Genomic DNA, 115,343 nt, shown 5'->3' on the forward strand with positions numbered 1-115,343 from the left:
AGTGGCTCGCCGACGCCGGCCTGACGCTGCCCGAGGACCCGGCCCGGCTGCGGGAGTGGTCGATCCTGATGGCGCTGACCGGCGTCTGCAACGCCGTCGACCGGGGCCTGGTGCCGGCCGGGCACGAGATCGTGGTGCACGGCACCGGCAGCTACTGCGACGACTTCCGGATCGCCGAGCCCGACGCCGAGGTGTCCACGCTCGCCGACGTGGTCGCCGCCGTCCTGGACCAGCGGTGAGCCCGTCCCCGCAGCCGCTCGGCCCGCCGCCGCGGCTCGCCGCCCGGGCGCAGGCCGCGGGCGTCGACCCGGCCGCCGTCGTCCTCACCGCCACGGCCCTGGTGGTACGCCGGTACACCGGATCCCCTGTGGTGACGCTGCGGCACGGCGACGACCCGGTGACGCTCGACCTGACCGCCGACGCGCCGATCCGGGAGTTGTGCCGCTCGCTGTGCCCGGCGCCGCCGGACCAACCGGTCGACGCCACCGTCGAGGTGAGCGCCGACCTGGCCGGCGTCACCGTGTCCGGGCTGCCCGCCGCGTACGCCGACGACCTCCGCGCCGACCTGGCCGAGTTCCTGTCCACGCTGGACCCGGACGCCTCGTCGGCGGGGGTGCTGCCGTCGGCTCGGTACGAGCGGCGTCCGGCGCCGGACCTCTGGCGGCTGCACGGCGGTGACGGCACCGAGGCCGATCGGGTACGCGGCGACACCATCCCGGCCGCGTTCGCCGCGGCGGTGCGGGCGTACCCGGAACGGCCGGCGGTGCTCGCCGACGACGCGACTGTGACCTACCGGGAACTCGGCGCGGCAGTCGCCGCGACCGCCGAAGCGCTGGCCGGGCCGGGTGACGTCACGGCGCCGGTGGCGGTGCTGTGCCGCCACGGCGTCGCCACGATCACCGGCATCCTGGCGGCGCTGGCGTCGGGGTCGCCGTACGTGCCGCTGGACCCGGCGTACCCGGCGGCCCGCCTGGCCGCGATGCTGCGCGACGCAGGCGTCCGGGCGATCGTCGCGGACCCCGGCCACGAAGGGCGGGCCGCCGCGCTCGCGGCCGACGCCGGGCTGGAGCTGCCTGTCGTGTCGTTGCGCCGGGGCGAACCCGGCGTGCCGGTGCCGTCCGGGCCCGCGCGCCCGGACGACCCGGCGTACGTGCTCTACACCTCCGGGTCCACCGGGAAGCCGAAGGGCGTGGTGCAGAGCCACCGCAACGTGCTGTTCGGCGTCCGCAACCACGTGCGCAACTTCGCCGTCCGGCCGGACGACCGCACGAGCGTGCTCACCTCGTTCGGCTACGACATGGCCGTCACCGACACGTTCAGCGCGCTGCTGTCCGGCGCCGCCGCCGTCCCGGTCGACGTCCGCACGCACGGCCTCGGCCACCTCACCGGCGCGCTCGCCGACCGGGGCGTCACCGTCTACCACTCCACCCCGACCGTCTTCCGGTACGTGGTGGCGAGCCTCGGAGAGCACGGGCGGCTGCCGTCGGTCCGCGCGGTCGTCCTCGGCGGCGAGGAGGTCACCCGGCACGACGTGACGCTGGCCCGGCGGTCGTTCGCGCCGGGCGTGGTGTTCGTCAACGGGTACGGCACCACCGAGATCAGCTTCGCCGCGCAGCACCACCTGCCGCCGGACGCCGACCCGGGGCGCGCAGTCGTGCCGATCGGGCATCCGTTGCCGGGCGTCGAGGTGGTGCTGACCGACCCGGCCGGACGCCCGGCCTGCCTCACCGGCGAGGTGGTCGTGCGCACCCCGCACGTCGCGCTCGGATATCTGGGCCTGCCGGAGCTGACCGCGGCCCGGTTCACCGAGCAGGACGGGGTGCGCGCGTACCGGACCGGTGACATCGCGCGGCGGCTGCCCGACGGCATGCTCGTCTACCTGGGCCGCGGCGACCGGATGGTGAAGATCCGCGGCTACCGGGTGGAGCTGGGCGAGATCGAGGCCTGCCTGGCGGCGCTGCCGAGGGTGGCCCACGCGGCGGTGGTGGCGCGGCGGGGCGCGTCCGGCGCGGGCGAGCAGGAGATCGTCGCGTACGTGGTCGGCGCCGCCGGGACGGTCGTCGAGCCGGGAGCGCTGCGGGAACGGCTGGCCGCTGTGCTGCCGGACTTCATGGTGCCCCGGGCGGTGGTGGCGGTGCCGGAGTTGCCGATCGGCCCGACCGGCAAGCTCGACCAGGCCGCCCTGCCCGACCCGGACGCCGGCCGCCCGGACGTCGGAGGGCCGCACGCGGGGCAGCCGGCCGCCGGACGCCCGGCCGCCGGGGGACCGCCGGCCGGGCCGGTCGAGCAGACCATCGCCGCAGGCTGGTGCGCGGTGCTCGGACTGCCCGCAGTGGACCGCCTGGTGAACTTCTTCGAGGCGGGCGGGCACTCGCTCCAGCTCGCCCTGGTGCAGGGGTACCTGGAGGAACACCTCGGCCGCCGGGTGCCGCTGGCCCGGCTGGTGGAGTTCCCGACGGTGGCGGCGCTGGCCGCGTACCTGGAGAGGGCCGGGGACGCCGCGGGCGTACCGGAGGACGGCCGGCTGACCGCGGTCGGACGCCGGATGGCCCGCCGCGCCGCCGCGCGGGCCGCCGGCGGGGAGGGACGGGCGTGAGCGAGGACGACCGGATCGCGGTGGTGGGCCTGTCCTGCCGGGTACCCGGCGCGGACGACGCGCCGGCGCTGTGGCGCAACCTGCTGTCCGGGGTGGACTCGGTGCGCCGGACCCCGGCCGGCGAGGGCGTGCCGGGCGGACCGGACTGGGTACCGGCGTTCGGCCGGCTCGACGACCTGGAGGGTTTCGACGCGGACCTGTTCGGCTGTCCCGCCGCGGCGGCGGCGCTGCTCGACCCGCAGCACCGGCTGTTCCTGGAGGTCGCCTGGCACGCCCTGGAGGACGCCGGGATCGACCCGGACCGCGACCCGGCCCAGATCGGCGTGTTCGCCGGATGCGCACCCAACCGCTACCTGCACCACCACCTGCTGGGCAACCCCGCGCTGGCACCGGCGGCGGGCACGCTCGCCGAGGACTGGGACGACGCGCTGACCGGGTCCGGCTGCGACTACCTGCCGACGCGCACCGCGTTCGCGCTGGGGCTGTCCGGCCCGGCCGTGGCGGTCCAGACCGCCTGCTCGACCTCGCTCGTCGCGGTGTGCCAGGCCGGGCAGAGCCTGCTGGACTACCGCTGCGACGTGGCGATAGCGGGCGGCGCGGCGGTGGTGTCCACCCGGCAGGCCGGGTACCGGCTGCGGCCGGGCGGGCTGCTGGCCGCCGACGGGGTGTGCCGCCCGTACGACGCCGCCGCCACCGGGCAGGTGTTCGGCAACGGCGCCGGGGCGGTGGTGCTGAAGCGGCTCGCCGACGCCCGCGCCGACGGCGACCACGTGTACGCCGTGCTCGCCGGGTGGGCGGTGAACAACGACGGCGCCGACCGGCCCGGATTCACAGTGCCGGGCGTGTCCGGCCAGGCGGCGGTGATGGCGGAGGCGCTGGCGTCGGTCGGCTGGGACGCGGCCGACGTGGGCTACCTGGAGGGCCACGGCACCGGCACGCCGGTGGGCGACGCGATCGAGGTGGACGCGCTGGCCCGGGTACGCCGGAGCGCCCGCGCCCCGCTGCTGCTCGGCTCGGTGAAGGGCAACCTCGGCAACCTGGACGCCGCGGCGGGCGTGATCTCCCTGATCAAGGCCGTGTACGCGGTCCGCACCGGGCAGGTGCCGGGTACCGCGCACTTCACCGCCGCGCACGACGACATCGACCTGGCCGCCGCGGGCGCCGAGGTGGACGCGCAGACCCGGCCGTGGGCCGGGGAGCGGCGCGCAGGTGTCAGCTCGTTCGGTCTCGGCGGCACCAACGCGCACGTACTCGTCGAACCCGCGCCCGCGACGGACGAGCCGGACGCCGGGGCACCCGGCCCGGTGGTGCTGGGGCTGTCCGCAGGCAGCCCGGCGGCGCTGCGGGAACTGGCCCGTCGGCTGGCCGTCCGGCTGGCCGACGGCGACCTGGCGGTGGCCGACGTGGCGCACACGCTCGCGGTGGGACGGCGGCGGCTGGCGTACCGGGACGCGGTCGCCTGCGCCGACGCCGGGGAGGCGGTGGCCGGGCTGACCGCGCTCGCGGCCGGCGACCCGGTCGACGGCGACGAAGCAGTCCGCGCCTGGCGTGCCGGTGCCGACCTGCCCGTGCCGCCGGGGCGGCGGGTGCCGCTGCCCGGCTACCCGTTCCGGCGGACCCGGCACTGGATCGAGGCACGACGATGACCGGCCGCGACGATCAGCGCGACCAGCAGGTCGGCCCCGAGCTGCCCTACCCGCAGGTGTGCCTGCCCGACCTGGTCGCCGCGCACGCCCGGCGGCGTCCCGGCGCGCCGGCCGTGGTGCAGGGTGACCTGACGCTCAGCTACGCCGACCTGGCCGGCCGGGCCGCCGCGCTCGCCGCGTCGCTGCGGGACCACGGCATCGGCGCGGACGACCTCGTCGGCGTCTGCGTGGACCGCCGCCTGGACCTGGTGGTCGCGCTGCTCGGCGTGCAGGCCGCCGGCGCCGGGTACGTCCCGCTCGACCCGGCGCTGCCGCCCGGACGGTTGCGGGAGCTGGCCGCCGAGGCCCGGCTGCGCGTCGTCGTGGGTACGCCCGCCGCCGAGACGTTCACCGGCCGCACCGTGCTGGACGTCCCCGCCGCCACCGCGCCCTGGCAGCCGACCCCGGCGACGCTCGCCACCACGGCGTACGCGATGTTCACGTCCGGGTCGACCGGGCAGCCCAAGGGCGCGGTGATCGAGCACCGGGCGCTGACCGAGAAGGTCACCTCGATCGCCGAGTTCTCCGGGTTCGGCACGGCGACCCGGTGCCTGGCGTTCGCCTCGATCGGGTTCGACGCGTCGGTGGTCGACATGCTCGCCCCGCTCGCCGCCGGGGGCACAGTCGTGCTCGCCGGTGACGCCGAGCGGGCCGACCCGACCCGGCTCTACCGGATCTGCGCCGATCAGGCAGTCGACGTGGTGGTGCTGCCGCCGCCGATCCTGCCGCTGCTGGACCCGGACCGGCTTCCCGGCGTACGGCTGGTCATCACCGGCGGCGAGGCCACCGGCCCGGAACAGGTCGGCCGCTGGACCGCGGGTGGGCGCCGCTTCATCAGCGTGTACGGCCCGACCGAGGCGACGGTGCTGGTGACCTGGTTCGAGGGCAGCGGCGACTGGACGCGGCCCATCCCGATCGGCCGGCCCGCCGCCAACCACCGCATCCACCTGGTCGACGACGAGCTGCGCGAGGTCGGCCCGGGGGAGATCGGCGAGGTGCTCGCCGGTGGTCCCGGGCTCGGCCGCGGATACCTGTTCGACGCCGCCCGTACTGCGGAACGGTTCCTCCCGGACCCGTTCTCCGGCCGGCCGGGGGAGCGGCTCTACCGTACCGGTGACCTGGCCCGGTGGCTGCCGGACGGGAGCCTGGAGTTCCTCGGCCGGGCCGACCGGCAGGTCAAGATCCGCGGGCAGCGGATCGAACTGGGCGAGGTCGAGGCCGTGTTGCGCCGCCACCCGGACGTCGACCTGGCCAGCGTCCAGGTCCGCGCCGGCGCCGGCGGTCAGGAACTCGTCGCGTACGTGGCGACCGGCCTCGACACTGCCGAGCTGCGCGACTACTGCGCCCGGCTGCTGCCGCCCGCCGCCGTACCGGCCCGGATGCACACGATGCCCGCGCTGCCCATCACCATCAACGGCAAGATCGACACCGAGCGGCTGGCCGAGCTCGACGTCGCCGAACCGGCTTCCGTGCCGTCCGGCGAGCCGCCCGCCACCGACACCGAACGCCTCGTCGCGCAGGCGTGGGCGGCGCTGCTGGACGTGTCCACTGTCGGCCGCGACGACGACTTCTTCCACCAGGGCGGGCACTCGATCACCGCGATGCGGCTGGTCGCCGACCTGCGCGAGCGGCTGGGCCGCGACCTCGCCATCGAGGACGTGCTGGTGGGGCGGACGCCACGCGGCATCGCCGCCCGCGCCGACGCCGCCGCCGGAACCGGCCCGGCCGACGCCGCCGCCGTCCGGGGACGGCCACCGGCGCTGTCCCCGGCGCAGCAGCGGCTGTGGTTCCTCGACCGCTACTTCCCGGCCGCCGCGTCCGCGTACAACGTCGCGTTCGCCGAACGGATCACCGGCCCGCTCGACGTGGCGGCGCTCGCCACGGCGCTCACCGCCGTCGCGGACCGTCAGCAGATCCTGCGCTGGCGCATCCCGGAGCGCGACGGCGTGCCGTACGCGGTCGCCGACCCGTCCACACCGGTGCCGCTGCCGGTACGTGACCTCGCCCCGGGCACGGACCTCGCCGGCCACCTCGCGGCGAGCGCCGCCACGCCGTTCGCGCTGGCGACCGACACGCTGTGGCGGGCCGAACTGATCCGCACCGGCGACGACGAGCACGTGCTGGCCGTCTACGCCCACCACGCCGTGTTCGACGGCTGGTCCCAGTCGCTGTTCTACGCCGACCTGGCCGCCGCCTACCGGGCCGCGCTCGGGGACGGGCCGCCGCTGCCGCCGCTGCCCGCCACGTACGGCGACTACGTGGCCTGGCGCGCCCACCGTGCCCGGCGCCGCGCCGCCGCCGACCTGGAATGGTGGCTGGACCACCTGACCGGGGCGCCAGTGGTGCTGCGACTCCCCGGGGGACGGGACCGGCCGGCCGAACAGACGTACACCAGCGCGACGGTGCGTACCCGGCTGGACCGGGCCGCCACCGCCGCGCTCACCGACCTCGCCGCCGGGCTCGGTGCGACCCCCGCCGCCGCCGTGCTCGCCGCGTTCGCGCTGGTGCTGGCCCGGCGCACCGGCCTACCTGACCTGGTGGTCGGCACCCCCACTGTGGACCGGCGCGCCGCCGACTTCGAGGCGATGGTCGGCTTCTTCATCGAGATCGCGCCGCTGCGGCTGCGGCAGACGCCCGGGGCCGGGTTCGCCGCGCACGTCCGCGCCGCCTGGGAGGAACTGCTCGCCGCGCTCGCCCACCCGGAGGCACCTGTCGAACGCATCGTCGGCGGCCTCGGGCTGGGCGGCCTGCTCGACCGCAGCCCACTGGTGCAGGTGCTGTTCAACATGTACACGTTCGACGAGCCCCGGCTGGACCTGGCCGGGCCGGCCGCCGAGCCGGTGCCGGTGCCCGCGCCCGGCTCACCGTTCGACCTCACGCTCTACGGCGTCACCCGGGACGGGCGGCTGCGCGTGGAGATCGTCTTCAACCCGGACGTCTACGGCGAGACGCTGATCACCGACGTGCTCGCCGACGTCGAGCGGTTGCTGCGGGCCGGCGCCGCCGACCCGGAGCGGCCGGTGGCCGAGCTGCCCGCCTGGACCGCCGTCCCGGCCGGAACGGCCGACGACGTGCCCCGGGCCGCCCGGGTGAACCGGACCGGAGGCCGCGCCGGGGTGCCCGCCGCCCGCCCGGCCACCGCCACCGAGCGGCGAATCGCCGCGGTCTGGTGCGACGTGCTCGGCGTACCGGAGGTGGCCGCGACTGACAGCTTCTTCGACGTCGGCGGCGGCTCGCTCGCGGTCGCGGTCGTGCAACGGCAGCTCAACCGGCTGCTCGGCACGAACCTGCGGGTCGTGGACCTGTTCCACCACCCGACCGTCCGCGCGCTCGCCGCGCACCTGGACAGCCTCGGTGCGGCGTCGTCCGGCGAGGACGCCGAGGACGCCGAGGACGAGGCGGTGGAACGCGCGGCACGCCGGGGCGCGCTGCGCCGCCAGCGGGTCCAGCGCCGCCCGGTGGCGGAGGAGGAGCCGCGGTGACGTACCTGGTCCCCCTCGGCGACACCGGCTGGTCGGTGTGGCGGGACGTGCTGCTGCGCAGCGCCGGGTTCCCCGCCGACGGACTGGACCGGTTCGCCGCGCCGGACTGCGCCGACGCCGCCGACCGGCACCTGAACGGCGAGCTGGACGAGACGGCGTTCACGGCCGCGTACGCCACCGCCGTCCGGGCGTCGTCGGCGGCGCTGTGCGGGATCGCCGCCGACCCGCTGTTCCGCGAGGCCGTCGCCTGGCAGAACCCGGAGGTGCTGGTGGCGCTGGACGGGCTGCTCCGCGACGGACCGGACGCACCCCGCAACGTCCGCCGCCGGGGCCGGGAGAACGTCGTCGCCGGGTACTGGCAGCGCTACGTCGCCAAGTGCGAGACCATCGGCTTCTTCGGGCCGGTGTGCTGGGGCGCCGTGGCACCGGGTGCGCCCGGTGTCACCGCCGTGCCCGGCCCCGGGCTGCTCCGTCACCGCGCCGTCCACCTCGAACACTGGGCGCTCGCCGCGTACGCGGACCGGCTGGCCGCTGACCCGCAGGTCCGGCAGTGGCTGGCACCGGTCCGGGCGCCGCACGTCCACCTGGAGGGCCGGGTCGTGCACCGGCCCGCCCAGCGCCCGGAACCGGTGTCGCTGAGCGAGTCGATCGCGCTGTGCCGGTGCGACGGCACCCGCCCGGCCCGGGACGTCGTCGACGACCTGGTGCGCGACGGGCAGACCGGCGTACGCCGCGCCGAGGAGGGGTTCCTGCTGCTCGCGCAGCTCGTCGAGCGAGGGCTGCTGCGCTGGGACTTCGACCTGCCGCAGGGCTTCGCCGCGCAGGACCACCTGCGGGAGCGGATCGCGGCGATCGGTGACCGGGAGTGCCGCACGCGGGCGCTGGACGGGCTGGACCGGCTGGCCGCCGCCCGCACCCGGGTCGCCGACGCCGCCGGTGACCCGTCCGCGCTCACCGGCGCGCTGTCCGCGCTGGACGCCGAGTTCACCGCGCTCACCGGGCTGCCGCCGCGCCGCCGGGCCGGGCAGAACTACGCCGGGCGGGCGCTGTGCCACGAGGAGACCGCACGCGACGTGGACCTCACGGTCGGCGGCGGCCTGCTCGACTCCCTGGCCCCGGCGCTGGACCTGCCGCTGCGCGCGGCACGCTGGCTCACCGCCGAACTGGCCACCGCGTACGGCGACGCGCTGCGCGACCTGTACGACGACCTCAGCGGCGACGGACCGGTCCGGCTCGGCGACCTGTGGTTCGTCGCGCAGGGGCCGCTGTTCGGGCCCGGCGACCGGCCGGTGGACCGGGTCGCGGCCGAGTTCGCCGCTCGCTGGGAACGGGTGCTCGGGCTGGCCGGACTGCCCGAGGGAACGGCCCGGGTGGAGTTCGCCGCGGTCGAGCTGGCGCCCCTGGTGGCCGACCGGTTCCCGGCGACCCGCCCCGGCTGGAGCGCCGGCCGGGTGCACAGCCCCGACCTGCAACTGTTCGCCGAGTCACCCGAGGCGCTGGCCGCCGGCGAGTTCGGGGCGGTGCTCGGCGAGCTGCACGCCGCGTACGCCACGTTCAACGCCGAGCTGTTCACCCACTGCCACCCCGACGTGGACCGGCTGCGGCGCGCGTACGCGGCCGACCTGGGCCCGGGACGGTTGCGCCCGCTCTACCCGGTCGACTTCCCCCGCGTGGGCGGACGGTTGTCCGCTTCCCTGCACGGGCCGGACGACCACCGGCTCGCGTTCGCCGACGCGCCCGGCGCGCCGCGCGACCGGCTCGTGCCGGCGAACGCGGCGATCGTGTCCGAGGTGGACGGCGTGCTGGCGGCGACCGGCCCGGACGGCACGCGCTGGCCGCTGGTCGAGGTGTTCTCCGACCTGATCGCGGTGCACGCCGGTGACGCGTTCAAGCTGATGACCGACCGCCCGCACAGCCCCCGGGTGACAGTCGACCGGCTGGTGCTGGCCCGGGAGACCTGGCGCACCACTGTCGGGGCGACCGGCCTGGCCGACGCCGTCGACCAGGCGCGGCGCTACCTCGCGGTACGCCGCTGGCGGGCCACGCTGGGCCTGCCGGAACGGGTCTTCGTCCGGGTGGCCACCGAACTGAAGCCCACCTACGTGGACCTGACCAGCCCGCTCTACGCCAATCGGCTCTGCCTGCTGCTGCGCGCCGCCCGGCGGGCCGGCGGCGACGACGTGGCGGTGACCGTGTCGGAGCTGCTGCCCGCGCTCGGGCAGGCGTGGCTGCCCGACGCCGCGGGCCGCCGCTACGTCAGCGAACTGCGCCTGCACATCAGCGATTCGGCCGAGCCGGAGGTCATGGCGTGAACGAGACAGTGGAGCCGATCGCGATCGTCGGGCTCAGCCTGCGCGTGCCGGGGGCGGCGTCGGCGGAGGAGTTCTGGCGCAACCTGGTCGTCGGCGCCGAGTCGCTCACCCGGTTCACCCGCGCGGAGCTGCTGGCCCGGGGCGTCCCGGCGGAGCAGCTCGACGACCCGGCGTACGTGCCGGTGGCCGCCGTGCTCGACGGCGTGGACCGGTTCGACGCGGAGCTGTTCGGAATGAGCCCCCGCGACGCGGAGCTGACCGACCCGCAGCAGCGGCTGTTCCTGGAACACGCGCACGCCGCGCTCACCGACGCGGGCTGCGACCCGGCCCGCTACGACGGCGAGATCGGCGTGTACGCGGGCGGCAACGCCGACCTGTACCAATGGCTGAACGTCCGGCGGAACCCGCGGGCGCTCGCGGACGCCGGTGAGCTGCGCGTGTCGCTCGGCAACAAGCCGGACTACCTGGCCAGCACCGTCGCATTCCGGCTCGGCCTGCGCGGCCCGGCGATGACGGTGCAGACCGCCTGCTCGTCGTCGCTCGTCGCGGTGCACCTGGCCGCCGAGGCGCTGCGCAGCGGCGAGTGCGACACGGCGCTCGCCGGCGGCGTGTGCGTGGAACTGCCGCACGGCGTCGGGTACGTCGCCGACGAGGGCTACACCTCCGCCGACGGGCACTGCCGCCCGTTCGACGCGGACGCCGACGGCACCGTCTACGGCAGCGGCGTCGGCGTGGTCGTGCTCAAGCGGCTCTCCGACGCGCTCGCCGACGGCGACGACATCAGGGCGCTGGTCATCGGCAACGCGGTGAACAACGACGGCTCGGCCAAGGCGAGCTTCACCGCGCCGAGCGTCACCGGTCAGGTGGAGGTGGTCACGCAGGCGCTCGCGGTGGCCGGCGTCGCCCCGCGTTCGGTCGGGTACGTCGAGGCGCACGGCACCGGCACCGTCCTCGGCGACTCGATCGAGCTGGCGGCGCTGAGCACGGCGTACGGGCGGCGCACCGCCGAGCGGGGCTGGTGCGGCGTCGGCTCCACGAAGGCCAACATCGGTCACCTCAGCGCGGCCGGCGGCGTGATCGGCCTGATCAAGACCGTGCTGTCGATGCGGCACCGGCTCATCCCGCCCACAGTCAACCACGACCGGCCGCACCCGGACATCGACATCGAGGCGAGCCCGTTCTACGTGGTGTCCACGCTGACCAAGTGGGAGCCCGAGGACCAGCGACCGCTGCGGGCCGGCGTCAGCTCGCTCGGCCTCGGCGGCACCAACGCGCACCTGGTGCTCCAGGAGGCGCCGCCGCGCGTACCCCCGGAGCCGGATCACGGCGGCGGCGAACTGCTCCAGGTGTCCGCCGCGACCCCCGACGCGCTGGCCGCTGCCTGTGCCCGGCTGGCCGAGCGGCTCACCGGCGCGCCCGATGTGGAGCTGCGCGACGTGGCGTACACGTTGCGGGAGGGCCGGCCGGCGTACCGGCACCGGGCCGCCGTCGTCGCCGTGGACCGGGGCCGGGCGGCAGCGGCGCTCACCGACCCGAAACGCCGCGCCACCGGGGACGCCGCCGCGCCGCCCCGGGTGGGCCTGCTCGTGCCCGGCCAGGGCGCGCAGCACCCCGGCATGGGCGCGCACCTGGCCGTTACCGAGCCGGTGTTCGCCGCCGCCGTGGACGAGTGCGCCGCGATCCTCGGCTGGGACGCGAACGAGATGATCTTCGACGCCGGACCCGGTGCGGACGAACGGCTGGCCGGACCGGCGGTGGCGCAGCCCGCGCTGTTCGCCGTCGAGTACGCGCTGGCGACGTTGTGGCGGCACTGGGGCGTCACGCCCACCGCGATGATCGGCCACTCCGTCGGCGAACTGGTCGCCGCGACCGTCGCCGGGGTGTTCGACCTGCCGGACGCGCTGCGGCTCGCCGCCGCCCGGGGCCGCCTCGTGCAGGCCGCGCCGGAGGGCCGGATGCTCGCCGTGCAGCGCGGCGCCGACGAGATCGCGGCGCTGCTGCCCGACGGTGTCGCGGTGGCGATCAGCAACGGCCCGCACACCTGCGTGGTGGGCGGCACGCCGGAACCGGTCGCCGCCGCCGAGGTCCTCCTGCGCGAACGCGGCATCGGCTGCACGCCGCTGCGGTCGCCGTACGCGATGCACGTGCCGCTGCTGGCGGCGGTGCGCGACGAGTTCGCGGCGCTCGTGGCGGCGGTGCCGCGCCGGGCGCCGGACCTGCCGGTGTTCTCGGCCGCGACCGCCGCGCCGTTCACCGACGAGCAGATCACCGACCCGGCGTACTGGGCCGACCAGCTCTGCCGGCCGGTGCGGTTCGGCGCCACAGTGGCCGCGCTCGCCGCGACCGGCGCCGCCGACGACTGGCTGCTGCTGGAGTGCGGTCCCGGCCGGCAGCTCGCCGGTCTGGCCCGGCTCAGCCTGCCGGCGGGGGCCCGGGCGCCGCTGCGCACGCTGCCCGCGCCGGGGGAGCGGCTGACCGACAGGCAGACCGCGTACGAGGCTGCCGGTCGCCTGTGGTCGGCCGGGGTGCCGGTGCGGCTGCCCGCCTCCGGCACGCCGCGCCGGGTGCCGCTGCCCGGCTACCCGTACGAGCGCGCCCGGTACTGGATCGACCCGGAACCGGTGGCCGCGCCCGCCGCACCGGCCATCGACGAGCGGTACGACGACGGCGTGGCCGAGGTGCCGGTCTGGCGCCAACTGCCCGACCTCGCGCCCGTCGAGGCGCCCGGCCCGCTGCTGCTGTTCGCCGCCGGGGAGCGCGGCACGGCGCTCGCGGACCGGCTGCGCGAGCGCGGCGTGGACGTCACAGTGGTACGTCCCGGACCGGCCTTCGCGGTCCGCCCGGACGGCTACCGGCTGCGCCCGGCCAGCGTCGCCGACCACCAGCGCCTGCTCGACGAGTGCGCCGACGACGGCCGGGCCGCCCGGATCGTGCACGCGTGGGCGCTCGACGGCGACCCGGCCGGCCCGGACGCCGACGCCGTGGCGGCGGCCCAGGAACACGGGTACCTCGCGCTGCTGACCCTGCTGGAGGCGCTGCCGGCCGTTGACGTGACGCTGGACGTGGTGACCGCCGGGACGGCCGACGTGACCGGCTCCGACCTGCTGCGCCCGGAACACGCCACAGTCGCCGGGGTGGTGCGCTCGGTGCCGCTGGAACGTCAGGGACTGCGCTGCCACTGGGTGGACGCCGACCCGGCCGAGCCGGGCGCGGACGCGCTGGCGGACGAGCTGCTCGGCGCCGAGCGGGCCGAGGCGGTCGCGCTGCGGCTGGGCGGGCGCCGCTGGACGCGCGGGTTCGCGGCGGCACCGGCGCGCCGCCGTACCGGGCCGGCAGTGCGCGACGGCGGGCGCTACCTGATCACCGGTGGACTGGGCCGGATTGGCGGGGCGTTCGCCGCCGAACTGGCCCGCCGGGGCGCGCGGCTGGTGCTGGTCGGCCGGACCGCCCGGCCGGACCTGGTCGAGGCGCTGGAACGGGCCGGGGCGCAGGTCCGCCACGTGCGCGCCGACGTGACAGACGTGGACGCGCTGCGGGCGGTACGCGCCGACATCGAGGACGACCTCGGCGGACTCGACGGCATCGTGCACGCCGCGCGGCTGCCCGACACCGGGCTGTCCACCGGGTCGCGGCCGGCCGAGGCGACAGCCGAACTGCTGCCGAAGGTCACCGGCGCGCTGGCGCTGCGCGCGGTCTTCGGCGATATGCCGCTCGACTTCGTGCTGCTCAGCTCCTCGGTGACCGCGCTTGCCGGTGGCCTGGGCCGCGCCGACGACACGGCCGCCAACGCGTTCCTCGACGCGTACGCGCGCAGCCCGCACGGCTGGCGGTCGCCGGTGCTGTCGGTGGCCTGGGGCGCGTGGCGGGAGGAGGGCGTACCCGACCACGACGGGCTGGCCCCGGACGCGGCGGTGCGCGCGGCGTGCCGGGTCCTCGCCGAGGGACGGACCGGCTCGGTGGCGATCGGCGCCTACACGGTGGAGGCGGTCGCCGGGCACGAGCGGCGGCTCGCCGCGACCACGGCGGCCACCGCCTCGACGGTGACCGCCGCCGACGGCGACCTGCAGGACACCGTCGCCCGGATCTGGCGTGACGTGCTGGGCGTGACCGAGGTCGGCCCGCACGACGACTTCTTCCGGCTCGGCGGCACCTCGCTCGTGGCCGCCCAGCTGGTGCTGCGCATCCGGCAGGCGGTGGGTGCCCGGCTGTCCATGCGGGTGCTGTTCGACGCGCCCACCGTCGCGGCGATGGCCGCCCGGATCGAGTCGCTGCGCGCCGCCCCACCGGCCGAGGCGCCCATCCCGCGCCTGCGCCGGCCGGGACGGCCGGGATGACCGAGTCACGCCACGACGTCACGCCTGTGGACGACGTCTACACCGTTCCCGCCTCGTACGCCCAGGAGCGGGTCTGGTTCACCGCCCAGCTCAGCCCCGGGCAACCGCTGTTCACGATGACCGACGCGGTCACCCTGCCGGCGGGTGCCGGGCCGGAGCAGGCGCTCGCGGCGCTGCGGACGGTCACCGACCGGCACGAGGCCATGCGCACCACGCTGCGCCTGCACGACGGACGGCTCTACCAGGACATCCACCCCACGGTCCCGGTGGAGTTGCCGGTCACCGACCTGTCCGCGCTGCCCGGGCCGGAGCGGGACGCCGCCCGCGCCCGGATCGTCGCCGAGTACGCCCGCCTCGACCTGCCGATGGACGCGGCCCCGCTGTGGCGGGCCCGGCTGCTGCGGCTCGACCCGGACACCTGGTGGCTGCTGTTCGCCGGGCACCACGTCATCCTCGACGGCACGTCCCTGCTGCACCTGCGCGCCGAGCTGACCGAGCTGTGCGCCGCCGCCGTCGCGGGCCGCGCGCCGGACCTGCCCGAACTGCCGATCCAGTACGCCGACTACGCGGCCTGGGAACGCGACCGCCTCGACGGGCCCCGGTGGGACGAGCTGCGCGACCACTGGCGGGAGGCGCTGACCGGCCTGCCCGCCGTGCACGCGCTGACCACCGACCGGCCGCGCCCGGCGACGCTCACGTTCGACGGCGCCGACGTCCGCCGGACGCTGCCCGGGCCCGTGACGGCGGCGCTGCCGGAGCTGTCCCAGCAGGCCGCCGCGACCCCGTTCATGGTGCAGCTGGCCGCCTACGTGGCGCTGCTGCACCGGCTGTCCGGAAGCGACGACGTGGTGGTCGGCATGCCGGTGGCCGGCCGGGACCGGGCCGAGCTGGAACCGCTGCTCGGCATGTTCATGAACATGCTGGTGCTGCGCGTCGACGTGTCGGGCGATCCACCGTTCCTGACGCTCGTGCGCCGGGTCCGCCGGGTCGTGCTCGACGCCTGGGACCACCAGGACATGCCGTTCCAGAAGCTCGTCGAGGAGCTGGCGGTACGACGCGACCCGGGCGTACCGCCGCTCTACCAGCTCACGTTCCACCACCTGCCTACCGGCCGGGGTGAGGCGTTCGGCGGCGCCATGGACGACCTGTCGCTGGAGATCGCCGGGGACGAGCTGCGGCTGGAGTACCGCACCGCGCTGTTCGAGCGCGCCGCGATGGAGGCGTTCGCGGACCGCTACCTGCTGCTGTTCGCCGCGGCCGTGGCCGCGCCCCGGACCCGGGTCAGCGCGCTGCCGGTCATGCCGGACGCCGAGCACGCCGCGGTCGTGACCGGCTGGAACGCCACCGCCGCCCCGGTGCGCCGGACCACGCTGGCGGAGCTGTTCGACGCCCAGGCCCGCCGCACGCCGGACGCGGTCGCGCTGGTCGACGGCGACAACCGGATGACGTACGCGCAACTGTCCGACGCCGCCGAGCAGGTGGCGTCGCGGCTGGTCGCGCACGGCGTGGGACCGGAGTCGGTGGTCGCGATCCACGAGCCCCGCTCCCGCCGCCTGATCGCCGGGCTGCTCGGCATCCACCGGGCCGGTGCGGCGTACCTGCCGCTGGACCCGGACCACCCGCCGCAGCGGCTGGCCTTCATGCTCGCCGACGCCGGCGCCGGGGTGCTGCTGGCCGACGAGCTGCCCGACGGGCTGACCGTCCCGGGCACAGTGCTGCCGCTGACCGCGCCGGACCGGCCGCGCACCGCCGGGGGCACTGCCGCCGGACCGGGGAACGCGGCGTACGTGATCTACACGTCGGGCTCCGCCGGGCGGCCGAAGGGCGTGGTCAACGAGCACGCCGCGATCGTCAACCGGCTCGACTGGATGCAGGACGCCTTCGGGCTCGGACCGGACGACGCGGTACTGCACAAGACGCCGATCGGGTTCGACGTGTCGGTGTGGGAGGTGTTCTGGCCGCTGCTCGTGGGCGCGCGGCTGGTGCTGGCCGCGCCGGGCGGGCACCGCGACCCGGCGTACCTGCGGGAGCTGATCGAACGGGAGCGGATCACCACGGTCCACTTCGTGCCGTCGATGCTCGACGCGTTCCTGTCCGCCGCCGGCCCGGCCGACCCGGCCCGCTGCGGGTCGCTGCGGCGGATCGTGTGCAGCGGCGAGGAACTGCCCGCCGACCTGGCCCGCCGCGCCGTGACCGCGATCCCGTCCGCGGCGCTGCACAACCTGTACGGACCCACCGAGGCGGCGATCGACGTCACCGCCTGGGCGGCCACGCCCGACGCGCTGACCGGCGTGACCCGGGTGCCGATCGGCGGGCCGATCCGCAACGTCCGCACCTACGTGCTCGACGAGGCGATGCGCCCGGTCCCGGCCGGCGTGGCCGGGCAGCTGCACCTCGGCGGCGTGCAGGTGGCCCGCGGCTACCTGAACCGCCCCGGACTCACCGCCGCCTCGTTCGTCCCCGACCCGTTCGGCGAGCCCGGCGGCCGGCTGTACGCCACCGGCGACCTGGCCCGCTGGCGTACCGACGGGACGCTGGAGTTCCTCGGCCGCATCGACGACCAGGTGAAACTGCGGGGCCTGCGGATCGAGCTGGGGGAGATCGCCGCGGTGCTGCGCGAACAGCCGGGCGTCGGCTCCGCGGCCGTCGTCGTGCGCGGCGCCACGCCCGCCGAGCAGCGTCTCGTGGCGTACCTGACGGGCGAGGCCCCGGACCCGGCGGAGCTGCGGGCGGCGCTGAAGCGGCGGCTGCCCGAGTACATGGTGCCGTCGGCGTTCGTCACGCTCGACGCGCTGCCGCTGTCCGCGAACGGCAAACTCGACACCGCCGCGCTGCCCGCACCCTCGTCCGGCGTCGCCCCCGCGCAGCGCCGTCCCCCGGTGACCCCGGTCGAGCAGACCGTCGCCGCCACCTGGCGCGACGTCCTCGGCGTGCCCGAGGTCGGCCTGGACGACGACTTCTTCGAGCTGGGCGGTCACTCGCTGCTGGCGATCCGGATGCTGGCGCTGCTGCGCGAGGCGTACGGGCAGGTCGACGTCGGCGTGATGGACGTGTTCGCGCACCCGACGGTGCAGGGGCTGGCCGCGCTGATCGACGCCCCGACGGACCAGGAGCGGCAGCGTCCGCTGCTGTACGAGCTGACCCGGCCGGTCCCGGCGGACCAGCGTGTGCGCTCGTACGTGTGCGTGCCGTACGGCGGCGGGCTCGCCAGCATCTACCAGCCGCTCGCGGACGCGCTGCCGGCCGGGCACACGTTGTTCTCCGTGGCGATCCCCGGCCACGACGTCGGCGTCCGCGACACCGAGCTGCCCTTCGACGAGCTGGTCGAGCGGTGCGTGACCGAGATCCAGGAGCGGGTGGACGGCCCGCTGGTCCTGTACGGCCACTGCGTCGGCGGCGCGCTGCTGACCGGCATCGCCCGGCGGCTGCACGAGCGGGGACGCCCGATCGAGGCGATCTACGCCGGTGGCGTGTTCCCGACCGCCCGGCCGGACAACATGCTCGGCCGGCTCGTCGACTGGGCCGACTCCCGGGGCGCGGACCGGCGGTACGAGACGTTCCTGCGCTCGATCGGCGCGGAACTGGCCGACCTGGACCAGGCGCAGGTCGACCGGTTCGTCCACCACGTACGCCGGGAGGCCGCCGAGGCGCAGGAGCGGTTCACCGAGTGGCTGGACGGCGAGCCGGTCCGGGTGCCCGCACCGGTGATCTCCGTCGTCGGCACCCACGACGTGCTCACCGAGTACTACGAGGAGCGGTACCGCGAGTGGAGCTTCCTCGGCGAGTCCACAGCGCTCGTGGTGCTGGACGAGGCCGGGCACTACTTCGTCAAGCAGCGGGCCGAGGCGCTCGCCGAGGTGCTCACCCGTACCCATCCCCGGCTCGCCGAGCCGTCCGCCGCGCCGCGACAGGGTGACGGCTGGGCACTGGCGGCCACCAGCACCGATCCGGTCACCGCCGAGACCGGCGTGCAACCGGGCGTACGCCGGTTCCTGGCGATCACCGCCAGCCAGCTCATCTCGTCGACCGGCTCGGCGCTGACCCAGTGGGCGGTGCCGGTCTGGGTCTACCTGGAGACCGGGTCGATGCTGTGGTTCGGCCTGTCCGGGGTGATCGCCTACCTGCCGGCGCTGCTGGCGCTGCCGGTCGCCGGCGCGGTCGCGGACCGGTTCGACAGGCGCCGCGTGCTGCTGGCCGCGTGCGCGACGGCGGTGACAGCGGAGGCGCTGCTGGCGCTGCTGCTCTGGACCGACCGGCTGGGACTGGCGGCCGTCTACACGCTCGTGTGCGTGCTCGGCGCGGCGTCGGTGTTCCAACGCATCACCTACCTGGCCGCGATCCCGCAGGTGGTGCCGAAGCGCTACCTGGGGCACGCCAACGGCATCGCGCAGCTCGCGGTCGGGCTCAGCTCGCTCGCGGTGCCGCTGCTGGCGGCGGGCCTGCTCGCCGCGATCGGCCTGGCCGGCGTCCTGGTCATCGACATCGTCAGCTACGTGGTGGCGATCGGTGTGCTGGCCGCGGTGCGGTTCCCCGACCTGCTCGGCCGGCGCCGCAAGGAGCCGTTCCTGGCCGAGCTGATCGGCGGGGCGCGGATGACGTGGGCCGAGCCGGGCTTCCGGGCCATGCTGGGCTTCTTCTCGCTCTACAACCTGTGCCTGGCGAGCCTGCTGCTGGTACCGCCGATGGTGCTCGCGTTCGGCACGATGGGCCAGGTCGGCACCGTGGCGTTCGCCGAGGCGCTCGGCGCCGTCCTCGGTGGACTCGCCATCGCGGTGTGGGGCGGCCCGACCCGGCGCCGGATGCCCGCGCTGATCGCCATCGCGTTCGGCGTGGCGGTCAGCCTGGTGCTCAGCGGCGTCCGCCCGAGCCTGCTGCTGGTGGCGCTCGGCAGCTTCGGCGTGGGGCTGGGCCTGGGCCTGCACAACGGCATCTACCTGTCGATCATCCAGGTGAAGGTGCCGCAGCGGTTCCACAGCCGGGTGCTGGCGATCATCCAGACGCTGACCTGGGCGACGCTGCCGCTGGGCTTCGCCGTGCTGGTGCCGCTGAGCGGGTCGCTGCTGGAACCGATGTTCGCCCCCGGCGGCGCGCTGGCCGGCAGCGTCGGCGCGCTGATCGGAACCGGCCCCGGCCGTGGACTCGGGTTCGCGTTCGTGGTGTCCGGGCTGGCCCTGGCCGTGGTGGCGCTCGGCGCCTACGGCATACGCCGGCTGCGCCTGTTCGACACCGAGACCCCCGACGCGCCGGCGGACGCCACCGAGTGGCTACCGCACCTGCGCCGGGTCGACGATCTGTAGCCGCAGTTCCGAGGCGTAGGCCCGGCCGGCCCCGTCGGTCAGCCAGGCGTCGTCCGGGCCGGGCAGCAGCTCGGTGACGGTGAGCCCGACCCCGTCGCCGCCCTTGGTGTGCGCGCCGCGCAGCAGCGTGCACAGCAGCCGGGTGTAGACGCCGCTGGTCAGGTCCACGTAGCTGGGTTTGAGTTCGGTGTCGACCCGCACGAAGATCCGCTCGGGCAGGCCGAGCGCGAGCCGCCAGCGCCGTACCGCGAGGTAGCGTTCCCGCTCGCCCTTGACCGTGTGCAGGCCGGTCTCGCCCACAGTGGTGCGCCACGTCTCGCGGACCAGCACCAGGTCGTCGACTGTGACGCGCGGCGTGCGCCCGGCGTTGCCGGCCAGCTTCCACGTGTCGAACACCTGGTAGTCGAACAGCGGCGCGAACACCTCCAGCAGCGGCCACCGCCGCCCGTCGTCGGCGTGCGCGGAAAGGGTGCCGTCGTCGTCCGGCCGCACGGTCAGCGCGGTGATCGGCACGAGGCGGTCCGGGTCGGCGCCGGGAGCGCTGACGAACCCGAGCTGGGCGTCGGCGGGCCCGTGCAGCCACTCCGCGATCCGGGCGGTGTGCCGGGGCCAGTTCACCGGCGGCAGCAGCCGGACCCGGCCGCCGGGCAGGTCGGCGCGCATCCCGTCGCGCAGCCGCTGCGGGTCCGGGTGCCCGTACGCGAAGAAGTGCGTGTCGAACGCGGCCAGGGCCACGTGCAGCTCGCCGAGCACGACTGTGAAGTCCCCGCGCAGCAGCGCCGCCTCGTCCGGGGCGCACACGTGCACGTCCGGGCTGTGGATGCGGGCGGCGGCCCAGCCGGGCGCGTCGGCGGGGAACGCGGCGGCGACCCGCTCGGTCAGCGCGGCGGCGTCGAACCGCAGCTCCCGGGCGTCGGAGTCGGCGTCGGCCAGGCCGAGCACCGTCGCCCACCGGTCCAGGAACCCGGCGGTGACGGCGGCGGCGGGCGGATCCGCCCCGAACACCACCGCCTGCGCCAGGAACCACAGGTCGGCCACCGGCACGTCGTCGGTGGCCGACTCCGCCGCGAGGTCGCGGTACAGGGCGGCCAGCGCGTCGGCGTACGCCTGCCCGATCGCCGCGGTCAGCCACCGCGCCGACAGCAGCAGCGGTTCCAGCGGCGCGAGCCGTTCCAGTAGCGCGTCACCGAAGCGGACGTCCAGGTCGCGGACCGTCTCCAGGTGGCACAGCGTGCGCCCGGCGTACACCTCGCCGGGCTGCTGCCGCGCGGCCCGGCCGGTCAGTTCCACGAACCGCCGGTCCAACGCGGACATCGCCGCGGCCAGCGCGTCCGGGCCGTCGGCGGCGGCCACCGCGTCGCGCAGGTCGCTCACCGTCGCGAGGTCGCCGAGCACCCGCTCGCGGACCGTGTCGTCGCCGATCGCGGCGAGCTGCTCGCGCAACGCGTCCTCGGCGGTGAGGTCGACCGGCAGGTCGAAGCCGATCCGCAGCACGCCGCGCCCGGCCAGGTCGTCGAGCTGCGCGTGCACGTCAGCGGCCCGGCGGAAGCCGCTCGCCGGGTCCGCGAGCAGCGCGGCGACCAGGTCGGCCACGCGCGGTCCGCGCCGCGCCAGCGTGAGCAGCGCGGCCGTCGCCGCCGGAAGTGTCTGCGGTGGATGGTGCGGATGCCGCAGCACGCGGTCGCGCAGGCTCAGGCGCGGGGCGAGCCGCACCGGCAGCCAGTCCCGCACGCCGGGCACCCGGGCGAAGGCCTCCGCGAGCGCGTCCAGGCCCCACCGCTCCAGGAACACCTTCCGGTTACGCGTCAGCGCCGCGCCGGGACGCACCGTCGCGACCGGACCGCTGCCGCCCAGCTCGGTCCAGCAGATCGGGCCGAAGAAGCCCACCGTGTCGTTCTTCAGGCAGTACCGCTGCCAGTACTTCGCGACGACCTCCTCCCGGTGCCGCCGGCGCAGATTGCGCGGGGCGTGCGGGCCGTCGCGCCGGATCGCGTCGACGGCGAGCAGGACCGCAGGGTTCTGCCAGGTCAGCGCCGTACGGAAGGCGTCGTCGCAGGCGATGTCGTAGACCGCCTGCCCGAGGTCGGCCGCGGCGGCGTCGAACGCCGCAGCGAACTCCGCGGCGTCGCCGTCCCCGCGCAGGTGCCGGTCGGCCGCCTCCGCGAGCGCCGGAGCGGCGAACCGGCTCATCCCGTCAGCCGGAAAACCGGCCGACCGGAGCAACGCGGAACGCCATACGTGCCAACGGGTTCCGGGCAGGGACGTGAGATGCTCTCGGGGCATGGGGGAATGGTAAGCAGCGGCGGATCTGCGGCGGGACGGTCGAGCATGAGCTTCGGGCTGGTGTCCTTCGGTGAGGCGCTCGGCGACCCGGCGCCCGTCGCCGACGTGGTGGCGCAGTACACCGACGACGTCAACCGCGTCCTCGGGTACGGCTACCGGCGGGTGCACCGCGCCGCGCCGGACGTCGGCCTGACCGACCTCGCCGAGCGGGCCGCCCGCCGCGCCCTGGACGCCGCCACGCTGCCCGCCGCGCAGGTGGACCTGCTGGTGCTCGCCGTCACCGACCTCACCGAACACCTCTACTGGGACGCCGCCGCCGACCTGGCGTACCGGCTCGGCGCGGCCGGCGCCGAAGCGGTGCTGCTCACCCAGGCGTGCACCACCGGCGTGCTCAGCCTCGACACCGTCGCCGGCAAGTTCGCCACCCACCCGGAGTACGCCACCGCGCTCGTGGTGGCCGCGAACCGGACCTGCGAGGCGTACTGGAACCGGATGGACACCCAGCCGATGGTGTTCTCCGACGGCGCGGTGGCCACAGTGGCCCGGCGCGGGCACCCCCGGCTGCGCTGGCAGGTCACCGAGGCGGCCACCGACGGCCGCTACGCCGGGTTCTACCGGCTCGACGGCGGTGGCGCGGCGGCGCCGTTCGCACCCGGTGCCGAGCCGCCCGCCGCCCGCGACGTGTGGCACGTGATGGAGTTCTTCGACTACGACCCCGAGCAGTTCGCGCAGTACGCCCGCCACCTCGACGAGCGGATGGTGCGGGTCACCGAACGCGCCTGCGAGCGGGCCGGCGTCACAGTCGCCGACCTGGCGCGGCTGATCCTGGTCGCCGACAACGAACGCGCCATGACGTCGCTCGCCGAGGCCCACAAGGTGCCGCCGGAGCGGACCAACCGGGAGCTGGCGGCCGAGTACGGGCATCTCGGCGCGGCGGACCAGCTGTTCGGACTGAGCCGCCTGTTCGACGCCGGTGAGCTGCACGACGGCGACCGGGTCGCGTTGATCTCGTTGGGCCGGGGCACCCACTGGGCCTGTACGATCATCGAGGTATGAGCATGTCCAGCCGGCTGGTGCGGCTCGTCGCCGACGTGCTGGAACTGCCCGTCGACCAGGTCGACGCGCAGACCGGCCCCGCGACCAGCGCCGCGTGGGTGAGCCTGCGTCACCTCCAGATCGTCGCGGCCGTCGAGGACGCGTACCGGATCTCGCTGACGCCCCGGGAGATCCGGACCGTGCGGTCGGTGGCCGACCTGCGCGCGCTGCTCGCCCAGCGGGGTGTGCCGGAGTGACAACCGCCCCGGCCCCGCTCGACGACGCCGACCTCGACGCGGGGCTGCTCATCCGCCGCTTCGAGGAGCACCTGCTGCGCCTGTACGCCGACGGTCACCTCGCCGGCACCACGCACACCTGCCTCGGCCAGGAGTACGTCCCGGTCGCGCTGGCCCCGCTGCTGACCGGCGACTTCGTGTTCAGCAACCACCGCGGCCACGGGCACTACCTGGCGCACTGCGGCGACCCGGAGGGCCTGCTGGCGGAACTGCTCGGCCGCGAGGGCGGGGTGTGCCACGGGTACGGCGGCAGCCAGCACCTGCGCCGGGACCGGTTCCTGTCCACCGGCGTGCAGGGGGAGAGCCTGCCTGCCGCTGTCGGCGTGGGGCTGCACCTCAACCGCACCGGGCAGGACGCGATGGTGGTGGCGTACATCGGCGACGGGACCTGGGGCGAGGGCGCTGTCTACGAGGCACTGAACATGGCCGCGCTGTGGCGGGTGCCGCTGCTCGTGGTGGTCGAGCACAACCGGATCGCCCAGTCCACCCCGACCACCGCGCAGCTCGCCGGCACCATCGCCGGCCGGGTCGCCGGGTTCGGCATCACCGTCAGCGAGTCCGAATCGCTCGACCTCACCGAGGTACGCGCCGCCGCCGCGCCGCACGTCGAGCGGGTCCGCGCCACCCGGACGCCGCACGTGCTCGTGCAGCACACGGTCCGGCTCGGCCCGCACAGCAAGGGCGACGACACCCGGCCCGCCGGCGAACTCGACCGGCTGCGCCGCCTCGACTGGCTCCAGCGGTACGCCGAGGCGTACCCGGAGCGGTTCGCGGCCGCCGACGCGCGGGCCCGGCAGCGGGTCGCGGAGGTCTCGGCCGAGGTGCTGGCCCGGCCGCTCGCGCGCGGAGCGGCGGCGTGACGCGCGCCGAACGGGTCAGCCGCAACCTCAACCGGGCCCTGCACGCGCTGTTCGCCGCCGACGAGCGGGCCTGGCTGCTGGGGGAGGACGTCGCCGACCCGTACGGCGGGGCGTTCAAGGTGACCCAGGGGCTCTCCACCGCCTACCCGGACCGGGTGCTGTCGACGCCGCTGAGCGAGAACGGCATCACCGGCGTCGCGGGCGGCCTGGCGTTGTGCGGCGACACAGTGATCGTCGAGATCATGTTCGGGGACTTCGCCGGTCTCGCCTTCGACCCGATCCTCAACCTGATCACCAAGTCCGTCGCCATGTACGGCGAGCGCACCCCGATGCGGGTGGTGATCCGCTGCCCGGTCGGCGGCGGGCGGGGCTACGGCGCGACGCACAGCCAGAGCCCCCAGAAGCACTTCATCGGCATCCCGCACCTCGCGCTGTACGAGCTGTCCCCGCTGCACGACGCGGCCGACGTGCTGGCCGCCGCGCTGCGCCGGGACGAACCGGCGATGCTGTTCGAGGACAAGGTCCTCTACACCCGGCGGCGGTACGTGGACGGCCGCGTCGACGACCGCCTCGCCTTCGAACTGCGCGGCGCGGACGGCAACTGGGCCCGCGTCCACGACCCGGACGCCACCGGCGCGCCCACGCTCGTCATCGCGCCGGGCGGGGTCGCCGACCGGGCGATAGCCGCCGCCACCCGGGCCGCCGAGCGGGGACGTACGGTCGAGGTGCTGGTCCCGGCGCGGCTCTACCCGGTGGACGTGGACGGCCTGCGCGACCTGCTCGACGGCGCGCACGGCGTGATCGTCGCCGAGGAGAGCACCGCGGGCGGTACGTGGGGGAGCGAGGTCGCCGCCCGCCTGCACGCCGAGGCCTGGCCGCTGCTGCGCGGCCCGGTAGAGCTGGTCAGCTCCGCCGACCGGGTCATCCCGTCCGCGCCGCACCTGGAACGGACGGTGCTGCTCGGCACGGAGGCGATCCTGGACCGGATCATGCGCCTGCCCGCCGCGGTTCCGGTGCCGCGCACCGATTCCTCGCCTGCCGGTCCGCCGCCGCCGGATCCGACCTCGGCGGCGCCGTCGGGCGTCCCGGTGGACGTACCCCGGCTCAACCCCAACGACGACAGCTACGTGCTGCTGGAATGGCTGGTCGCGGACGGCGCCACGGTCGAGGCCGGTGAGCCGGTCGCGGCGGTCGAGACGTCCAAGGCGATCGAGGAGCTGGCCGCGACGCAGGCCGGAGTGCTGCGCCAGGACGTGGCCGTCGGCGCCGACTGTGCGCCGGGCGCACCCATCGGCCGGATCCTGCCCGCCCCGGTGCCGCTGCCGGCCGTGCCCGCCCCGGTGCCGCTGCCGGCTGTGCCCGCCCCGGTGCCGCCGGGACGGCCGCTGCCACCCGCACAGCGCCGCATCGCCGACGTGGTGGCCACCTCGCACCGGGAGATCCCGGTGGCCTTCACCGCCGTGCGCGTCGACGTGACGGCCGCGCTCGCGTACGCCCGCCGCGCCGCCGACGAGACCGGCGCCGCGGTCGGCCTGACCGAGGTCGTCATCGCCGCCGTGGCCGCGCTGCACGAGCGGTTCCCCGCTCTCTACGCCCGGCTCACCGACGACGGCCTGATCCTCGACGCGGAAGCGCCGTCGATCGGGCTCACCGTCGACGTCGGCACCGGACTGTTCCTGCCGGTGATCCGGGACGCGGCCGCGCTGGACCTCGGCGACCTCGCCGACGCCGTGGTCGCGCTGCGGATGAAGGCGCTGCGCGGCCGGCTCCGCGAGGAGGACATGGCCGGCATGAACCTCCTGGTCGCGCTCAACGACACACCCGGCGTCACGGTGGCCCGGCCGATCATCCCGCCCGGCGTCACCTGCGCCCTGTCGGTGCCGGACGTGCACCGCGAGGTCGTGCTCGACGGCGACGGCGGGGTACGCGAGCGCACGGTGGCGGACCTGGGCCTGGCCTACGATCACCGGCTGGTCAACGGGGCGCAGGCCGGGGCGTACCTGGCCGCGCTCGGCGACGCGCTGCAACGGTGAGGAGGCCCGCCCGGGGCGCGTGACCTGCGTTACCTCTCGCCGGGACGGGAATGTGATCACCGGGGGCGCATTTGACTCACTGTGTGAGTGCCGCACCCTCCCGCGCCCGGTCGCACGACCGGGCCGGGACGCCCCAGACGACCGATGCCGCCCCGACGCCCACCCCGGGCGACCTGATGAGCCGGAGCCGGCGGCTCAAGCTCGTGCTGGTCCTCGGCTCGCTGATCGCCGTGGGGCCGCTGACGATCGACATGTACCTGCCCGCGCTGCCCGCGATCGTCACCGACTTCGCGACCACGTCGGCGGCGGTCCAGTTGACGCTCACCGGCACGCTCGCCGGGCTCGCCGTCGGGCAGTTGCTGATCGGGCCGTTGTCGGACGCGGTCGGGCGGCGCCGCCCGCTGATCGCCGGTCTCCTGCTGCACATCGTGGCGTCGGCGCTGTGCGTGGTCGCCCCGAACATCGCCGTCCTGGGCGTCCTGCGCGTCGTGCAGGGCCTCGGTGTCGCCGCGACCGCTGTGGTGGCGATGGCTGTGGTGCGTGACCTGTTCACCGGGTCGGCGTTCGCCACGATGCTGTCCCGGCTGCTGCTGGTGATGGGCGCGGCACCGGTCCTCGCCCCGACGCTGGGCGGCGGCGTGCTGCGGTGGACCGACTGGCGCGGCGTCTTCGTGGTCCTGGCCGTCTTCGGGGTGCTGCTCGTCGCGCTGGCCACGCTCGCGCTGCCGGAGACGCTGCCGCCCGCGCGCCGCCGGCGCGGCGGGATCGTCGCGACCGTGATGACGTACGGCGGGCTGCTGCGGGACCGGGTCTTCGTCGGCCTCGTCCTGGTCGCCGGGCTGGCCATGGCCGCGCTGTTCGCGTACGTCGCGGGCTCGTCGTTCGTGCTGCAGGACGGGTACGGGCTCGACGAGCAGGAGTTCGGCCTGGCGTTCGGCGCGGGCGCGATCGGCCTGATCGGCGCCACCCAGTACAACGTGCGGCTGCTGCGGCGCTACCCGTCGCAGTGGATCCTGGTGACCTCGCTGGTGGCGGGCACGGTGGCCGGGCTGGCCCTGGTGGTGTTCGCCGCGACCGGCTTCGGTGGGCTGCCCGCCCTGCTGGTGTCGCTGTGGCTGGTGCTGGCGGCGGCGGGCCTGGCCATGCCGAACGCCCCGGCGCTGGCGCTGTCCCGTCACGGCGAGGCGGCCGGCACCGCGTCCGCGCTGCTCGGCGCGGTGCAGTTCGGCGTGGGCGCGGTGGCCGCGCCGCTGGTGGGCGTACTCGGCACCGGCGCGGTGGCGATGGCGCTGGTGGTGGCCGGCGGCATGGTGGTGGCGCTGGTGGTGCTGCTGGCGGTCGTGCGGCCGTCCCAGCTCGCCGGACTGGAGGCGGCGCCGGCGGTCGCCGTCGCGCACTGACCGGGCCGCCCGGATCGCACCGGGTGCGCGCGGTGCCTACGCTGCTGCCATGACCGCCCCGGCCCGCATCCTGGTCGAGGGGATCCACGGCTCCGGCAAGTCGACGCTCGCCGCGCATCTGGCGCAGCGGTTCGGCCTGCCCTGGCATCCGGTCGACGACCTGCTGTGGGAGCCCGGCTGGGTCGAGGTGCCGGTGGCGGAGCAGCGTCGCCGGATCGAGGCGATCTGTCGGCGCGACAGCTGGATCCTCGACGGCGCGTACCACGGCTGGCGGGACGTGGTCCTCGGCCGCGCCGACCTGGTGATCGGCCTGGACCTTCCGCGCGGGGTCTCGTTCCGGCGGCTGCTGCGGCGCACGCTGCGGCGGCTGGCCGGCGGGGAGCTGATCTGCAACGGCAACCGGGAGACACTGCGCAGCGTGCTGTCCCGGGACTCGATCCTGGTGTGGCACCTGACCGGTTTCGGCCGGGCACGCCGACGCCTGCGGGCCTGGGCGGCCGACCCGGCCGGACCGCCGGTGCTGCTGTTCGGCGACCAGGCCGCGCTCGACGCCTGGCTGGCCCGCGGAGCGCCGCTGCCGCCGCATCCCGGTCCGGACCGGGGCGGCCTGCGGCCGCTGACGTGACTACATGGGGAAGCGGCCCCGGCGCCACTGCCAGTGCCGACCGGCCCGGAGGTGGTCGATGACCGCGCGCTGGAGCACGGTACGGCGCGGCAGCCGGTCCAGCGGCGTGTCCAGGGTGCGGAACACGAACCGCAGCACCTCGACGTCGCCGTCCAGCCCGGGCTGCTCCTGGTAGGGCTCCAGCGTGAACCGCCGCTGGAACCGGACGATGTTGGAGTCCTCCGGCAGGTACTCGCGCAACTGCGGGTCGAGCAGCCAGGAGCCGCAGGAGAACGCGGTGTAGCGCTCGCCGGGGAAGTGGCGCGGGAAGAACGCGCGGGCCCGGTCCAGCGACGCGTCGACCGCCTCCGGGGTCAGCGGTCCGGCGTCCGGGATGTGCAGGTCGATCGCCTCGGCGTCGCCGCGCTGGTGCTGGAGCCGGCCCAGCTCGTAGAGGCCGCCGCGCGCGTGCAGCGTCAGCCAGCACTGCATGACCGGCCAGCCCTCGCCGTTCATCCGCCTGTCGACGGCGAGGTTGTTGCCCAGGTCGGCGAGCGTCGCCCAGGACACGTCGTCGGGGACGCCGTGGTCGCTGTGGTAGGCCCGGACCACGTCGACCAGTGCGAGGTACGCGTACGTGTAGAGGTGCCGCCAGGCCGGGCCCCGTTCGCGGGGCAGCGCCGGGCCGGGCGGTAGCCAGGCGTGGCCGCCGAGGTCGGCGCAAACCAGGGCGATCGAGCGGTCGAGCAGCCAGCGCAGCTCCGGGGTCCACAGTGGCGAGCCGGGCTCCGGCCAGCCCGCCAGGATCTCGGCGGCGTCGTCGGGGCGGACCGCGAGCCGGGCCAGCAGGGCGGGCGCGTCCGCCCGGTCGGGCAGCGGCGCGGAGGGCCGGTCACCGGCGAGCCGGTGAACCCGGTCGACCTCCTCGGCGGGCACGCCGAGCCGGCCGGCGACGTCATCGGCATCCATGGCGGTGACGCTACCGGCCGGCGCCTGCCCCGACAGCCCCGTGCGTGCTCAGCGGCGTTGCTGGCACGGCACGCAGAAGCGGGCCGAGGGCAGGATCTCCAGGCGGGCGGTCGGGATGTCCTGCCCGCACCGCTCGCAGACGCCGTACGTGCCCTCGGACATCCGCTTCAGCGCCTGGGCGGTGTCCGCGACGCCCTGCCGGGCGGTCTCGATCAGCCGGCGCAGCGTGTCCGGGTCGTGGCCGCCGTAGTCGGGCTGCCGCGTGTGCAGCGTCAGCTCGGTGAGCTGGTCGGTGTACTCGCCGAACTGCCGGTCCAGCAGTTCGCGCAACGTGTCGGTGCGGTCGAGGGCGTGCGTCATGATCAGGCGCTCCTTTCCGGGCGGCGCTGGGTGTCGTGCGGGTGTCGCAGGGCCGAGATGGCGGCCATGCCGGCGCCGGTCAGCGCGGCGGTACGGGGTGACGCGGCGCGGTGCACCGTCGCGCCGAGCGTGGCGACCAGGCGGGCGGTCACGTCGGGCCGGGTGGCGCCGTCACCGATGACGATCGGGCCACGGGCCAGCGCGTCGCGGACCAGAGGCCGCAGTGTCGCGTCCTGACGCAGCTCGCGTACCAGCCGGGAGGTGGTGTCGGCGAGCATGGCGGCGGTCGTCGCGTGGTTGAGGTCCCGGGTGCCGACCTCGGCCCGGCGGGCGGCGACCACCCGGCCGTCCTCCAGCAGCGCCACCTCGGTGAGCTGGGCGCCGATGTCGGCGACCAGCAGGGTGCCGGCGGCGGCGCCGGCGCCGATGGCGCCCGCCCGGACGCTGTCGAGGAACAGCAGCCGGGACGGCGCGAGCACGGCGGTGAGCACGCGGCGCGTCGCCTCCTGCTCGGCCGGCGCGGCGAGCACCGGACGGCAGGCCACGACGAGCGCCCCGACCGGGACCGGGGTGCGGTGGTCGCGCAGGATCCGGCGCAGCTCGGAGACGCAGGCCGGACCGTCGACGATCCGGCCGCGCCGGACGACCGGGCTGCGCAGGCCGTGACCGAGCGGGACGCTCAGCGTCCGGCCCGGTCCCAGCCAGATCCGCAGCAGGCTGCTGCCGAGGTCCACGGCGATCGGCGCCGCGTCGACTGTGACCGGCGGGCGGCTGCCGTGGGAGCGGCCGATCAGCATGCCGGTACGGGCCGGAGGGCGAATGGCTGTGACAAGGTGCGGCATACCGACCTCTCTCGGATCAGGGTGCCCAACCGGGCGGTGGACGGTGCGGGGAAGGGGCGTGGCCGGGGCCGCGGGCGTCGGATTCACTCGACGACGCCGGCGGCCGGGGGCTCAGACGCGCTTCTGGTCGCCGCTCGCAGATCGGGACGCGAGGAGTCCGGCGGACACCGGTGGCGGAGCCATCGACGTGCGGGTCATGCTCACCACCTCCTCGCTGCTCGGGTACCGCCTCGGACCTCCAGCGTCGCCTGGAACACCACGCGCGGCAGTGCACGCCACCGGCCAACAAAGGGCGCAATGATTGCCGGTGGCCGGAACCCGGATCCGCCCGTCCCCCGTGGCTATGGTTGACACATGGAGAACGCGAGCTCAGCTCGAACGTCCACCGCGTCGCCCTAGCTGTAATGCCCAGCAGCGTTGTTGACGCGGCTGATGGGTGGTTTGCCGCCGAGCGAGGTGTGGTTGCGGTGGTGGTTGTAGGTGTGCAGCCAGGCGGGTAGAGCGTCAGCGCGTTGCTGGTTGTTGGTGAAGGGTTGGGCGTAGGCCCATTCGTCGCACAGGGTGCGGTTGAAGCGTTCGGCTTTGCCGTTGGTCTGTGGTCGGTAGCGGCGGGTGAAGCGGGCGGTGGCACCGAGGTCGGTCAGGGCCTGGTGCCAGGCTCGGCCGCGGCGGTAGGTCAATGCGTTGTCGGTCGTGACGCGTTCGACGCGGGTGATTCCGTGGGTGGCGAAGTGCTCGGCGGCGCGGCGGAGGAAGCCGGCACAGGTGTCGGTCTTCTCGTCGGGGTGGATCTCGGCGTAGGCGAGACGGGTGTGGTCGTCGATGGCGCAGTGCACGTAGTCGAAGCCGACACGGCCGGCGGTGCGGGCACGGCGGTGTTCCAGGCTGTCGCGGCCCAAGATGCGCCAGCCGCCGCCGTCGCGAACCCGGCCGAGTTTCTTGACGTCGACGTGGATCAGCTCGCCGGGCCGGTCGCGCTCGTAGCGGCGGATGAGCTGACCGGTGGGCCGGTCGAGCCAGGCCAGGCGGTGTAGACCGTGCCGCGTCAGAACGGCGTGCACCGTCGAGGCCGGCATCCCGAGCAACGGTCCGAGCCGGCGAGCCCCGAGTTTGCGTTCCTGGCGCAGTTGGCAGACCCGCGCCTCCAACTGGGCGGGCGTCTTGTGCGGCTGGTGGTGAGCCCGGCTGGATCGATCCCGCAGACCAGCGTCGCCCTCGGCCCGCCACCGCTGTAGCCACTTGTAGCCGGTGGCCCGAGAACAGCCCAGTTCCTTCACGACGTGGGCCACCGGCCGACCCTGGTCAACGACACGCGTGATGAGCAGCCGCCGGCCGTGGATGGTCAGCCGGGCATTACGGTGGGCCATGGAGACCTCCGGTTCCGTGTGGGCGTCAGCACCTCACACCTCGCCGGAGGTCTCGCCTCGTCTCAAGCCGCCACGCCGTCAACAACCCTCATGGGCATTACACCTAGCGCCGGCCGGCTCCGGCGGGCCCCACGGCGGCCGCGTCCGAAGGAGGTCCCCGTGATCATCGAACGTACGACCCTCCCCGGCATCGGGGTCCGGCACACGCTGACCACGGAGGAGGGCCGCCGCATCGGCGTGATCGACTACCAGGTCGGCGGCCGGCGCGACGTCGTCCACGACGACCCGGACGACCCGGACCGCATGGTCACGCTCACCCTCACCCGCGACGAGGCGTCGGCCCTGGCCAACCTGCTCGGCTTCCCGGAGCTGGTCGCCGTACCGGCCTGAGCCGCCTGTCACACCGGCGGCGGACCCGGACCGGCGGCGGCGCTATGCCGGCAGCGGCCGGCGCGGCCAGTCCAGCGCCCGCGCGCCGAGCACGGCGGCGTGCAGCGTGAACCGGTCCCGCGCGTCGGCGGGGTCGTAGCCGCTCAACGCCCGGATCCGGGCCAGCCGGTAGGTGACCGTGCGCACCGACACGTGCAGCCGGCGGGCGGCCTCGGTCGACACCTCGCCGCAGGCGAAGTACTCGTTCAGTGTGTCCAGCAGCGGCTCGGCGCCGCCGCGCGCCTGGGCCAGCGGCGTCAGCACCGCCCGTACCAGGTCGACCATGGCGGGCTGGTCGCGCAGCAGCACCCGGTAGATCAGCAGGTCGTGCGCATCGATCACGGATGCCTCGCTGTGCAGGCGCCGCGCCGTGGTGAGCGCCTCCCGGGCCTCCTCGTACGAGCGGGCGATGCCGTAGACGCCCGGGTGCGGGCGGCCCACCGCCACCTGCCACGGCCGGCCCCGCACCAGCCGGTCCAGCTCGCCGTGCATCAGCGTGCCCAGGTTGCCGGTCGCTCCGGCGCCGCGGCCCCGGTCGGCGGTGACCGGGTCCGCCGGGGCGACCACCACGAGCAGCCCTTCCTTCGTGGCCACCAGCACGTCCCGGTCACCGAGCCGGTCGAAGATGACCCGCTCCAGCGCGCTGATCGCCGCCTCCGTGTCCGGCAGCCGCCGGCCGGGCGCGGCGAGAGCGACCTGGTGCACCCGGGCCAGGTCCAGGCCGAACGGCTCGGCCCGTTCCACCAGCCCGCCCAGGTCGGAGTCGCCGCGCAGCAGGTCGTCGACGAGTTCCCTTCGCAGCGACTCCTCGCGCCGGACGAGTTCCCGGCGGGCCACCGCGTACCCCTCGGCGAGCGTGGCCACGGCGGTGTCGACCACGTGCAGGACGGCGTCGGCGGCGGCGCGGACCGCCTCGCTGTCGTCGGACCGGTCCAGGTGGGGAAGCTGCCGCCAGACACGCCGCGCCGCGGACAGGTAGAGGCGTACCGCGCGGCCGGCGGAGATCCCCTGCTCGGCCGCGCGCCGGCCCAGCGCGCCGACCGCGTCGAGTTCGGCTCGGCGGGGACGGCGGCCGGTCACCGCCGCGTCGGTCAGCAGCCGCAGGTAGTCGCCGAGCAGCTCCACCGGCACGCCGCCCGCGTCGGCACCCGCCTCGCGGGCCACCTCGGCCAGCCACTGCTCGTCCTCGCCGCCCGCCACCGGTGCCGGCCGGCGGACGTTGTCGGTCATCGCGGTCTCCCCGGACGGGGCCGGCACCGGACGCCGGCCCACCGCACCAGCCTAGGCGGCGGGTCCGGCCGGTCCGCCGGTCATCCCCGCGACTGTGGTTCCGGGTCGATCACCACCGCCGGGCCGGTCCGCCGCCCGCCGCGAGGGCCGCGGGTCAGCAGCTGCGCCGTCCGCGCCGGGTCGTCGCCTGCGGCCACCTGATCGAGTACGCGCAACCAGCGCTCTCCGTGCGCGTCGGTGAAGCCGGTGCCGACGACGGCGATCCGGCGGCCGGTGACCGGGCCGGGCGTGGCGCGTCCGGCCGGTTCCGTCGACCCGATCGGCGGCCCGTCCGGTACCCCGGCGGGTTCGGCGCGGTTCCCGGCTGCGACCACGAGATCCGGCGATCCGCACCGCACCGCCCGGACCGCCCCGGCGCGGTCCACGTCCACGATCGTGGCACGCAGGTGACCCGCCGGGGCGAGATCGCGTACCACCCGGTCGAGCGCGTCGACCAGGTGCGGCACTGTGCGCCGCGGTCCGGCGGCGGCCCGGCGGAACGCCTGCTCGATCGCCCGGCGTCCGGCGGGGGTGTCCAGCGCGGCGCCGCTGACCGTGCCGAGCAGGACACGCAGTCCACCGCCGCGGACCGGGACGGCGGCGCCGATCTCGCCGGCCGTGCCGCAGATCGCCAGCGCGGCGCTCCCGGCCCCGGCCGGCACGGTGAACACGGCGACGTCCGGCGGCGCGGCGGCGCGCGCCACGGTCGCGGTACGCGTCCGGCGGCGGGCCCACGCCAGGACCGGCACCGCGGCCAGGCCGGCCGCCGAGGCGAGCAGCGCCTGCGGGTCGCTGCGGTGGCCGGGGATCACCGGTACGACGACTGACAGCGCGACCAGCACGCCCGCCCACGCCGACACCAGCGCCGCCACCCGGGGCCGGGCCGAGACGCCGAGCAGGCCGGGCAGCAGCACCCAGCCGACCGGCGTGCTGACCTCGGCGAGGCCCATCAGCATCGCGTTCCCGGTGGTGCCCGCCAGGGCGGCTCGCATCGGCAGCACGCCGACCACCCTATCGGGGCGCCCGCCGGACGCCGACCGGTGTACCGGGCGGAGTGAACCTCACTCCTTACCCGAAACAGAGCGGAGCCGACACGACACGTTCGCGTGATTCTCTCGACATACCGCCTCGCCGGATCGCCGGTTAGGGTTGACGTACCGCAGGTCGATCTTGAGGAGTGTGTGTGCTGGTTCTGGTGGCGGTCCATGCGTTCGCAGCCGTGACCGCCCCCGTGCTGGTACGCCTCCTCGGTCGGCGGGCGCTCTACCTGCTGGCGGCCGTCCCGGCGGCGGCCCTGATCTGGGCGGTGACCCGCACCGAACCGGTCCGTGCGGGCCGGCCCGTCGTCGAGACCGTCACCTGGGTGCCGCAGCTCGGCCTGGAACTCGCGCTGCGCATGGGCACGCTGTCCTGGCTGCTGGTGCTGCTCGTCGGTGGGGTCGGCGCCCTCGTGCTGGCCTACAGCGCGCGCTACTTCCGCTCCGACGACCCCGGCCTCGGCCGGTTCGCCGCGGTGTTCGTCGCGTTCGCCGGCGCGATGCTCGGCCTGGTCGTCTCCGACGACCTGCTGCTGCTGTACGTGTTCTGGGAACTCACCACCGTCTTCTCGTACCTGCTGATCGGCAGCGACCCGACCAAGCGGGCCAGCCGCCGCGCGGCGATGCAGGCGCTGCTGGTGACCACACTGGGTGGCCTGGCGATGCTCGCCGGGTTCGTGATGCTCGGCCAGCACGCCGGCTCGTACCGGTGGTCGGAGATCGCCGGGAACCTGCCCGAGGGCGGCTACCTCACCGTCGCGCTGGTGCTCGTCCTGCTCGGCGTGACCAGCAAGTCGGCGATTTTCCCGTTCAGCTTCTGGCTGCCGCGCGCGATGGCCGCGCCCACCCCGGTCAGCGCGTACCTGCACGCCGCCGCCATGGTCAAAGCGGGCGTCTTCCTGGCCGCGCTCATGGGCCCGGCGGTGGGCCAGACCACCGTGTGGCGCGGCGTCCTGCTGGCCGGCGGCCTGATCACCCTGTTCCTCGGCGGCTGGACGGCGCTGCGGCAGGTCGACCTGAAGCTGCTGCTGGCGTACGGCACTGTGAGCCAGCTCGGCCTGCTCATGGTGATCCTCGGCGCGGGCACCCGCGACACCGCACTGGCCGGCGCCGCGATGCTGCTGGCGCACGCCCTGTTCAAAGCCACACTGTTCCTCGTCGTCGGCGTCGTCGACCACGTCACCGGCACCCGCGACCTGCGCGAACTCAGCGGCCTGGGCCGGCGCGCCCCGGTGCTCGCGGCGGTCGCCGGACTCGCGGCCGCCTCGATGGCGGGCCTGCCGCCGCTGATCGGCTTCGTGGCCAAGGAGGCCGCGCTCGAGGCGTTCCTGCACGGCGGCACCACCGAACTGGTCGTGCTCGCCGGAGTGGTGACCGGCTCGGCGCTGACCGTCGCGTACACCGCGCGGTTCCTCTGGGGCGCGTTCGCCGCCAAGCCCGGCGTCGCGGAGACCCGGCCGCACCGGATCGAGCCGGCGTTCATCGGCCCGGCGGCGGTGCTCGCCCTCGCCGGCCTCGCCGTCGGCGTCCTCGCCCCCGCGGTGGACCGGGTGCTGGCCCCGTACGCCGATCAGTTCCCGACCGCCGACCCCGGCTACCACCTGGCCCTCTGGCACGGGCTGACCCCGGCGCTCGGTCTGTCGGCGCTGGCGGTGACCGCCGGTCTCGGGCTGTTCCTGCTGCTGCACCGGCGCCGGCCCTACCTGCCGCGGCTGCCGTTCGACGGCGCCACCGGCTACGACCGGCTGGCCGGCGCGGTCGACCGCGCCGCGGTGGAGCTGACCGGCGCCACCCAGCGCGGCTCGCTGCCCTTCTACCTCGGCGTCATCCTGCTGGTCCTGGTCGTGCTGCCCGGCGGCGCGGTGCTCGCCGGCGCGCCGTGGGCCCGCCGGTTCCAGCTCTGGGACACCCCGTTGCAGGCCGTCGCCGGCGCGGTCATCGTGGTCGCGGCGGTGGTGGCCGCGCGGGCCCGCCGCCGGCTGACCGCGATGATCCTGGTCGGCGTGACCGGCTACGGCACGGCGCTGATGTTCATCCTGCACGGCGCGCCCGACCTCGCGCTCACCCAGTTCCTGGTGGAGACCGTCACGATCGTGATGTTCGTGCTGGTGCTGCGCCGCCTGCCGCGCCGGTTCTCGGCCCGCCCGATCCGCGCCACCCGGCGGTTCCGGGTCGCGCTCGGCGTCGCCGTCGGCGTGGTCACCGCCGGGATGGCGTACGTGGCGGCGGGCAGCCGGACCGCCACGCCGATCTCGGTCGGCTTCCCGGAGGAGGCCGTCTCCTACGGCGGCGGCAAGAACGTCGTCAACGTGACGCTCGTCGACATCCGCGCCTGGGACACGATGGGCGAGATCGCCGTGCTGGTGGTGGCCGCCACCGGCGTGGCCAGCCTGATCTTCCGCCGCTCCCGCGCGCTGGACCTGCGCAGCGGCATCCCCGGCGCGGGCCGGCAGCAGTCGTCGCGCCCGCGCTGGCTCACCACCGGCGCGACCTCCCGGCAGCAGTCGGTGATCCTCCAGGTGGTCACCCGCCTGCTGTTCCACGCCATCCTGCTGTTCTCGATCTACCTGCTCTTCTCCGGCCACAACGCCCCCGGTGGCGGGTTCGCCGCCGGGCTGGTCGCCGGGCTGGGGCTCGCCGTGCGATACCTGGCCGGTGGGCGTACCGAACTCAACGGCGCCGCGCCGGTCGACGCCGGCCTGGTGCTCGGCGCGGGCCTGTTCGTGGCGGTCGGCACCGGCGTGGCCGCGATGCTGCTGGGCGGCGAGTTCCTGCAGAGCGCGACGCTCGATTTCCACCTGCCGCTGCTCGGCCACGTGCACTTCGTGACGTCGGTCTTCTTCGACGTGGGCGTCTACCTCATCGTGGTCGGCCTCGTCCTGGACATCCTGCGCAGCCTGGGCGCCGAGATGGACCGCCAGGAGGAGGTCGACGAACAGGAGACCGAACCGGCCGGCGTACGGGAAGAGGAGCTGGTGTGAGCCCGAACATCCCCAACCTGGTCTACGTCGTGGTCATCGGCGTCCTGTTCGCCACCGGCGTCACCCTGCTGCTGGAACGCAGCCTCACCCGCGTCCTGATGGGGGTCATCCTGCTCGGCAACGGCGCCAACCTGCTGCTGCTCACCGGCGGCCGGGCCGGCGGCCCGCCGATCGTCGGCACCACCGCCGAGGAGGACATGTCCGACCCGCTGCCGCAGGCGATGGTGCTGACCGCGATCGTGATCACGCTCGGCATGACCGCGTTCCTGCTCGCGCTGGCCTACCGGAGCTGGCACCTCAACGGGCACGACGAGGTGCAGGACGACGTCGAGGACCGCCGGATCATGGAGCTGGCCGACCGGGACGAGGGCCCGGGCACCTCGGACACCGACGGCGTCGACACCGCCGACGGCAGCCCCGAGGCGCGGGTGCTCGCCGCCGGTGAGGCGGAGGCCGTCCGATGACCTGGCTCGTACCGCTGCCGGTGGTGATGCCGCTGCTCGGCGCCGCCCTCACCCTGCTGCTCGCCCGCCGGGCCCGCGCCCAGCGGTGGGTCAGCATCATCGTGCTCACCGCCACCGTCGCGGTGGCCGCGATGCTCCTGGTCCGCTCGTCGCTGGACGGCCCGCTCGTGGTGGAGGTGGGCGGCTGGGTGGCGCCGATGGGCATCGTGCTCGTCGCCGACCAGCTCGCCGCGCTGATGCTCGTCGTGTCCGCCTCGGTCACCCTGTGCGTGCTCGTCTACTCCATCGGGCAGGGCATGGCCGACGGCAACGAGGAGACGCCGCTGTCGGTCTACCACCCGACCTATCTGGTGCTGACCGCGGGCGTCTGCAACGCCTTCCTCTCCGGCGACCTGTTCAACCTCTACGTCGGCTTCGAGATCCTGCTCGTGGCGAGCTACGTGCTGCTGACGCTGGGCAGCACCGAGACGCGGATCCGGGCCGGCACCACGTACGTCGTGGTCAGCCTGCTCTCGTCGCTGATCTTCCTGGTGGCGATCGGCCTGGTCTACTCCGCCACCGGCACGCTGAACCTGGCGCAGCTCGCCGACCGCCTGGACGCGCTGCCCGACGACATCCGCCTGGTGCTCCAGGGCATGCTGCTGCTCGCCTTCGGCATCAAGGCGGCGGTGTTCCCGCTGTCCGCGTGGCTGCCGGACAGCTACCCGACCGCGCCCGCCCCGGTCACGGCGGTCTTCGCCGGCCTGCTCACCAAGGTCGGCGTGTACGCGATCATCCGCACCGAGACGCTGCTGTTCCCCGGCGGCCGCACCGCCGACCTGCTCATGGTGATAGCGGCGCTGACCATGGTGGTGGGCATCCTCGGCGCGGTGGCGCAGTCGGACATCAAACGGCTGTTGTCGTTCACGCTCGTCAGCCACATCGGGTACATGCTGTTCGGGGTCGGGCTGACCACCCCGCTCGGCCTGTCCGCGGCGATCTTCTACGTGGTCCACCACATCACCATCCAGACCACTCTGTTCCTCGCCGCCGGCCTGGTCGAACGACGCGGTGGCAGCACCGCGCTGGACCGCCTCGGCGGCCTGGCCCGGCTGTCACCACTGCTGGCGGTGCTGTTCTTCGTGCCCGCGCTGAACCTGGCCGGCATACCACCGTTCTCCGGGTTCCTCGGCAAGCTCGGCCTGGTGCAGGCCGGCGTCGACGACGGCGGGTTCCTGGCCTGGTCGCTCGTCGCCGGGGGACTGCTCACCAGCCTGCTCACGCTCTACGCCATCGCCCGGGTGTGGAACCTCGCCTTCTGGCGGGCCCCGCACGCGGACATGCCGGAGCCCGGTGACGCCGACCAGGCGGCCCGCACCGACGGCGCCGAGCAGCCGCACGACGGCCCGGCGCCGGCCGGGGCGGTGCTGCCCCGGCTGATGACGGCGTCCACCGCCGCTCTCGTGGTGCTCGGCCTGGCGCTGACGGTGGTGGCCGGACCGCTGTTCGACATCAGCACCGACGCCGCCGACGACCTGTTGCGCCGTGCCCCGTACGTCGAGGCCGTGTTCCCGGAGGGACCGCCGTGACCAGTCAGCCGAAAGCGCCACTGACCCGCCGTGACCGCTGGCGCAACCGGGCCGTAGCGGTGACCGGCCTCGTCACCGTCTGGGTGCTGCTGTGGGGCACCTTCAGCTGGGCCAACGTGATCAGCGGACTCGTGGTCGCCGCCGTGCTGCTCGTCGTCTTCCCGCTGCCCCCTGTCACGTTCGCCGGCCGGATCCGGCCGGTGCCGCTGCTGCGGTTCCTGGTCCGCTTCCTGTACGACCTGGTGGTCGCGTCCGCCCAGGTGGCCTGGCTGGCCGTCCGGCCCGGGCACCCGCACTCGGCGATCATCGCGGTGCGCCTGCGGGTGAACACCGACCTCAACCTGACCCTCAACGCCGAGGCGCTGTCGCTGGTGCCGGGCAGTCTCATCCTGGAGGCCGACCGGAGTACCGGGACGCTCTACGTGCACGTCATCGGCATCCGGAGCCCCGACGAGGTGGAACGGTTCCGGCGCAGCGTGCTGGAGCTGGAGGCGCGCATCGTCGCCGCCGTCGGCTCGGCCGAGGAGCGCGACCGGATCCGCCACGACGAGGCCGAACCCGCCGGTTCGGTCGAACTGGAAGGAGCACCGACGTGACCGTCGTCGCCGTGATCGTCACCGCGCTGCTCGTCGCGGCCGGTGGACTCACCCTCGTCCGCATCATCCGCGGGCCGTCCATCCTCGACCGGGCCGTCGCCACCGACGTGCTGCTCGCCGTCGCGGTCGCGGCCATCGCCACCGAGGCGGCCTACAGCCGGGACGCCACAGCGCTGCCGGTCCTCGTCGTCCTCGCCCTCGTCGGTTTCGTCGGCTCGGTGAGCGTCGCCCGGTTCGCGTCCCGGAGAAGCCCGAAGTGACCGCCGACGCGATCCTGGACATCGTCGCCAGCGTCTGCCTGATCGCCGGCGCGCTGCTCTGCCTCGCCGCGGGCATCGCGCTGATCCGCTTCCCGGACGTGCTGTCGCGGATGCACGCGGCGGCGAAGCCGCAGGTGCTCGGGCTGCTGCTGGTGCTGCTCGGCTGCGCGCTGCGGCTGCGTACCGGGGTGGACATCACCACGCTGGTCCTCGTCGGCCTGTTCCAGCTCGCCACCGCCCCGGTCGCGGCGCACATGGTCGGGCGGACCGCGTACCCGCACGACGACATCCGGCGGGACCTGCTGATCACCGACGAGCTGGCCGACCACATCGACCGGATCCGCGCGGACCGGGCCGGTGAGCCGGAGGAGACGGCGCCGGTCCGCACGTCCTGACACTCCGTACGAGCGCCGAGGCAGGGGAGCCCATGAGCGGCACGGTCTACGAGAACGCCCGCATCCACACCCTCGACCCGGACCGCCCGTACGCCGAGGCGATGCTGGTCCGCGGCGAGCGGATCGTCGCCGTCGGTGACCTCGCCGAGTGCCGGGACCGGGCCGGCGGCGGCGCGCGCCACGTCGACCTCGGCGGGATGGCCGTGCTGCCCGGGCTGATCGACAGCCACATCCACGCGGCGTCCTACGTGCGCGGGCTGAACCAGGTGGACCTGCGCGGCACGGCGAGCCTCGACGAGGCGCTGACCCGGATCGCGGGACACGCCGCCGCGCTGCCGCCGGACGCCTGGCTGCTCGGCGGCGGGTGGGACAGCAACAGATGGACCCGGCCGGTGCAGCCGGCCCGCACCGACCTGGACCGGGTCTGCCCGGACCGGCCGGCGGCGCTGCCGAGCATCGACGGCCACACCATCTGGGTGAACAGCGCCGCCCTGGCCCGCCTCGGCATCGACGCCACCACCCCCGACCCGCCCGGCGGGCAGATCGCGCGGGACGAGCACGGCGAGCCGACCGGCATCCTGCGCGAGGCGGCGGCCGACGCGGCGTACGCGGTGGTGCGCTCCCCGCACGCCGGTGACCTGGTGGCGCAGCTGCGTGCCCACCTGCCCCGGCTGCTCGCCGCCGGCCTGACCGGCATCCACGACCTCGACGGGCAGGACGCCCGTGCCGCCTACGAGACGCTGTACGCCCGGGGCGAGCTGCCGCTGCGGGTGCACAAGACGATCGCCGCCACCGCCCTGGACGAGGCGATCGACGCCGGCTGGGCCACCGGCGACGGAGACCGCTGGCTGAGCACCGGCCCGGTGAAGATCTTCACCGACGGCGCGCTCGGCTCGCACACCTGCCTGATGACCGAGCCGTACGACGGCGAGCCCGGCAACCACGGCATCGCCGTCACCCCGGCCGAGGAGTTCGAGCGGCTGGTGGCGACCGCCGCCGGAGCCGGCATCGCGGTGGCGGCGCACGCCATCGGCGACGCGGCGAACCGGATGGTGCTGCGGGCGTACGCGCGCTGGCGCGAGTCGGCCGGTCCGGGCCCGGTGGCGCGGCTGCGGCACCGGATCGAGCATACCCAGCACCTGCTGCCGGACGACGTGCCGCTGCTCGCCCGCCACGGCGTGATCGCCTCGATGCAGCCCACCCACTGCACCAGCGACATCCCGCTCACCACCCGGATGCTCGCCGGCCGGGGTCTGGCCTCGTACGCCTGGCGCAGCCTGCTCGACGCCGGGGCCACAGTGGCGTTCGGGTCGGACGCCCCGGTGGAGGACCCCGACCCGTTCTTCGGCATCCACGCCGCGGTGACCCGCCAGCAGCCCGACGGCACCCCGCCCGGCGGCGTCGACCCGCACGAGCGGCTCGACCTGGACACGGCGCTGCGGTGCTTCACCGAGGCCGGCGCGTACGCCTCCTACGAGGAGCACCTGAAGGGCCGGTTGCGCCCCGGCATGCTCGCCGACTTCATCGTGCTGCCCACCGACCCGTACCGGGTCGAACCGGCGCGGCTGCGGGACCTGACAGTGGCACTGACGGTGGTCGGTGGCGTGGTCCGCTGGCAGCGCTGACCGTGTCCCGCCCGGACGACGCTGTCCGGGCGGGACACGGCGGTCAGGCGCCCTTCACCCAGTCGAGGCTGAACCGGGCGAAGTAGATGCCGCCGGTGTTGCCCACCTCGTACAGGTTGCCGACCGTGCCGTCGGCCAGGACCGCCATCGTCGAGTAGCCGGCGCCGCCGGGCTTGACCAGCGCCCGCGCCGGCCAGGTCGCGCCGTCGTCGGTGGACAGCCGTACGGTGAGGTCGTTGCGCGCGGTCGGGTGCGCGTTGTTGCTGAACAGCGCCGTGCGGGTGCGTACCGGCGCCCGGTTCGCGCCGACCTCGGCCGGGCGCAGGTAGGACATCTCGTCGGCGTTGCACAGCGGGTCGGGCAGCAGGGCGCTCGCCGTCGCCGTACCGAACGTCGCGCCCCCGTCGGCGGAGGTGGCGTAGAACCGGCTGCGGGTCGAGTTGTGCCGCATGTTCTGCACCACCGCGCCGGTGCCGCGCTCGATCGCCTTGCTCTCGTTGATGTTCCCGCCGGCGGATCCGCCGCGGCGCCAGGTCACGCCGTGGTCGTCGCTGTAGATGTTCGCGGCGTGGCTGGTGCCGGCGGAGTCCCGGTAGGCGATCGGCTGGATCAGGCGTCCGGTGCTGGTCTGGATGCCGTGGCCGGAGGAGAAGAACACCTGCCGCCAGGTGGGGTCCTTGACCGCGGGGTTCAGCTCGACCGGCGCGCTCCAGGTGGCGCCGTTGTCCCGGCTGGTGATGTAACGCAGGTGCATGCTGTTCGGGTCGTCGGCGGTGTTCAGGCCGGAGCCGCCGGACCAGAAGCTGATGCCGGGCCGGGGGGAGTAGGTGAAGAAGCAGTAGACGACGCCGGTGGCGCGGTCCACGAGCAGGCTGGGGTCGCCGACGCCCTCGCTGGTGGTGGGCGGGGCGTGGATGACGCGAGGCTGCTCGAAGGTACGGCCGCCGTCGGTGCTGCGGATCATCACGATCTGGATGTTGTTGGTGCCGCCGCCGAGGTCGTACGAGCCGTTCACGCGCGCGTCGGCCACGGCGACGACGGTGCCGTTGTTGGTGACGGCCAGGCCGGGGATGCGGACCGAGGCGACGGTGCCGTCGTACCGGCCACCGGCTCCGTTGAGGTCGCGGATCACCGTCTGCGTGGTCAGCAGCGTGGTGGTGGCGAGCTGCGGGTTACCGGCGGCGAGGTCGCAGGAGGTGGTGCCGCGCAGCGTGGTGTCGAAGCCCGGCGCGGTGATCCGCAGCGTGTACGGGGTGCCGGCGCCGACGGTCCAGTAGTGCAGGTAGTTGCCGCCGGCGGCGACGGTGCGGGTCCACGGCGAGCCGGTGCGTCCGGGCCAGGTGACTGTGAAGTCCCGGGCCGTCGTGGTGCGGTTCTCCAGGGCGAGCTGGAGGCGGCCGTTCGTGCAGTCGAAGCCGGCCAGCGCGGACATGCCGGTGCCGCAGTGGAAGATGCCGCTGGTGGTGTCGTCCAGACCGGTCGGGGTCGTGGTGCGCAGCGTGTACGGCGTGCCGGGGGACAGCGTCCAGTACAGCTCGGCGCTGCCACCGGCGGCGACGGTGCGGGTCCACGGCGAGCCGGTGCGACCCGGCCAGGTGACGGTGTAGGTCTGCGTCGTGGCGCTGCGGTTGTCGAGGTCGAGCAGCAGCCGGCCGGCGGTGCAGTCGGCGCCGACGGTGGCGGTCACACCGGCGGGGGCGGCGGCCTGGGCGGCGGTGGCGGGCAGTACGGAGAGCAGGGTGAGGGCGGCCGCCGCGAGGACGGTTGCGCGGCGCGGTATGGCGCGGCGAGGGGACACGTGGTTCCTTCCGGGGACGGGGGAGGGGGAATCGGGCATCAATCCGACATCAGATGTCCGATGTCTGCACGCTAGGCGGCTTCACCCCGGCCCGTCAAGGATCGGTTCCGGTCGACGTCCCCGTCCGGTTCGCGAGCCTTCAGCCGTCCTGCCCGGGCGTCTCGCCCAGGAGCGCCTCGCCCATCGCGGTGAGCCGGTGCAGCATGAGGTTGCCGTGCCGCTGGCTGGTGATCAGCCCGGCCTCGCGCAGGATGGTGGTGTGATGGCTGGTCGTGGCCGGCGAGATGCGGGCGCGCCGGGCCAGCTCACCGGTGGTGGCGCCGCTCGCGGCGGCGCGCAGGACCGCCACCCGGGTGTGGCCGAGCAGCGGCCCGAGCCGGCGTTGCGAGCCCGCCGGCGGCGTCGGTTCCGGTCGCTGCCGGCGTGCCGGATAGACGAGCGTCGGCGGCAGTTCGGGATCGGCCAGTGTGATCGGCGCGTGCCAGCAGAAGTACGACGGGACCAGCGTGATGCCCCGGCCGTCGAGATGCATGTCCCGGTCCTCCGGGTAGCCGTGCACGGACAGCACCGGCGGATCCCAGGAGGTCTCCGGGCTCAGGTCGTCGAGGATCTGCCCGGCGCCGCTGTCGAGGACCCAGGTCCCGCGCAGCGCCCGGTCGCCGGAGACGGCGGCGGTGATCTGCGTCCAGTACGGAGCGAGCGCGACCCGGAAGTAGGCGCGCAGCGCGTCGCCGAGGCCGTGTCGCGCGGCGGGCCGGCCGGCGGCCAGGTCGACCAGCCAGGCGCTGTCGACGGGCGTCACCATCCGCCCCAGTTCAGTGCGGATCCGCCGGGCCGGGGTGCCGAGCACCCGGTCGATCCCCTCGTCGAGATCGGTGACCGGGCCGGGGGTGAGGAAGTCGGGGAAGTACCGCTTGAGCGGCGCGACGGGCAGCAGCCGTTCGCGGACGACCGGGACGAGACCGGCCCGCTCCAGGTCCGGGCGGATCTGCCGGTGCCACCGGGCGTAACCCGCGTAACCGGCGCGGGTCTGGAGGCGGTGCAGGCTGCAGATGATCTCCCACAGTGGATCGGGCCGGGCCGCCAGCCGGGTGCGGCTGAGGTCCCCGGCCGTGAAGTGGATGCGCAGCGTCCCCATGACGCACAGTGTTCCGACGTGTGCCGCCGCACTCAGTCTCGTCTGCGACATTGACAGCTGTCACTGAATAGGGATAGGGCGGGGCGGCAGCCGCACGGCTGCCGCCCCGCCGTGTGTCGGCTCAGCCCGCGCTGCAGCTCGTGCGCCACCGGTGGGAGGCGATGTTGTCGTTGGCGTTCGCCATGTAGCCGTCCCGGTTGGAGCCCCAGCTGAACCAGACGCCGGTGAGGTTGTCCCACGCATCGCCGGCGCCCAGGCAGGCGTACGCGCCGGTGTAGTCGGGGTGGATGTAGAGGGCGACCGGCCGGCCGCCGTTCGAGTCGTTCCACGCCGAGGACGCCAGGTTGCGCATGCTGGCCCGGTTGTTGTTGTCGCAGTTGGCGTTCTCCGCCGTGTTGATCGTGTCCCAGTTGTTGTCGGCGTTGTACCACCAGCACCACCGGCCGGCCCAGTTGGCGTCCTGGCTGACGTACAGGTAGCCGCTGCCCGCGGCGGCACGCTGCGCGTCGGCGTGCGGGGTCGGCCGCGGCGCGGCCTGGGCGGCGGTGGCGGTGAAGGCCAGCGCGGCTGCCGCCGCGGCCACTGTGGCCAGCACGGACCGTACTGCTCTCATGGTGCTTCCCTCCGGTCGGGTTCTGCCGTGGCGGGCCGCCACGGAAGTCTTGGGGTGGATCAGCCGGCGGCCAGCACGGCGCGGGCCCGCGGCAGCGCGGCGGCCTCCAGGCGGAGCCGTTCGGCGACCTCGGTGTGGAACTGCCGGTCGAGGGCGCGGCGGTGCTCGGCGTCGAGCCGCCGGGCGAGCCGGCCGAGCCCGGTCCGCGTCGCGCAGGTCGCCTCGGACACCGCGAGCCGGATCTCGCCGGGCGTGACGGAGCCGGACGTCGGCTCGGGTGCCGACGCGCGGGCCGATGCCGGGTCGGCGGAGTCGTGCCCGGCGGCGCGCATGCACCGCCGCCACGCGGTCACACCGTCGGCGTAGCGGGGGTCGGCGAGCACCCGGCCGACGCGCAGCCCGGCCAGGTTGTCGGTGATCCTGGTGAACCGGTACCAGCCGGGCAGGTCGCGATAGAGCTGTCGCTCCGCCTCGGAGGTGCAGCTGTGACTGCTGCGGCGCAGCACCCCGCCGGCCGGCAGCGTCGCGCGCAGGGCGTCGGGCTCGCCGGGGTCGCCGTTCACCGCGCGTACGGCGGCGGCGCCGCGCTCCGGGGGCAGGTCCCGTACGTACCGCACGTTCGGGTCGGCCGCCATCGTCTCCTGGAGGCGGCGTTCCAGGGCGGTGCCGTATCCGTGCCGGCGGGCGTAGGACACGTCGTCGAGGACGTACGGGAACTCGCGCAGCTCCGGCACCGGCTGCCGGGGCACCGGCCAGTAGCGGAACCCGCGACGCTGCATGCAGTCGCGGATCAGCGCCTGCGTGGCGGCGTACCGCACCTCGGCGGGCGTACCGGAGACGGGCGGGACCGGCACGGCGGCCGCGCTCGCCGCGGGCGGCCCGGCCGAGGCGTGACCCTCGGACGGCGGCGCGATGTCCGGGCGGGCGCCCAGCGCCCCGGCCACCGCCGCCGCGAGAGCGGCGGGGACCGCGACGGCGTACCACAATGACCGCGTTCGGCGCGACACCACCGCCATGACATGCACCTCGGCCGTCCGGGGCGCCCGATGCGCCCGTCAGAAGACAGCTTCGGCACGGGGCGAGCCCCGGGACAGAGACCTTCGATCAGGCTCGAACGACAGGCCCCGGCGTACGGCGGATCAGGTCTGCGCGGCGCGGGCGATGCTCGCCCGGATGGGCGCGTAGTGCTCGGCGACGGCCGAGCGCAGCGCCGCCGCGTCGGCGGCGGTGAGGGCGGCGACGATCGCCTGGTGCCGCTGGGCGGTGATGACCCGGTCCTCCGGCTCGGTCTGCAGCGTGGGCGCGACGATGGCCTGCACCTGCCAGAACGCCTCGGTCAGCTGGACCAGCAGGTCGTTGCCGAGGGGTTCCATCAGCTTCAGGTGGAACGCGCGGTCGACGTCGAGGAAGTCCTCGCCCCGGGCCGCCCGGCTGTGCATCTCGTCGGCGAGCGCGGACAGCTCCGACCGGTGCTGCTCGTCCAAGGCGTCGATGACGGTGGCGGCCAGCCCTTGCTCCAGCGTCTGGCGGATGTCGACGACCTGGGCCAGTACGCGGTGGTCGTCCTCGCCGCTGAGCAGCCCGCGGAAGGTCAGGCTCTCCACCAGGGCGTTGAGGGACATGCGGCCGACGAACGTGCCGTGCCCGTGGCGCACCTCGACGATGTCGAGCGCGGAGAGGATCTTGACGGCCTCGCGGACGCTGGATCGGCTGGCGCCGACGGCCTCGCACAGTTCCGCCTCGGTGGGCAGGAGGTTTCCCGGCTTCAGGCGGTTGCGCAGGATGTACTCCTTGATCCTGGTGGCGACCTCCTGCCTGCGAGGGCTGGGCCGCTCGGCGCCGCGTAGCGGACTGGCGTCAATGGTCGTCATCTGCCCCTTGCCCTTCGTTCCCGAATCTGACACCCTCACCCTACCGGCATCAGACGTCAGACGTCATACACCTTATGCTTCACATCCCCGAGCGCGAGCGGTCACGCGAGCGCATGAAGAGCCTATGGAGGCAGCTACGTGAGCACCACCGGTAAGCCGTCGAGGAGCCGGCGCGTCCCCCGGGGCCGCGTCCGCTCCCTGGCCGTCGCCACCCTCGCGGGTGGCCTCGCGGTCGCGCTGGCGGCCTGCAGTGGCGGTCCCGCCTCGACCAACGCCGTGGGCGACGGGAAGGGGGGCACGTCCATCGAGGCCACGCTGGCCTTCACGCTCTCCAGCGGTTTCGATCCCAGCAACGCCTCCTCGGCCGTGGCGACGGCGGTCAACCAGCACGTCTTCGAGGGCCTCGTCGACCTCGACCCGATCACGCGGGAACCCTACAACGCCCTGGCCAAGAGCGACCCGACCCCCGGGGCCGACGGCCGGACCTACACCGTGACGCTGCGTGACGGGGCGAAGTTCTCCGACGGCACCCCGGTCACCGCCGAGGACGTGGCCTGGTCCTTCACCCGCGTGCTCAAGCCCGCGGACCCGAAGGCGCCGCCGCTGATGCAGGGCTTCGTGTCGTTCCTCGACAGCGTCGCCGCCAAGGACGCGACGACCGTCGAGTTCAAGCTGAAGTACCCGTTCGCCCTGTTCAGCGAGCGGATCGCGGTCATCAAGATCGTCCCCAAGGCCAAGACCGGCGACGCCGCCGCGGCCAAGGCGTTCGACACCGCCCCTATCGGCTCCGGCCCGTTCAAGGTGGACAGCGCGTCCAAGGAATCCGGCATCAAGCTGAGCAAGAACGCGAACTACAACGGCCCGCGCGCCGCCAAGGTCGAGACGATGACGTGGAACACCACCACCGAGGCGTCGGCCCGCGTGTCGGACCTGCAGGGCGGCCGGGTGCAGGCCATCGAGGCCGTGCCCTACCTGAACGTCGACTCGCTCAAGGACAAGTACACGATCGACGTGAAGCAGGCCTTCAACCAGGTCTTCCTCATGTTCAACAACTCCGCCGCGCCGTTCAGCGACAAGCGGGTGCGCCAGGCCCTGCACTACGCCATCGACAAGGAAGCAGTCATCAAGACCGCGCTCAACGGCTACGGCAGCCCGGCGACGAGCTACCTCGACGAGGGCAACAAGGCCTACCAGAAGGCCGCCACCGTCTACGACTACAACCCGGACAAGGCCAAGGCCCTGCTCCAGGAGGCCGGCGTCACCAACCTGTCGTTCCGGCTCGACACCACCGACAGCTCGGTGGTCAAGGACGTCGCCCCGCTGGTCATCGAGCAGTGGAAGAAGATCGGCGTCAACGCCACGCTGAACACCGTGCCGTCCTCGGCCATCTACGGCGACATCGTCCCCAAGGACACCTTCCGGGTGCTCATGGCCACCGGTGACCCGAGCGTCTTCGGCGTCGACACCGACCTGCTGATGCGCTGGTACTACTTCGGCGAGACCTGGCCGGGCCAGCGCTACCGCTGGAGCGACGCCGACCGCAAGGCCATGGGCGACCTGCTGGACAAGGCCGCGCAGACCTCCGACGAGACGGCCCGCAAGGCGCTGTGGAAGCAGGCCCTGGACATGGCGGCGGACCAGGTGCCGCTGTACCCGATCCTGCACACCAAGGTCGTCACCGCGTACGACCCGGCCAAGGTGGACGGCTTCTCCGGCGCCTCCACCACCGGCCTGTACTTCCTGGGCACCGGCCGGACCGGCTGAGCCCACGCGCGGGGTTCCGGCCCCGCAGACGTCCCGCCCGGCCCACGTGACCCGTGCGGCCGGGCGGGCGTCCCGGCGCCCCGCCACGAGAAAGAGAATCCATGCTGACCGTCCTGAACCTGGTCGCACGACGATTCCTGACGCTGATCCCCCTGGTGCTGGGCATCACGCTCTTCGTCTTCGTGATCATGCAGTTCTCCCCGATCGACCCGGCGTTGTCAGTCCTCGGTGACCAGGCCACGCCGGCGCAGGTCGAGGCGTTCCGTGCCGCCAACGGCCTGAACGATCCGCTGCCGCTGCGCTACCTGCACTTCCTCGGCGACCTCGTCCGCGGCGACCTGGGCATGACGTTCCCGCCGTCGGTCCCGGTCGCCGAGAAGATCGCCATGGCGCTGCCGCTGACCATCCAGCTCACCGCGCTCGGCGTCGTCGGCGCGCTCGTCATCGCGCTGGCGCTCGGCATCCCGGCCGCCCTGTACCGGGACCGCTGGCCCGACCAGGTCATCCGGATCGTCTCCATGGCCGGCATCGCCACGCCCTCGTTCTGGCTGGCCCTGCTGTTCATCCAGGAGTTCTCCGTCCGCCGACCGATCTTCCCGACCGGCGGCTACGTCAACCCCGCCGACTCGGTCGGTCTGTGGTTGCAGTCGCTGGCCATGCCCGCTCTGGCGCTGGCCGTACCGGTCGGCTGCTCGCTGGCCCGCATCGTCCGCACGTCGATGGTCGAGGAACTCGACAAGGACTACGTCCGCACCGCGATCGGCGCCGGACTGCCGCCGCGCGTGGTGATCGGCCGCAACGTGCTGCGCAACGCGCTGGTCAACCCGCTCACCGCGCTCGGCCTGCGGATCGGCTACCTCATCGGCGGCACCGTCGTCATCGAGGCCATCTTCTCGCTACCAGGCATGGGCACCCAGATCATGAGCGCCGTCCAGCAGAACGACACCGCGCTCGCCCAGGGCACCGTGCTGACCATCGCGCTGTGCTTCGTCCTGGTGAACCTGGTCGTCGACATCCTCTACCTCTTCGCCAACCCCCGACTGCGCGGAGGCCACTGATGCGCCGGTCCCTCACCACGCGGCTGTCCCGCCCCGGCATGGCCTTCGCCCGGCTCGGTCTCGCGGCCCGGTTCGCGCTCGGCTTCGTCGCGCTCATCGTCGTGGTCGGCGTGCTCGCCCCGCTGCTGCTGCGCCACGACCCCACGCAGACCGGGCTCGGGCCGGCGCTGACCGGCCCGAACGGCGACTTCTGGTTCGGCCTGGACAAGCTCGGCCGCGACGTCTTCTCCCGGCTGGTCGCAGGCACCCGGCGCTCCCTGGTCGTCGGGTTCGGCGCGGCGGGCATCGCGCTGGTGCTCGGCGCGATCCTCGGCGCCGTCGCCGGAAGCAGCCGCACAGTCGTCGACGAGATCATCATGCGCTGCCTCGACGTGGTCATGGCCTTCCCCACGATCGTGCTCTCCGCGCTGCTGATCATCTCGTTCGGCAAGAACAGCCTGCTGGTCCTCGTGATCGCGATCGGCTTCGTGTTCACGCCGTCGGTCGCGCGCATCGTCCGCGCCAACGTGCTGTCCCAGTACGGCGAGGACTACGTGGCCGCCGAGCGCATCATCGGTGCCCGGCGACCGCACATCCTCTGGCGGCACGTCCTGCGCAACTGCGCCGCCCCGATCCTCGTCTTCGTCACCGTCATGGTGGCCGACGCGATCGTCTTCGAGGCGTCGCTGTCCTTCATCGGCGGTGGCCTCGCCCCGCAGGAGGCGGCCTCCTCGTGGGGCTCGGTGATCGCGTTCGGCAAGGAGATGGTGCAGATCGGCGGCTGGTGGGCCACGTTCTTCCCCGGCCTGCTGATCCTGCTCACCGTGCTGGCGCTCAACGTGCTCTCCGAGGGCATGTCCGACGCGTGGGCCGCCCCGGCCGCGCGCCGTGCCACGTCCACCACCAGCGGTGACGCGCTGGAGCAGGCGAAGCCCGGCATCGGCGAGGTGGTCGAGCTGCCGGGTCTCGCCGAGGCGGCGCAGCGGCTGCGCGAACGCGCCCGCCCGCTGCCGCAGGGCAAGCCGGTCCTTCAGGTCAGCGACCTGTCCATCGGCTTCGAGGGCCGCCACCGCGGCGTGGACATCGTCGACGGGCTCTCCTTCGACGTCCGCCCCGGCGAGGTCGTCGGCCTGGTGGGGGAGTCGGGCTCCGGCAAGTCGCTGAGCGTCCTCGCGGTGATGGGCCTGCTGCCGCAGGGCGCCCGGGTACGCGGCGAGATCCGCTTCCAGGACACGAACCTGCTGAAGCTGAACGCCAGGGGCCGCCGCGCCCTGATGGGCCGCGAGATCGCCATGGTCTACCAGGACGCGCTGTCGGCGCTCAACCCGGCGCTGCGAGTCGGCGCCCAGCTCGCCCAGATGATCCGCCGCGGCGGCACCCGCTCGGCCGAGGAACTGATGCGGCTGGTCGGACTGGACCCGCAGCGCACGCTCGCCGCGTACCCGCACGAGCTGTCCGGTGGGCAGCGGCAGCGCGTGGTGATCGCCATGGCGCTGTCCCGCGACCCGAAGCTGATCATCGCGGACGAGCCGACCACCGCGCTCGACGTCACCGTGCAGGCCCAGGTGATGAAGCTGCTGCTGGACCTGCGCGAGCGGCTCGGCTTCGCCCTCATCCTGGTCAGCCACGACCTCGCTCTGGTCAGCGACGTCTCCGACCGGGTCGTGGTGATGTACGGCGGGCAGATCGTGGAGACCGGCGTGACCGCCGACGTGATGGAGGCACCCGCCCACCACTACGCCCGCGGCCTGCTCGGTTCCGTCCTGTCCCTGGAGACCGGCGCGGAACGGCTCACCCAGATCCGCGGCGTGGTGCCGTCACCCGCCGACTTCCCGAAGGGCTGCCGGTTCTCCGACCGCTGTCCGATGGCGACCGAGATCTGCCGGGACACCGCACCCGCCCTGGAGGGCACGGACGGCCACGGGTACGCCTGCCACCACCCCGCCGTCACCGTCAGCGAGAAGGAGCCGGCCCGATGAGCGCCACCGCCGAGCACCGGCCGATCGCCGAGCTGAGCGACGTGCACGTGGTGCACGCCGCGCGCGGCGGCGGCATGTTCAGCCGGGAGAAGGTCTACGCGCTCACCGGCGCCGACCTGGTCATCCGGGCCGGCGAGACGGTCGGCATCGTGGGCGAGTCCGGCTGCGGCAAGTCGACGCTCGCAAAGGTGCTCGTCGGCCTGCAACGGCCGACCGCCGGCACGGTGTCGTTCGCCGGCAAGGACGTGTGGTCGATGAGCGCCGCCGAGCGGCGTGAGCACATCGGCGCAGGCGTCGGCATGATCTTCCAGGACCCGGCCACCTCGCTGAACCGCCGTATGCCGGTACGCGACATCCTGCGCGACCCGCTCGACGTGCACCGCCGGGGCACCCGGCAGCAGCGCGAGCAGCGGGTGGCCGAGCTGATGGCCCTGGTGGGCCTGCCCCGCTCGGTCGCCGACGTGCTGCCCAGCCAGCTCTCCGGCGGCCAGCGCCAGCGGGTGTCAATCGCCCGCGCGCTGGCCCTGGAACCGGGACTGGTCATCGCCGACGAGCCGACCAGCGCGCTCGACGTGTCGGTGCGGGCCCAGATCCTCAACCTGCTGCTGGACCTCAAGGACCGGCTCGGCCTGGCGATGGTGCTGGTGTCGCACGACATCCAGACCGTCAAGCGGGTCAGCGACCGGGTCGTCACCATGTACCTGGGCCGCATCGTCGAGCAGACGCCCGCCGACCTGCTGCCCGAGGGTGGCCGGCACCCGTACACCCGGGCGTTGTTCTCGGCCACGCCGGGCCTGCTCTCCCCGATCGAGCCCATTCCGCTCGTCGGCCCGGTTCCGTCGGCCACCCGGCCGCCGAGCGGCTGCCCGTTCCGGACCCGCTGCTGGGCCGCCACCGACGGCTGCGCCGTGGACATGCCGGCGCCGCGCCCCGCCGAGGGCGAGGGCCACGAGTTCCGCTGCCACCACCCGGTGCCCGCCGGAACCGCCAACACCGAACTGGTCGCGCTCGCCACCTCGGCGACCGGCCGCACCACAACTGAGTCTGTCGAGGAGAACCTGTGACCACCCCAGCCCCGCGGTTCGCCGGAGTCGTGCCGCCGGCCGTGACCCCCCTGACCGATGAGGGCGAGGTCGACGTCCACTCGCTGGAACGGCTGGTCGAGTGGCTGCTCGACGCCGGCGTCGACGGCATCTTCGCCCTCGGCAGCTCCGGCGAGACGGTCTTCCTCACCGACCGGCAGCGGGACCTGGCCCTGGAGACCATCGTGAAGACCGCCGGCGGTGCCGTGCCGGTCATCGCCGGCTGCATCGAACCCACCACCCGCCGGGTCGTGGAGCGGGCCGAGGCGTCCACCCGGCTGGGCGCGGACGGCCTGGTCGTGACCGCGCCGTTCTACGCCATCGTCGGCCCGCACGAGATCGAGCGGCACTTCCGCGCGGTCGCCGCGGCGGTCGAGCTTCCCCTGCTGGCGTACGACATCCCGGTCTGCGTGCACAGCAAGCTCTCCGTCGACCTGCTGACCCGGCTCGCCGCCGACGGCGTGCTCGCAGGTGTCAAGGACTCCAGCGGTGACGACGTCGCGTTCCGCCAGCTGGCGCTCGCCGTCGCCGAGCACGCGCCGGAGCGCGACTTCAGCCTGCTCACCGGCCACGAGGTGGTGGTCGACGCGATGATGCTCGCGGGCGGCTCCGGCTCAGTGCCCGGACTGGGCAACGTGGACCCGGCCGGGTACGTGCGGCTGCACCGCGCCTGCATGGCCGGCGACTGGGCCGCCGCCCGCCGGGAGCAGGACCGTCTGACCCGGCTGTTCCGCATCGTCGACGCGGCCGACCCGGCCACCTCGGCGGGCGCCACCCGGGGCGTCGGCGCGTTCAAGACCGCGCTGTCCCTGCTCGGCGTCATCGCCGGCAACGCGGTGTCGCTGCCGCTGCGGCCGCTGGACGCCGCCGAGACGGGCCGCGTGCGTACCCAGCTGGAACTGGCCGGGCTGCTCTGACCATGCCCGAGGTGAGCACGACCGGTCTGGTCGCCGCGCTCGACATCGGCGGCACCAAGACCACCGCCGCCCTGGTCACCGCCTCCGGCGAGGTCGTCGGCCGGCGCACCGCGCCGACGCCTGGTCGCTCCGGCGCCGCCGCGGTGCTCGACACCGCCGCCGACCTGGTGGAGAAGCTGCGGGCGGACGCACCGGGCGTCGTACGGGCGCTCGGCGTCGGCAGCGCCGGAGTCATCGACAGCGGCTCCGGCCTGGTGCTGTCCGCCACCGACGTGCTGACCGGGTGGACCGGCACGGATCTGCGCGGCGACCTGAGCCGGCGCCTGGGCGTGCCGGTCACCGTGATCAACGACGTGCACGCCCACGCGCTGGGCGAGGCGCGTCACGGCGCCGCCGCCGGGTACGACACAGTGCTCTACGTCGCCGTCGGCACCGGTGTCGGGGCGTCGTTCGTCCTCGGCGACTCGGTGCTCGCCGGTGCGCACAGCGCCGCCGGGCACGCCGGGCACCAGCCGTCCCCGTACGCCGGAACGCTTGCCTGCACGTGCGGCGGGCGCGGGCACCTGGAGGCGATCGCCGCCGGTCCCGCGCTCGCAGCCGAGTACGTCCGGCGTACCGGCCGGCCGGTGGCCGACCTGCGGGCCGTCGCCGCGCTCGCCGCGGACGGCGACGAGGCGGCCCGGGAGGTCGTCCGGCTCGGCGGCGCCGCTGCCGGTTCCGCCGTCGGCGGCCTGGTCAACGTACTCGACCCCGCCGCCGTGGTGATCGGCGGCGGCGTCACCGGCCTCGGTGAGCCGTGGTGGCGGGCGCTGCGCGACGCGGTGCGCGCCGAGACGCTGCCCGGCCTGGCCGGCGTGCCCGTGCTCGCCTCCACCCTCGGCCCCGACGCGCCGCTGCTCGGCGCCGCCTCGCTCGCCTGGAAGGTCTCATGAACGCGCTCGTCGACCAGCTCCGTGACCGCCTGGTCGTCTCCTGCCAGGCGTACCCGGGTGAGCCCATGCGCGACCCGGACACCATGCGCCGGGTCGCGCTCGCCACCGCCCGGGGCGGCGCCGCCGGCATCCGCGCCCAGGGACTGGCTGACATCGCCGCCATCCGCGCGGCGATGGACCTGCCGCTGATCGGGCTCTGGAAGGACGGCGACGACGACGTCTTCATCACCCCGACGCTGGAGCACGCGCTCGCCGTCGCCGACGCCGGGGCGCACGTCGTCGCGCTCGACGGCACGTCCCGGCCCCGGCCCGACGGCCGCACCCTCGCCGACACGATCGCGGCCGTGCACGAGCGCACCGGCGCGCTGGTGATGGCCGACTGCTCCACGCTGGACGAGGGCATCGCCGCCGCCGCTGCCGGCGCCGATCTGGTCGGCACCACGCTCGCCGGCTACACCGCGTACACCACCAAGGGCGACGGGCCGGACCTGGACCTGGTCGCCCGGCTCGCCGCCGCGGTGGACGTCCCGGTGGTCGCCGAGGGGCGCATCCACACGCCCGAGCAGGCCGCGCAGGCGCTGCGGGCGGGCGCGTGGACGGTCGTTGTCGGCACCGCCATCACCCACCCGAGCACCATCACCGGCTGGTTCGCCGCCGCCGTGCAGGAGGCCGCGTCGTGCCGCTGACCGACCTCGACCTGGCCGGCTGCCTCGCGTACCGGCCGGAGCTGGACGTGCCGGCGGACCTGGACGCGTTCTGGTCGCGCACCCTCGACGGCGGCGGCGACCCGGAGGCGGCGGTCTACGAGCCGGTCGACACCGGCCTGACCCAGATCCGGACGTACGCCGCCACGATCCCCGGCTTCGGCGGCGAACCGGTACGCGGATGGCTGCACCTGCCCGCCGGGGCCGACGGGCCGCTGCCCTGCGTGGTCGAGTACCTCGGCTACGGCCGGGGCCGCGGCCTGGCGCACGAGAAGCTGTTCTGGGCGGCGGCGGGCTTCGCGCACCTGATCATGGACAGCCGGGGCCAGGGCTGGAGCGCCGCCACCGGCGGCACGCCCGACCCGCACCCGTACCCGGCCGGCACCGTGCCCGGCTTCCTCACCCGGGGCGTCGCCGACCCGGCCGACCACTACTACCGGCGGCTCATCACCGACGCGGTGCGCTTCGCCGAGGCCGCCCGGCGGCACCCCGCCGTCGACCCCGCGCGGGTGGCGGTCACCGGCTTCAGCCAGGGCGGCGGCCTCGCTCTCGCCGCCGGCGCGCTGTGCCCGGACGTCGCCGCCGTCATGCCGGACGTGCCGTTCCTGTGCGACATCCGCCGGGGCGTGCGCGTCGCCGGCCGGGACAGCCCGTACGCCGAGGTCGTCGACTACCTCGCGCTGCACCGCGACCGCGCCGACCAGGTGTTCCGCACCCTGTCCTACCTGGACGCCGCGGTGCTCGCGCCGCGCGCGACCGCGCCGGCGCTGTTCTCGATCGCCCTGCGGGACCAGGTCTGCCCACCGTGGACCTGCTTCGCCGCCTACCACCGCTACGGCGGCGACAAGGACGTGCGGGTGTACGAGTTCAACGACCACGAGGGCGGCGAGGCCGAGCACCAGCGCGAACAGCTCACCTGGTTGCGCGGGATCCTGGGCGGCTAACGCGCGCGTTCCACCACGTAGTCGGTCAGCTCCAGCAGGAAACGGCCGTCCTCGGTGTCGGCAGCGTCGCCGAGCGCCCGCTCACCCTCGCGCCGGGCGGCCAGCGCGAGATCCCGGGCGCTGCGCCGCGCCGACTCCACACAGTCGTACGCGAGCAGCCGCCCGTGCAGCCAGCGCACCTCGGCGTCGGTGCGCTCCGCACGGGTCCGGCTCAGCAGCCGCACGAGTCGTTCGCGTTCCTCCGGTGTGCACCGCCGCATGAAGTCGATCAGGATCAGCGTGCGCTTGCCCTCCCACAGGTCACCGGCGATCTCCTTGCCGTACCGGGCGTAGTCGCCGGTGAGGTTGAGCGCGTCGTCCTGGATCTGGAACGCCGCACCCAGGTACCAGCCGTACCGGTCGAGCACGTCGACGGCGTTCTCCCGGCCGGTCGCCACGAGGATCCCGGTGCGGCACGGGTAGATGCACGTGTACCAGGACGTCTTCTTCAGGCACATCCGGTAGTAGTCGTCCGCGTCCAGGTCGCACACGTTGTCGCGGATCCAGCCGATCTCGATGGCCTGCCCCTCCAGCGAGTGGCGCATCATCAGCTCGGTCTCGGTGAACAGCCGCCAGGCGATCCCGGAGCCGAGCGCCGCCCGGTTCGCCGCCAGCCGTCGCAACGCCAGCAGGTTCGTCATGTTGCCGACGTTCAGGGCCACGCCCACGCCGTACTCGGCATGCAGCGTCCGCCCGCCGCGCCGCTGCTCGCTTTCGTCCTGGATGTCGTCGTGGATGAGGAAGGCGTTGTGGAACAGCTCCACAGTCACCGCGGCGTTGAGGCCCACCGCGTCGCCGCCGCCGAACGCCCGGCACGTGGCCAGGCACAGCGCGGCGCGCAGCCCCTTGCCCCACCGCCGTGGGTACTCCGCGACCAGGTCGTAGAGGTATCGCGGGCCGCCGTCGGGCACGTCGTCGAGCAGCGCGCCGAGGGCGAGCCCGCGATAGCGCTCCAGCATCCGTTCCACGTGCCCGCCGGCCACCCCGGTGGTCGGCGCCATCGCGCGGCTACCGGTCCGTCGGCCGCTTCGGGGCCGGCGACGCCAGCCGGTCCGCGAGACCGTTTGCGACCTCGGGGGCCAGCCGCGCCAGTTTGAGTACGGTGTCCAGCGCGTCGTGCGCGTCCGAGGTGTATCGCCGGATCACCTCGCCGCGCTGGTCGTCGGCCATCTTCAGTTGCCCGACCACGGTGTCGATCAGGGCGTGCCCGTCGGTGCGGACCCGGGCGACGAGCTCGTCGAACGCCTCCGGGTCCACGCGCCGGCTCTCGGTCAGCTTCTCCTCGAGCCTCCGAGCGCCGGCCAGCCCCGCCGCGAGTTCCTCCTCCAGCACCGTGGCCGCGTGGGTCACGGTCTCTGAGGTCTCCTCGGCCACCTTCTCGAAGCGCTCGTTCGTGCGCTCACGCTCCACGTTCTCCATGCGGCGGAGTCTCCACCCGGCTCCGGGCGGCGGGCTAGGCAAGTGTCGCGATGGTGACTGACGGTAATGATGGCGAGCTCGGCTCGCCATCCGGCGGTGACTGGGTACGCGTACTCAGCGCAGTACCGTCCCGTCGCTCATGTGCGGTCGCGGCGGCGTCGACAGGATGCTTGTCATGGCCGAGACGCTGCACCGACACGCCGCTGCACGTACCGTCGACACGCCCCTGCCCGCCGAGGCCGCGCTGGCCCCCGCCGGCCGCGCGGTCGCCGCGCTGGCCCGGCTCGTCGCCCACCATCCCGCCGGCTGGCGCTGGCTGGCCCGGCGCCACCACCCGGTCCTCGACCGGCTCGCCGCCGCGAACGCGCGGTCGACCTGCGTGCGGGCCGCCCGGCGGGTGCCGGCTTACCAGGCGTTCCTGCGGGCCCGCCCGGGCGGCCTGCGCCGCCGGCTGCGGGACTTCCCGGAGACCGACAAGCACGGGTACGTCATGGCGTACGACGCCTCCGCCCGCTGCCGGGACGGGCGGATGCCGGATCGGGGCGTGGTGGTCGACGAGTCGGCCGGCTCGTCCGGGCGGCCGTTCAACTGGCCACGCGGCGAGCGGGAACTGCGGGCGGTGCACCGGGACATCGCCGGCTACACCGGACTGGCGTTCCCGATGCGCCGGCCGTTCGTGATCAACGCGTACTCGATGGGCGCCTGGGCGACCGGCACCACCACCGGCGCGGCGATGGCCCGGATCGCGACCGTGAAGAACACCGGCCCGGACCTCGGGAAGATCGTCGACACGCTGCGCGAGTTCGGTCCCGGCCACGACTACCTGGTGACCGCGTACCCGCCGTTCCTCAAGCACCTGCGGGACCGGCTCGACGCCGAGGACTTCCAGTGGTCGCGGTACCGGATCTTCGCCAGTTGCGGCGGCGAGGGGATGACCGAGGCACTGCGCGACTACCTGGAGCAGCGGTTCGTGCGGGTGCGCTCGGCGTACGGGGCGTCGGACCTGACCATCGGCATCGGCGCGGAGACCCGGTTCACGGTGTGGCTGCGGCGGCGGCTGCGCACCGACGCGGGACTGCGCGCGGAACTGCTCGGCCGGGGCGAGCAGCGGCTGCCGATGGTGTTCCAGTACAACCCGTTCGCCACCTACCTGGAGACGAACGAGCGGCGGGAACTGCTCTGCACTGTGGCCAGTCCGCACGTGCTCCAGCCCCGGCTGCGCTACAACGTCGGCGACGAGGCGCTGCTGGTGCCGTACCGGCGGATCGTCGAGCTGGCCAACGCGGACCCGGTACGCCGCGCCGAGTTCCGTACCGCGGTGGCGGAGGAGCGGATGACGCTGCCGCTGCTGCTGTTGTTCGGCCGCAGCGACTCCACCGTGTCCTACCTGGGCGCGAACCTCTACCCGCAGGACGTCGAGTACGGCCTCTACACCGGCAACCCGTACGCCGCCGAGATCAACAGGTTCTGTCTCACGCTGCACGAGGACGCGGCGCTGGAGACCCGGCCGGTGATCCACGTCGAGCTGCGCCGTCCGCTGGACGCCGCGGCACGCGCGGCGCTCGCCGACGCCTGCCGCGACGGGGTACGCGCGCACCTGACCTCGGTGTCGCGGGACTTCGCGCAGTCCCTGGTGGAGGACCCGACCGCCGGCGACCTGCGGGTCGAGCTGTACGAAACCGGCGGCGGCCCGTTCGCCGACATGCAGAAGCTCAAGAACGTCTACCTGGTGAGGTGAGCGATGCGTACCCGTGACTTCTCCCGCGCCCCCGCGCAGGCCCGCGCCGGCGCCATGTTCATCGGCGGCACCCGGTACGCGAACCCGCTGGTGCTGCTGCGCCTGGCCCCCGACTGGATCCGGATGGTGCGCGACATGCGCCGGATGTCCGGCTACTGCTGGCACACCGTCTACTGGCAGTTCCCGCTGACGCTCGGCACGATCGCGTTCTTCACCGACCGGGACGCGCTGCTGCGCTTCGCCCGGACCCGGCACCACCGCAAGCTGATGATGTGGCTGACCGACGGCGACCGCAACGCCACCGCCGGGTTCATCCGGCTCTACACCGCCTCCCCGGACGGCTACTCCAACGGCGCGTGGCGGGCCGAGGACGGCGCGATGGGCCACATCGAGCGGTTCACGCCGCTGGGCGCGGAGACGACCGGACCGGCGGTGCGCCGGTGACCGGCCACCGGTTCGAGCGCGTGACCGGCCGGCGCGGCCTGCGCGACTTCCTCGCCCTCACCGACCGGCTGTACGCCGACGAGCCCCGGTACGTGCCGACGCCCCGGCAGCAGATCCGCCGCTGGTGGCGCGACGGCGTGCCGATGTACGTGCTGCGCGACGCCACCGGCACCGTGGCCGGGCGGACCACACTGCACACCGACGCGGACTTCGACGCCGAGCTGGGCCGCCGCTGCCAGCTGTTCGGGCTCACCGAGTTCACCGCGCCCGCGGCCGGGCCGCTGTTCGACGCGATCGGCGCGTACGCGACGCCGGGCCGGGACCTGCTGTTCGGGCCGGTGGCGCTGCTGCCCAACCAGGCCGGCGGCGTGATCACCTCCGGGTACGCCGACCGGGGTTTCGTGGACAGCGCGTGGAACCCGCCGTACTACCCGGACGCGTACGAGGAGAACGGGTTCACCGGGCGGTTCGTCTCCGACACGTGGATCTGCCCGGTCCCGCCGCCGGTCGAGCCGCCGCCCGCGCTGGGGGTCCAGCCCGACGGCGCGCGGCTGGAACTGCACCGGGGGAACACGCGGCGGCTCGACGAGCAGCTCGCCCTGCTGCGCGGGATGCTCAACGACTCCTTCGCCCAGCTCGGCTACTACACGCCGATCTCCGCGTCGCAACTGCGGCGGCAGACCGACGGCCTGGCGTACCTGCTGGACGAGTCGCTCCTGCTCTACCTGACCCGCGACGGGCGGCCGGTGGCGTTCGTGCTCTGCGTGCCGGACATCAGCGACTTCCTGGTCGCGGTCCGCGGCGACCTGAACCCGGTCAACCAGCTTCGGCTGCTGGCCACCCGCCGCCGGTACCGGCGGGAGGCGGTGCTGATCGTCAAGGGCGTGGTGCCGGAGTTCCAGGGGCGCGGCTACCAGCGGCTGCTCTCCGCGCACCTGCACCACAACCTGCACGACGGCGGCTACACGGCGCTGCGCAGCACGTACGTCGGGCGGGACAACCCGGCGTCGGCGGCCCAGTACCGACGCCTCGGCGGGCGCCCGCTGCACGGCTACACGTTCTACGCCAGGGAGCGGTGAGCATGGACCTCGCCGCGTTCCACGCGCTGGAGCCGCTGTGCTGGCGGGCGCCGAGCGCACACAACACCCAGCCGTGGCGGCTGCGCTACGAGCGCTGGGCGATCACCGTCGGCTGGGATCCGGCCGACGCGCTTCCCGCGGGCGACCCGACCGGGCGCGACCTGCGGCTGTCGCTGGGCGCGTTCGTGGAGACCTGCCTGATCGTCGCCGCCGACGCGGGGCTGCGGCTGGACTGGGCCGCCGACCACGACGAGTCCGACCGGCGGGTGGGGCGGCTACGGCCGGGACGGCAGCCGTACCGGACGCCGTTCCGCACCGCCGACGTGTGGGACCGGCGCACCCACCGGGGCCGGTTCACCGGCGGCCCGGACGCCGACGTGGTCGCGGCCGTGGACGCGGTCGCCCGGCGGGCCGGTGGCGCGGTCCGTGCCGTGCCGGCGGCCGGGCGGCTGCGCGCGCTGCTGCGCACGGCCGACCGGCAGGTGTACGCCGACCCGGCGGTGGTCGCGGAGCTGCGCCGCTGGCTGCGCCTGGACCGGTCGGGCCCGCGCTACCGGGCGGACGGGCTCAGTGACAGGTGCCTCGGGCTGGGCCGGGCCACTGCCACCGGACTGCGGGCGGCGCTCGCGGCGTACCCGGCGTTGCGCCCGCTGGGGCTGCCCCGGCTGCTCGCCGCCGCGGGCGGTGACCCGCTGGCGCAGGGCGGCGGGGTGCTGGCGCTCGTCGCGCCGCCCGGTCTGGACGCGGCCGGGCAGGTCGAGTTCGGACGCGTGCTCATGCGGATGTGGCTGACGCTGCACACGGCCGGGCTGGCCGCGCATCCGCTCAGTCAGCTCGTCGACGTGGCCGCCACCCGGGACGCGCTCGGCACGCTGCTGGACGTGGCGCCGGAGCGGATCGTGCACGTGGCCCGGGTGGGCCGGCCGGTAGCGCCGGCGCCCCGCTCGGCGCGCCGGGTCGAGCGCACGGGTGGGGGAGTGCTGATGCGGGACGCCGCGGTCCGGGTGGGGTAGGACCGCCGGGGGTCATCGCGACGGCGGCGCGGTGCTGGCCCGTACCACGAGAGTGGTGCCGAGTTCGTACCGCTCCTGGGCCGGGGCGCGGCCGTCGGCCAGGGTCAGGGCGAGCCGGGCGGCCGTGGCGCCGATCTCGGCGAACGGCTGCCGCACCGTGGTCAGCGGTGGCGCGAGCCAGGCCGCCTGCTCGACGTCGTCGAAGCCCACCACGCTGAGATCCTCCGGTATCCGCAGACCGGCGTCCCGGGCCGCCGCGTAGACGCCCATCGCCTGCAGGTCGTCGCCGCAGACGACAGCGGTCGGCGGGTCGGGCCGGGCGAGCAGCTGAGCGCCGAGGTCGCGGCCGTCCTCGAAGGTGAACACGCCCCGCTGTTCGAGGCTCTGGTCGAACGGGACACCGGCGTAGTCCAGCGCGGCGTGGAACCCGTCCAGTCGGGCGCGCGCGGACAGGTCCCGGACCGGTCCGGTGATCACGCCGATCCGGCGATGGCCGAGTTCGAGCAGGTGCCGGGTGGCGGCGAGCGCGCCGCTCCAGTTGTTGGACCCGACGGCGGGGGTGGGGAACAGGTCGCCGGTCGGGTCGATGGCGACCAGCGGTATGCCGTCGGCCTCGAACCGTTCGCCGTCCTCGGCGGTGACCAGGGCGAACGCCGTGATGACGGCGGTCGGCTGCCGCACCAGCAGTTGCTCCGCCCAGGGCAGCCCGGCCGACACGAGCCGGTGCACGTCGGTGAAGCCGACGGTGTGGTCGTGGGCGGCGGCGACCTCCTGGACGCCGCGCAGGATCTGCATGGCGATCGAGGACAGCATCCGGTGGAAGACCACCTCGACGCAGAGGGCCGCGCCGGTGGTCTGCCGTCGCCGGTAGCCGTGGTCGCGGAGCAGGGCTTCCACCCGCTGACGGGTCTGCTCGCCCACCCCGCGCCGGCCGTTGAGGACCTTGGAGACGGTGGGTGGGGACACCCCGGCGAGTTCGGCGATCGTCGCGAGGGGCAGGTCACCGCGCCGGGGCTTGCGCAGGTGCGGCCGCGGTCCTTCTTCGATCACGAGGGAAGTCTATGGCTGCGGCGCGAGGGCGAGTACGCGCCGCTCAGACCGCCCGCGAAAGGTTATCGATAACATTTCGCGCCCCGGAGGACTTCGCCGGGTCGGGTCGTGGATCTCCGGCTTTCCGCGGGAACTTTCGCGAAACCTGTTCGTCACATCTTGACGGCCGACGCCTCCATCCATGAGAGTCCATATAGGCAGATGCGGCGCACGGACGGGAGCCCGGCGCCGGTGGGGTGGCGGAGCGCGTACGGAAAGGATGCCTGGGCAGCATCCTGTTAGCGCTAACACCAGCCCTTCCTGCCGACATCAGACGCCGGTCCGGCCCGCGTCATCACGTCCCACCCATCCACGCGCACGAGCGTGGCGGCAGAGGGGTTCCGATCCGTGGCGATCAGTCGACGAGCACTCATCAAGGCCGTGGCCGCATCCGGCGCACTCACCGCGGCGTCGGTCACCGGCCTTCCCGGCGTGGCCTGGGCGGCGAACACCGCGTACGCGATGGCCTACTTCACCGAGACGCCGAACTTCCAGGGCGCGGACTACGGGCTGCACCTGGCGGTGAGCCGGGACGGTCTGAACTGGACGCCGTTGAACCAGAACAACCCGGTGGTTACCCCGACGCAGGGGCAGATGGGCCTGCGGGATCCGTTCGTGTTCCGCAAGCAGGACGGCAGGTTCGTCATCCTGGCCACCGATCTCAAGGGCACCAACTTCGGCCTGAACAGCCAGTACCTGCACGTGTGGGACTCGACCGACCTGACCGCTCTCACCGGCTACCGCCGGATCCGGATGCACACGCTGCCCAGCTCGCACACCTGGGCGCCCACGGCGTTCTGGGACGCCGGCCGCGGCCAGTACGGCATCGTCTACTCCTGCAACAGCGGCGGCGACGTGCTGATGGTCAACTACACAAGCGATTTCGTCACAGTCGGCCCGCAGCAGGTGTTCTTCAGCCCCGGCTTCGGGGTGCTCGACGGTGACGTCGTCGTCGACGGTGGCACCACGTACCTCTACTACAAGAACCTGTCCACCGGCCTGCTGCACGGCGCCCGCTCCTCGACCGGCGCGCCGAACAGCTTCACCACGTACACCAGTGGACTGCGGCAGGGCAACGCGATCGAGGCGCCACTGCTGGTCAAGAACAACGACGGCAGCGGCTGGCGGCTCTGGGGCGACTCGTTCAGCCCGGTCAACGCCGACTACTACATCTGGTCCACCTCGAACATCGGCGGCAACTCGTGGACCGCGCTCAACCAGCGCGACTACACGCCGCCGCTGAACGCCAAGCACGGCTCGATCGTCGGGATCAGCGACGCCGAGTACAACGCGATGATCTCCCGGTGGGGCACCCCGAACTGGGTCCGGCTCAAGTCGTCGAACCTGCCCGACCACGTGGTACGGCACAGCAACGGGGTCGGCCGCGTCGACGCGTACCCGTTCGATCCCTACCAGGACCAGATGTGGCGGATGGTGGCCGGCCTGGCCGACCCCGCCGCCGTGTCGTTCGAGTCGGTGAACCGGCCGGGCAGCTTTCTGCGGCACAGCAACTACGCCATCCGCCTCGACCCCAACGACGGGTCGGCCACGTTCCGGGCGGACGCCACCTTCCACCGCACCGCGGGACTCGCCGACGCCTCGTGGACGTCGTTCCGGTCGCACAACTTCCCGGACCGCTACCTGCGGCACGCCAACTACCTGCTGCGGATCGACCCACTCGGCTCGGCGTCGAGCGCGAGCGACCGCCAGGACGCCACCTTCCGCATCACGCCCTGACCGAGGAGGCCGTCATGACCAGAAGACTCCTGCGACGCGGCGTCGCGCTGTTCGCGAGCATGCTCTGCGCGGTCGCGCTGACGCCTGCTGTCGCCCACGCGGACAACCCCGTCGTCCAGACCATCTACACGGCCGACCCGGCGGCGCTGGTGCACAACGGCCGGGTCTACCTCTACACCGGCCACGACGAGGACGGCTCGACCTACTTCACCATGAAGGAGTGGCGGGTCTACTCGTCGGCCGACATGGTCAACTGGACCGACCACGGCTCGCCGATGAACCTGGCCACCTTCAGCTGGGCCAGCGCCGACGCGTGGGCCGGCCAGACCGTCTACCGCAACGGCCGCTTCTACTGGTACGTCCCGGTCAAGAACCGGGCCACCGGCCGGATGGCGATCGGCGTCGGTGTCTCCGACAGCCCGACCGGCCCGTTCCGGGACGCCATCGGCCGTCCGCTGGTGGAGAACGGTGAGATCGACCCGCACGCCTTCGTCGACGACACCGGGCAGGCGTACCTGTACTGGGGCAACCCGAACCTCTGGTACGTGCGGCTGAACGCCGACATGGTGTCGTTCTCCGGCGGCCCGACCCAGATCCCGCTGACCACAGCGGGCTTCGGCGCCCGCAGCGGGAACACCAGCCGTCCCACGCTGTACGAGGAAGGGCCCTGGGTCTACAAGCGCAACGGGACCTACTACAACGTCTTCGCGGCCGAGTGCTGCTCGGAGTTCATCGGCTACTCCACTGCACCCGGCCCGACCGGTCCGTGGACCTACCGCGGCACGATCATGCCCCGCCAGGGCGGCAGCTTCACCAACCACGCCTCGATCATCGACTTCAACGGCGGCTCGTACTTCTTCTACCACAACGGCGCGCTGCCGGGCGGCGGCGGCTTCACCCGGTCCGTGGCGGTGGAGAAGTTCAGCTACCGCTCCGACGGCACCATCCCGACGATCAACATGACCAGCGCCGGCGCACCGCAGGTCGGCACGCTCAACCCGTACGTGCGCCAGGAGGCGGAGACGATCGCCTGGTCCGCCGGCGTCGAGACGGAACCGTCGAGCGAGGGCGGGATGAACGTCGGCTGGATCGAGAACGGCGACTACATCAAGGTCAAGGGCGTCGCGTTCGGCGCCGGCGCCGGCTCGTTCACCGCCCGGGTGGCCTCGGCGACGGCCGGCGGCCGGATCGAGGTGCGGCTGGGCAGCCCCACCGGCGCCGTGGCCGGCACCTGCGTCGTCGGCGGCACCGGCGGCTGGCAGACGTGGACCACGGTCACCTGCCCGGTCAGTGGCGCCACCGGCACCCAGGACGTGTTCCTGCGCTTCGCCGGCGGCAGCGGCTACCTGCTCAACGTCAACTGGTGGCAGTTCCGCTAGACCGGCCCACCCCACCATCACCGGAGGAGACCTCAGATGTCGAAGCGCAGAACGAGAGCCGGGTCGGTCACCGCCGCGATCCTGCTGGCCCTGGGCATGGGCGCCGCCATGGTCGGCGGCTCACTGGGCGGCAGCGCCCGGGCCGCGGACGCCGGCGCGGCGGCCGCGACGGCCGGCTGCGGGAAGGCCCCGACGCTGGCCAGCGGGACGCACACCGTCACCAGCAGCGGCAAGAACCGCACGTTCATCCTGCGGGTGCCCGACGGCTACGACGTCAACCGCCAGTACCGGCTGGTCGTCGGCTTCCACTGGCGCGGCGGCACCGCCACCGACGTCGCCACCGGTCAGACCGTCCAACGCGACGTGTGGTCGTACTACGGGTTGCAGCGGCTGGCGAACAACAGCACCATCTTCGTCGCGCCGCAGGGGCTCAACAACGGCTGGGCCAACGCCGGCGGCGAGGACATCACCTTCGTCGACGACATCCTGCGCCGTGTCGACGCCGGCCTGTGTGTGGACACCAGCCAGCGCTTCGCGCTCGGGTTCAGCTACGGCGGCGCCATGAGCTACGCGGTCGCCTGCGCCCGGCCCACCGTCTTCCGGGCGGTGGCCGTCTACGCCGGCGGCCAGCTCAGCGGATGCAGCGGCGGCACGCAGCCGATCGCGTACTTCGCCGCGCACGGCATCCGCGACGGCGTCCTCGGCATCGCCGGCGGGCGGACGATGCGCGACCGGTTCGTCCGCAACAACGGCTGCGCCACGCAGAACCCGCCCGAGCCGGGCCAGGGCAGCCTGAGCCACCGCACCACCACGTACACGGGCTGCCGGGCGGGGTACCCGGTGGTGTGGGCGGCCTTCGACGAGGGGCACATCGCCGCCCCGCAGGACGGCGCGCCGGGTGACAGCGGCTCGCGTACCTGGCTGCCGGGGGAGACGTGGCAGTTCTTCACCCAGTTCCAGAGCACGACGCCGCCGCCCACCACGCCCGCGCCGACCACCCCGCCGCCGTCCGGCGTCGCCTGCAAGGTCACCGCGACGGTGAACGCCTGGAACACCGGCCTGACCGAAGACCTCACCCTCACCAACACCGGCGGCAGCGCGATCAACGGCTGGTCGCTGGTCTTCACCCTGCCGGGCGGGCAGACCATCACCTCCGGCTGGAACGCCACCTACTCGCCCGGGTCCGGTCAGGTGACCGCCCGCAACGTCTCCTACAACTCCACCATCGCGGCCGGCGCCTCGGTCAGCCTCGGCTTCCAGGCGAACCACACCGGCAACACGGCCGCACCGGCGGCGTTCACCCTCAACGGCGTCGCCTGCGCGAGGTAGCCACCGCACCCGGTGCGCGGGCGGGCCGACGCCGGCCCGCCCGCGCACCGGCCGCACCACCATCCGACCCGCCTGCGAGGAGAAGACCATGTCCGACGTGACCCGAAGGAACATCCTCAAGGCCGGCGCGGCCGGGGCCGGTGCCGCGCTGGTGCCGGCCGCCTGGAGCGCCGCCGCACGCGCCGGCTCGGCGGCGCCACCACAGGTGCTGGCCGCGAACGACCTGGCACTCTGGTACGACGAACCGGCCGGCACCGACTGGCTGCGTGCCCTGCCGATCGGCAACGGGCGGCTCGGCGCGATGGTGTTCGGCAACGTCGACACCGAACGGCTCCAGCTCAACGAGGACACCGTCTGGGCCGGCGGCCCGTACGACTCGGCGAACACCAGGGGCGCGGCCAACCTGGCCGAGATCCGGCGTCGGGTCTTCGCCGACCAGTGGACCTTGGCCCAGGACCTGATCAACCAGACCATGATGGGCAGCCCGGGTGGTCAGCTCGCGTACCAGACCGTCGGCGACCTCCGGCTCGCCTTCGGTTCGGCGAGCGGGGCGACGCAGTACAACCGGACGCTCGACCTCACCACCGCCACCGTCACCACCACGTACGTGCAGGGCGGCGTCCGGTACCAGCGGGAGGTGTTCGCCAGCGCGCCCGACCAGGTCATGGTGCTCCGGCTGACCGCCGACCGCGCGAACGCGATCACGTTCTCCGCCGCGTTCGACAGCCCGCAGCGGACCACCGTGTCCAGCCCGGACGGCGCGACCGTCGCGCTCGACGGCGTCTCCGGGTCGATGGAGGGGGTCACCGGCTCGGTACGGTTCCTCGCGCTGGCGAACGCCGCCGTCACCGGCGGCACGGTCAGCAGCTCCGGCGGCACGCTGCGGGTGTCCGGCGCCACCAGCGTGACGGTCCTGGTCTCGATCGGGTCCAGCTACGTCAACTACCGCACCGTCAACGGCGACTACCAGGGCATCGCCCGCAACCGGCTGAACGCCGCCAAGAGCGTCGCCGTCGACCAGCTCCGCACCCGCCACCGCGCCGACTACCAGGCGCTGTTCGACCGGGTCACGATCGACCTGGGCCGCACGGCCGCCGCCGACCAGCCCACCGACGTACGGATCGCGCAGCACGCGAGCACCAACGACCCGCAGTTCGCCGCGCTGCTGTTCCAGTTCGGTCGGTACCTGCTGATCTCCTCGTCGCGGCCGGGCACCCAGCCGGCGAACCTCCAGGGCATCTGGAGCGACTCGCTGACGCCGTCCTGGGACTCGAAGTACACGGTCAACGCCAACCTGCCGATGAACTACTGGCCGGCCGACACCACGAACCTGTCCGAGTGCTTCCTGCCGGTCTTCGACATGGTCAAGGACCTCACCGTGACCGGCGCGCGGGTCGCCCAGGCGCAGTACGGCGCCGGCGGCTGGGTCACCCACCACAACACCGACGCCTGGCGGGGCGCGTCGGTCGTGGACGGCGCGTTCTGGGGCATGTGGCAGACCGGCGGGGCCTGGCTGAGCACGCTCATCTGGGACCACTACCTGTTCACCGGCGACAGCGGTTTCCTCCAGGCCAACTACCCGGCGCTCAAGGGCGCCGCCCAGTTCTTCCTCGACACCCTGGTCGCCCACCCGACGCTCGGCTACCTGGTGACGAACCCGTCGAACTCGCCGGAGCTGGCGCACCACGCGAACGCCAGCGTCTGCGCCGGCCCGACGATGGACAACCAGATCCTGCGCGACCTGTTCGACGCCGCGGCCCGGGCGAGCGAGGTGCTCGGCGTCGACACCACCTTCCGGTCCCAGGTGCGCACCGCCAGGGACCGGCTGCCGCCGAGCCGCGTCGGCTCGCGGGGGAACGTGCAGGAGTGGCTGGCCGACTGGGTCGAGACCGAACGCACCCATCGGCACGTCTCCCACCTGTACGGGCTGCATCCCGGCAACCAGATCACCAGGCGCGGCACCCCGGCGCTGTACGAGGCCGCCCGCAGGACGCTGGAGCTGCGGGGCGACGACGGGACCGGCTGGTACCTCGCCTGGAAGATCAATTTCTGGGCGCGGCTGGAGGACGGCGCCCGCGCCCACAAGCTCCTGCGCGACCTGGTGCGCACCGACCGGCTCGCGCCGAACATGTTCGACCTGCACCCGCCGTTCCAGATCGACGGCAACTTCGGCGCCACCTCGGGCATCGCCGAGATGCTGCTGCACAGCCACACCGGCGAGCTGCACCTGCTGCCCGCGCTGCCGACCGCCTGGCCCGCCGGGCAGGTCGCGGGCCTGCGCGGCCGGGGCGGCTACACGGTGTCGCTGACCTGGAGCAGCGGCCAGGCCGACGAGATCACCGTCCGCGCCGACCGCGACGGCACGCTGCGACTGCGGTCCCGGCTGTTCACCGGGAGCTTCACCCTCGCCGACGTCACCGACGGCAGCACACCCGCCACCACCCGGCCGGAGTCCGACGTCGTCGCGCTCACCGTCCGCGCCGGGCACACCTACCGCGCGGCCCGGCCCGGCGTGACGCCGTCGCCGACCCCGACCGTCACACCCACATCGAGTACGACGCCGAGCCCGGCGCCCACCACCAGCTCCCCGGCGCCGTCCGGCGCGCGTGCCACATACGCGATCACCGGCTCCTGGTCGGGCGGCTTCCAGGCCGAGGTCACGGTGACCGCCGGCGCCACCGCGATCCGCGGCTGGACGGTCTCCTGGACGTTCCCGAACGGGCAGGTGATCAACCAGATCTGGAGCGGCACACACACCCAGAACGGCGCGAACGTGACGGTGCGCAACGTCGACTACAACGGCTCGGTGCCGGCCGGCGGCTCCACCACGTTCGGCTTCATCGGTGCCGTCAACGGCAGCAACAACCCGCCGGCGAACCTCACCTGCACGACCACCTGAGCACCGACGCACCCCGCTTCGGCCACCCGGCCGGGGCGGGGTGTGCCGCCGGTCAGGCCAGCAGCGTCTCGCGCAGCCGCGCGCCCAGGTTCAGCTCGCCGACCACGCGGGGACCGGCCGGGTCGTACACGGCGATGCGGTGATTGCGGCGCATCATCTCCCGTACCGCCGGCGGCAGCCGGGGCGGGTCGTCCATCGTCGCGAGCACCCGCGCGCCGGTGCCCATCAGCCGCTCCACGAGCCTCGCGCTGTCGGTGTCCACACGCACCCGGCCGAACTCCCAGCCGGCGGTGGTCAGGTCGAGCACCTCGAACAGGCGCGTCACGAACGGCTGCGGGTCGGTCACCCGGTCCAGCCGGTCGGCCCGCCCGCCGACCACCGCCACGGCGGCGCTGACCTGCGCGTACGGGTGCAGCCCGCTGGGTAGCGCACCGAGCGGCCAGCGCAGCGCCGGCCCGGCCTCCTTCCACAGGGGCCGGTAGTTGCGGCGGTGCACCAGCAGCCGCCGCCCGGTGCGCCGGAACACCTCCTGCGCCTGGCCCTGGAGGTCGGCGTGCGCCTGGTCGGCGGCCTCGCAGACGATCCCGGCGGCCACCACGAGACCGTCGTCATCGGACAGCAGCCGTGTGATCGCGTCGGCCTGCTCCGGGAACCGGAGGCGGGCGTGCGCCCCGTAGGACCGCCGCACGTCCCGCAGCAGCTCCTGCTGACGTGCGGGGTCCAGTTCGACCCGTCCGCCACCGAGCAACCGCTGGAGCCAACCCATCGCGCCTCGCTTCCGTCGCCGTCTGCGGACCGGGCAATGCTAGTTCGTCGGCCGATGCTCGTATGGTGACGGGGTGACCGATCGATCCCTGACCCTGATGGCGGTGCACGCGCACCCCGACGACGAGGCGACGAGCACCGGCGGCGTCCTGGCGCGCTATGCGGCCGAGGGCGTCACCACTGTGCTCGTGACGTGCACCGACGGGGGGTGCGGCGACGGTCCCGGCGGGATCAAACCGGGCGACCCCGGCCACGACCCGAAGGCCGTGGTCGAGATGCGCCGCGCCGAGCTGGCCGCCAGTTGCGAGGCGCTCAAGGTCACCCACCTGGAGACGCTCGACTACGGCGACTCCGGGATGATGGGCTGGGCGACGAACGACGCGCCCGGCGCGTTCTGGAACACGCCGGTGGCCGAGGCGGCCGACCGGCTGGCCGAGCTGATCCGGCGCTACCGCCCCGACGTGGTGGTCACCTACGACGAGAACGGCTTCTACGGCCACCCGGACCACATCCAGGCCCACCGGATCACCATGGCCGCTGTGGAGCAGACCGGCATCCCGGCCAAGGTCTACTGGACCACCGTGCCGCGCAGCGCGTTCCAGCAGTTCGGCACCGTCATGAAGGAGATCGGGGTGGAGTTCCCCGAGCCGGAGGCGACCGACGAGATGCCGGCGCTGGGCCTGCCGGACGACGAGATCACCACCTGGGTCGACACCAGCGGCTACGGCGGGCAGAAGTTCGCCTCGCTCGCCGCGCACGCCAGCCAGGCGGAGAACATCTTCTTCCTGCGCCTGGGGCAGGAGCGGTTCACCGAGCTGATGAGCATGGAGACGTTCGTGCGGGTGCGGGACACCACCGGCGCGGCCACACCCGAGGACGACCTGTTCGCCGGGTTGCGCTGACCGGTCGCCGGTCCGGTCCGGGGAGGTCATCGACTCACGTCGAGACGGTCTGCGCGGCTAGGTGATCGAGCACGGCGCGGACGTCCCCGCCGGTCCCGGCCATGATCCGTCGTTGCCGGGTGGCGCCGGTGCCGTCCCGGCGCACCCGGTCCAGCTCGCGCCGGACCAGATCCAGGTCACCGTGGCGGGCCAGCGCGGGCGTGACGGTGACGACCAGGTCGTCGACGAGGTCCCAGGCCGGCCGGGGCCGACCGGAGCGCAGGTCCACGAGCTTTCCGTCGACGCCGTCGTGGGCGGCCCGCCAGTGCGCGGCGGCGACCAGGCAGTCCCGGATGCGGGGTGCCGGCACACCGGCGCGCACGTCGTCGATCAGCGTGGCCACGAGCGCCCGGACCAGCCCGGCGACCAGCACCGTGTCGTCGACTGTGGGGCACACGTCGCCGACCCGGACCTCCACCGTCGGGTACGCCGCGGACGGGCGGGCGTACCAGTAGACCATCGCGGCGTCGAGCATGATCCCGGCGGTGATCAGGTCCGCCACCGTGGCGTCGTAGTCGGCGGCGGATTCGAAGTGCGGTGTCGGTCCGATGCTCGGCCACCGTTCCAGCTGCATCGAGCGCCAGCTCGCGTGGCCGGTGTCCCGCCCGTCGTGCAGCGGCGAGTTCGCGGTGAGCGCCTGCACCACCGGCAGCCACGGGCGCAGGTGGTTGCAGACCTGCACTGCCAGTTCCCGGTCCGGCACGCCGACGTGGACGTGGCAGCCGCAGACCGCCGGGTCGTGGGCCACCGGGCCGAACCGGCGGGACATGTCGTGGTAGCGCTGCTCGTCGGGCACCGTGCGGTGGGCTTCGCAGACCGGGGTGGCACCGACGGCGACCAGCCGTGCCCCGGCCGCGTCGGCCGCCTGCGCGGCCGCCTGGCGCAGCGTGACCAGGTGCTCCCGCAGCTCTCCGAGATCGGGACTGACCGGCGTCACCATCTCGACCATGCTGTGCCGGAACTCCTGCCGGCTCTGCTCGCGGGCGGTGCCGGACAGCGCGCCGCGTACCCGGTCGGCGACCGGCATGCTCTCGCCGGTGGCCGGGTCCAGCAGCAGGAACTCCTCTTCCACCCCGAGGGTCAGGACGGTGGGGATCTGCGGGGTGGTGGTGGCGGTGGTGGTGGGCCGCGGCCTCACCGACGGCTCCACCGGCACGGAACGGTCGGCGTGTCGTCGTGAGGCGGAGTCATGTCTCGACGGTACGAGGGCGGGGGCCGGCCCGAGGCCGTTTCCGCCGACCACCGCCCCCGCGGGTGGCGGGGGCGGTGGCGGTAGGGGTCAGCAGTCGAAGTAGAGCGCGAACTCGTGCGGAGTGGGCCGCAGACGCACCGGGTCGACCTCGTTGGCGTTCTTCCAGTCGACCCAGGTGGAGATCAGGTCGTCGGTGAAGACACCGCCGTCGAGCAGGTAGTCGTGGTCGGTCTCCAGCGCCGCCAGCGCCTCGGGCAGCGAGCCCGGGACCTGCTTGACGTCGCCCCACTCCTCCGGCGGCAGGTCATAGAGGTCCTTGTCGATCGGCGCGGGCGGCTCGATCTTGTTCTTGATGCCGTCGAGACCGGCCATGAGCATGGCGGAGAACGCCAGGTACGGGTTGCTGGACGGGTCCGGCACCCGGAACTCGACGCGCTTGGCCTTCGGGTTGCTGCCGGTCACCGGGATGCGGGTGCAGGCGGAGCGGTTGCGCTGGGAGTAGACCAGGTTGACCGGCGCCTCGAAGCCGGGGACGAGACGGCGGTAGGAGTTGATGGTCGGGTTGGTGAAGGCGAGCAGCGAGGGTGCGTGGTGCAGCAGGCCGCCGATGTACCAGCGGGCGGTGTCGGACAGCCCGGCGTAGCCGGTCTCGTCGTAGAACAGCGGTTCGCCGCCGCGCCAGAGGCTCTGGTGGGTGTGCATACCGGAGCCGTTGTCACCGAACAGCGGCTTCGGCATGAACGTGGCGGTCTTGCCGTGCGCCCACGCCTCGTTCTTGATCAGGTACTTGAACAGCTGAAGCTCGTCGGCCGAGTGCAGCAGCGTCGAGAACCTGTAGTTGATCTCGGACTGCCCGCCGGTGCCCACCTCGTGGTGCGACCGCTCCACGGTGAAACCGGCGTCCACCATCCGGCGGACCATGCTGTCGCGCAGGTCGGCGTAGTGGTCGACCGGCGGCACCGGGAAGTAGCCACCCTTGTACGCGGTCTTGTAGCCGCGGTTGCCACCCTCCTCGATCCGCCCGCTGTTCCAGGCGCCCTCGATCGAGTCGATGTAGTAGAACGACTGGTGCGCCGAGGTCTCGTGGCGGATCGAGTCGAAGATGTAGAACTCCGCCTCGGCGCCGAAGTAGGCGGTGTCGGCGATGCCGCTGGCGGCGAGGTACGCCTCGGCCTTCTTCGCCACGTTGCGCGGGTCGCGGGAGTACGCCTCGCGGGTGAACGGGTCGTGGACGAAGAAGTTCAACGCGACGGTCTTCTGCGTGCGGAACGGGTCCACGAACGCGGTCGCCACGTCCGGCAGCAGCAGCATGTCCGACTCGTGGATCGACTGGAAACCACGGATCGAGGAGCCGTCGAAGGCGAGACCGTCGGTGAACACGCTGTCGTCGAACGACTCGACCGGCAGGTTGAAGTGCTGCATCACGCCGGGCAGGTCACAGAAACGTACGTCGACGAACTTCACGTCCTCGTCGGTGAGGTATCGCAGGAGTTCCTCGGAATTGGCGAACACACGTCCTCCTGGCAGGCGTCGTTGATCCTGGCCACGTCCCGTGGCCGGACCGCCCGGGGACATGGCCCGTACCGCCACCGTACGACGGCGCGCCGTGCCCGGCTCGCCAACAGCCCATCCGGGTTTCCTTCGCCACAGGCCGGGTAGTCGCCGTACCCGGCGGACCGCCCGGGAGACGACGTGGCGGGAGGTTGGCGTGGTGGGTGCTCCCCGACTGACCGGTGGACGCTGAGATGTGCGGGATCAGCGGTGAGGCCAGATTCGACGGGGCCGCCCCCGACGCCGCCGCGGTGACCCGGATGACCGCTGCCATGCGCTCACGCGGCCCGGACGGCGAGGGCACGTGGAGTGACGGCTGGATCACCCTCGGGCACCGTCGGCTGACAGTGATCGACCTGTCCGAGGCCGGCGCCCAGCCGATGGTCCGCGACGACCTCGGCCTGGCCCTGGTCTTCAACGGCTGCGTCTACAACTACCCGGAGCTGCGCGACGAGCTGCGCGCGGCCGGGCACACCTTCCGCAGCACCAGCGACACCGAGGTGATCCTGGTGGCGTACGCGCAGTGGGGGGAGCGGTTCGTCGACCACCTGGTCGGCATGTTCGCGGTCGCGCTGGTGGACCGGCGGCGCCGCCGCCTCGTGCTGGCCCGCGACCGGCTCGGCATCAAGCCGCTCTACCTCGCCGAGTCGCCCGGCCGGCTCCGGTTCGCCTCCACGCTGCCGGCGCTGCTGGCCGGCGGTGACGTCGACACCGGCATCGACCCGGTCGCGCTGCACCACTACCTGTCCTGGCACTCGATCGTGCCGGCGCCCCGCACGATCCTGCGCGGGATACGCAAGCTGCCGCCGGCCACCGTCCGGGTGATCGAGGCCGACGGGCGCAGCCGGGAGCGCGTCTACTGGCGGCCCGAGTACCGGCGCGACCCGGCCCACGACGGCATGGACGCCGCCGACTGGCGGGCCGCCGTCGGGGACGCGCTGCGCACCGCCGTACGCCGCCGGCTGGTCGCGGACGTGCCGGTCGGGGTGCTGCTCTCCGGCGGGCTCGACTCCAGCATGATCGTGGCGCTGCTCGACGACGCCGGACAGCACCACCTCCAGACGTTCAGCATCGGCTTCGACAGCCGCGGCGACGAGACCGGCGACGAGTTCCACTACTCCGACCTGGTGGCCCGCACGTTCGGCACCGACCACCACCGCATCCGGCTCGCCGACGGCGATCTCGGTCCGGCCGTACGCGCCACCGTGGCGGCCATGACCGAACCGATGGGCAGCCACGACGTGGTGGCGTTCCACCTGCTCTCCGAGCAGGTCGCCAAGCACGTGAAGGTGGCGCAGTCCGGCCAGGGCGCCGACGAGGTGTTCGCCGGCTACGGCTACCACCACCGGCTGGCCCGCTCGCCCCGAGAGGACGCGACGGCCGAGTTCACCGCCGCGTTCTTCGACCGCGACCACGCCGAGCTGACCGAGGTGGTCGAACCGGCGTACGCCTGCGACGGTGACGCCTCCGGCGAACTGGTCGCCGCGGACCTGGCCGCGCCGGGCGCGCAGACCGCCGTGGACGCGGTGCTGCGCCTGGACACGCACCTGATGCTGCCCGACGACCCGGTCAAGCGGGTGGACAGCATGAGCATGGCGTGGGGGCTGGAGGTGCGTACGCCCTTCCTCGACCAGGACCTGGTCACGCTCGCCGCGGCGTGCCCGCCGGAGCACAAGCTGGCGCAGGGCGGCAAGGGTGTGCTCAAGGACGTGGCCCGCGAGGTGCTGCCGGCCGAGGTCATCGACCGGCCCAAGGGCTACTTCCCGGTGCCGGCGCTGCGCAACGTCGACGGTCCCGTGCGAGAGTTGGTGGTCGAGGCGCTGGGTGCGCCCGAGGCGCGCCGGCGCGGGCTGTTCCGCCGGGCGTACGTCGACGAGCTGCTGGCCGAGCCGGACCGGGCCCAGGCCGCCGCCGGCAGCAACAAGTTGTGGCAACTGGGCCTGCTGGAGCTGTGGTTGCAGACGCACGGCGTGAGCTGAGCGGAGCGGGAGGAGCGCTGTGAAGTTCGTCATCGAGAGCGAGGCCGACGGCAGTGTGGGGTTCACAGTCGTCGGCGGCGACGGTCAGGTGCTCGCCACCGGGGCGCCCTGCCCGGACAAGGGCTCGGCGCTCGCCGTCGTCGGGGAGCTGATGCACGGGCTGGGCGACGCCTGTGTGGAGGACCGGACCGAGGCCGGCGCCGGGCCGGTGGCCGGCACCCGGACCGAGATCGGCGACGACATGTCGGACATCGGCCGCTCCGGCATCCCGCCGGTCTGACCGCGGCACGTCCTGGCGGCGTGACGGCGATCCGCCGGTCCGGCCGCGACACGTCCCGCCCGGCCGACGAGCCCGGGCGGGACGGTGCGCTCACTGCTCGTCGTCGAGCACGTCCGTGTGGCCGTCCCGGGTGACGGTGGGCGGCAGGTGCTCGTCCGGCTGGGGCGCCTCGGCGAGCGTGTGGTGCGGGTCGCCGTCGGGCGAGAACAGCACCCGATCGGTCTTGCGGGTCTTCTCCTGCTCCTCCTCCGGCTCCGTCACCGCGTTCTCCCTCCGCTCACCGGCGCCCCGGGCAGGCCGCCCCTCGTCCCACGCTAAGCGCCGGACGAGCGCCGGGAGCCGGTTTCCGCGCGACGGCCCCGCGGTCACCCACCGGGACGGTACGGCCGCCGGGTGAGGCTCGCGTACGCCATCGTGGTCAGCGTGACGATGTCGAACACCGGCACACCCAGCCGCGCCTGGATCCGGTGGGCGAACGGCACCAGGTCGGTGCACTCGACGACCAGCGCCCCCAGGTCCGGGTGCGCGCGGGCCAGCGCGTCGACCCGCTCGTCCACCTCGGCCGCCAGCCGCCCGACGTCGAGGGCGTCGCGCCGCCCCTCCAGCATCACCTCGCGGAACTCCGGCTGCCCGGCCATGCCGGTGACCGCCACCGGGACGTCGGCGGCGCCGATCGCGGCCAGGTGGCGCGGGGTCAGGGCGGCCTCGTCGGCGACCAGCAGCCCGACCGGGCCCCCGACCATGCGGTGCACCATCGGCAGTTGCACCAGGCTCGACGACCACAGCGGGACGCGCACCGCGGCGGCGAGTTCGGCCTGGAACAGCACGAGGAACCCGCACGCGCCGGTGATCCCGGCGACCCCGGCCGCCTCCAGGTCGCGGGCCGCGTCGACGAACGGTCGCAGCAGCGCCGGGTCGGCCTCGCGGACCAGCCGCTGCGGCGTGGCGCCCTCCACCACCCGGTAGCGCACCGGGAAGTCGAACGTGTCCGGGTTGCGGATGTGCCCGGGGATCTTGTCGAAGCTGGTGTCGAGGCAGAGCACGCCGATCTCCGGCCGGTCGCTCACGAGATCCCCTTCCGGAAGCGGTCCAGGGCGAACGTCTCCAGCGGCAGGTCCGGCTCGGCGCCGGAGACGAGCTGGGCGAGCAGCCGCCCGCCGGCCGGGGCCAGGCCCATCCCGATGTGCCCGTGCCCGGTGGCCACGCTGACGTTGTCGTAGCCGTCGGCCCGCCCGATCAGCGGCAGGCTGTCCGGGGTGCACGGACGCAGGCCGCTCCACACGTCCAGCCGGCGGCCGGTGTCCAGCGCCGGCAGGTACCGCCGCGCGGTGCGCAGGATCCCGTCGACGCGGCGCGGTGAGATCGACGTGTCCAGCCCGGACAGCTCCAGCGTGCCGCCGACGCGTACCCGGTCACCGAGCGGCATCACGGCGACCTTGCCCTCGCTGAGCAGCACCGGCCGGGTGGGCGTGCCCGGCCCGGCGGGCAGCGTGACGGTGTAGCCCTTCGCCGGTTGCAGCGTCAGCCCGACGTCGAGCATCCGGGCGCAGGCCGCCGACCACACCCCGGCGGCGATCACCACCTCGGCCGGGCGCAGCTCGCCCCGGGCCGTGCGCACCGCGCGTACGCGCCGCCCGGTCACCTCGAAGTCGCGTACCTCCGCGCCGGTGACGATGTCCACGCCCCGGGCCCGCAGCGCCCGCGCGAGCGCCACCAGGAACGCCGGGATGCGCAGCGCGGCGCCCTCCTCGTTGAGCAGCGTCCCGGCCACCGCGAAGTCGACGCCGGGTTCCAGCCGGGCCAGCTCGGCCCGGTCCAGCTCGCGCAGCGGCACGCCACGCGCGGTCGCCGCCGGGATCGTCCGGCGCGCCTTCGCGTACCCCTGCTCGGTGTGGCAGGCGAGGATCATGCCGCGTTCGGTGAGCGTCCCGGCCAGCTCGTCCTCGGCGCAGATCTCGCGCAGCAGCGCGAGGCTGCGCTGTTTGAGCGCGAGCAGCGTCTCGAACCCGGCGCGGGCGTGCCGTTCGGTGCAGTGCCGGCGGAAGTGCCAGAGCCAGGCCAGCAGCGCGCCGTCCAGCCGGGGCCGGACCGCGAACGGGCTCTCCGGGCGCAACAGCCAGCGGATCCCGGTGGCCGGCACCCCCGGCTCGGCCAGCGGCGCCGAGCCCTGGGTGCCGACGAAGCCGGTGTTCCCGGCCGAGCAGGCCGCCGCGTCGCCGACCTCGCCCCGGTCCACCACCGTCACGCTGAGCCCGGCGCGGCGCAGGAACCAGGCGCAGCACAGGCCCACCACGCCCGCGCCGACCACCAGCACGTCGGGGTCGGTACGGGCCGGCGTCGTCATCAGTCGCCGCCGGTCAGAGCGTCACGACGAAGAAGCAGGTGGGCAGGTTCACCACGACCCGCTCCCAGATCTCGGCGCGCAGTGCCACACCGGGTTCGGCGAACGTGCCCGGCGGCGGTTCGGCGAACGCGATGGTGGACCGGCCGGCGTCGAACAGCAGCGCGCCGTGTCCGAAGTCCCCGACGATCGCGGTGCCCGGGTCGACCAGCCGGGTACGCACGATGAACACGCCGTTGTCCTCCACGTCCCGCATCAGCGAGCCGCTGCCCAGCAGGCGGTAGTAGTCGGCCGGGTTGATGATCAGCCCGTCGGCGGTGCTGCCCATCTGCTCGACCTCGTTGCACGCGGCCAGGACGGTGGACGCGAACGGTCCCGGGTCGGTGAGCCGGCCCAGGTCCGGCATGGTCAGCAGCCCGCCCTCGCCGCGCAGGATGGTGTGGTTCTCGGCCGTGGCCAGCCGCACCACCAGCCGGTAGTCGATGAACTGCGCGAAGCTGACCGGGTCCTCCCACAACGTGTCCGGCACCTGCACCCACGCGGTGGTGGTGAGCAGCGGCGGGATGGGGGAGCGGTGGAAGTGGTTGGCCGCCTCCCGGCGCAGGTCCGCGCCGTCCACCGCCGGGTCGTCCGGGCGGGGCGGGCTCTCGTGCCAGTAGTAGTCCTGCGGATCCCGGGACAGGTCCACCACCTTGAGCATGTTCCGCGACGGGTAGCGGGGCTTGCGCCGGGAACTGGTGAGCGAGTCGGTGATCGTCACGTCGTAGTCGACGCTGGTGTCGAAGCCGTCCTTGGCGAACGCCTCGACGAACGCCGCGCCGGGCGACATCTGCGTCTTCCGCTCGGCGACCACCTCGGCGATCGTCCGCTTCACGGTGTCGGTGCGCTGCGACATCTGCTGTCCCTCCCTCAGGCCGGCTTGCGGGCGACGAACATGCCCCAGCCGAACTCGCCCCTGTCGATCGCCGCCTGGATCTCGTCGCACGAGTCGGCGAAGCCGAGGATCCAGGTCCGCGCCGCCTCGTCCGCCGTCGTCTCCGCGCGCTCTCGGGCGGTACGGCCCAGCACCCGGTACGTCTGCCTGATGTGCGCGTCGAGACTGCGCGCGACCACGTCCACGAACCCGGCCTCGGTCAGCGCCCGGCGGTAGCCGTCGAGCGAGTAGCCGTCGTTCCAGCGCACCCGGTCGTAGACGTGCCAGCGGGCCGCCTCGCCGATCCGCTCGGTGGGCTGGAGGAAGTCGGACACCGCGAGCACCCCGCCGGGGGCGAGCACCCGGAACATCTCGGCGTGGCTGCGCGGCTTGTCCGGCACCAGGAACAGCGCGTCCTGGCTGACCACGTGCGTGAACGTGCCGTCGTCGTACGGCAGGGCGGTGGCCGAGCCGTGCCGGAACGACACCGGAAGCGAGGCGCCCCGCTCGGCGCGCCGCTGCTCGGCGAAGCGCACCCGCTCGATGCTCAGGTCCAGCCCCTCGCCCCGGCATCCGGTACGGGCGGCCAGGCGCAGCAGGAAGTTGCCGCAGCCGCAGCCCACGTCGAGCACGTTCGACGACGCGTCGATCCCGGCGTCCGCGGCCAGGATGTCGGAGGTCCGGTCGGCCGCCGCGTGGTAGTCGGTGTCGTCCTCCCCGGCGAAGTAGCCGGTGTGCAGCACGCCCTCGCTGTCCCAGAAGCTGAGGTACGTCTGCGTGGTCTGGTCGAAGAACTCGGAGACGTCCCGCTCGGTGAACCGGCTGGTCGTGGACATGGGCACTCCCTTGTGCGGCGGTCGGTGGGTCAGGCGTAGGTGTCCTTGCGGACGCCGGTGAGGTGGGGCAGGTCGGGGCCGGTGGCGGCGGCGCCGCCGTCGATCAGGTGCACCCCGGCGGTCACGTACGACGCGCGTTCGCCGGCCAGGAACGCGGCCACCGCGGCGACCTCCTCGGGCCGGGCCAGCCGCCCGACGGCGCTGTGGTGGCCCATCGCGGCCAGCCGCGCCTCGACGTCGCCGTCCGCGCCCGCGAGCCGGGCCGCGGCGCGTTCCATCGGCGGCGTCCGCACCCCGCCGGGCGCGAGCACGTTCACGGTGATGCCGTCGCGGCCCACGTCGACGGCGAGGCCCTGGGCGAAGCGGACCAGCGCCGCCCGGGTCACCCCGGACAGCACGAGCGGGCCGATCGGCACGCAGGCGGTCTCGGAGGCCACCAGCAGCAGCCGGCCCCAGCCCGCAGCGCGCATGTGCGGCAGCGCGGCCATCGACACCGCTACCGCCGGCAGCAGCACCCGGTCCACAGCCGCCCGGTAGTCGTCCGTGCCGAACCCGGTGGCGGTGCCCACGGGCGGGCTGCCGCCGCTGACCAGCAGCACGTCCACCCCGCCCAGCTCCTCGGCGACCCGGTCCACCCAGCGGGCGGCGGCGCCGGTGTCGGTGAGGTCCACGCCGGTCGCGCTGACCCGGCCGGACGCCACCGCCGTCAGCTCCCGTTCGGCGGCGGCCAGCCGCTGCGGGTCACGCCCGCAGACCGCCACGTGCGCGCCCTCCGCGGCGAACTCCCTCGCGCAGGCCAGCCCGATGCCGCTGGTGCCGCCGGCGACGAGCGCCACCCGGCCCTTGAGCCCCAGATCCACGTCCTCACCTCTCCGTCTCGCCGACGCGGGCCGCCGCGCCGGGGTACGCCGGGTCGCCGTCCGGCCCGCCGGACCGGTAGCCGTACCGGGTGGACAGCGGCCAGGCCAGCGCCGCCACCGCGAGCCGCTGCCGGCCGGTGAGCGTGCGCCGCCACCCGTCGTCGCGGTCCCGGATGACGGTCGGCCCGGTCCGGAACCGGTCCGGGTTGCCGGTGACGGTGTGGTTGCCGCGCAGCTCGACGGTCCGGTCCCGTACCGGGTTGGCCGCCGGGTCCACGCCCACCAGCTGCAGCAGGGCGCCGATCGTCCCGGCCGGGTCGGCGGTGAAGTCCTCGTAGCGCAGGAACGCCGACCGGTCCGGGTACCGCCTGTTGATCGCCGCCGACGCGAGGTTGAACCCGTGCCAGTACGCGGTGCTGCGCGCCGCCGACATCGCGTAGACGTACTCCTTCGGCTCCCGCCACGAGTGCGCCACCGCACGCGGGTCGCGCACCAGGTGCAGCCAGTACGCCTCGACGCCCGGCACGTGCGGCAGCAACGCCGACTCGCCGGGGATCTTGGTGCTGTCCACGATGACCCGGGCGCCGGTGCGCGCGGCCACCTCCCGGTAGACCGCGCCGAGCAGGTCCGCGTGCGCACGGGTGTCCGCGTCGTACGCGCCCCGGCGCAGCACCCGCCACGTGTGCCGGGTCCGCAGCCGGGCGCGTTGCCGCCGGATCACCTCGGCGGCGTGCGCGTCCGCCGGCATCCCGGCCGGGCGGCCCAGCGGCAGCACCGCCGACCACAGCGGACACGCGGTCAGCGCGGCGCCGCAGCCGCACCTGTCGTTCACCCCGCGCCCGGTCGAGTTCTTCCACAGGAAGTGCAGCTCACCGACGTGCACCACACCGGGCACCTCGCCGAGGACGTTGCCGATGATGGTGCTGCCGTTGCGGCACCAGCCGTTGACGCTCAGGACGGTCACCGGTGGGCTCATGCCGCGCGTACCTCCGCCGCCTGGGCGGGCGCGGGCGCCGGCCGGCCGATGCGCAGCGCCATCGCGGCGGCGACGGCCGCGCCGGCCGCGCCCGCGACGAACACCGCCGGATAGCCGAGACCGGCCGCGACCAGGCCGGTCGCCGGCCCCCACACCGCCAGGCCCAGATCCCAGAACGAGGTGTACGCCCCGATCGCCGCGCCCTGCCGCGCCGGGTCGGTGCGGTTCATCACCATCAGCGCCAGCGACGGGTGCAGCAGGGAGAACCCGACGCCCATCACCACGCTGCCGGCCACCGCCACCGGCAGGTTCGGCGCGACGGCGATGACCAGCAGCCCGACCGCCTCGCCGACGCCGCACCAGGCGGCCACCCGGCGCGGGCCGAGCCGGTCCGGCAGGTGACCGATGACCAGGCGGGTGCCGGCGTACACGGCGCTGAAGCAGCTCAGCACCACCACGCCGTGGCCGATGCCCCGGGCGTCCAGGTGCAGCACGACGAACGCGGCAAGACCCGCGTACCCGGCGGCGCCGAAGGTGAGCGCGATGCCGGGCAGCAGCGCCGGGCGCAGCAGCAGCCCGGCACCCTTTGCCGCGGGTGCGGTACGCGCCGGCGCGGGCACCAGCGCGACGAGCGCCGCGCCGACCGCCGGGGCGACCGCGCTGAGCAGCCACACCGCCGGATAGCCGGCCTGCTGCACTGTCGCGCCGAGGAACGTGCCGGCGGAGATGCCGCCCCACATGCTCACCCCGTACAGGCCGATGAGCTGGCCGCGCCGCTCGTGCGGGGCGAGCTGCACGATCCACACCGCACCGGCGGTGAACAGCGCCGCCTCACCGGCACCGAGCAGCAGCCGGACCGCGACCAGCGCGGGCACGCTCAGCGGGGCCAGGTAGAGCAGGCCGCCACCGGCCACCACGAGCGCCCCGGCCAGCATCACCGTCCGATGGCCGTGCCGGTCGGCGAGCGCGCCCGCGACCGGCCGGACCAGCAGCGCGGTCACCGCGGTCACCGTGACCACCACGCCGACTGTCAGGTCGCCGGCGTCGTGCCGTTCCCGCAGGAATCCGGGCAGCACCGGGATCACCGCTGTCAGTCCGAGGTAGCCGGTGAACAGTCCGCCGAGCAGCCCGGCGAGCGCGAGCCGAGGCAGGGGCCGGGCGGGGGCCTGCGCGCCGGTCACGACCCGACCAGGGCTGTCTCACGGGCGACGGCCACCTTGCGGACCGCGCGGACCAGGTCGTCGCAGTCCCCGGGCGTGAGGTTGGACGACAGCGGCACGTCGACGGTCTCGGTCAGCAGCCGTGCGGTACGTGGCAGCGTCGCGCGGATCTCGCCGGGGTCGGCGCTGTCGTACAGGAACCGCCAGTTCCAGAACGCCCGGACGTTGAGGTCGTCGTCCGCGCCGATGTTGCGGGCGTCGATCCCCTCGGCCCGCAGCGCGCGGGCGAACCAGCCCGCGTCGCCGCCTGGTACGCGGAACACGAACGCCTCCCCGAGGTACGCCCCGGGCGCGACCGGCCGCCGGACCGCGATGCCGGGCAGCCCGGCCAGGGCGCCGCTGACGTGCGCGTAGTTGCGGTGGAACAGCGCCAGCCGCTGCGGCAGCCGGGTCAGCTCGGCGCGCAGCAGTGCCGCCCGGATCTCGTCCATCCGCAGGCTCAGCAGCGGCAGGTCCAGGCCGGTCAGCGGCGGCTCGCCGTCCGGGAAGTGCCGCCGCAGCCGCCCCTCGTACGCCCCGGACAGCGCCACCGCCCGCGCGAACAGCGTGCTGTCGTCGGTGATCAGGAAACCGCCCTCGCCGCAGTTGAGCGCCTTGTCGGACTGGGTGCTGAACGCCCCGGCGGCCCCGAACGTGCCGAGCTTGCGGCCGTTGAGTTCGGCGCCGAGCGCGGGCACCGCGTCCTCGATGAGCGGCACGCCCATCTCGGCGGCGAACGCGGACAGCGCCTCGACGTCGGCGGCGAAGCCGCGCATGTGCACGACCATGACGGCGCGGATCTCGGGGTGCCAGCGGCGGCGCAGGTCGTCGAGGTCCATCCGCAGGTCGTCGTCGACCTCGACCAGGAATGGCCGGCAACCGGCCAGGACAATGGCGCTGGGGGTGGCGACGAAAGTGAATCCGGGGCAGGCCACCAATGATCCCGGCGGCACTCCGGCGCCCATCAGGGCGAGCGCCAGTGCGGCGGTCCCGCTGGAAACGGCCAGCGCGTGCCGGGTGCCGAAATAGCGACACAGTTCGTCCTCGAACCGCCCGCATTCGGTTTCGTTCGGCGGCCGATGGTCGTATCGGAAGTAGAGGTGACTGCGGACGGCGCGAATAGCCGCGTCCTCGTCCTCGGTGTGCACGAACACGGCGCCCTTGTCGTACGTCGGCCAGGGCGTGCGCCGCACCGGCTGTCCGCCGTGCAGGGCGAGCTGTTCGGGCAGCTCAGAGCCGTTCTGCACCGGCCTCGGCGGGCTCGGTGCGGGAGCGTCGTTGTTCCCGTCCACCGGCGGACTCCTCGGGCGAGCGGCGACAATTCCTATTATCTCGGTAGGATTGGCCGGGCGTGCGCCGGGCATGGTAGCCCGGCGGAATCGCAGTCCCGGCGCGATCCCGTCGAGGGGTAAGAAATGCCACCAGATCCGACATTCATGGTACGTCGATCCAGCGATAGTAATGATTGTCGTCGATCCTGTACTCGTCAACAGATAGACGTGAATATGTTCGGCGCCGGGTCGTGCCGACAGTGGACTATGCGGAATTGTCGCTGCCGTCCCGCTGATCCGTCGGCCTGTGCCGGCGCCTCCTGCCGCGGAACCCCGGCGTCGCCACGCCGCGTTCGACCCGGCCGCGTTCGACCCGCCGCCCGGGGCGCCCATCGCGTCGGCTCGGCGTTCCGGTCGTGCCGGACCTGTTCGTGCTGGGCTCGTTCGTGCCGGACCCCTTCGCGCCGGACCTGCTCGCGTCGGGCTTGCCACGCCGAGCTCTGCCGTCACCGACGGTAGCGGCGGAGCTTCCCCGGCATGACTCACCTCGCGCCCTTTGCTCTGCAGCCATCGACGCATCGGTGACTCACGGCCACTGCCGCGTATGCGGCTGCAGAGCAAAGGGCGCGGAGGGGCATGAGTGCCGCCGCCGGCCTCTCCGGCGTCTCCGCTGGTCAGGGGCGTGCCGTGGAAAAACCGGTCCGGTCGCGAAGGAGAAGGCCGTCACCCTGCGTGATCTGCCGCCCGGTGAGAGTCGACATGACGGAAAGTCACGCTCCCGGACCGGCCAGGGGCACCGAAGCCGGTCGGAGGGCGCGTGGATCAGGCGGCTCGCCAGTCGCGGACCAACGCGGACACAGTGGCGTACCGCTCCGCCGGATCGGACCGGGCGGCCCGGTCGGCGACCGCGCGCTCGGCGGCCGTGCCCCGCCAGCCGGACGGAGCGTCGAGCAGGTGGTGCAGCGTACGACCGAGCGCATGGACCGTGGTGCGCTCGTCGATCGTCGCGCCCCGGGTCAGCTCCTCCGGCGACAGGTAGCGACGGGAGCCGGGCAGCCGGTCGGAGTCGAGCACGAACGGTCCCGGCCGGTACTCGTCCAGGTCGATCAGCCGCATCCGGCGGGCGTCGAAGTCGTAGAGGAAGCATCCGTCGTACAGGTCGACGGCGACGTACCCGGCCGCGCTCACGGCCAGGTGGGCGTCGAGGATGATGTCCAGCGCCGCGCGTACCTCGGCGACCGGCAGCCGCTGGAAGCGGGCCAGCCCGCTCCGGTCGCTGCCGCCGCCGGCTGTGGCGTGGTTGAGCACGACGCCGTCGCACCACGGGTACACCAGCGTCGGGCCGTCGGTGCCGTCGCGGACCAGCTCGGGCCGGACCACTGCCGGGTGCCGGACCGCGGCGTGCAGGCCCAGCGCGCGGGTCAGCGACTCTCGCGCCGCGGGTGTCCCGGCCCGCTTGACGAACCAGCGCCGGCCTGCCGACTCCACGCCGTAGGAGACGCATCCGGAGTCCTGGTCGCCGAAGACCACGAACGCGGCGGCCGGGTCGAAATCCCACACGCGTCGAGGCTACGACGACCGTCGCGCCGACGGTGGCCCGCCGGACCGCGCCGGGTCACCGCGGCTAGTCCACCACCTCGATCACGTCGGCGGGCGCGCGGCGCGGCGCCGGCGGCAGCTCCGCGTCCGGGCCCCAGCCGACGCGCACCACCAGGTACGGGTCGCCGATGCCGGCGAGCAGGTCGCGCATCATCCGGCGCGGCCAGGCCAGCTCCACGGCGTCGCTGAGCGGCGCGCTGGCCAGCCCTTCGGCGGTGGCGGTGAGCAGCAGCGCCGACAGCGCCTCGCCGCCGCGCAGCCAGGCTGCCGGCTCGTCGGACTCGCCGAACAGGATCAGGTACGCCGCGCCCCGGTCGAAGTCCGCGCCCGCGCTGAGCCCGGCCGCCCCGCCGGGGGCGTAGTCGCGCAGCGGCACCCGGCGCGGGGACGGTCGCACGGCGGTGGCGGCGGGCACCCCGTCGCCGCTGCCCTCCGGGCGGTGGGTCCAGCGGTGCAGCTCCTCCCGGTACGCGGGGTCGGCCAGCTCCGCGTCGGCGGCGCGACCGGTGGAGACGGCGAGCATCGGCATCTGGTCCGGCCGGACCACGTGCAGGTGCGCGCCCTCGGCCTCCACGGCGTCCCCGAGCCGGGCCAGCACCGCCTCCGGCACCGGCCGGTCCCCGTACGCCCGGCGGTCGGTGCGGCGGCGCGGAATGGCGTCGACCAGGCGGCCCGCCGGGACGTCCAGGTCGGCCGGGCCGGTGGTACGCACCCGGGCCAGCAGCGACGGGTCGCCCGGGTCGGGCAGCCGCTCCACGGTGACCGCCCAGCCGACCGCCGTCAGCGACACGCGCGCGTGGTGCAGGGCGGCGCCGCAGCTCAGCATGAGCAGCCGGCCGTCCGGGTCGGTGTGGGCGAGCTGCCGGTCCGCGTCGGCGCGCAACTCCAGCGCGTCGCCGGTGACCCGCCAGCGCCAGGGCTGGGTGTTGAACACCGACGGGGCGTGCAGGGACTGCCGGGCGGCCGCCTCCAGCACCCGTACCCTCGGGTCCTGCTCGATGCGGGTCGATGAGCTGTTCATGGCGGCCCTCCTGGTTGCTCGTCCCCTTCCGACCCTGCCCGCCGCCGTCGCGGGCGGACAGGGCCGGAGGTCCCGGCCGCACCGGGCCGTGCGCCCCGGCGCGGCGTCACGCCTCCTCCGGCTCCGGAGGTACGGCCAGAGCGATGGTCAGGTCGAGCACAGTGGCCGGGTCGTGCAGCCGGTCGCCGAACAGCTCCCGCAGCTTGCCCATCCGGTAGCGGACGGTCTGCGGGTGCACGTACAGGTCGGCCGCCACGTCGTCGCGGCGTCCCTGGTGCAGCAGCCACGACCGCAGCGTCTCGGCCAGCCGGTGCGCGGTGGCCGGGGGCAGCGCGGCCAGTGGCGCGAGCGCCTGCGCGCGCAGGTCGGCCAGGGCTTCCGGATCCATGCTGAGCAGCAGCGTCGCCAGGTGGCGCTCGGTGTCGACCGGCCCGGCGTCCGCCTCGCCGAGGCCGAGCGCGAGCGCTCGGGTGGCCCGCTGGTACGACGCGGCGACCCGGTGCCAGGGCCGGGCCGGGCCGAGCACCGCCCGGTGCCCGTGCAGCAGCCGGGTGAGCTGGCGGCGCCGGCCGCCGTGCATGTCCGGCACCAGCAGTACGGCCAGCTCCTCGACCGGGTTCATGCCGGGCAGGTCCTCGCCGCTCTCCAGCGTGTACGGGCTGAGCAGCGCCAGCACCGCACGCAGGTGCCGGCGCGGCAGCAGCACCACTGTGAGGGTCTGCGGCGGCGGCCAGTCGGCGCGCTCCGCGCTGCGCCGCAACGACTCCTCCGGCTCACCGGCCAGCAGTTGCTGGGTGAGCCGTTCCAGGCTGCGGCGGCGCATCCGGCCGGCACTGGCCAGTTCGTCGGCGTGCCCGGCCACGCTCGCCGCGGACAGCTCGTCGATGTAGGCGAACATCAGCTCGGCGAACTCGGCCACCGTCTCGGCGGCCAGCCCGCTGCGTACCGTCGTGGTCGACACCTCGCGCCAGGCCACCCGGGCGCCCACCCGGTACGCGGCCAGCAGCGCGTCCATGCTGCGCCCCGAGCGGGCCTCGCCGCTGCCCAGCGCGTACGCCGCCTCCAGCGCCGGGGCCAGGGGAGTGCTCGGGTCGAACGCCTGGGTACCCTCGATGAGCTGGAGGAACGTGCCGAGGGCGATGCGTACCGCGTTTTCGATCTTCGCCCGCATGGCACCGGTGAGCGCGCCGGAGTAGTCCGGCACCTCAGCGGTGATCGCGGAGACCGTCCGCTCGGCGACCATCGGCAGCCGGGCGCGCAGCGTCTCCGCCACCCCGGCGTCGAGGTTGAGGTGCGCGGCGCGCTGCCCCGTGCCGGCCTCCGACGTCATGTTTGTTCCCTCCGAACAAAAACCTGCGACCGTTTCACCTTTGCCGGTCAAGATGTTATGCGATCGGGCGGTCACGCTGGTCATATGACCACAACTGCCTCCCGCCGCCCTCAGAAGGTCACCTTCCGGGACAGGCTGCTGCGGCTGGCCGGAACGGTCACCACGCCGGTGCTGCCGGACGACTATCTCGACCTGATCGCGCCGCTGCGCGCGGGCGCCCCGCTGCGCGGCAAGATCGTCGCGGTACGCCCGGAGACCCGGGACGCGGCCACGCTGGTGATCCAACCCGGCCGCGCCTGGCAGGGCCACACGCCCGGGCAGTACATCCGCCTCGGCGTGGACGTCGACGGGGTGCGTCAGTGGCGCGCGTACTCGCTCACCTCGCCGCCGGACGCCGCGGACGGCCGGATCTCCGTCACCGTGAAGGCCATCCCGGACGGCAAGGTCAGCAACCATCTCGTACGCCGGCTGCGGCCCGGCACGATCGTGCACCTCGACCAGGCCCAGGGTGAGTTCGTGCTGCCCGCCGCGACGCCCGAGCGCGTCCTGTTCCTCACCGCGGGCAGCGGCATCACCCCGGTCATGGGGATGCTGCGCTCCGGGCTGGCGGACCGGGCCGACGTGGTGCTCGTGCACTCGGCGCCGACCCGCGACGACGTCATCTTCGGTACGGAGCTGCGCGCCCTGGCCGACCGCGGCGCGCTACGGCTGATCGAGCGGCACACCGACACGGACGGCCTGCTCGACGTCGCCGAACTGGCCGGCCTGGTGCCCGACCACCTCGACCGGGAGGCGTGGGCGTGCGGGCCGATCGGCATGCTCGACGCGGTCGAGGGGTACTGGTCCTCGAACGATCTCGTCGAGCGGTTGCACACCGAGCGGTTCCGCCCGACGGTGATCACGCCGGGCGAGGGAGGCACCGTGACCTTCACCGGGGCGGGCGTGACAGTCGAGTCCGACGGCGCCACCACACTGCTCGACGCGGGGGAGAACGCCGGAGTGCTGATGCCTTCCGGGTGCCGGATGGGCATCTGCTTCGGCTGCGTCGTACCGCTGCGCCAGGGAGCTGTCCGCGACCTGCGCAACGGCGACGTCACCACTGCCGTACCGGGGGACGGCGTGCTGGTCCAGACGTGCGTGTCGGCCGCCGCCGGTACCTGCGACATCGATATCTGACAGGAGCCACCCACGTGACCGTGATCCAGAAGAAGGCCGTCAACCCGATCGCCCACCTGAGCGCCGAGGACATCGAGATCATCGGCAAGGAACTGGACGCGATCCGGGACCGGGTCCTCGCCGACCGGGGGGAGCGGGACGCCCGCTACATCCGCAAGGTGGTCAAGACCCAGCGGACACTGGAGATGAGCAGCCGTGCGGTGCTGCTGTTCTCGCTGTTCCCGCCGGCCTGGATCGTCGGCACGGCCGGGCTCACGGTCGCCAAGATCCTGGAGAACATGGAGATCGGGCACAACGTCCTGCACGGCCAGTGGGACTGGATGCGTGACCCGAAGATCCACTCCACCACCTGGGAGTGGGACCACGTCTCCCCGGCCGACCAGTGGAAGCAGTCGCACAACGAGCTGCACCACAGGTACACCAACGTGGTCGGCAAGGACAACGACCTCGGGTACGGCATCATGCGCGTGGACGAGGACCAGCCCTGGCACCCGATGCACCTCGGGCAGCCGCTGTGGAACCTGCTCAACGCCGCGTTCTTCGAGTACGGCATCGCCGCGTACGACATGGAGCTGGGCGACCACCTCAAGCAGCGCAAGCTCAAGGACCCCAAGTTCCGGGCCAAGGCCAGGGCCGTCGGACGCAAGATCCGCCGCCAGGTGCTCAAGGACTACGTGGTGCACCCGCTGCTGTCCGGGCCGTCGTTCCTGTCCACACTCGCCGCCACGTTCACCGCGAACCTGCTGCGCAACGTGTGGAGCCACTCCGTGATCATGTGCGGGCACTTCCCCAACGGCGTGGAGACGTTCGAGAAGACCTCCATCGACGGCGAGACCCGCGGCGAGTGGTACCTGCGGCAGATGCTCGGCTCGGCCAACATCAGCGGCAGCCGGCTGCTACACATCATGACCGGCAACCTGTCGTACCAGATCGAGCACCACCTCTTCCCCGACCTGCCCAGCAACCGCTACCAGGAGATCGCCCCGCAGGTGCGGGCGCTGTTCGACAGGTACGGCCTGCACTACACCACCGGCCCGCTGCCCAAGCAGGTCGCCTCCGCGTGGTGGAAGGTCATCCGCCTGTCGCTGCCCAACCGCAAGGACAGCCGGCAGCCGGTCGCCCCGGCCGCTCTGGCCTCCTCCGGTACGGCCTGACCCGCCCGCTCGGTGCACGGCCGGTGAACTTCCACCGGCCGGCACCTGACCGTCGGCTGCACAGTCGGCGTCACCGCAGCTCAGAGCCGGTTTCGCGGCCGTTGTGACGGTCCCGCGCCCCCGTACACTCGCGCCCGTCCGGGCGTACGGGTGAAGGGGTGGATCGCCGATGCGGCGCGACGACACGACGCGGCTCGGCCGGCGCGTGGTCATGCTCGTCGACAACGCGGTCGAGGGTGACTCGCGGGTGCAGAAGGCGGCCCGCTCGGCCGCCGACGCCGGCTGGGACGTCACGCTGATCGGCTGCGCCCACGTCGACGCCGAACGCCGCTGGCGGCTCGGTGACGCCGAGGTCCGCGTCCTGCCGCTCGCCGCCGCGCGCGCCACTCCACCGGCCGCCGTCTCCGGCCCGCGCGGCGTGTCCGGGCTGCGGACGCGGCTGGTGGCCCGGGGCGGGTTGCCGTTGCGCGCGGCCCGGCTGGCACGCCGGCCGGTGGAGCACGCCCAGGTCCGCTACTGGCGAGCCCGGCTGCGCGACGGGGCCTGGCGGCGGCTGGAGCCGGGGCTCTGGGACTACGAACGGGTCGCCGGACCGGTCGTCGACGGGCTGCGGCCCGACCTGATCCACGCGCACGACTTCCGGATGCTCGGCGTGGCCGCCCGCGCCGTGGACCGCGCCCGCGCCGCCGGACGGGACACCAAGCTGGTCTGGGACGCGCACGAGTGGCTGCCCGGCGCCCGGCCCCGCCGCGACAACGCCCGCTGGCTGCCCGCGCATCTCGGGTACGTCCGCGAGTACGTCGGCGCCGCCGACGCGGTGGTCACCGTCTCCGACACGCTCGCGGACCTGCTGGTACGCGACCACGCCCTGCCCGAGCGCCCCACAGTGATCCTGAACGCCCCGGTCACTGCCGCCTCCGAGCCGCCCGCCCCCGAGCCGGCCGCCTTCGAGCCCGCCGACCTGGCCGCTCCCGACCTGCGGAAGCGGTGCGGTCTGCCCCCGGACACGCCGCTGCTCGTCTACAGCGGGGCGATGGCCGCCCAGCGCGGCGTGGACACGGTGGTCGAGGCGTTGCCGCTGCTGCCCGGCGTACACCTGGCCCTTGTCGTCGCCGACCCGGACGCGGCCTACGTCCGCCAGGTCGTCGCTTGCGCGACCCGGCACGGGGTGGGCGACCGGGTGCACGTGCTGCCGTACGTGCCGCACCGGCAGCTCGTCGCGTTCCTCGCCGCCGCCGACATCGGGCTGATCCCGCTGCACCACTGGCCCAACCACGAGATCGCGCTGATCACCAAGTTCTTCGAGTACGCGCACGCGCGGCTGCCGATCGTGGTCAGCGACGTGCGGACCATGGCCGAGACGGTCCGCGCCACCGGGCAGGGCGAGGTGTTCCGCGCCCGCGACGCCGCCGACCTGGCCCGCGCGGTACGGGCGGTCCTCGCGGATCCGGCCCGGTACCGCGCCGCGTACGAGGGCGAGGGTTCCCCGCTCCAGGAGTGGACGTGGGAGGCGCAGGCCGAACGCCTGGACGCGCTCTACCGCTGCCTGCTCACCCCCGCCCGCTGACGCCCGCCGCTTGCCCGAGTGGAACGCCATGGGTGTCTCCGGCCCGTTTTGACACCCATGGCGTTCCACCCACGTCTCCAGGGCCATGGTCAACTCCAGATCGTCGAAGTGGCGGCATCCGAGGGCCGGTGACCCCGCCTTCTCGGGGGAGTTGCGTTGATCTTGCGCCGGCGCGGGGCACGGGGCGCACGGGGCACGCGGGCGCGCGGAAAAGGGTTGGGCGGGACGGTGCGGGGCGGGCTACCGTCGGAGTATGCAGAGCAGGCGTACCTTTACCGCCGCGGCCGCGCGAGCTTCCCGCTCGCCGGTTGCCGCCGCCTGACCTGCCCCACACCCACGCCGGCGACCGGAAACGGTCCGCCGGCGTCGTCGTGTCGACGCCGTGAAACGCGCGCGGCGGGCCGTCCGGTCACCCGTACCCGGAAGGCACCCACCATGACACCCGACGAGATCACCCGGACGTTCCTCGACCACTACCAGCGGCACGACCATCGGCGTGCGCCGGAGAGTTCGCTCGTTCCGCCGCCCGGCGACCCGGTGCTGTTCACCACGTCCGGCATGCACCCGCTCACGCCGTACCTGCTGGGGCGCCCGCACCCGGGCGGGCGGCGACTGGCGAACGTGCAGCGGTGCCTGCGCACCACGGACCTGGACGAGGTGGGCGACAGCACCCACCTGACCGTGTTCCAGATGCTCGGCTCGTGGTCGCTCGGCGACTACGACATCGCGACGAGCCTGCGCTGGGGCTTCGAGCTGCTCACCGACGGGTTCGGCATCCCGGCGGGGAAACTGCACGCGACGGTGTTCGGCGGCGACGACCGGCTCGGCCCGGACGACACCGCGCGGGACACCTGGACCGGGCTCGGCGTCCCGGTGGAGGCGCTCGGCGAGGACAACTGGTGGTCCAACGGCCCGACCGGCCCCTGCGGACCGGACTCGGAGATCTTCGTGTGGACCGGCGACGGCCCGCCCACCGGCACACCGAGCACCGACGCGCGCTGGGTGGAGGTGTGGAACCACGTGCAGATGCGCTACCACAGGCACCCCGACGGCCGGCTCACGCCGCTGCCGCACTCCAGCATCGACACCGGCATGGGCCTGGAACGGCTGGAGATGGTGCTGCGCGGCGACCGGTCCGTGTTCACCGGCGACGGGCTGCGGCCGTGGGTGGACGTCGTCCGCGACCGGTGGGACCTGCGCGGTGAGGAGCTGCGCGTGGTCTCCGACCACCTGCGGTCCGCGGTGGTCGTGCTCGGTGACGGGGTACGCCCCGGCAACACCGGCCGCGGGTACGTGCTGCGGCGGCTCCTGCGCCGCGCGCTGACAGTGCCGTGGCGCGACGACCCGGCGCGCACCCTGGACGAGATGCCACCCCAGGTGTACGCGGACACGCTGCGCCGCTTCCGCCAGGTGCCCGATCCGAGCACGCGGCCGGTCGACGTCGGCTCGCTGCACGCGACGCTGGTGGACGAGGAACGCCGCTTCCGTGGACTGCTGCGACGCGGACGGCCGCTCGTGGACCGGGTACGGGCGCGCGGGCCGCTGACCGAACGCGACTACCACTGGCTGCACGACACCCACGGGCTGCCCCGCGACCTGGTCGACGGCCTGCTCGCCGAGGCGAGCTGAGCGACGGCCGGGCGGGCGGCGGCCAGGTCAGCGGCGGCGGCGCAGCGGTGGCCGCCCGGCCGGGCCGGTGCCAGACTCGGAGGCGGACGCCACGCGAGGGAAGCGGACGCCGCCGCGAGGAGAGGGCTGCCGATGACCGAGGTACGGCCGGACGAGGAGACGGTGCCGCTGCTCGGCGCCGAGGTGCGCATCACCGACGCGGCCGGGCTGCTCGCCGCCGCCGTCGACGGGCCGGTGGACCTGCTGTCCGGCGGCGACTTCCCCGCCCCGGTGCGGGAGGTCCGCTGTACCGTGCGCGCCGACACCGCCGCCGAGCCGCCGGTGCACCGCTTCGAGGCGTACCTGCGGGTGGAGGCCGCACCGGCGGGCCTGATCGCCCTCGGGCTGGCCGGGCCGGTCGGCCTGCTGCTCGCCGAGCGGCTGGCCGCGCGCGGCGGCGACGGCCCGGCCGCCGCGGTGGGCCGGATCGCGGCGGAGGCCGGGCGGCGGATCTGGCCTCGCCCGGTCGCCACGCTCGTCGCGCCGCCGCGCGACCCGGCCGGCCGGGAGGTGCTGCGCGCCGCCGAGGAGGCAGGGCTGCGCCCCCGCGTCGACCAGGACAACGGCACGGTACGCATCCGCGCCGAAGTGCCCAGCGCCGACGTGGATCCGGCGCACCTGCGGGCGATGCTGGGCCTGCTGCTCCAGGCCGTACGCGAGTTGTCCGGCGACAGCGAGGAGCCGGCGGTGCTGCGCGGACGGACGTACCTCGTGGGGCGGCGACCGGTCACGGTGGCCGGGCCGCGCAGCGCGGCGGTGACCCTCGACCAGGTCGGCGGCCTGCCCGACGTGGTCGCGCGGTTCCGCGAGGTGGCGGTGTCGTTCCGGCACCCGCAGGCGATGGCCCGCTGGGGCGCGCGCAGGCCGCAGGGCATCCTGATGTACGGCCCGCCGGGCACCGGCAAGACGATGCTGGCCCGCGCGCTGGCGAACGAGGTCGGTGCGGACTTCGTGGAGATCCGTACCCCGGAGATCCTGGACAAGTACCTCGGCGGCTCGGAACGCAACATCAAGCGCATCTTCCGGGAGGCACGCCGCTACCGGCGGCCCACCGTGATGCTGTTCGACGAGTTCGACTCGATCATCAGCTACGCCGGTGCCGGCGGTGACGCGGCCAGCCAGGCCGTCAACGCGGTCGCGGGCATCTTCAAGCAGGAGATGAACACGCTGTTCGAGGAGAACCCCGACGTCATCGTGGTCGCCACCACCAACTTCCCGCAGCGCGTGGACGCGTCGCTGATCCGCTCCGGCCGCTTCGACCTGAAGATCGCCATTCCCGCGCCGGACGAGGCCGGGCGCGCGGAGATCCTCACCAAGATGGTCCGCGAGCTGATCGACCGGCACGAGCGGCCGGGATTCCGGATGTTCGCCGACGACCTCGACCCGGCCGCGCTCGCCGCCGACACAGCGGGGCTGACCGGCGCGGACCTCCGCGAGGCGCTGCGCCGGGTGCAACTCGCCAAGGCGCTCCGGGAGGCGGCGGAGGGTGCGCCACCGGCTCCGATCGGTCAGGATGACCTGCGGGAGGCCGTCGCCGGGTTGCGCCGCGGCTGACCGGAAGGAGTCCACGTTGTCCTCGTCCGATCTGCTGCTGTCCCGCCGCGACCTCGCGTTCCTGCTGCACGACTGGCTGGACGTGACCCGGCTGACCGAGCGGCCCCGCTACGCCGAGCACACCCGCGAGACCGTCGACGAGGTGCTGGACCTCGCCGCCCGGGTCGCCGCCGAACGGTTCGCCCCGCACAACCGGGCCGCCGACACCGGCGAACCCACGTTCGACGGGCAGCGCGTGCGGACCATCCCGCAGGTCAAGGCCGCCCTGGAGGCGTTCGCCGAGACCGGGCTGCTCGCCGCCACCATGGACGAGTCAGTCGGCGGCCTGCAACTGCCGCACACCGTGGCCGCCGCCGCCTTCGCCTGGTTCCAGGCCGCCAACGTGGGCACGTCGGCGTACCCGATGCTCACCCTCGGCAACGCCAACCTGCTGCTGGCCCACGGCAGCGCCGAGCAGATCGACACCTGGGTACGCCCGATGGTCGAGGGGCGCTTCTTCGGCACCATGTGCCTGTCCGAGCCGCAGGCCGGCAGCTCCCTGGCCGACCTCACCACGCGGGCCGAGCCGCAGGACGACGGCACGTACCGGATCGTCGGCACCAAGATGTGGATCTCCGGCGGCGACCACGAGCTGGCCGAGAACATCGTCCACCTGGTGCTGGCCCGCATCCCTGGCGCACCGCCCGGCGTGAAGGGCCTGTCGCTGTTCATCGTGCCGAAGGTGCTGCTCGACGACGACGGCAACCTCGGGCCGCGCAACGACGTGGTGCTGGTCGGCCTCAACCACAAGCTCGGCTACCGGGGCACCACCAACACGCTGCTGAACTTCGGCGAGGGCGTGCACCGGCCGTACGGGCGGGCCGGGGCGGTCGGCTACCTGGTGGGGCAGCCGCACCAAGGGCTCGCGGTGATGTTCCACATGATGAACGAGGCGCGCATCGGCATCGGGGCCGGCGCCACGGCGCTCGGCTACACCGCGTACCTGAAGTCCGTCGCGTACGCCCGCCAGCGCCCGCAGGGACGGCCGGTCGCCGACAAGGACCCGACCACGCCGCAGGTGCCGATCGTGGCCCACAGCGACGTACGCCGGATGCTGCTGGCCCAGAAGAGCTACGTGGAGGGCGCGCTCGCGCTGGTGCTCTACTGCGGACGGCTGCTCGACGAGCAGAAGACCGCGCCCGCCGAGGCCGACCGCGAACGGGCGCAGCTGTTGCTGGACCTGCTCACCCCGATCACCAAGAGCTGGCCGGCGCAGTGGTGCCTGGCCGCCAACGACCTGGCCATCCAGGTGCACGGCGGGTACGGCTACACCCGCGACTACGACGTCGAGCAGCACTGGCGGGACAACCGGCTCAACGCCATCCACGAGGGCACCCACGGCATCCAGGCGCTGGACCTGCTCGGACGCAAGGTCACCATGCGCGACGGTGCCGCGCTGGAGCTGCTGCTGGAGACCATCCGCGGCACCGTGACCCGGGCGTGGAAGGCGGAGGGGTTCGCCTCCGAGCTGGCCGGTCAGCTCGGCGCGGCGGTGGACCGGATCGCCGTGGTGACGCGGCGGTTGTGGGCCCCTGGTGATCCGGAGCTGGCGCTGGCGAACGCGTCGGTGTACCTGGAGGCGGTCGGGCACGTGGTGATCGCGTGGATGTGGCTGGAGCAGGTGCTGGCGGTGGAGGCCCTGGGGTCGCCGGAGGGGGCGGAGGGGGAGTTCTTGGCGGGGAAGAGGCAGGCGGCGCGGTACTTCTACCGGTGGGAGTTGCCGAAGGTGGGGGCGCAGTTCGACCTGCTGGAGGGGCTCGACCGGACGACGCTGGACATGCGGGAAAGCTGGTTCTGAAGGACGACGCCGCGAACGAAGGCGGTGCGGATGATCGACCGGCAAGCTGTGCGCCCTGAATTCGACAACTTTTGTTCGTAAGGGCGGAGCACAGATTGGCGGCAAATCCGAGCGCTGCGTGTCGCGCTTATTCTTGCGATGTGACTTGCAGGACCGATGCCCCCGTGCCGGCCCTCGATGGAGCGTCGTTCACAGGCTTTGCCGACGGGCCACGACTCTCGGTGACCCGCGGATTCCGGCATGAGAGCAAGCGCCGATGCTCGAACGGCAGGCCGGTAGTAGGACTCGGCGTGTCGTGTCGTGTGCGTGCCTCTGTGGCCCAACGCTTGCGGATGCGAGAGGATGAAGCGGTGACATTCCGCTTCTCCGACGCAGAGTTCCAGCTCGTTTGGCCGCGCACGCTGTTCAAGGCTCAGGCAGCGAAGCTGCTAAATCAGCGTGCTAGGGACAATTGGAACGAAAGCGTCGAATTGCTCCTGGAGCATGCATTCGCCGATGGTCATAACGGAGGTCCGGCCGCCGATTTCCGCAATACCATCGACAGCGACCGCACATGGGGGAGCCCTCCCTCAAGGGCGTCGTCATTGACGGCGAGGCAACAGTTCCTGCGCAACCTCCTAAGTGACGCCGATCAGCTTCATGAGGATGGATCGAGGCGACGCCCCTACTGGCGCGAGCGTAAAACGGGCCAATGCCACACGGTTGTTTTAAGTGAAGCATCGGTTATACGAGAGTTCGTTCGTCTTATCAATGAGCTTGACAGTGCGGGCTATTTCGAGAAACAATTCGGCAAGGATTGCGTCGACGATCCTCGCGACGGCGAGCCGGACGCTCTTTTTGAGCGGGAATTGGGCGTCGAGCAAGTCTGGCCTCTTAGTCAGGCTGCCCTGATCGAGGATATTGATCTGTTCTTTGACATCGTAGAGCTGCTGCACGATCATGCCTCTCTCCCGACAACGCGATGGCTGCACAATTACGCGGGCTGCGGTTGGCACCATGCGACGTTCGAGGCAGGGCCGGGACGTATGGTCTATCGGTGGCGAGTCAACAAAATCTTGGCTCAGAGTGCCTTCGACCTCAGGCTGGCTGACGAGGGTGACGACGTCGGAAGGTTGGTCAGCGTCACTGATGATGCTCGAACTGAGCTAATGCATGCAGTTGCAAGTCGCGAGGATGGCGGCCCTGCCGATCAGGTCCGCCATGCATTAGCACTGTTTAGGCAGCGCGGGGCCGATCGAAATCAAAAACGATCAGCTATCGTTGCCCTGGCTCTTGTACTTGAGGAGCGCCGACACAATGTCCTAGCCGATGCACTCGCAAAAAGTGACCGGGGGGCGCTTTTTGATATTGCCAATAACTTTCACGTGCGTCATCAAGACGCAAAGCAGAGGCGCGAGTACGACGATTTTTACCTTGATTGGATCTTCTGGACGTACCTGGCCACGATTGAGCTCACCAATCGCATAATCGATTCGCAAAGTGCGTGATGGATGGTCTGCCCCTAATCTCCTACGCCGAGCCGAGATTTCTCGGAAGATATGATCGAAGGGCGGTCGAGCGTGACGCGGGAGGACGCGGTTGTCGCGCTGCTGAAGCTGGGTATAAGCAGGGAGATCATAGACGACTTCCCTGATCTTCCTAAAGACGTCGAAGGGCTTCTAGTCTATGGGAGCCAAGCGCGCGGGGATGCGGTACCCGGTTCCGATCTGGATGCTCTCGCACTGGTGGCCAGGGCTCGTCCCACCGCTTACTCCGGGTTAGTGAGCGTCAGCTTCTATACCCTCCAACAACTGGAGTCTGGCATCGGAACTCTCTTCGGGTCACATCTCAAGCGAGACGCAAAGATTGCTTGGGACAAGCACGGTAAGTTGTCTAAGGTTGTAAGCTCGATGGGTGAGGTCGACGCGGGTCGACTTTTTTTGCGGGTGCGCGAGATGTCGACGCTATTCACTAACCTGGACTATGATCTGCCTAAGTATCTCCCGGGCCTTCTAAGGCAGGCGCGCTATTTGCTGCGCAGTTGCCTCTACGCACAATCAATAGACGTCGGCGAGCCCTGCTTCTCCGTTCGTGAGTTAGCGTACCGTCACAACGACATGAATCTTGTACAGCTCTTGGCTTCGCGGCAGAAGGCTGACGCAGCAGCCGCCGACTTGACCGCTTGTCTGTCGTGGCTGCATAGGCTCATTGGCGAGTTCCCCCTAAGCGAGAATGGCTCTCTCGAGGCCACTGTGGTTAATGAATGGGGGCGCCCGAGCGACACACTTTCGATGGCATTCATGGCACTCGGAGCTACAGGGAACGGATCCGACTACGCTGAAGTGGAGAAGATTCTGCTGTGAATGTCGAGGTTGCCTTCGTCGGCGACGTTCATGGGAATGTGGACGCCCTCCGAGGACTTTGCGATCTGCTGAAGTCTCGGGGTGTCCCGCACATGGTTTTCCTTGGCGACTATATCAACAAGGGACCGCAGTCTGCTGCGGTAATGCGCGAGCTGCTTGCGCAATCAGGGGCCGGTCGGGCGACCCTTCTTGCAGGCAATCATGAGTCTGTGTTGCTTGAAGCCTTCAATGCGGAGGATTTAACTGCGTTCCTCAAAATGGGAGGAGCTATGACGATCCGTTCGTATGTGAAGGGGAGAGTAGGCGCGGACGTCTTCAGAGAATTCAAAGCAAGCTTTCCAAGCGAGCACTTGGAAGCGCTACAACGTATGCCTCAGACCTACGAGACAGACGAACTGATCGCCCAGCACCTGCCGCCTCCCCTGTCTGCGAAGAAGTTCCGAATCAGCGGGCATCTTCCGGTCGGGGAACTGCCACGGGTAGGGCGCAACTTCGCGCAACTCGATACCGGCTGTGGCGATGCATCTGGTCGACTTAGCGCTCTTCTATGGCCTAGCCGCGACGTCGTCCAAGTCGATGCCAGAGGCACCCTCTTGATCGGGTGAACACGGATCATTCATCCAGATGATCAAGAATCCACTGTGCCTCTTGCGCACCCTGCGTGTTGTGCATAGATGTGTTTAGTTCAAGGCATGCCTGTGCGTACGATTCCGCCTCAACTCGCCGTCCGGCCGAGCGGTAACACTGCGCAAGCAGCTTCAGTGCGATTGCCTCACCACGTCTGTTTCCGAGCTGGCGGTTCAGCGACAGCGCCCGCTCGCCAAACGGTAATCCGTCGTTCGGCCGGCCTTGTCGAAGACGCACTTGGGCGCCGAGCACCTCGGCGTTGGCATGTAGTGCAGTTGGAGGCATGGTGCATAGCGTCTTGATCACCTCGTCCGCATGGTCGGCTGCCATCTTCAGATTCTCTGCCCTTACCTCCAGCCTCGCGAGATTGACTAGCGATTGGCAAATATCCGGCTCGTTTCCAGTGCGTCGCCTGACCGCCAATGCATCTTCGAAGCTTCGGCGAGCCAGCTGAGGATTGTCTACTTTCGAGTATGCGAGCCCAAGTTCATCGAGAATGCGGCATCGGATCTTCTGGCCGAAAGCATCGTTTTCGTCGAGGAGCGTTAGCGCTTGCCTAAGTCGGCCGATGGCATCGACATAACGGCCTACCCGTCGCAGTAAACCAGCTTGAGCTGCGAACGCTTCCGCCGCAAGTGGTGAATACAGGTGTGAAGCGCCATCTAGAATCTGATCTATTGCCTGCTGTGTCGATGTGTAAGCAGCATCGAAGTCGCCGTCCCTTGCCAGGAATCTAGCGTATGCCAGGTGCTCGCCTGGTCCGCCCAAGTTCGTGGCTTCTCTCAATGCGATTATCCCGGCTTCGGTCTGACCAAGATCGATCAACTTCTCCCCTCGGAGTCGCAAGTTGGCGGCGCGCAGGACGTCACGCCCAGACGAGGGAAGCAGCTCGATATGCCGGGGAATCTTAGAAGAATTTACCACCACCTCCCACGTCAAGAGGCGCTCCGTTAGCTTATTCCGTAGCTCGCGGGCGTCCTCTACCGCCTCGTACATTACCGAGTGGTGGCTAGACATCTGCTTTCGAAGATTCACGATCGGATCAGCGGGTGAGTCATGCTTCAAGAAGGCCGTCCATACATCCCGCATTGGCTGTTCGGCGCGGCCGAGTTCGAGTAGACCCGTGAATAGCTCTTCCTCAGTGCCGGAGGAGTATCCCCAAGGGCTACCGGGCTCGCTGCCCCACGTCCCCTTGAACATTGCCACCATGAAGTGGCTCTCGCTGATGAGTTCGTTGATGGCCTCCTGCGGCCGCCTCGCTGTCCCTCTGACACGGTCCCACCCGACCACTTCGTAGGTGACGCTGCTATGGCCGCTTCGCCGAGTGTTGTGCTCATCAACGCAAGCGCGCACAACCTCGCGTTCGTGCTCAAGGTCGCCAGGCGACGCCAAGAAGATCCGAAACGGCAGTGCATCGACCATGCAATGGACAGTAGTGGCAGAGTTCCACTAAGCCAATCCGCCGAGCTTCTGTCGAGGCGCCAGGGCTGTCGCTTTCTTCGGTGGATGAGGATACGTGAGACAGACGACGCGGAAGCGGCGCAAAGGGCGTCGGTGCGACCTCTGTGTCACGGACGCGGTGAGTTCAGCCACGCCATCGGTACGCCGCTCAAGGCAGCGTCAGCAAGACGGTGAGCGGACGTAGTCCGCAGTGCAGCCCGCGAGCTCTCGATCCACCGCTGGACGTCCGCGACTCCCTGATGCCGGTACTCGACCGCTTGGACGAGACACTCCAACTTGTCCGCGTCCCGTGCCACCACCGCCTCCAGGGTTTCGCCGGCCTCATACTCGGCGACGGCAGCGGTGATCACGTCGGCGACGGCGGGCGGGCAGTCGGCGACTTGGTCGGCGGTGACGGCTGTGTTGGGCGCGGCGGTGAGGTAGCGCTTGGCGATGTGGGGAATGTCGGTGATCCGGGTTTCCTGCGTGTCGTGCAGGACGCACAACATCGAGACTCGGGCCGGGTCGGCGCCCTCCATGGCCGCGAGCATAATGCCGATGAGCGCCGTGCGGAACGAGTGTTCGGCGATCGACTCGGGGTGCTTCACGCCGGCGAACCACCAGCCGGTACGGGCGGCGCGCTTGAGCACGCCGGCCTCGAAGATGAAGCTCATGGCCCCTGCGGCGTCCTGGTCCTCGCTCATCTGCCCGTCCCTGTACCGGTGACTCCGTCAGCGCGGAGGCTGTAGAGGATAGACGTTAGTTCTTGTCGCGACTGCCTGGATAGCTGGTCGCTCTCGAGCAGCATGGCGCATCGGTCGGCCAGCGTTTGCCCGGTCGCGAGGTCGTCGTGAGCGAGGCCGCGCCTGGCTACGAGCAGAGCCCAGAGGTTGTGCACGTTGAGGTCGACGAACGGGTGGCCGATGGCGAGGCGGTCAACCAGGTGCCGGAACAGCACGACTCCTCGCCAGTCTCCTAGCGCGGCGGGCATGAACGAGTCGTCGCGATGCCGGTACGGGATCTCACCGACCCAGTAGGCGGAGTAGTTGAGCGCAGCCCGCTCACAGGCATCGTCCGGGTGGGCGTGGGTGATGAAGTCTCTCAGCGGTTCCGGGTCTCCCTGGTTCGCCAGGGAAGTCACCATCGACCGCATGTCGGGCCACAGCGGTGACCAGGTGTGGAAGCGGGTGATCTGACGGGCCGTCCGGGTGGTGCCTTCGGCGAGCCATGACGCGGAGGCGCCTGTGGGATCCATGCCGGCAAGGAAGCACGCTTGCCGGTGCAGCAGGACATCCGGCTCGCGTTCGGAGGCGGAGCGTTCAGCGAGTACGCGAAGGCGTACGAAGAAGGCCTGCCTCTCGTCGGCGGGCAGGAGCGGGGCGGTCGCCACGGGGCCGCGTCGGCGGGGTGTGGGCAGGCTCCTGATGAAGGTCGGCGTCTGTCCGAGAACGCTCCAGAGGATCAGGTCGGTCAGGCGGTGCGTCAGCACCGACCAGCCGAGGGGTTGCTCGGCGATGGGGGATCGGTCCGCCTCGTCCCGGAGGAGCGCCGCAAGGATGAGGTCTGCCTCGGCGGCATCGTCGAGAGCGGCCAGCAGCTTCGTGTTCGCTCCGAGGCGTCCGAGCCGCTGGCGAATCGCAACGGCCTGACCGAATGGGACGGCGGTGAACGGCCTGCGCCCCGACTCCCAGCTCTGAACGGTCACCCGGTCCACGTCCAGATGCGCGGCGAGTTGCTCTTGGGTGAGCGGCACGGATTCCCGAATGAGCTTCAGGAGGTAGCCCGTCACCTCGCCTCGTTGCGGCGTGGAACTGCGGTGACCTGCCAACTGACATCCCTACGTTGACCGGTGGTTGACGTTTCGCCGGAAGCGGACCGCGAGGTGGCGTTCCTGATCGGCTCACTCGTACCGCTGGTGAGTCCAGTGATCGACGTCGTGATCGTAGCGTCGCAGTTACCGAACGTTCCAGATCCGGTCCGCGATTCGTGGCCGGTCGAATTCCGCTGCCCTGCGGAGGAAGCGGCGATGCGGGAAAGGACACCACCGTGGAGACGAGTCACCTACGACCAGTACGTGATCGCTGCTGCAATGACGCTCGCGAGGCGGCACCGCCCGAAGTGGTCATGGCGGAAGTGGCGGTGGGTGTGCCGGTGCGGTGCGGAGCTGCCGTGCCGGAACCGTCACCGCGTACCGATCAATCGCGGTCACTGGCCGTCGCAGGAGGACCAGTGAGCACTGCGGAACAGGCGATCCTGGCGGTGCACGTACAGGGTCTGGACGGGATGTGCGTGGGTTGCCGGCTGTGGTGGGCGCGGCTGACTCCGTACCCCTGCTGGCAGGTCGCGTGGGCGACCAGCCGGCAGGCGCGCGCGAGCGTCGCCCGCTTCCTGGGGGTGCGCGGGTGAGCACCCACGGGCCGGTGCTGCCGATCTGGACGTGCGGCGGGTGCGGCGCGCCGTGGCCGTGCGCGACGCGGCGGCGGGAGCTTGTCGCGGAGTACGAGGGTGCGCCGGTGTCGCTGGCGGTGTACCTGGGGGCGCAGTTGGTGCGGGCGACGGCGGATCTGAGCTGGGCGCCGGCCGGGACGTTGCACAGGCGGTTCCTGGGGTGGCTGCGGTGAGCGTGTTGCGGGCGGGGGACGAGAAGTTCCACTACAGCGACGGGTCGCACCGGTGGACGGCGCCGGATCCGGAGTACGACCAGGAGGTGTGGGAGGAGCAGGTCCGCCAGCACAAGCTGGGTCACCTGCGCAACGAACGCCCGAGGGTACGCATCCGGCGGATCGGGTGATTCCAGCAGCGCGCCGGGCGACGGCTTCGTTAGGGCTGGGCCGGGCTGCTGCTGGTGTTGTACGAGTTCTTGGCGGCGACCACTGCGGCCTGGATGTGCTCGGGGTCGACGCCGTGGACGTTGAGCGGCGGGTGCAGACGCCTGACGAGTTCGGCCTCGATGATCGTCGGCTCGGAGTCCTCCGCCCAGGTCAGGCGCAGGTGCTCGTGCATCCACGCGGTCAGCCGCGTCTCGTCCTCGGGGACCAGGACCACCCGGTCGGTCCAGGTGGTCCGGTAGCCCTCGGATACGAGGAGGCCGGCCAGCGTACGGCGCAGGGTCGAGCTGCCCGAACGCCGCAGATGGTTGCGCAGGATCCGGCCCCGCAGGCTGGTCGCCCGGCCGAGATAGAGCATCCGCCGCGACGGGTCGCTGTCGTTCGGCGGTCCGGGGAGGTCCGGGAGGACCGAGGGAGCAGCCCACCAGGCGTACACACCGCTGCCACGGCTGAGCCGCTTGACGGCGACGTCGAGGGCGACCGGCACGCCGGAGAGCAGCCGTAGGGCCTCGTCGACCCGTTCTTCGTCGGTCGGGACGTCGGCGGATCGCCGTTCGGGGATGGTCACCGGGACCATCCTAGGCGCTGGGCGGGCCGCGATCAGGTGGCAGGGCGACCGGACGCTCCCCGCCGCAAGGCTCCGGGATGCCGACAGGGGGCAGGCGGCGCGCCGGCGGCACGGGGCGAGCCAGGACACGCAGCGTCGACGAACCGCAGTGTCCATGTCGGTAGTCTGACCGGGTGAACCATGACGCCGCGTCGATCCTGCGTGGCCTCGCGGCGAACCGTCGTCTCACACCACGAGCGATCAGCCGTGCCTCTGGCCGAGCTGAATCGACGATCCGGCAGCTTCTCAGTGGTGCCGTCCCGCCAGGAGCCGACGTCCTCCACGACATCGCTCCTGCCTTGCAGATGCCGGTGGCGGACCTCTTGGTGATCGCCGGATTGCCCGTCGTGGATGTCTCCGCGAGGGAAGGCGCCTACGCGGCGAGCCAGGAGATCGGCAGGCTGGTAGCTGTTGCCAGCCGGCTCTCATCGGAGCAGGTGCGGGAGCTGATCACGCGTGCGGAGGACCAGGTTGAGTGATATCTCGCGACCTGCTCGACAGGGGGAGCAGAGGTGACCGAGGCGCCCGCGCGCTCCGCGGCAGATCAGCGCACCTGATCTTGGCCGGCGTTTCTCGGCTCGTACGCTCCGGACGTCCGCCGGTCCCTGACCTGGCGCGACGCTCGCCGGTGACGCCCGTATGAGCTTGGTATCGGCGTTCGTACCGATCTGGATCCTCACCGCGGTCGGCTACGCGGCCTGCCGTTGGGGCCTGCTGGGCGAGGCGGCGGCGTCGGTGCTCGGCCGGTTCGTGTTCCATCTTGCGATGCCGGCCGCCCTGTTCCTGGCCCTGTCCCGGATGCCGCTGTCCGGGTTCGCCGGCCGCTCGCTGCTCGCCTTCGCGGTGAGCACCGTCGCGGTGATCGGGTTCGGGTGGGCCGGCGCGAGCCGCCTGTTCGGTCGCGGGCCCGGTGAACGGCCGATCTGGGGCATGGCCGCCGGGTACGTGAACTCGGCGAACCTCGGCATCCCGATCGCGACGCAGGTTCTCGGCGACGTGTCGTTCCTGGCGGTGGTGGTGCTGCTGCAAGTGCTGGTGGTGGCGCCCGTGATCCTGGTCGCCCTGGACCGGCGCAGCGACCCGGCCGGGCGGATCAGGGTGCGCCGGATCGCCTCCCTGCCCGTACGCAACCCGGTGATCCTGGCGTCGCTGCTCGGTGTCGCGTGCTCGGCTACCGGCCTGCGCCTGCCGTCGGCGGCCGCTGCGCCGCTGACGCTGTTGGCCGGTGCCGCGGTTCCGGCCGCCCTGGTCGCGCTCGGCGCGTCGCTGCACCGCACGGCGCCGTCGCGGGCAGAACCGGCCGAGCCGGCCGGGGCGGCCGAGCTGGCCGCGGTCAGCGCGCTGAAGCTGGTTGCGCAGCCGGTCGTCGCGTACGCGGCCGGGCTGGCCCTGCACCTGTCCGCGCCGCAGCTGCTCGCCGTGGTGGTGTGCGCGGGCCTGCCGACGGCGCAGAACACGTTCATCTTCGCCCAGGAGTACGGCGTCGGCGAGGCGGTGGCCAACCGGGCGGTGGTGGTGACCACGACGCTGTCGCTGGCCACACTGGCCGTGGCGGCGACGCTGCTCGGGTAGCCACCGCTACGAGGGGAACCGCCTCCAGTGCCCCTCGGAGACGACCTCGACGGTGCCGTCGGTCACCTTGATGGCCGTCTGGTCGTCGATCGCGTACGCCGGACCGGCGATCTCGGCCACCCACTTCTCGGCAGCGGCCATGGTGTTGTCCGGTTCGAGGCCCAGGTGCGGGAAGATCGAGAAGTCGACGAGCCCGAGTGTGCGGTCGTCGGGTGCGGACTGCCACTCGACGAATTCCGTACCGATCCGGGGGGTGAGCACCATGCTGCCGGCGCTCAGCCCCACCCAGACGGTGTCCCGCAGCGACGGCAGGAGGTCCGCCAGCCCGGACTGCCGCATCCAGTGGCACAGGTACGTCGCGTCGCCGCCGTGCGCGAGCAGGACGTCGGCCTCCCGGACCCAGGGGATCCAGTGCTCCTGGCCGATGCTGGGCAGCGCTGTCAGTTCGAGGACGCCCAGCGACTTCCAGCCCAGGCCGCTCATCGGGAGCGGTGTCTGACCGGTGATGAAGCGCCAGGCCGAGGCCGGTCCGCCCATCGGGTACGCCGCCGTGGGGATGCAGAGGGCACTGGATTCGGCGATCGGCTTGCCCAGCAGGTCGACCAGCGCGTCGCGGATGCTCGGGTTCTGGACGCCTGCGGATGTGAGGAGAAGTTTCACGCTTGCCTCCTGTACGTAGCGGTCATGACGCTCTTCCCCCGAGAGTCGGGAGATCGGGTGCACGGGAATACAGACCGGACGCCGAAACGAAACTCATCGCCGATTCGGATGCATGACCAGCGGACGTCGATGAGGACGTGACGTCACTCGCGGATCTCCATCTCTGTCACCAAGCCGTCGCCCAGGCGGTAGACGTGCGTGACGGTGTGGTCGGCGAGCTTCGCTCCGGCCCTGTCGTGGACCACCTGATGAACGGTGACGGCGATGCGGCCGTCGGCCTCCGTGCGGAACGCGGTCGGCGTGACGACGGGCTCGATCTGGTCCCACTGCCGGCGCCAGTAGGCACCCACCTGGTCCCGGCCGCGAACGACGCCTCCTTCCCAGCCGTTGGGCCACGAGACGTCGGGCGCCATGGCGGCCAGCAGAGTGGGGATGTCACGCCTGTTGAAGGCCGCGTAGAGGTTCGTCAGCAGGGCCTGGGGAGTAAGGTGTCCCGGCGGATCCATCCAGCCAGCATGGCCGGTGGACGAGACCTCATGAAGCCCACTTCGCGGTCAGCAGAACGCGCGAGCGTCCGGCTGGAATCGTGTTCGTAGACTCCCGGCCCGCTAACTTGGGGGCACCCAAGGCAGAGGAGAGCCCCGTGGGCACTGTCGTCATGTACAGCTCGGTGTCGGTGGACGGCTTCGTCGCGGACGAGAACGACCAGCCCGGACCGCTGTTCGACTGGTTGACCAGCGGTGACGTCCCGCTGGACGCCAGCGGTGCGTTGAGGGTGTCGCAGACGTCCCACGACTACATCCGGCCGTACTGGGACCAGATCGGGGTGACGGTCGTCGGCCGGCACGTCTTCGACCTGACCGACGGCTGGGACGGGAAGCCGCCGAGCGGGATCGACCACGTGGTCGTCGTGACGCACCGGCCGGCGCCCGAGGGCTGGGACGCCGAGGCGCCGTTCCACTTCGTCGACGGCGTCGAGGCAGCCGTGGCCAAGGCGCAGGAACTCGCCGGTGACCGCATCGTCGAGGTCGCCGCCGGCGACGTCGGAGGCCAGGTGCTCGCCGCGGGCCTGGTCGACGAGGTACGCATGGATGTCGTACCCGTGGTGCTCGGGTCCGGTAAACGCTACTTCGGGTCGGTCGACGCGCAGTACCTGCTGGAGGATCCCGACGTGGTGATTCAGGGCAACCGGGTGCTTCACCTGCGCTATCGGGTGCGCCGTTGACCGCTCTGATCCGCGGCTGCTGACACCGGCATCCACCCACCACGCGCTCTGGTCGCCGGCGGCAGCGGACGCGCGTCCGACGCCGGACGGGTACGGCCGGCAGGGCGGCGCCGTCAGAGCAGTGCGAGTTGGCCCGGCATCGGCTCGTCGTCGAGGCGAGCGCCGAGCTGCCACAGCCGGAGCTGATCGTCCTCATGATGACGGGTGAGCCATCGGCCTGGCCGGTACGAGGGGTGGACGGCGCCGGATCCGTGGTGGTGCGGGTAGCGCACCTGGGAGCGGCACCGGAGGCTGAGCGCCGACAGCAGTAGATGACCCTCGGCGTCGTTCGGCAGGTCTGCGGTGTTCAGAGCGGCGAGGATCAGCTCCTCGCTCAGGAACACCGCACGGTCCACGTGTCGGCAGCTCGGGAGGCTCGGCGGCGTGTCCGGCAGGTCTTCCAGGTGTCGTTCTGTGATGACGGCGTCGGAGGCGACGTCGCGGACGGACAGGAACCCGTCGAGCGTCTGGGTCAGGTAGCGGCCGCCTGCCGGGCTGAAACCGGCGAGACCGCCACCGGCCAGCGGCCGGGACACGATGCGCTCGGCGTCGAGCCGGATGAGCATGGCGCGTGACCGGTAGGGATCGAGCAGCGTCAAGCCGGTGCAGACGCCCTCGGGTGAGTGCATGAACCAGGCGGCCTCGGGACCGGGCAGCGGCGTGCGATGGATCTCCGCGCCGCTCACACCGTGGACGGCGACAAGTTCCGCGGTGTCGCCCAGACGGATCCAGAGGACGTGGTCGCCGTCGAGGTGGAAGCCGGCGCCGGCGCCGGCGCCGGCGCTGCCGCCGAGCCGATCCCAGCTGCTGCGCCACCGAACCGTGCCGTCGTGGTCGAGCACGACGATCTGATGCGAGTCGCCCGCCGCGACGAGTCGACGGGTGGCACTGACCGTCATCGGCGGGTCGTCGAGAGGCGCTGCCAGTCGCGTCACGCGACGCAGGTCGTGGTCGAGCAGGTTGACGGTGACGCTGTCCCGCTCAGTGACCGCCCAGCCGAGGCCGGTTGCCTCCGTGACATGCCGCATGCCGGGCAGCCGCACCTGGTTGATCAAGCGGGGTTGCATCGCGGCAGCATAGAGCCATTTCGGCGAGCCCGTCGGGCCGTCTGCGCGGACGCCCGTGCTGCATACCGCACTCGTCGGGCTCGGTTCAGCGTGGTCCCAGCCCGGTGCGCCCGTCGATCAGCTCGCGTACGGCGTCCAGGTGACCGGCGTGCCGAGCGGCCTCCTCGATGACGTGCAGAACGATCCGTCGCAGGTCGGTGGTCCGCGACGCCAGCGTCTCGTCCGGAAGACCTCGCCACGATCTCGAACCACAAGCGAGATGATTCTCGACGCCCGGCCGTACGCGATTGACACGTCCAGGTCGGGAAGGGCAAGGTTGCAGTCGGCCACGCGCACCGCGTGGGCACTCTGCATGAGGGAATGACGCCTGTGATCCGGGTAGGCCGAGCGGCCGCCTGAGTGTCGACCACGCGACTGACGACCGTCGCGTGCCTGCGACACGGAGGGGCGGCCCGACGTTTCCTCCGCCCGTCGCAGCTTCTCTCATGCATCGAGGTCTCCCGTTGAGCATGGATGCCCGCATCCAGCAGTCCGTCGTCGTCAACCTGTCCCGCCGGCCCGCGCCCGTCGAGGTGGGGCCCTTCGTGATCGGGCTGGACCCGACGACGACCAGCCCGTACGTCAACTACGCGACGCCGCGTCCCGGCGCCGCCGTGACCGCAGCCGACGTCACCGCCCTGGTCGCGGCGTTCCGCGCCGCGGACCGCAGACCCCGTCTGGAGTACGTCACCAGTTGTGCCCCCGATCTGGAGGCGCTGCTGACCGCCGCCGGCTTCACCGTGGAAGCCCGGCACACCTACCTGGTCTGCGTGCCGGGCACGCTGGCGTCGCCACCCGTGCCGGACCAGTTGAGCCTGTGCGAACCGGGTACCGACTCCCGGCGCGCCGCGCTGGTCAGCGTGCAGAACGAGGCCTTCGGCGGCGATCCGGTCGCCTCCGATGCCGACGTGGCTCGCCTGCGGCGCCAGCAGGACGCCGGGGGCGTGGTCGTCACGGCAGTCACCGAGGGCGGTGGCTGCGCGGGCGGCGGCGGTGCGGCCGCACCGGTCGGCGCGGTCAGCGAGGTGGCAGGCATCGCCGTTCGCGCGCCGTACCGCCGCCGGGGACTGGCGTCTGCGATCACCGCCGAGGTGACCCGGCGGCTGTTCAGCGCCGGTACGGAGGTCGCCTGGCTGGAGGCCGGCGGTGCGGAGTCGTGGCGGGTCTACGAGCGCGTGGGCTACCGGCCCGCCGGTCAGCGGCTCTACATCGCCATGAACTGAGGACGGAGGAACCCGGGCCGGGTGAGTCACCCCCCCCTCGCGCGCCGGCGTGAGGGGGGATCAGGCGGTCAGCTGGTTCGCGTCGAGCCAACGTCGCCAGCTCACCCGGGTGACATTCCGCTCCGGATGCTCGGCCACATGGAGGACGAACTGCGCCCGCAGCCGAACCAGGGGATCGTCGGCGTACGTCAGCGTCTCCACCTCGTGGAAGAACAGCGGGTCGGAGAAATGACGGACCAGGCCCGCGTACATCCAGTCCTTGCACCGGTACGGGCGCCTCAGCGCCGCGAGGGTCAACGCGGCGAGCTGTGGCTCGACGCCCTCCGGGACGCCGGCCCGACGGAATCGGTGCAGGAGCACCTCCTTCGTCCCCCAGCGGGACCACATCGACGACTCCCGCGCTCCCCACTCGTCGGGATGGTCCGTCTCCCACTGCAGGTACAGGACGGCGTACGGCGCCCACCGGGCGCGTCTGTCGAGGTCGTCGTCAGGGGAGTCCCGGAAGGCGCCGAGAGGAGCATCGATCGTCTGCCCCTGATGCCGGCAAAGGCGGGCGTGCGCCTCGTCCATCGCCGCCTGGAGCCGAGCCTGACTGGACCTCGACCGGTAGTGCGCCGACCACAGGCCGTTCCACTCGTCCAGCGCGTCGCTCGCCGCGGCGAGGGCTGCCTGGTGACGGGCCAGCGCCTGGTGACGCGTGCCCCGGTCGCTCGCGACCAGGTCGAAAAGCCAGGAGTAGTCACCGCTCGGCTCCACCAGCATCATGGCAGCTTGCCATCCGCGCCCTTCCGGGAAGCAGCGGGAGACAGAGGTTCGGGAAGAGAAGGTGGATTTCAGCCAGGCCGCTCGTGACGTCCGTGAGGGGTCGCGAACGCGGCGTCCGATCCCCGCCGGACAGCCGGCCCGTCGTCGACCAGGCTTTCCCGCATGAACAACGCACTCGACGGCAAGGTAGCTCTCGTCACCGGCGGTGGCCGTGGCATCGGCGCGGCGGTGGCCCTGCGCCTGGCCGAGGACGGCGCCGACGTGGCGCTGACGTTCCAGCAGAATCAGCGACGCGCCGACGACGTGGTGGACCGGATCAGGGCCGCGGGTCGGCGGGCGATCGCCGTGCGGGCCGACAGCGCCGACCCGGCGGCGGTGATCGCGGCGGTGGACCGGGCGGTCGGTGAGCTGGGCAGGCTGGACATCCTGGTCAACAACGCGGGCGCGTTCCTGCTCGGGCCGCTGGAGCAGTTGAGTCTCGACGAGTTCGAACAGACCGTCGCGGTCAACGTCCGGGCGCCGTTCGTCGCGACGCAGGCCGCGGTGCGCCACATGTCGGCCGGTGGACGGATCGTCAACATCGGCAGCAACACGGCCGAGCGGACGGTCTTCCCGGGCTTCTCGCTGTACGCGATGAGCAAGACCGCCCTGATCGGCCTGACCAAGGCGCTCGGGCGCGAACTCGGCGGCAGGGCGATCACCGTGAACCTGGTGAACCCCGGTGCCACGGACACGGAGCTGAATCCGGCCGACGGTCCGAACGCCGACACGATCAACGGGTTCACCGCGCTCGGCCACTACGCGCAGCCGGCCGACGTGGCCGCCGCGGTGGCGTTCCTCGCCGGCCCGGACGGGCGCTACGTCACGGGGGCGACTGTGAACGTCGACGGCGGATTCACCATCTGACCTTCGGGAACGGCCGGGGTCGTGACCGGGCGTCGGTGGCCTGCCCACCGCGGGGCGGAGCGGCGGCTAGGCTGTGCCGGTGTGGAAGGCGGTGTCCCCTGGTGACCGTCATGGTTGACGCGGACGACGTCCGCCGGGTGGCGTTGTCGTTGCCCCACGTGGTCGAGATCGACAGTGACGGCTTCGACTTCCGGGTCGCGGGCAAGGGGTTCGTCTGGTCCTATCCCGAGCGGACGCCCGGCAGACCGCGGCGCATTCGCACCGACATCGCCGTGCTGTACGTGGGCGACGAGGCGGAGAAGCAGGCGTTGCTCCTCGGCGAGCCCGACCTCTTCTTCACCACGCCTGCGTACGACGGGTCACCGCTGGTCATGCTGCGGCTGGCGCACGTCGGCGTCGAGCGTCTGACGGAGCTGGTCACCGACGCGTGGCGGATGCGTGCCCCCGACTCGTTCGCCGGTGACCCCGACGAGGCCGCCGGCGGGTGACGCCGGCGATCGGGCTTCGTCGAACCAGACCCTCTCGACGAGGGTCGCGTGCTTCACCAGACCCGGCAGCGTGGTCCGGGAGGCAGGCAAAGGCCACTACGGCCGGAAGTACTCGGACATCATGCTGCTGACCCATTCCGGCTGCCGGACGTTCGCGGGGACGAACTCCTCGAGCACCGGCT

General features: G+C 73.0%; 98 protein-coding genes and 1 pseudogene (2 of these 99 only partly in view). 58 read left to right on the forward strand and 41 right to left on the reverse strand.

The features are described 5' to 3' along the window. The 7 genes in view from MICAU_RS13160 to MICAU_RS13190 are tightly spaced (each overlapping or abutting the next) and all read left to right on the forward strand, a layout consistent with a single transcriptional unit that may run on beyond the window. Nucleotides 1-239 carry the end of a DUF6002 family protein gene (locus tag MICAU_RS13160; protein ID WP_013285802.1) on the forward strand. 1,117 nt of this gene lie to the left of the window's left edge, so 239 of the gene's 1,356 nt are visible here — the last part of the coding sequence; the start codon falls outside the window, past its left edge; it ends in the stop codon at nucleotides 237-239. Next, the gene (locus MICAU_RS13165) at nucleotides 236-2,596 is read left to right on the forward strand and encodes a non-ribosomal peptide synthetase (protein WP_013285803.1); all 2,361 of its coding nucleotides are present in this window, start codon (nucleotides 236-238) and stop codon (nucleotides 2,594-2,596) included. The genes MICAU_RS13160 and MICAU_RS13165 overlap by 4 nt, the downstream gene beginning before the upstream one ends. Then, nucleotides 2,593-4,242 carry a beta-ketoacyl synthase N-terminal-like domain-containing protein gene (locus MICAU_RS13170; protein WP_013285804.1) on the forward strand — a complete coding sequence of 550 codons (1,650 nt, stop codon included), beginning with the start codon at nucleotides 2,593-2,595 and terminating at the stop codon, nucleotides 4,240-4,242. The genes MICAU_RS13165 and MICAU_RS13170 overlap by 4 nt, the downstream gene beginning before the upstream one ends. Next, nucleotides 4,239-7,763, forward strand: coding sequence for a non-ribosomal peptide synthetase (locus MICAU_RS13175; protein ID WP_013285805.1), 3,525 nt, complete (start codon nucleotides 4,239-4,241; stop codon nucleotides 7,761-7,763). The genes MICAU_RS13170 and MICAU_RS13175 overlap by 4 nt, the downstream gene beginning before the upstream one ends. Continuing rightward, the gene (locus MICAU_RS13180; RefSeq protein WP_013285806.1) at nucleotides 7,760-10,075 is read left to right on the forward strand and encodes a lantibiotic dehydratase; all 2,316 of its coding nucleotides are present in this window, start codon (nucleotides 7,760-7,762) and stop codon (nucleotides 10,073-10,075) included. Before MICAU_RS13175 ends, MICAU_RS13180 begins: the two co-directional genes overlap by 4 nt. Then, nucleotides 10,072-14,409, forward strand: coding sequence for a type I polyketide synthase (locus MICAU_RS13185; protein WP_013285807.1), 4,338 nt, complete (start codon nucleotides 10,072-10,074; stop codon nucleotides 14,407-14,409). Before MICAU_RS13180 ends, MICAU_RS13185 begins: the two co-directional genes overlap by 4 nt. Then, nucleotides 14,406-19,706 (forward strand): non-ribosomal peptide synthetase/MFS transporter, encoded by a 5,301-nt coding sequence (locus MICAU_RS13190; RefSeq protein WP_013285808.1) that lies wholly within the window; start codon nucleotides 14,406-14,408, stop codon nucleotides 19,704-19,706. The genes MICAU_RS13185 and MICAU_RS13190 overlap by 4 nt, the downstream gene beginning before the upstream one ends. On the opposite strand, the gene MICAU_RS13195 is transcribed toward MICAU_RS13190, so the two are convergent. After that, nucleotides 19,674-21,896 (reverse strand): lantibiotic dehydratase, encoded by a 2,223-nt coding sequence (locus MICAU_RS13195; protein WP_244879759.1) that lies wholly within the window; start codon nucleotides 21,894-21,896, stop codon nucleotides 19,674-19,676. The genes MICAU_RS13190 and MICAU_RS13195 overlap by 33 nt on opposite strands. A 138-nt stretch (nucleotides 21,897-22,034) precedes the next feature. On the opposite strand from MICAU_RS13195, the gene MICAU_RS13200 reads away from it, so the two are divergent. From MICAU_RS13200 to MICAU_RS13225, 6 genes are all read left to right on the forward strand, one after another. Next, nucleotides 22,035-23,045 carry a 3-oxoacyl-[acyl-carrier-protein] synthase III C-terminal domain-containing protein gene (locus MICAU_RS13200; RefSeq protein WP_013285810.1) on the forward strand — a complete coding sequence of 337 codons (1,011 nt, stop codon included), beginning with the start codon at nucleotides 22,035-22,037 and terminating at the stop codon, nucleotides 23,043-23,045. Next, nucleotides 23,042-23,281: an acyl carrier protein gene (locus MICAU_RS13205; RefSeq protein ID WP_225319539.1), complete on the forward strand. Its 240-nt coding sequence runs from the start codon at nucleotides 23,042-23,044 to the stop codon at nucleotides 23,279-23,281. The genes MICAU_RS13200 and MICAU_RS13205 overlap by 4 nt, the downstream gene beginning before the upstream one ends. Beyond that, entirely contained in the window at nucleotides 23,278-24,180 is a 903-nt protein-coding gene (locus MICAU_RS13210) for a thiamine pyrophosphate-dependent dehydrogenase E1 component subunit alpha (RefSeq protein ID WP_013285812.1), read from the forward strand. The genes MICAU_RS13205 and MICAU_RS13210 overlap by 4 nt, the downstream gene beginning before the upstream one ends. Then, complete coding sequence (locus MICAU_RS13215) at nucleotides 24,177-26,213, forward strand: 2-oxo acid dehydrogenase subunit E2 (RefSeq protein ID WP_013285813.1); 2,037 nt, start codon at nucleotides 24,177-24,179, stop codon at nucleotides 26,211-26,213. Before MICAU_RS13210 ends, MICAU_RS13215 begins: the two co-directional genes overlap by 4 nt. Nucleotides 26,214-26,389: 176 nt before the next feature. Next, the gene (locus MICAU_RS13220) at nucleotides 26,390-27,613 is read left to right on the forward strand and encodes a multidrug effflux MFS transporter (protein WP_013285814.1); all 1,224 of its coding nucleotides are present in this window, start codon (nucleotides 26,390-26,392) and stop codon (nucleotides 27,611-27,613) included. 49 nt (nucleotides 27,614-27,662) lie between these two features. Further along, nucleotides 27,663-28,238: a P-loop NTPase family protein gene (locus MICAU_RS13225; protein ID WP_013285815.1), complete on the forward strand. Its 576-nt coding sequence runs from the start codon at nucleotides 27,663-27,665 to the stop codon at nucleotides 28,236-28,238. Here MICAU_RS13225 and MICAU_RS13230 read toward each other — a convergent pair whose 3' ends face one another. The 4 genes from MICAU_RS13230 to MICAU_RS13245 form a co-directional block, all read right to left on the reverse strand. Beyond that, the gene (locus MICAU_RS13230) at nucleotides 28,239-29,186 is read right to left on the reverse strand and encodes an acyltransferase domain-containing protein (protein ID WP_013285816.1); all 948 of its coding nucleotides are present in this window, start codon (nucleotides 29,184-29,186) and stop codon (nucleotides 28,239-28,241) included. A 48-nt stretch (nucleotides 29,187-29,234) separates the two neighbouring features. Next, nucleotides 29,235-29,546: a TraR/DksA family transcriptional regulator gene (locus MICAU_RS13235; protein ID WP_013285817.1), complete on the reverse strand. Its 312-nt coding sequence runs from the start codon at nucleotides 29,544-29,546 to the stop codon at nucleotides 29,235-29,237. Nucleotides 29,547-29,548: 2 nt separating this feature from the next. Further along, complete coding sequence (locus MICAU_RS13240; protein WP_013285818.1) at nucleotides 29,549-30,388, reverse strand: rod shape-determining protein; 840 nt, start codon at nucleotides 30,386-30,388, stop codon at nucleotides 29,549-29,551. A gap of 395 nt (nucleotides 30,389-30,783) precedes the next feature. After that, the gene (locus tag MICAU_RS13245; protein ID WP_013285819.1) at nucleotides 30,784-31,755 is read right to left on the reverse strand and encodes an IS481 family transposase; all 972 of its coding nucleotides are present in this window, start codon (nucleotides 31,753-31,755) and stop codon (nucleotides 30,784-30,786) included. A gap of 159 nt (nucleotides 31,756-31,914) precedes the next feature. Here MICAU_RS13245 and MICAU_RS13250 point away from each other — a divergent pair, with 159 nt between their 5' ends. Continuing rightward, the gene (locus tag MICAU_RS13250; RefSeq protein WP_013285820.1) at nucleotides 31,915-32,145 is read left to right on the forward strand and encodes a cation:proton antiporter regulatory subunit; all 231 of its coding nucleotides are present in this window, start codon (nucleotides 31,915-31,917) and stop codon (nucleotides 32,143-32,145) included. A gap of 42 nt (nucleotides 32,146-32,187) precedes the next feature. Here the strand turns inward: MICAU_RS13250 and MICAU_RS13255 are convergent, their stop codons facing one another. Continuing rightward, nucleotides 32,188-33,414, reverse strand: a complete 1,227-nt coding sequence (locus MICAU_RS13255) for a PucR family transcriptional regulator (protein ID WP_013285821.1) — start codon at nucleotides 33,412-33,414, stop codon at nucleotides 32,188-32,190. A gap of 80 nt (nucleotides 33,415-33,494) precedes the next feature. Continuing rightward, nucleotides 33,495-34,445, reverse strand: coding sequence for a hypothetical protein (locus MICAU_RS13260; protein ID WP_013285822.1), 951 nt, complete (start codon nucleotides 34,443-34,445; stop codon nucleotides 33,495-33,497). 191 nt (nucleotides 34,446-34,636) lie between these two features. On the opposite strand from MICAU_RS13260, the gene MICAU_RS13265 reads away from it, so the two are divergent. Genes MICAU_RS13265 through MICAU_RS13295 form a run of 7 tightly spaced genes read left to right on the forward strand, consistent with a single transcriptional unit; the run spans nucleotide 34,637 to nucleotide 42,379 of the window. Continuing rightward, complete coding sequence (locus MICAU_RS13265) at nucleotides 34,637-37,471, forward strand: Na+/H+ antiporter subunit A (protein ID WP_013285823.1); 2,835 nt, start codon at nucleotides 34,637-34,639, stop codon at nucleotides 37,469-37,471. Next, nucleotides 37,468-37,935, forward strand: coding sequence for a Na(+)/H(+) antiporter subunit C (locus MICAU_RS13270; protein WP_013285824.1), 468 nt, complete (start codon nucleotides 37,468-37,470; stop codon nucleotides 37,933-37,935). Before MICAU_RS13265 ends, MICAU_RS13270 begins: the two co-directional genes overlap by 4 nt. After that, nucleotides 37,932-39,503, forward strand: a complete 1,572-nt coding sequence (locus tag MICAU_RS13275) for a Na+/H+ antiporter subunit D (RefSeq protein ID WP_013285825.1) — start codon at nucleotides 37,932-37,934, stop codon at nucleotides 39,501-39,503. The genes MICAU_RS13270 and MICAU_RS13275 overlap by 4 nt, the downstream gene beginning before the upstream one ends. After that, on the forward strand, nucleotides 39,500-40,099 hold the full coding sequence (locus MICAU_RS13280) for a Na+/H+ antiporter subunit E (protein WP_013285826.1): 600 nt from the start codon (nucleotides 39,500-39,502) through the stop codon (nucleotides 40,097-40,099). The genes MICAU_RS13275 and MICAU_RS13280 overlap by 4 nt, the downstream gene beginning before the upstream one ends. Further along, on the forward strand, nucleotides 40,096-40,359 hold the full coding sequence (locus MICAU_RS13285; RefSeq protein WP_013285827.1) for a monovalent cation/H+ antiporter complex subunit F: 264 nt from the start codon (nucleotides 40,096-40,098) through the stop codon (nucleotides 40,357-40,359). The genes MICAU_RS13280 and MICAU_RS13285 overlap by 4 nt, the downstream gene beginning before the upstream one ends. Continuing rightward, on the forward strand, nucleotides 40,356-40,754 hold the full coding sequence (gene mnhG, locus MICAU_RS13290) for a monovalent cation/H(+) antiporter subunit G (RefSeq protein ID WP_013285828.1): 399 nt from the start codon (nucleotides 40,356-40,358) through the stop codon (nucleotides 40,752-40,754). Before MICAU_RS13285 ends, mnhG begins: the two co-directional genes overlap by 4 nt. A gap of 32 nt (nucleotides 40,755-40,786) precedes the next feature. Next, the gene (locus MICAU_RS13295) at nucleotides 40,787-42,379 is read left to right on the forward strand and encodes an amidohydrolase (protein WP_013285829.1); all 1,593 of its coding nucleotides are present in this window, start codon (nucleotides 40,787-40,789) and stop codon (nucleotides 42,377-42,379) included. A 43-nt stretch (nucleotides 42,380-42,422) separates the two neighbouring features. On the opposite strand, the gene MICAU_RS31520 is transcribed toward MICAU_RS13295, so the two are convergent. The 5 genes from MICAU_RS31520 to MICAU_RS13320 form a co-directional block, all read right to left on the reverse strand. After that, the gene (locus tag MICAU_RS31520; protein WP_013285830.1) at nucleotides 42,423-44,177 is read right to left on the reverse strand and encodes an exo-alpha-sialidase; all 1,755 of its coding nucleotides are present in this window, start codon (nucleotides 44,175-44,177) and stop codon (nucleotides 42,423-42,425) included. A 139-nt stretch (nucleotides 44,178-44,316) separates the two neighbouring features. Then, nucleotides 44,317-45,315 (reverse strand): ArsR/SmtB family transcription factor, encoded by a 999-nt coding sequence (locus MICAU_RS13305; protein WP_013285831.1) that lies wholly within the window; start codon nucleotides 45,313-45,315, stop codon nucleotides 44,317-44,319. A gap of 121 nt (nucleotides 45,316-45,436) precedes the next feature. Further along, nucleotides 45,437-45,928: a hypothetical protein gene (locus MICAU_RS13310; RefSeq protein ID WP_013285832.1), complete on the reverse strand. Its 492-nt coding sequence runs from the start codon at nucleotides 45,926-45,928 to the stop codon at nucleotides 45,437-45,439. Nucleotides 45,929-45,987: 59 nt separating this feature from the next. Beyond that, nucleotides 45,988-46,944, reverse strand: a complete 957-nt coding sequence (locus tag MICAU_RS13315) for a hypothetical protein (RefSeq protein ID WP_013285833.1) — start codon at nucleotides 46,942-46,944, stop codon at nucleotides 45,988-45,990. 123 nt (nucleotides 46,945-47,067) lie between these two features. Beyond that, on the reverse strand, nucleotides 47,068-47,799 hold the full coding sequence (locus MICAU_RS13320) for a FadR/GntR family transcriptional regulator (protein WP_013285834.1): 732 nt from the start codon (nucleotides 47,797-47,799) through the stop codon (nucleotides 47,068-47,070). Between the two features lie 138 nt (nucleotides 47,800-47,937). Here MICAU_RS13320 and MICAU_RS13325 point away from each other — a divergent pair, with 138 nt between their 5' ends. From MICAU_RS13325 to MICAU_RS13360, 8 genes are all read left to right on the forward strand, one after another. Then, complete coding sequence (locus MICAU_RS13325; protein WP_013285835.1) at nucleotides 47,938-49,563, forward strand: ABC transporter substrate-binding protein; 1,626 nt, start codon at nucleotides 47,938-47,940, stop codon at nucleotides 49,561-49,563. Between the two features lie 101 nt (nucleotides 49,564-49,664). Beyond that, entirely contained in the window at nucleotides 49,665-50,621 is a 957-nt protein-coding gene (locus MICAU_RS13330) for an ABC transporter permease (RefSeq protein WP_013285836.1), read from the forward strand. Then, nucleotides 50,621-52,579, forward strand: coding sequence for a dipeptide/oligopeptide/nickel ABC transporter permease/ATP-binding protein (locus MICAU_RS13335; protein ID WP_013285837.1), 1,959 nt, complete (start codon nucleotides 50,621-50,623; stop codon nucleotides 52,577-52,579). Before MICAU_RS13330 ends, MICAU_RS13335 begins: the two co-directional genes overlap by 1 nt. Beyond that, a complete protein-coding gene (locus MICAU_RS13340) occupies nucleotides 52,576-53,643 on the forward strand; it encodes an oligopeptide/dipeptide ABC transporter ATP-binding protein (RefSeq protein ID WP_013285838.1) in 1,068 nt (355 codons plus the stop codon). Before MICAU_RS13335 ends, MICAU_RS13340 begins: the two co-directional genes overlap by 4 nt. Further along, entirely contained in the window at nucleotides 53,640-54,578 is a 939-nt protein-coding gene (locus tag MICAU_RS13345) for a dihydrodipicolinate synthase family protein (protein ID WP_013285839.1), read from the forward strand. Before MICAU_RS13340 ends, MICAU_RS13345 begins: the two co-directional genes overlap by 4 nt. Before the next feature lie 2 nt (nucleotides 54,579-54,580). Continuing rightward, entirely contained in the window at nucleotides 54,581-55,510 is a 930-nt protein-coding gene (locus MICAU_RS13350) for an ROK family protein (RefSeq protein WP_013285840.1), read from the forward strand. Next, nucleotides 55,507-56,196 (forward strand): N-acetylmannosamine-6-phosphate 2-epimerase, encoded by a 690-nt coding sequence (locus tag MICAU_RS13355; RefSeq protein WP_013285841.1) that lies wholly within the window; start codon nucleotides 55,507-55,509, stop codon nucleotides 56,194-56,196. The genes MICAU_RS13350 and MICAU_RS13355 overlap by 4 nt, the downstream gene beginning before the upstream one ends. Continuing rightward, on the forward strand, nucleotides 56,187-57,158 hold the full coding sequence (locus tag MICAU_RS13360; RefSeq protein WP_013285842.1) for an acetylxylan esterase: 972 nt from the start codon (nucleotides 56,187-56,189) through the stop codon (nucleotides 57,156-57,158). Before MICAU_RS13355 ends, MICAU_RS13360 begins: the two co-directional genes overlap by 10 nt. Here the strand turns inward: MICAU_RS13360 and MICAU_RS13365 are convergent. Together MICAU_RS13365 and MICAU_RS13370 are read right to left on the reverse strand one after the other, a co-directional pair. Further along, complete coding sequence (locus tag MICAU_RS13365; RefSeq protein ID WP_013285843.1) at nucleotides 57,155-58,198, reverse strand: polyprenyl synthetase family protein; 1,044 nt, start codon at nucleotides 58,196-58,198, stop codon at nucleotides 57,155-57,157. The two genes, MICAU_RS13360 and MICAU_RS13365, sit on opposite strands and share 4 nt — an antisense overlap. A gap of 7 nt (nucleotides 58,199-58,205) precedes the next feature. Continuing rightward, on the reverse strand, nucleotides 58,206-58,616 hold the full coding sequence (locus MICAU_RS13370) for a hypothetical protein (protein ID WP_013285844.1): 411 nt from the start codon (nucleotides 58,614-58,616) through the stop codon (nucleotides 58,206-58,208). 175 nt (nucleotides 58,617-58,791) lie between these two features. Between MICAU_RS13370 and MICAU_RS13375 the strand changes: the two genes are divergently transcribed. From MICAU_RS13375 to MICAU_RS13390, 4 genes are read left to right on the forward strand one after another with little or no spacing between them, the layout of a single operon-like run. Next, nucleotides 58,792-60,354, forward strand: coding sequence for a phenylacetate--CoA ligase family protein (locus MICAU_RS13375; protein ID WP_013285845.1), 1,563 nt, complete (start codon nucleotides 58,792-58,794; stop codon nucleotides 60,352-60,354). 3 nt (nucleotides 60,355-60,357) lie between these two features. Beyond that, complete coding sequence (locus MICAU_RS13380) at nucleotides 60,358-60,798, forward strand: hypothetical protein (protein WP_013285846.1); 441 nt, start codon at nucleotides 60,358-60,360, stop codon at nucleotides 60,796-60,798. After that, nucleotides 60,795-61,877 carry a GNAT family N-acetyltransferase gene (locus MICAU_RS13385; protein ID WP_013285847.1) on the forward strand — a complete coding sequence of 361 codons (1,083 nt, stop codon included), beginning with the start codon at nucleotides 60,795-60,797 and terminating at the stop codon, nucleotides 61,875-61,877. Before MICAU_RS13380 ends, MICAU_RS13385 begins: the two co-directional genes overlap by 4 nt. A 2-nt stretch (nucleotides 61,878-61,879) precedes the next feature. Continuing rightward, a complete protein-coding gene (locus MICAU_RS13390) occupies nucleotides 61,880-62,890 on the forward strand; it encodes a nitroreductase family protein (protein ID WP_013285848.1) in 1,011 nt (336 codons plus the stop codon). Between the two features lie 12 nt (nucleotides 62,891-62,902). On the opposite strand, the gene MICAU_RS13395 is transcribed toward MICAU_RS13390, so the two are convergent. Continuing rightward, nucleotides 62,903-63,940 (reverse strand): LacI family DNA-binding transcriptional regulator, encoded by a 1,038-nt coding sequence (locus tag MICAU_RS13395; protein ID WP_013285849.1) that lies wholly within the window; start codon nucleotides 63,938-63,940, stop codon nucleotides 62,903-62,905. A 387-nt stretch (nucleotides 63,941-64,327) separates the two neighbouring features. On the opposite strand from MICAU_RS13395, the gene MICAU_RS13400 reads away from it, so the two are divergent. From MICAU_RS13400 to MICAU_RS13415, 4 genes are all read left to right on the forward strand, one after another. Beyond that, on the forward strand, nucleotides 64,328-65,716 hold the full coding sequence (locus MICAU_RS13400) for a glycoside hydrolase family 43 protein (RefSeq protein ID WP_013285850.1): 1,389 nt from the start codon (nucleotides 64,328-64,330) through the stop codon (nucleotides 65,714-65,716). 14 nt (nucleotides 65,717-65,730) lie between these two features. Next, nucleotides 65,731-67,095 carry a glycoside hydrolase family 43 protein gene (locus MICAU_RS13405; RefSeq protein WP_013285851.1) on the forward strand — a complete coding sequence of 455 codons (1,365 nt, stop codon included), beginning with the start codon at nucleotides 65,731-65,733 and terminating at the stop codon, nucleotides 67,093-67,095. A gap of 36 nt (nucleotides 67,096-67,131) precedes the next feature. Continuing rightward, entirely contained in the window at nucleotides 67,132-68,424 is a 1,293-nt protein-coding gene (locus tag MICAU_RS13410; protein WP_013285852.1) for a CE1 family esterase, read from the forward strand. Between the two features lie 88 nt (nucleotides 68,425-68,512). Then, nucleotides 68,513-71,323, forward strand: coding sequence for a glycosyl hydrolase family 95 catalytic domain-containing protein (locus MICAU_RS13415; RefSeq protein WP_013285853.1), 2,811 nt, complete (start codon nucleotides 68,513-68,515; stop codon nucleotides 71,321-71,323). Nucleotides 71,324-71,375: 52 nt separating this feature from the next. On the opposite strand, the gene MICAU_RS13420 is transcribed toward MICAU_RS13415, so the two are convergent. Further along, the gene (locus MICAU_RS13420; RefSeq protein WP_013285854.1) at nucleotides 71,376-72,089 is read right to left on the reverse strand and encodes a hypothetical protein; all 714 of its coding nucleotides are present in this window, start codon (nucleotides 72,087-72,089) and stop codon (nucleotides 71,376-71,378) included. A 73-nt stretch (nucleotides 72,090-72,162) separates the two neighbouring features. Here MICAU_RS13420 and MICAU_RS13425 point away from each other — a divergent pair, with 73 nt between their 5' ends. Then, nucleotides 72,163-72,990: a PIG-L family deacetylase gene (locus tag MICAU_RS13425; protein ID WP_013285855.1), complete on the forward strand. Its 828-nt coding sequence runs from the start codon at nucleotides 72,163-72,165 to the stop codon at nucleotides 72,988-72,990. A 34-nt stretch (nucleotides 72,991-73,024) separates the two neighbouring features. Here the strand turns inward: MICAU_RS13425 and MICAU_RS13430 are convergent, their stop codons facing one another. Both MICAU_RS13430 and glnA read right to left on the reverse strand, forming a co-directional pair. Then, the gene (locus tag MICAU_RS13430) at nucleotides 73,025-74,167 is read right to left on the reverse strand and encodes a carboxylate-amine ligase (RefSeq protein WP_013285856.1); all 1,143 of its coding nucleotides are present in this window, start codon (nucleotides 74,165-74,167) and stop codon (nucleotides 73,025-73,027) included. Nucleotides 74,168-74,308: 141 nt separating this feature from the next. Continuing rightward, nucleotides 74,309-75,733, reverse strand: coding sequence for a type I glutamate--ammonia ligase (gene glnA / locus MICAU_RS13435; RefSeq protein WP_013285857.1), 1,425 nt, complete (start codon nucleotides 75,731-75,733; stop codon nucleotides 74,309-74,311). Between the two features lie 233 nt (nucleotides 75,734-75,966). Here glnA and MICAU_RS13440 point away from each other — a divergent pair, with 233 nt between their 5' ends. Next, nucleotides 75,967-77,751 carry an N-acetylglutaminylglutamine amidotransferase gene (locus MICAU_RS13440; protein ID WP_013285858.1) on the forward strand — a complete coding sequence of 595 codons (1,785 nt, stop codon included), beginning with the start codon at nucleotides 75,967-75,969 and terminating at the stop codon, nucleotides 77,749-77,751. A gap of 19 nt (nucleotides 77,752-77,770) precedes the next feature. Continuing rightward, the gene (locus tag MICAU_RS13445; protein WP_013285859.1) at nucleotides 77,771-78,031 is read left to right on the forward strand and encodes a YegP family protein; all 261 of its coding nucleotides are present in this window, start codon (nucleotides 77,771-77,773) and stop codon (nucleotides 78,029-78,031) included. 90 nt (nucleotides 78,032-78,121) lie between these two features. Here the strand turns inward: MICAU_RS13445 and MICAU_RS32690 are convergent, their stop codons facing one another. The 12 genes from MICAU_RS32690 to MICAU_RS13500 form a co-directional block, all read right to left on the reverse strand. Continuing rightward, nucleotides 78,122-78,292, reverse strand: coding sequence for a hypothetical protein (locus MICAU_RS32690; protein WP_013285860.1), 171 nt, complete (start codon nucleotides 78,290-78,292; stop codon nucleotides 78,122-78,124). A gap of 104 nt (nucleotides 78,293-78,396) precedes the next feature. Next, entirely contained in the window at nucleotides 78,397-79,098 is a 702-nt protein-coding gene (locus MICAU_RS13450) for an aspartate/glutamate racemase family protein (protein WP_013285861.1), read from the reverse strand. Continuing rightward, a complete protein-coding gene (locus MICAU_RS13455) occupies nucleotides 79,095-80,375 on the reverse strand; it encodes an NAD(P)/FAD-dependent oxidoreductase (RefSeq protein WP_013285862.1) in 1,281 nt (426 codons plus the stop codon). Before MICAU_RS13455 ends, MICAU_RS13450 begins: the two co-directional genes overlap by 4 nt. 13 nt (nucleotides 80,376-80,388) lie before the next feature. After that, complete coding sequence (locus tag MICAU_RS13460; RefSeq protein ID WP_013285863.1) at nucleotides 80,389-81,267, reverse strand: family 3 encapsulin nanocompartment shell protein; 879 nt, start codon at nucleotides 81,265-81,267, stop codon at nucleotides 80,389-80,391. A 14-nt stretch (nucleotides 81,268-81,281) separates the two neighbouring features. Then, nucleotides 81,282-82,121 (reverse strand): class I SAM-dependent methyltransferase, encoded by an 840-nt coding sequence (locus tag MICAU_RS13465; RefSeq protein ID WP_013285864.1) that lies wholly within the window; start codon nucleotides 82,119-82,121, stop codon nucleotides 81,282-81,284. Nucleotides 82,122-82,150: 29 nt separating this feature from the next. After that, a complete protein-coding gene (locus MICAU_RS13470; RefSeq protein WP_013285865.1) occupies nucleotides 82,151-82,981 on the reverse strand; it encodes an SDR family NAD(P)-dependent oxidoreductase in 831 nt (276 codons plus the stop codon). Between the two features lie 4 nt (nucleotides 82,982-82,985). Next, nucleotides 82,986-83,957: a sulfotransferase gene (locus MICAU_RS13475; protein WP_013285866.1), complete on the reverse strand. Its 972-nt coding sequence runs from the start codon at nucleotides 83,955-83,957 to the stop codon at nucleotides 82,986-82,988. Next, nucleotides 83,954-85,138 (reverse strand): MFS transporter, encoded by a 1,185-nt coding sequence (locus MICAU_RS13480; RefSeq protein WP_013285867.1) that lies wholly within the window; start codon nucleotides 85,136-85,138, stop codon nucleotides 83,954-83,956. Before MICAU_RS13480 ends, MICAU_RS13475 begins: the two co-directional genes overlap by 4 nt. Continuing rightward, nucleotides 85,135-86,448 carry a DegT/DnrJ/EryC1/StrS family aminotransferase gene (locus MICAU_RS13485; protein ID WP_013285868.1) on the reverse strand — a complete coding sequence of 438 codons (1,314 nt, stop codon included), beginning with the start codon at nucleotides 86,446-86,448 and terminating at the stop codon, nucleotides 85,135-85,137. The genes MICAU_RS13480 and MICAU_RS13485 overlap by 4 nt, the downstream gene beginning before the upstream one ends. 801 nt (nucleotides 86,449-87,249) lie before the next feature. Then, nucleotides 87,250-87,987, reverse strand: coding sequence for a serine/threonine-protein kinase (locus MICAU_RS13490; protein ID WP_013285869.1), 738 nt, complete (start codon nucleotides 87,985-87,987; stop codon nucleotides 87,250-87,252). 64 nt (nucleotides 87,988-88,051) lie between these two features. After that, nucleotides 88,052-89,047: an Acg family FMN-binding oxidoreductase gene (locus tag MICAU_RS13495; RefSeq protein ID WP_013285870.1), complete on the reverse strand. Its 996-nt coding sequence runs from the start codon at nucleotides 89,045-89,047 to the stop codon at nucleotides 88,052-88,054. Nucleotides 89,048-89,153: 106 nt separating this feature from the next. Beyond that, a complete protein-coding gene (locus MICAU_RS13500; protein WP_013285871.1) occupies nucleotides 89,154-90,377 on the reverse strand; it encodes a PucR family transcriptional regulator in 1,224 nt (407 codons plus the stop codon). 84 nt (nucleotides 90,378-90,461) lie between these two features. Here MICAU_RS13500 and MICAU_RS13505 point away from each other — a divergent pair, with 84 nt between their 5' ends. The 9 genes from MICAU_RS13505 (at nucleotide 90,462) to MICAU_RS31940 (ending at nucleotide 102,280) form a co-directional block, all read left to right on the forward strand. After that, nucleotides 90,462-91,553 (forward strand): ferredoxin reductase, encoded by a 1,092-nt coding sequence (locus MICAU_RS13505; protein ID WP_013285872.1) that lies wholly within the window; start codon nucleotides 90,462-90,464, stop codon nucleotides 91,551-91,553. A gap of 14 nt (nucleotides 91,554-91,567) precedes the next feature. Beyond that, nucleotides 91,568-92,707 (forward strand): fatty acid desaturase family protein, encoded by a 1,140-nt coding sequence (locus MICAU_RS13510; RefSeq protein WP_013285873.1) that lies wholly within the window; start codon nucleotides 91,568-91,570, stop codon nucleotides 92,705-92,707. A gap of 169 nt (nucleotides 92,708-92,876) precedes the next feature. Beyond that, complete coding sequence (locus MICAU_RS13515; RefSeq protein ID WP_013285874.1) at nucleotides 92,877-94,274, forward strand: glycosyltransferase family 4 protein; 1,398 nt, start codon at nucleotides 92,877-92,879, stop codon at nucleotides 94,272-94,274. 435 nt (nucleotides 94,275-94,709) lie between these two features. Next, on the forward strand, nucleotides 94,710-95,903 hold the full coding sequence (locus MICAU_RS13520; protein WP_013285875.1) for an alanine--tRNA ligase-related protein: 1,194 nt from the start codon (nucleotides 94,710-94,712) through the stop codon (nucleotides 95,901-95,903). Nucleotides 95,904-96,035: 132 nt separating this feature from the next. Next, nucleotides 96,036-97,496, forward strand: a complete 1,461-nt coding sequence (locus tag MICAU_RS13525) for an ATP-binding protein (protein WP_013285876.1) — start codon at nucleotides 96,036-96,038, stop codon at nucleotides 97,494-97,496. Between the two features lie 16 nt (nucleotides 97,497-97,512). After that, nucleotides 97,513-99,333: an acyl-CoA dehydrogenase gene (locus MICAU_RS13530; RefSeq protein ID WP_013285877.1), complete on the forward strand. Its 1,821-nt coding sequence runs from the start codon at nucleotides 97,513-97,515 to the stop codon at nucleotides 99,331-99,333. A gap of 350 nt (nucleotides 99,334-99,683) precedes the next feature. Beyond that, a complete protein-coding gene (locus tag MICAU_RS31935; protein WP_083791329.1) occupies nucleotides 99,684-100,820 on the forward strand; it encodes a hypothetical protein in 1,137 nt (378 codons plus the stop codon). 72 nt (nucleotides 100,821-100,892) lie between these two features. Then, on the forward strand, nucleotides 100,893-101,675 hold the full coding sequence (locus tag MICAU_RS13540; protein WP_218917882.1) for a nucleotidyltransferase domain-containing protein: 783 nt from the start codon (nucleotides 100,893-100,895) through the stop codon (nucleotides 101,673-101,675). Next, nucleotides 101,672-102,280, forward strand: a complete 609-nt coding sequence (locus MICAU_RS31940) for a metallophosphoesterase (protein ID WP_083791330.1) — start codon at nucleotides 101,672-101,674, stop codon at nucleotides 102,278-102,280. The genes MICAU_RS13540 and MICAU_RS31940 overlap by 4 nt, the downstream gene beginning before the upstream one ends. Before the next feature lie 7 nt (nucleotides 102,281-102,287). Here the strand turns inward: MICAU_RS31940 and MICAU_RS31945 are convergent, their stop codons facing one another. The 3 genes from MICAU_RS31945 to MICAU_RS13550 form a co-directional block, all read right to left on the reverse strand. Beyond that, complete coding sequence (locus MICAU_RS31945) at nucleotides 102,288-103,724, reverse strand: tetratricopeptide repeat protein (protein ID WP_013285880.1); 1,437 nt, start codon at nucleotides 103,722-103,724, stop codon at nucleotides 102,288-102,290. A 146-nt stretch (nucleotides 103,725-103,870) separates the two neighbouring features. Further along, nucleotides 103,871-104,446: an HD domain-containing protein gene (locus MICAU_RS13545; protein WP_013285881.1), complete on the reverse strand. Its 576-nt coding sequence runs from the start codon at nucleotides 104,444-104,446 to the stop codon at nucleotides 103,871-103,873. Then, nucleotides 104,443-105,570: a helix-turn-helix domain-containing protein gene (locus MICAU_RS13550; protein WP_041799009.1), complete on the reverse strand. Its 1,128-nt coding sequence runs from the start codon at nucleotides 105,568-105,570 to the stop codon at nucleotides 104,443-104,445. The genes MICAU_RS13545 and MICAU_RS13550 overlap by 4 nt, the downstream gene beginning before the upstream one ends. A gap of 401 nt (nucleotides 105,571-105,971) precedes the next feature. Here MICAU_RS13550 and MICAU_RS33675 point away from each other — a divergent pair, with 401 nt between their 5' ends. From MICAU_RS33675 to MICAU_RS32700, 3 genes are read left to right on the forward strand one after another with little or no spacing between them, the layout of a single operon-like run. After that, nucleotides 105,972-106,148 carry a hypothetical protein gene (locus MICAU_RS33675; RefSeq protein ID WP_013285883.1) on the forward strand — a complete coding sequence of 59 codons (177 nt, stop codon included), beginning with the start codon at nucleotides 105,972-105,974 and terminating at the stop codon, nucleotides 106,146-106,148. Beyond that, a complete protein-coding gene (locus MICAU_RS13555) occupies nucleotides 106,145-106,363 on the forward strand; it encodes a hypothetical protein (protein WP_013285884.1) in 219 nt (72 codons plus the stop codon). The genes MICAU_RS33675 and MICAU_RS13555 overlap by 4 nt, the downstream gene beginning before the upstream one ends. After that, a complete protein-coding gene (locus tag MICAU_RS32700; protein WP_166456489.1) occupies nucleotides 106,360-106,533 on the forward strand; it encodes a hypothetical protein in 174 nt (57 codons plus the stop codon). Before MICAU_RS13555 ends, MICAU_RS32700 begins: the two co-directional genes overlap by 4 nt. 29 nt (nucleotides 106,534-106,562) lie before the next feature. On the opposite strand, the gene MICAU_RS13565 is transcribed toward MICAU_RS32700, so the two are convergent. Continuing rightward, a complete protein-coding gene (locus MICAU_RS13565) occupies nucleotides 106,563-107,147 on the reverse strand; it encodes a GIY-YIG nuclease family protein (RefSeq protein ID WP_041799011.1) in 585 nt (194 codons plus the stop codon). A gap of 164 nt (nucleotides 107,148-107,311) precedes the next feature. Between MICAU_RS13565 and MICAU_RS13570 the strand changes: the two genes are divergently transcribed. Together MICAU_RS13570 and MICAU_RS13575 are read left to right on the forward strand one after the other, a co-directional pair. Further along, the gene (locus MICAU_RS13570) at nucleotides 107,312-107,656 is read left to right on the forward strand and encodes a helix-turn-helix domain-containing protein (protein WP_201766714.1); all 345 of its coding nucleotides are present in this window, start codon (nucleotides 107,312-107,314) and stop codon (nucleotides 107,654-107,656) included. A 160-nt stretch (nucleotides 107,657-107,816) separates the two neighbouring features. Next, nucleotides 107,817-108,749 carry an AEC family transporter gene (locus MICAU_RS13575; RefSeq protein ID WP_013285887.1) on the forward strand — a complete coding sequence of 311 codons (933 nt, stop codon included), beginning with the start codon at nucleotides 107,817-107,819 and terminating at the stop codon, nucleotides 108,747-108,749. A 6-nt stretch (nucleotides 108,750-108,755) separates the two neighbouring features. Here MICAU_RS13575 and MICAU_RS13580 read toward each other — a convergent pair whose 3' ends face one another. Then, entirely contained in the window at nucleotides 108,756-109,409 is a 654-nt protein-coding gene (locus MICAU_RS13580) for a Type 1 glutamine amidotransferase-like domain-containing protein (RefSeq protein ID WP_013285888.1), read from the reverse strand. 143 nt (nucleotides 109,410-109,552) lie between these two features. Beyond that, complete coding sequence (locus MICAU_RS13585) at nucleotides 109,553-109,915, reverse strand: nuclear transport factor 2 family protein (protein ID WP_013285889.1); 363 nt, start codon at nucleotides 109,913-109,915, stop codon at nucleotides 109,553-109,555. Nucleotides 109,916-110,052: 137 nt separating this feature from the next. Here MICAU_RS13585 and MICAU_RS13590 point away from each other — a divergent pair, with 137 nt between their 5' ends. Beyond that, nucleotides 110,053-110,634 (forward strand): dihydrofolate reductase family protein, encoded by a 582-nt coding sequence (locus tag MICAU_RS13590; RefSeq protein WP_013285890.1) that lies wholly within the window; start codon nucleotides 110,053-110,055, stop codon nucleotides 110,632-110,634. A gap of 113 nt (nucleotides 110,635-110,747) precedes the next feature. Here MICAU_RS13590 and MICAU_RS13595 read toward each other — a convergent pair whose 3' ends face one another. Together MICAU_RS13595 and MICAU_RS33445 are read right to left on the reverse strand one after the other, a co-directional pair. Further along, nucleotides 110,748-111,740, reverse strand: a complete 993-nt coding sequence (locus MICAU_RS13595) for a hypothetical protein (RefSeq protein WP_013285891.1) — start codon at nucleotides 111,738-111,740, stop codon at nucleotides 110,748-110,750. Nucleotides 111,741-111,825: 85 nt separating this feature from the next. Then, nucleotides 111,826-112,263, reverse strand: coding sequence for a mycothiol transferase (locus MICAU_RS33445; protein ID WP_218917883.1), 438 nt, complete (start codon nucleotides 112,261-112,263; stop codon nucleotides 111,826-111,828). Between MICAU_RS33445 and MICAU_RS13600 the strand changes: the two genes are divergently transcribed. Next, nucleotides 112,250-113,002: a GNAT family N-acetyltransferase gene (locus tag MICAU_RS13600; protein WP_013285892.1), complete on the forward strand. Its 753-nt coding sequence runs from the start codon at nucleotides 112,250-112,252 to the stop codon at nucleotides 113,000-113,002. The two genes, MICAU_RS33445 and MICAU_RS13600, sit on opposite strands and share 14 nt — an antisense overlap. 60 nt (nucleotides 113,003-113,062) lie before the next feature. Here MICAU_RS13600 and MICAU_RS13605 read toward each other — a convergent pair whose 3' ends face one another. Then, the gene (locus MICAU_RS13605; RefSeq protein ID WP_232236614.1) at nucleotides 113,063-113,764 is read right to left on the reverse strand and encodes a hypothetical protein; all 702 of its coding nucleotides are present in this window, start codon (nucleotides 113,762-113,764) and stop codon (nucleotides 113,063-113,065) included. 165 nt (nucleotides 113,765-113,929) lie between these two features. Here MICAU_RS13605 and MICAU_RS13610 point away from each other — a divergent pair, with 165 nt between their 5' ends. Next, complete coding sequence (locus MICAU_RS13610; protein ID WP_013285894.1) at nucleotides 113,930-114,673, forward strand: SDR family NAD(P)-dependent oxidoreductase; 744 nt, start codon at nucleotides 113,930-113,932, stop codon at nucleotides 114,671-114,673. A gap of 110 nt (nucleotides 114,674-114,783) precedes the next feature. Then, on the forward strand, nucleotides 114,784-115,161 hold the full coding sequence (locus tag MICAU_RS13615; protein WP_030269034.1) for an MmcQ/YjbR family DNA-binding protein: 378 nt from the start codon (nucleotides 114,784-114,786) through the stop codon (nucleotides 115,159-115,161). 9 nt (nucleotides 115,162-115,170) lie between these two features. On the opposite strand, the pseudogene MICAU_RS33450 reads toward MICAU_RS13615, so the two are convergent. Further along, a pseudogene (locus tag MICAU_RS33450) lies at nucleotides 115,171-115,251 on the reverse strand (mycothiol transferase); the annotation flags it as partial. A 6-nt stretch (nucleotides 115,252-115,257) separates the two neighbouring features. After that, nucleotides 115,258-115,343, reverse strand: the final stretch of a protein-coding gene (locus MICAU_RS13620; protein ID WP_013285896.1) for an SAM-dependent methyltransferase. Its footprint extends 382 nt past the window's final position; the window shows 86 of its 468 coding nt (coding positions 383-468); the start codon falls outside the window, past its right edge; its stop codon occupies nucleotides 115,258-115,260.

Source organism: Micromonospora aurantiaca ATCC 27029, assembly GCF_000145235.1.
In the GTDB taxonomy this organism is placed as follows: Bacteria; Actinomycetota; Actinomycetes; order Mycobacteriales; family Micromonosporaceae; genus Micromonospora; species Micromonospora aurantiaca.

Bases quoted from the DNA above. Each gene is read 5' to 3' on its own strand.
- MICAU_RS13200 (WP_013285810.1), top strand. From the start codon at position 22,035: ATGAGCTTCGGGCTGGTGTCCTTCGGTGAGGCGCTCGGCGACCCGGCG.
- MICAU_RS13310 (WP_013285832.1), bottom strand. From the start codon at position 45,928: ATGAGAGCAGTACGGTCCGTGCTGGCCACAGTGGCCGCGGCGGCAGCC.
- MICAU_RS13320 (WP_013285834.1), bottom strand. From the start codon at position 47,799: ATGACGACCATTGACGCCAGTCCGCTACGCGGCGCCGAGCGGCCCAGC.
- MICAU_RS13220 (WP_013285814.1), top strand. From the start codon at position 26,390: ATGAGCCGGAGCCGGCGGCTCAAGCTCGTGCTGGTCCTCGGCTCGCTG.
- MICAU_RS13380 (WP_013285846.1), top strand. From the start codon at position 60,358: ATGCGTACCCGTGACTTCTCCCGCGCCCCCGCGCAGGCCCGCGCCGGC.
- MICAU_RS13575 (WP_013285887.1), top strand. From the start codon at position 107,817: ATGAGCTTGGTATCGGCGTTCGTACCGATCTGGATCCTCACCGCGGTC.
- MICAU_RS13505 (WP_013285872.1), top strand. From the start codon at position 90,462: ATGACCACAACTGCCTCCCGCCGCCCTCAGAAGGTCACCTTCCGGGAC.
- MICAU_RS13255 (WP_013285821.1), bottom strand. From the start codon at position 33,414: ATGACCGACAACGTCCGCCGGCCGGCACCGGTGGCGGGCGGCGAGGAC.
- MICAU_RS13260 (WP_013285822.1), bottom strand. From the start codon at position 34,445: ATGCGAGCCGCCCTGGCGGGCACCACCGGGAACGCGATGCTGATGGGC.
- MICAU_RS13615 (WP_030269034.1), top strand. From the start codon at position 114,784: ATGGTTGACGCGGACGACGTCCGCCGGGTGGCGTTGTCGTTGCCCCAC.
- MICAU_RS13225 (WP_013285815.1), top strand. From the start codon at position 27,663: ATGACCGCCCCGGCCCGCATCCTGGTCGAGGGGATCCACGGCTCCGGC.
- MICAU_RS13305 (WP_013285831.1), bottom strand. From the start codon at position 45,315: ATGGGGACGCTGCGCATCCACTTCACGGCCGGGGACCTCAGCCGCACC.
- MICAU_RS13415 (WP_013285853.1), top strand. From the start codon at position 68,513: ATGTCCGACGTGACCCGAAGGAACATCCTCAAGGCCGGCGCGGCCGGG.
- MICAU_RS13565 (WP_041799011.1), bottom strand. From the start codon at position 107,147: ATGGTCCCGGTGACCATCCCCGAACGGCGATCCGCCGACGTCCCGACC.
- MICAU_RS13195 (WP_244879759.1), bottom strand. From the start codon at position 21,896: ATGAGCCGGTTCGCCGCTCCGGCGCTCGCGGAGGCGGCCGACCGGCAC.
- MICAU_RS13350 (WP_013285840.1), top strand. From the start codon at position 54,581: ATGCCCGAGGTGAGCACGACCGGTCTGGTCGCCGCGCTCGACATCGGC.
- MICAU_RS13610 (WP_013285894.1), top strand. From the start codon at position 113,930: ATGAACAACGCACTCGACGGCAAGGTAGCTCTCGTCACCGGCGGTGGC.
- MICAU_RS13525 (WP_013285876.1), top strand. From the start codon at position 96,036: ATGACCGAGGTACGGCCGGACGAGGAGACGGTGCCGCTGCTCGGCGCC.
- MICAU_RS13205 (WP_225319539.1), top strand. From the start codon at position 23,042: ATGAGCATGTCCAGCCGGCTGGTGCGGCTCGTCGCCGACGTGCTGGAA.
- MICAU_RS13405 (WP_013285851.1), top strand. From the start codon at position 65,731: ATGACCAGAAGACTCCTGCGACGCGGCGTCGCGCTGTTCGCGAGCATG.
- MICAU_RS13585 (WP_013285889.1), bottom strand. From the start codon at position 109,915: ATGGATCCGCCGGGACACCTTACTCCCCAGGCCCTGCTGACGAACCTC.
- MICAU_RS13545 (WP_013285881.1), bottom strand. From the start codon at position 104,446: ATGAGCGAGGACCAGGACGCCGCAGGGGCCATGAGCTTCATCTTCGAG.
- MICAU_RS13190 (WP_013285808.1), top strand. From the start codon at position 14,406: ATGACCGAGTCACGCCACGACGTCACGCCTGTGGACGACGTCTACACC.
- MICAU_RS13230 (WP_013285816.1), bottom strand. From the start codon at position 29,186: ATGGATGCCGATGACGTCGCCGGCCGGCTCGGCGTGCCCGCCGAGGAG.
- MICAU_RS13370 (WP_013285844.1), bottom strand. From the start codon at position 58,616: ATGGAGAACGTGGAGCGTGAGCGCACGAACGAGCGCTTCGAGAAGGTG.
- MICAU_RS13315 (WP_013285833.1), bottom strand. From the start codon at position 46,944: ATGGCGGTGGTGTCGCGCCGAACGCGGTCATTGTGGTACGCCGTCGCG.
- MICAU_RS13390 (WP_013285848.1), top strand. From the start codon at position 61,880: ATGGACCTCGCCGCGTTCCACGCGCTGGAGCCGCTGTGCTGGCGGGCG.
- MICAU_RS13235 (WP_013285817.1), bottom strand. From the start codon at position 29,546: ATGACGCACGCCCTCGACCGCACCGACACGTTGCGCGAACTGCTGGAC.
- MICAU_RS13295 (WP_013285829.1), top strand. From the start codon at position 40,787: ATGAGCGGCACGGTCTACGAGAACGCCCGCATCCACACCCTCGACCCG.
- MICAU_RS13465 (WP_013285864.1), bottom strand. From the start codon at position 82,121: ATGTCCACGACCAGCCGGTTCACCGAGCGGGACGTCTCCGAGTTCTTC.
- MICAU_RS13375 (WP_013285845.1), top strand. From the start codon at position 58,792: ATGGCCGAGACGCTGCACCGACACGCCGCTGCACGTACCGTCGACACG.
- MICAU_RS13605 (WP_232236614.1), bottom strand. From the start codon at position 113,764: ATGCTGGTGGAGCCGAGCGGTGACTACTCCTGGCTTTTCGACCTGGTC.
- MICAU_RS13420 (WP_013285854.1), bottom strand. From the start codon at position 72,089: ATGGGTTGGCTCCAGCGGTTGCTCGGTGGCGGACGGGTCGAACTGGAC.
- MICAU_RS13595 (WP_013285891.1), bottom strand. From the start codon at position 111,740: ATGCAACCCCGCTTGATCAACCAGGTGCGGCTGCCCGGCATGCGGCAT.
- MICAU_RS13440 (WP_013285858.1), top strand. From the start codon at position 75,967: ATGTGCGGGATCAGCGGTGAGGCCAGATTCGACGGGGCCGCCCCCGAC.
- MICAU_RS13340 (WP_013285838.1), top strand. From the start codon at position 52,576: ATGAGCGCCACCGCCGAGCACCGGCCGATCGCCGAGCTGAGCGACGTG.
- MICAU_RS13175 (WP_013285805.1), top strand. From the start codon at position 4,239: ATGACCGGCCGCGACGATCAGCGCGACCAGCAGGTCGGCCCCGAGCTG.
- MICAU_RS13475 (WP_013285866.1), bottom strand. From the start codon at position 83,957: ATGAGCCCACCGGTGACCGTCCTGAGCGTCAACGGCTGGTGCCGCAAC.
- MICAU_RS13455 (WP_013285862.1), bottom strand. From the start codon at position 80,375: ATGACGACGCCGGCCCGTACCGACCCCGACGTGCTGGTGGTCGGCGCG.
- MICAU_RS13275 (WP_013285825.1), top strand. From the start codon at position 37,932: ATGACCTGGCTCGTACCGCTGCCGGTGGTGATGCCGCTGCTCGGCGCC.
- MICAU_RS13335 (WP_013285837.1), top strand. From the start codon at position 50,621: ATGCGCCGGTCCCTCACCACGCGGCTGTCCCGCCCCGGCATGGCCTTC.
- MICAU_RS13245 (WP_013285819.1), bottom strand. From the start codon at position 31,755: ATGGCCCACCGTAATGCCCGGCTGACCATCCACGGCCGGCGGCTGCTC.
- MICAU_RS13365 (WP_013285843.1), bottom strand. From the start codon at position 58,198: ATGGCGCCGACCACCGGGGTGGCCGGCGGGCACGTGGAACGGATGCTG.
- MICAU_RS13500 (WP_013285871.1), bottom strand. From the start codon at position 90,377: ATGACGTCGGAGGCCGGCACGGGGCAGCGCGCCGCGCACCTCAACCTC.
- MICAU_RS13460 (WP_013285863.1), bottom strand. From the start codon at position 81,267: ATGTCGCAGCGCACCGACACCGTGAAGCGGACGATCGCCGAGGTGGTC.
- MICAU_RS13495 (WP_013285870.1), bottom strand. From the start codon at position 89,047: ATGAACAGCTCATCGACCCGCATCGAGCAGGACCCGAGGGTACGGGTG.
- MICAU_RS13410 (WP_013285852.1), top strand. From the start codon at position 67,132: ATGTCGAAGCGCAGAACGAGAGCCGGGTCGGTCACCGCCGCGATCCTG.
- MICAU_RS13330 (WP_013285836.1), top strand. From the start codon at position 49,665: ATGCTGACCGTCCTGAACCTGGTCGCACGACGATTCCTGACGCTGATC.
- MICAU_RS13515 (WP_013285874.1), top strand. From the start codon at position 92,877: ATGCGGCGCGACGACACGACGCGGCTCGGCCGGCGCGTGGTCATGCTC.
- MICAU_RS13240 (WP_013285818.1), bottom strand. From the start codon at position 30,388: ATGCCGCACCTTGTCACAGCCATTCGCCCTCCGGCCCGTACCGGCATG.
- MICAU_RS13355 (WP_013285841.1), top strand. From the start codon at position 55,507: ATGAACGCGCTCGTCGACCAGCTCCGTGACCGCCTGGTCGTCTCCTGC.
- MICAU_RS31945 (WP_013285880.1), bottom strand. From the start codon at position 103,724: ATGGTCGATGCACTGCCGTTTCGGATCTTCTTGGCGTCGCCTGGCGAC.
- MICAU_RS13520 (WP_013285875.1), top strand. From the start codon at position 94,710: ATGACACCCGACGAGATCACCCGGACGTTCCTCGACCACTACCAGCGG.
- MICAU_RS13600 (WP_013285892.1), top strand. From the start codon at position 112,250: ATGGATGCCCGCATCCAGCAGTCCGTCGTCGTCAACCTGTCCCGCCGG.
- MICAU_RS33445 (WP_218917883.1), bottom strand. From the start codon at position 112,263: ATGCGGGCATCCATGCTCAACGGGAGACCTCGATGCATGAGAGAAGCT.